Annotated in this window: 93 protein-coding genes and 2 tRNA genes (2 of these 95 cut by a window edge); 43 read left to right on the top strand and 52 right to left on the bottom strand. The window is 66.2% G+C overall.

From position 1 onward, the window contains the following. Positions 1-1,051, top strand: the 3' portion of a protein-coding gene (locus K0817_RS05820; RefSeq protein WP_219980446.1) for a glycosyltransferase. Its footprint begins 227 nt before the window's first position; the window shows 1,051 of its 1,278 coding nt (coding positions 228-1,278); the start codon falls outside the window, past its left edge; it ends in the stop codon at positions 1,049-1,051. Between the two features lie 56 nt (positions 1,052-1,107). Here K0817_RS05820 and K0817_RS05815 read toward each other — a convergent pair whose 3' ends face one another. Both K0817_RS05815 and K0817_RS05810 read right to left on the bottom strand, forming a co-directional pair. Further along, positions 1,108-1,410, bottom strand: coding sequence for a hypothetical protein (locus tag K0817_RS05815; protein WP_219980445.1), 303 nt, complete (start codon positions 1,408-1,410; stop codon positions 1,108-1,110). A gap of 186 nt (positions 1,411-1,596) precedes the next feature. Beyond that, positions 1,597-2,514 (bottom strand): DMT family transporter, encoded by a 918-nt coding sequence (locus K0817_RS05810; protein WP_219980444.1) that lies wholly within the window; start codon positions 2,512-2,514, stop codon positions 1,597-1,599. Here K0817_RS05810 and K0817_RS05805 point away from each other — a divergent pair. Next, positions 2,513-3,925: a PLP-dependent aminotransferase family protein gene (locus K0817_RS05805; protein ID WP_219980443.1), complete on the top strand. Its 1,413-nt coding sequence runs from the start codon at positions 2,513-2,515 to the stop codon at positions 3,923-3,925. The two genes, K0817_RS05810 and K0817_RS05805, sit on opposite strands and share 2 nt — an antisense overlap. A gap of 17 nt (positions 3,926-3,942) precedes the next feature. Here the strand turns inward: K0817_RS05805 and K0817_RS05800 are convergent, their stop codons facing one another. Beyond that, positions 3,943-5,193, bottom strand: coding sequence for an RNA polymerase sigma factor (locus K0817_RS05800; RefSeq protein WP_219980903.1), 1,251 nt, complete (start codon positions 5,191-5,193; stop codon positions 3,943-3,945). After that, positions 5,190-5,549 (bottom strand): YciI family protein, encoded by a 360-nt coding sequence (locus K0817_RS05795; RefSeq protein ID WP_253735214.1) that lies wholly within the window; start codon positions 5,547-5,549, stop codon positions 5,190-5,192. Before K0817_RS05795 ends, K0817_RS05800 begins: the two co-directional genes overlap by 4 nt. A gap of 332 nt (positions 5,550-5,881) precedes the next feature. Between K0817_RS05795 and K0817_RS05790 the strand changes: the two genes are divergently transcribed. Next, complete coding sequence (locus K0817_RS05790; protein WP_253735213.1) at positions 5,882-6,580, top strand: glycosyltransferase family A protein; 699 nt, start codon at positions 5,882-5,884, stop codon at positions 6,578-6,580. A 79-nt stretch (positions 6,581-6,659) separates the two neighbouring features. On the opposite strand, the gene K0817_RS05785 is transcribed toward K0817_RS05790, so the two are convergent. From K0817_RS05785 to K0817_RS05755, 7 genes are all read right to left on the bottom strand, one after another. Further along, on the bottom strand, positions 6,660-7,733 hold the full coding sequence (locus K0817_RS05785; RefSeq protein WP_253735212.1) for a LacI family DNA-binding transcriptional regulator: 1,074 nt from the start codon (positions 7,731-7,733) through the stop codon (positions 6,660-6,662). After that, positions 7,730-7,951 carry a hypothetical protein gene (locus tag K0817_RS05780; protein WP_219980440.1) on the bottom strand — a complete coding sequence of 74 codons (222 nt, stop codon included), beginning with the start codon at positions 7,949-7,951 and terminating at the stop codon, positions 7,730-7,732. Before K0817_RS05780 ends, K0817_RS05785 begins: the two co-directional genes overlap by 4 nt. Positions 7,952-7,996: 45 nt before the next feature. Then, positions 7,997-9,235, bottom strand: a complete 1,239-nt coding sequence (locus K0817_RS05775) for a glycoside hydrolase family 32 protein (RefSeq protein ID WP_219980439.1) — start codon at positions 9,233-9,235, stop codon at positions 7,997-7,999. Between the two features lie 2 nt (positions 9,236-9,237). After that, positions 9,238-10,587, bottom strand: a complete 1,350-nt coding sequence (locus K0817_RS05770; RefSeq protein ID WP_219980901.1) for a right-handed parallel beta-helix repeat-containing protein — start codon at positions 10,585-10,587, stop codon at positions 9,238-9,240. A 26-nt stretch (positions 10,588-10,613) separates the two neighbouring features. Continuing rightward, on the bottom strand, positions 10,614-11,450 hold the full coding sequence (locus K0817_RS05765; RefSeq protein WP_219980438.1) for a carbohydrate ABC transporter permease: 837 nt from the start codon (positions 11,448-11,450) through the stop codon (positions 10,614-10,616). Continuing rightward, complete coding sequence (locus K0817_RS05760; protein WP_219980900.1) at positions 11,447-12,301, bottom strand: carbohydrate ABC transporter permease; 855 nt, start codon at positions 12,299-12,301, stop codon at positions 11,447-11,449. Before K0817_RS05760 ends, K0817_RS05765 begins: the two co-directional genes overlap by 4 nt. A gap of 166 nt (positions 12,302-12,467) precedes the next feature. Beyond that, entirely contained in the window at positions 12,468-13,781 is a 1,314-nt protein-coding gene (locus K0817_RS05755; protein WP_219980437.1) for an ABC transporter substrate-binding protein, read from the bottom strand. 195 nt (positions 13,782-13,976) lie between these two features. On the opposite strand from K0817_RS05755, the gene K0817_RS05750 reads away from it, so the two are divergent. The 3 genes from K0817_RS05750 to K0817_RS05740 are packed head-to-tail and all read left to right on the top strand — an operon-like array spanning position 13,977 to position 16,586. Next, positions 13,977-14,438 carry a MerR family transcriptional regulator gene (locus tag K0817_RS05750; protein WP_219980436.1) on the top strand — a complete coding sequence of 154 codons (462 nt, stop codon included), beginning with the start codon at positions 13,977-13,979 and terminating at the stop codon, positions 14,436-14,438. Between the two features lie 35 nt (positions 14,439-14,473). Next, on the top strand, positions 14,474-15,526 hold the full coding sequence (locus K0817_RS05745; protein ID WP_219980435.1) for a zinc-binding dehydrogenase: 1,053 nt from the start codon (positions 14,474-14,476) through the stop codon (positions 15,524-15,526). A 43-nt stretch (positions 15,527-15,569) separates the two neighbouring features. Then, positions 15,570-16,586 (top strand): LacI family DNA-binding transcriptional regulator, encoded by a 1,017-nt coding sequence (locus K0817_RS05740; RefSeq protein ID WP_219980434.1) that lies wholly within the window; start codon positions 15,570-15,572, stop codon positions 16,584-16,586. Between the two features lie 51 nt (positions 16,587-16,637). Here K0817_RS05740 and K0817_RS05735 read toward each other — a convergent pair whose 3' ends face one another. The 3 genes from K0817_RS05735 to K0817_RS05725 all read right to left on the bottom strand — a co-directional run bounded on the left by K0817_RS05735 (position 16,638) and on the right by K0817_RS05725 (position 23,149). Next, the gene (locus tag K0817_RS05735) at positions 16,638-19,796 is read right to left on the bottom strand and encodes a polysaccharide lyase family 8 super-sandwich domain-containing protein (protein WP_219980433.1); all 3,159 of its coding nucleotides are present in this window, start codon (positions 19,794-19,796) and stop codon (positions 16,638-16,640) included. Between the two features lie 237 nt (positions 19,797-20,033). Continuing rightward, the gene (locus tag K0817_RS05730; RefSeq protein WP_219980432.1) at positions 20,034-21,680 is read right to left on the bottom strand and encodes an amidohydrolase family protein; all 1,647 of its coding nucleotides are present in this window, start codon (positions 21,678-21,680) and stop codon (positions 20,034-20,036) included. Beyond that, positions 21,677-23,149: an APC family permease gene (locus K0817_RS05725; protein WP_219980431.1), complete on the bottom strand. Its 1,473-nt coding sequence runs from the start codon at positions 23,147-23,149 to the stop codon at positions 21,677-21,679. The genes K0817_RS05730 and K0817_RS05725 overlap by 4 nt, the downstream gene beginning before the upstream one ends. 144 nt (positions 23,150-23,293) lie before the next feature. Here K0817_RS05725 and K0817_RS05720 point away from each other — a divergent pair, with 144 nt between their 5' ends. The 4 genes from K0817_RS05720 (at position 23,294) to K0817_RS05705 (ending at position 28,348) form a co-directional block, all read left to right on the top strand. After that, positions 23,294-24,304 (top strand): LacI family DNA-binding transcriptional regulator, encoded by a 1,011-nt coding sequence (locus K0817_RS05720; RefSeq protein WP_219980430.1) that lies wholly within the window; start codon positions 23,294-23,296, stop codon positions 24,302-24,304. 7 nt (positions 24,305-24,311) lie between these two features. Further along, on the top strand, positions 24,312-24,773 hold the full coding sequence (locus K0817_RS05715) for a DUF3237 domain-containing protein (protein WP_219980429.1): 462 nt from the start codon (positions 24,312-24,314) through the stop codon (positions 24,771-24,773). 231 nt (positions 24,774-25,004) lie between these two features. Continuing rightward, positions 25,005-26,615, top strand: a complete 1,611-nt coding sequence (locus K0817_RS05710) for an FAD-binding oxidoreductase (RefSeq protein ID WP_253735211.1) — start codon at positions 25,005-25,007, stop codon at positions 26,613-26,615. Next, positions 26,612-28,348 carry an FAD-dependent monooxygenase gene (locus tag K0817_RS05705; RefSeq protein WP_219980427.1) on the top strand — a complete coding sequence of 579 codons (1,737 nt, stop codon included), beginning with the start codon at positions 26,612-26,614 and terminating at the stop codon, positions 28,346-28,348. The genes K0817_RS05710 and K0817_RS05705 overlap by 4 nt, the downstream gene beginning before the upstream one ends. 73 nt (positions 28,349-28,421) lie before the next feature. On the opposite strand, the gene K0817_RS05700 is transcribed toward K0817_RS05705, so the two are convergent. From K0817_RS05700 to K0817_RS18485, 4 genes are all read right to left on the bottom strand, one after another. Further along, positions 28,422-29,027, bottom strand: a complete 606-nt coding sequence (locus K0817_RS05700; protein WP_253735210.1) for a cupin domain-containing protein — start codon at positions 29,025-29,027, stop codon at positions 28,422-28,424. Positions 29,028-29,084: 57 nt separating this feature from the next. Then, positions 29,085-30,005, bottom strand: coding sequence for a LysR family transcriptional regulator (locus tag K0817_RS05695; RefSeq protein ID WP_219980899.1), 921 nt, complete (start codon positions 30,003-30,005; stop codon positions 29,085-29,087). A gap of 63 nt (positions 30,006-30,068) precedes the next feature. Beyond that, positions 30,069-31,304 (bottom strand): alcohol dehydrogenase catalytic domain-containing protein, encoded by a 1,236-nt coding sequence (locus tag K0817_RS05690; protein ID WP_219980425.1) that lies wholly within the window; start codon positions 31,302-31,304, stop codon positions 30,069-30,071. A gap of 173 nt (positions 31,305-31,477) precedes the next feature. After that, positions 31,478-32,080, bottom strand: coding sequence for a TetR/AcrR family transcriptional regulator (locus K0817_RS18485; protein ID WP_219980424.1), 603 nt, complete (start codon positions 32,078-32,080; stop codon positions 31,478-31,480). A gap of 331 nt (positions 32,081-32,411) precedes the next feature. Between K0817_RS18485 and K0817_RS05680 the strand changes: the two genes are divergently transcribed. Continuing rightward, entirely contained in the window at positions 32,412-33,791 is a 1,380-nt protein-coding gene (locus K0817_RS05680; RefSeq protein ID WP_219980423.1) for an aminomethyl transferase family protein, read from the top strand. A 69-nt stretch (positions 33,792-33,860) separates the two neighbouring features. On the opposite strand, the gene K0817_RS05675 is transcribed toward K0817_RS05680, so the two are convergent. The 6 genes from K0817_RS05675 to K0817_RS05650 form a co-directional block, all read right to left on the bottom strand. Next, the gene (locus K0817_RS05675) at positions 33,861-36,164 is read right to left on the bottom strand and encodes an arylsulfatase (protein WP_308211892.1); all 2,304 of its coding nucleotides are present in this window, start codon (positions 36,162-36,164) and stop codon (positions 33,861-33,863) included. Positions 36,165-36,242: 78 nt separating this feature from the next. Continuing rightward, on the bottom strand, positions 36,243-37,064 hold the full coding sequence (locus tag K0817_RS05670) for an ABC transporter ATP-binding protein (RefSeq protein WP_253735208.1): 822 nt from the start codon (positions 37,062-37,064) through the stop codon (positions 36,243-36,245). 2 nt (positions 37,065-37,066) lie between these two features. After that, a complete protein-coding gene (locus tag K0817_RS05665) occupies positions 37,067-37,864 on the bottom strand; it encodes an ABC transporter permease (RefSeq protein WP_219980421.1) in 798 nt (265 codons plus the stop codon). Beyond that, positions 37,861-38,616: an ABC transporter permease subunit gene (locus K0817_RS05660; RefSeq protein ID WP_253735207.1), complete on the bottom strand. Its 756-nt coding sequence runs from the start codon at positions 38,614-38,616 to the stop codon at positions 37,861-37,863. The genes K0817_RS05665 and K0817_RS05660 overlap by 4 nt, the downstream gene beginning before the upstream one ends. Before the next feature lie 80 nt (positions 38,617-38,696). Next, entirely contained in the window at positions 38,697-39,683 is a 987-nt protein-coding gene (locus K0817_RS05655) for an ABC transporter substrate-binding protein (protein WP_253735206.1), read from the bottom strand. A gap of 247 nt (positions 39,684-39,930) precedes the next feature. Beyond that, positions 39,931-40,986, bottom strand: a complete 1,056-nt coding sequence (locus tag K0817_RS05650) for a cobalamin-independent methionine synthase II family protein (RefSeq protein WP_308211882.1) — start codon at positions 40,984-40,986, stop codon at positions 39,931-39,933. A gap of 533 nt (positions 40,987-41,519) precedes the next feature. On the opposite strand from K0817_RS05650, the gene K0817_RS05645 reads away from it, so the two are divergent. The 5 genes from K0817_RS05645 to purU all read left to right on the top strand — a co-directional run bounded on the left by K0817_RS05645 (position 41,520) and on the right by purU (position 46,756). Beyond that, positions 41,520-42,539: an amidohydrolase family protein gene (locus tag K0817_RS05645; protein WP_219980417.1), complete on the top strand. Its 1,020-nt coding sequence runs from the start codon at positions 41,520-41,522 to the stop codon at positions 42,537-42,539. A gap of 22 nt (positions 42,540-42,561) precedes the next feature. Continuing rightward, on the top strand, positions 42,562-43,476 hold the full coding sequence (locus K0817_RS05640; RefSeq protein ID WP_219980416.1) for an ABC transporter substrate-binding protein: 915 nt from the start codon (positions 42,562-42,564) through the stop codon (positions 43,474-43,476). After that, positions 43,476-44,915: an aminomethyl transferase family protein gene (locus tag K0817_RS05635; RefSeq protein WP_219980415.1), complete on the top strand. Its 1,440-nt coding sequence runs from the start codon at positions 43,476-43,478 to the stop codon at positions 44,913-44,915. Before K0817_RS05640 ends, K0817_RS05635 begins: the two co-directional genes overlap by 1 nt. A 69-nt stretch (positions 44,916-44,984) precedes the next feature. After that, positions 44,985-45,881 carry a methylenetetrahydrofolate reductase gene (locus tag K0817_RS05630; RefSeq protein ID WP_219980414.1) on the top strand — a complete coding sequence of 299 codons (897 nt, stop codon included), beginning with the start codon at positions 44,985-44,987 and terminating at the stop codon, positions 45,879-45,881. Then, complete coding sequence (purU, locus tag K0817_RS05625; RefSeq protein WP_253735205.1) at positions 45,878-46,756, top strand: formyltetrahydrofolate deformylase; 879 nt, start codon at positions 45,878-45,880, stop codon at positions 46,754-46,756. The genes K0817_RS05630 and purU overlap by 4 nt, the downstream gene beginning before the upstream one ends. Positions 46,757-46,931: 175 nt before the next feature. On the opposite strand, the gene K0817_RS05620 is transcribed toward purU, so the two are convergent. From K0817_RS05620 to K0817_RS05605, 4 genes are all read right to left on the bottom strand, one after another. Further along, positions 46,932-48,260, bottom strand: coding sequence for a glycine cleavage T C-terminal barrel domain-containing protein (locus K0817_RS05620; protein ID WP_253735204.1), 1,329 nt, complete (start codon positions 48,258-48,260; stop codon positions 46,932-46,934). A gap of 96 nt (positions 48,261-48,356) precedes the next feature. After that, the gene (locus tag K0817_RS05615) at positions 48,357-49,427 is read right to left on the bottom strand and encodes an ABC transporter permease (protein ID WP_219980411.1); all 1,071 of its coding nucleotides are present in this window, start codon (positions 49,425-49,427) and stop codon (positions 48,357-48,359) included. Then, positions 49,424-50,911: a sugar ABC transporter ATP-binding protein gene (locus K0817_RS05610; RefSeq protein ID WP_219980410.1), complete on the bottom strand. Its 1,488-nt coding sequence runs from the start codon at positions 50,909-50,911 to the stop codon at positions 49,424-49,426. The genes K0817_RS05615 and K0817_RS05610 overlap by 4 nt, the downstream gene beginning before the upstream one ends. A 68-nt stretch (positions 50,912-50,979) precedes the next feature. Continuing rightward, complete coding sequence (locus K0817_RS05605) at positions 50,980-52,257, bottom strand: hypothetical protein (protein WP_253735203.1); 1,278 nt, start codon at positions 52,255-52,257, stop codon at positions 50,980-50,982. A gap of 390 nt (positions 52,258-52,647) precedes the next feature. Here K0817_RS05605 and K0817_RS05600 point away from each other — a divergent pair, with 390 nt between their 5' ends. The 3 genes from K0817_RS05600 (at position 52,648) to folE (ending at position 55,039) form a co-directional block, all read left to right on the top strand. Next, complete coding sequence (locus K0817_RS05600; RefSeq protein ID WP_219980408.1) at positions 52,648-53,328, top strand: 4-carboxy-4-hydroxy-2-oxoadipate aldolase/oxaloacetate decarboxylase; 681 nt, start codon at positions 52,648-52,650, stop codon at positions 53,326-53,328. Positions 53,329-53,400: 72 nt separating this feature from the next. Then, complete coding sequence (gene folD / locus K0817_RS05595; RefSeq protein ID WP_219980897.1) at positions 53,401-54,252, top strand: bifunctional methylenetetrahydrofolate dehydrogenase/methenyltetrahydrofolate cyclohydrolase FolD; 852 nt, start codon at positions 53,401-53,403, stop codon at positions 54,250-54,252. An 88-nt stretch (positions 54,253-54,340) separates the two neighbouring features. Then, positions 54,341-55,039 carry a GTP cyclohydrolase I gene (gene folE / locus K0817_RS18780; protein ID WP_219980407.1) on the top strand — a complete coding sequence of 233 codons (699 nt, stop codon included), beginning with the start codon at positions 54,341-54,343 and terminating at the stop codon, positions 55,037-55,039. A 4-nt stretch (positions 55,040-55,043) separates the two neighbouring features. On the opposite strand, the gene K0817_RS05585 is transcribed toward folE, so the two are convergent. The 4 genes from K0817_RS05585 to K0817_RS05570 form a co-directional block, all read right to left on the bottom strand. Next, positions 55,044-57,065 carry a beta-galactosidase gene (locus tag K0817_RS05585; protein WP_219980406.1) on the bottom strand — a complete coding sequence of 674 codons (2,022 nt, stop codon included), beginning with the start codon at positions 57,063-57,065 and terminating at the stop codon, positions 55,044-55,046. Positions 57,066-57,173: 108 nt separating this feature from the next. Continuing rightward, positions 57,174-58,091, bottom strand: a complete 918-nt coding sequence (locus K0817_RS05580; protein ID WP_219980405.1) for a carbohydrate ABC transporter permease — start codon at positions 58,089-58,091, stop codon at positions 57,174-57,176. Beyond that, positions 58,088-58,933, bottom strand: coding sequence for a sugar ABC transporter permease (locus K0817_RS05575; RefSeq protein WP_308211880.1), 846 nt, complete (start codon positions 58,931-58,933; stop codon positions 58,088-58,090). The genes K0817_RS05580 and K0817_RS05575 overlap by 4 nt, the downstream gene beginning before the upstream one ends. Before the next feature lie 196 nt (positions 58,934-59,129). Further along, a complete protein-coding gene (locus K0817_RS05570; RefSeq protein WP_253735201.1) occupies positions 59,130-60,278 on the bottom strand; it encodes an extracellular solute-binding protein in 1,149 nt (382 codons plus the stop codon). Between the two features lie 306 nt (positions 60,279-60,584). Here K0817_RS05570 and K0817_RS05565 point away from each other — a divergent pair, with 306 nt between their 5' ends. From K0817_RS05565 to K0817_RS05555, 3 genes are all read left to right on the top strand, one after another. Further along, positions 60,585-61,754: an ROK family transcriptional regulator gene (locus tag K0817_RS05565; RefSeq protein WP_308211879.1), complete on the top strand. Its 1,170-nt coding sequence runs from the start codon at positions 60,585-60,587 to the stop codon at positions 61,752-61,754. A gap of 259 nt (positions 61,755-62,013) precedes the next feature. After that, positions 62,014-64,203 (top strand): alpha-galactosidase, encoded by a 2,190-nt coding sequence (locus tag K0817_RS05560; RefSeq protein ID WP_219980402.1) that lies wholly within the window; start codon positions 62,014-62,016, stop codon positions 64,201-64,203. Positions 64,204-64,209: 6 nt separating this feature from the next. Beyond that, entirely contained in the window at positions 64,210-66,648 is a 2,439-nt protein-coding gene (locus tag K0817_RS05555) for a glycoside hydrolase family 2 protein (protein ID WP_219980401.1), read from the top strand. An 88-nt stretch (positions 66,649-66,736) separates the two neighbouring features. Here the strand turns inward: K0817_RS05555 and K0817_RS05550 are convergent, their stop codons facing one another. Further along, positions 66,737-67,822 (bottom strand): transaldolase family protein, encoded by a 1,086-nt coding sequence (locus K0817_RS05550; protein ID WP_219980400.1) that lies wholly within the window; start codon positions 67,820-67,822, stop codon positions 66,737-66,739. A 186-nt stretch (positions 67,823-68,008) separates the two neighbouring features. On the opposite strand from K0817_RS05550, the gene K0817_RS05545 reads away from it, so the two are divergent. Further along, the gene (locus K0817_RS05545) at positions 68,009-69,196 is read left to right on the top strand and encodes a Gfo/Idh/MocA family protein (protein ID WP_219980399.1); all 1,188 of its coding nucleotides are present in this window, start codon (positions 68,009-68,011) and stop codon (positions 69,194-69,196) included. Between the two features lie 80 nt (positions 69,197-69,276). On the opposite strand, the gene K0817_RS05540 is transcribed toward K0817_RS05545, so the two are convergent. The 7 genes from K0817_RS05540 to iolC all read right to left on the bottom strand — a co-directional run bounded on the left by K0817_RS05540 (position 69,277) and on the right by iolC (position 77,651). Continuing rightward, on the bottom strand, positions 69,277-70,299 hold the full coding sequence (locus tag K0817_RS05540) for a Gfo/Idh/MocA family protein (RefSeq protein ID WP_219980895.1): 1,023 nt from the start codon (positions 70,297-70,299) through the stop codon (positions 69,277-69,279). Positions 70,300-70,310: 11 nt separating this feature from the next. After that, positions 70,311-71,228, bottom strand: coding sequence for a sugar phosphate isomerase/epimerase (locus K0817_RS05535; protein ID WP_219980398.1), 918 nt, complete (start codon positions 71,226-71,228; stop codon positions 70,311-70,313). A 58-nt stretch (positions 71,229-71,286) separates the two neighbouring features. After that, positions 71,287-73,200: a 3D-(3,5/4)-trihydroxycyclohexane-1,2-dione acylhydrolase (decyclizing) gene (gene iolD, locus K0817_RS05530; protein WP_219980397.1), complete on the bottom strand. Its 1,914-nt coding sequence runs from the start codon at positions 73,198-73,200 to the stop codon at positions 71,287-71,289. After that, complete coding sequence (gene iolB, locus K0817_RS05525) at positions 73,200-74,114, bottom strand: 5-deoxy-glucuronate isomerase (RefSeq protein WP_219980396.1); 915 nt, start codon at positions 74,112-74,114, stop codon at positions 73,200-73,202. Before iolB ends, iolD begins: the two co-directional genes overlap by 1 nt. 78 nt (positions 74,115-74,192) lie before the next feature. Next, positions 74,193-75,743: a CoA-acylating methylmalonate-semialdehyde dehydrogenase gene (locus K0817_RS05520; protein WP_219980395.1), complete on the bottom strand. Its 1,551-nt coding sequence runs from the start codon at positions 75,741-75,743 to the stop codon at positions 74,193-74,195. Positions 75,744-75,777: 34 nt separating this feature from the next. Beyond that, positions 75,778-76,692, bottom strand: a complete 915-nt coding sequence (locus K0817_RS05515; RefSeq protein WP_219980894.1) for a class I fructose-bisphosphate aldolase — start codon at positions 76,690-76,692, stop codon at positions 75,778-75,780. Then, positions 76,689-77,651, bottom strand: coding sequence for a 5-dehydro-2-deoxygluconokinase (gene iolC, locus K0817_RS05510; RefSeq protein WP_219980394.1), 963 nt, complete (start codon positions 77,649-77,651; stop codon positions 76,689-76,691). The genes K0817_RS05515 and iolC overlap by 4 nt, the downstream gene beginning before the upstream one ends. Positions 77,652-77,826: 175 nt before the next feature. Here iolC and K0817_RS05505 point away from each other — a divergent pair, with 175 nt between their 5' ends. Continuing rightward, positions 77,827-78,588, top strand: coding sequence for a GntR family transcriptional regulator (locus K0817_RS05505; RefSeq protein ID WP_219980393.1), 762 nt, complete (start codon positions 77,827-77,829; stop codon positions 78,586-78,588). A gap of 128 nt (positions 78,589-78,716) precedes the next feature. On the opposite strand, the gene K0817_RS05500 is transcribed toward K0817_RS05505, so the two are convergent. Then, positions 78,717-79,763 (bottom strand): Gfo/Idh/MocA family oxidoreductase, encoded by a 1,047-nt coding sequence (locus tag K0817_RS05500; RefSeq protein ID WP_219980392.1) that lies wholly within the window; start codon positions 79,761-79,763, stop codon positions 78,717-78,719. 153 nt (positions 79,764-79,916) lie between these two features. Then, positions 79,917-80,702 (bottom strand): TIM barrel protein, encoded by a 786-nt coding sequence (locus K0817_RS05495; RefSeq protein ID WP_253735199.1) that lies wholly within the window; start codon positions 80,700-80,702, stop codon positions 79,917-79,919. 260 nt (positions 80,703-80,962) lie between these two features. Between K0817_RS05495 and K0817_RS05490 the strand changes: the two genes are divergently transcribed. The 4 genes from K0817_RS05490 to K0817_RS05475 are packed head-to-tail and all read left to right on the top strand — an operon-like array spanning position 80,963 to position 85,088. After that, positions 80,963-81,946, top strand: a complete 984-nt coding sequence (locus K0817_RS05490; RefSeq protein WP_219980391.1) for a sugar ABC transporter substrate-binding protein — start codon at positions 80,963-80,965, stop codon at positions 81,944-81,946. A gap of 60 nt (positions 81,947-82,006) precedes the next feature. After that, the gene (locus K0817_RS05485) at positions 82,007-83,053 is read left to right on the top strand and encodes an ABC transporter permease (RefSeq protein WP_219980390.1); all 1,047 of its coding nucleotides are present in this window, start codon (positions 82,007-82,009) and stop codon (positions 83,051-83,053) included. Beyond that, positions 83,050-83,946, top strand: a complete 897-nt coding sequence (locus K0817_RS05480) for an ATP-binding cassette domain-containing protein (protein WP_219980389.1) — start codon at positions 83,050-83,052, stop codon at positions 83,944-83,946. Before K0817_RS05485 ends, K0817_RS05480 begins: the two co-directional genes overlap by 4 nt. A gap of 41 nt (positions 83,947-83,987) precedes the next feature. Continuing rightward, positions 83,988-85,088: a LacI family DNA-binding transcriptional regulator gene (locus K0817_RS05475; protein WP_219980388.1), complete on the top strand. Its 1,101-nt coding sequence runs from the start codon at positions 83,988-83,990 to the stop codon at positions 85,086-85,088. Between the two features lie 175 nt (positions 85,089-85,263). On the opposite strand, the gene K0817_RS05470 is transcribed toward K0817_RS05475, so the two are convergent. Both K0817_RS05470 and K0817_RS05465 read right to left on the bottom strand, forming a co-directional pair. Beyond that, positions 85,264-86,151, bottom strand: coding sequence for an NmrA/HSCARG family protein (locus K0817_RS05470; protein WP_219980387.1), 888 nt, complete (start codon positions 86,149-86,151; stop codon positions 85,264-85,266). A 231-nt stretch (positions 86,152-86,382) separates the two neighbouring features. Then, positions 86,383-87,321: an NADP-dependent oxidoreductase gene (locus K0817_RS05465; protein WP_219980386.1), complete on the bottom strand. Its 939-nt coding sequence runs from the start codon at positions 87,319-87,321 to the stop codon at positions 86,383-86,385. A 109-nt stretch (positions 87,322-87,430) separates the two neighbouring features. On the opposite strand from K0817_RS05465, the gene K0817_RS05460 reads away from it, so the two are divergent. Next, positions 87,431-87,931: a MarR family winged helix-turn-helix transcriptional regulator gene (locus K0817_RS05460; RefSeq protein ID WP_219980385.1), complete on the top strand. Its 501-nt coding sequence runs from the start codon at positions 87,431-87,433 to the stop codon at positions 87,929-87,931. Between the two features lie 44 nt (positions 87,932-87,975). On the opposite strand, the gene K0817_RS05455 is transcribed toward K0817_RS05460, so the two are convergent. After that, the gene (locus K0817_RS05455; protein WP_219980892.1) at positions 87,976-88,755 is read right to left on the bottom strand and encodes an SDR family oxidoreductase; all 780 of its coding nucleotides are present in this window, start codon (positions 88,753-88,755) and stop codon (positions 87,976-87,978) included. Between the two features lie 151 nt (positions 88,756-88,906). On the opposite strand from K0817_RS05455, the gene K0817_RS05450 reads away from it, so the two are divergent. Further along, a complete protein-coding gene (locus K0817_RS05450) occupies positions 88,907-89,746 on the top strand; it encodes a helix-turn-helix domain-containing protein (protein WP_253735198.1) in 840 nt (279 codons plus the stop codon). Between the two features lie 426 nt (positions 89,747-90,172). Here the strand turns inward: K0817_RS05450 and K0817_RS05445 are convergent, their stop codons facing one another. Next, entirely contained in the window at positions 90,173-91,183 is a 1,011-nt protein-coding gene (locus K0817_RS05445; RefSeq protein ID WP_253735197.1) for a LacI family DNA-binding transcriptional regulator, read from the bottom strand. A gap of 325 nt (positions 91,184-91,508) precedes the next feature. On the opposite strand from K0817_RS05445, the gene K0817_RS05440 reads away from it, so the two are divergent. Genes K0817_RS05440 through K0817_RS05415 form a run of 6 tightly spaced genes read left to right on the top strand, consistent with a single transcriptional unit; the run spans position 91,509 to position 100,644 of the window. Next, positions 91,509-92,915 carry an ABC transporter substrate-binding protein gene (locus K0817_RS05440; protein WP_253735196.1) on the top strand — a complete coding sequence of 469 codons (1,407 nt, stop codon included), beginning with the start codon at positions 91,509-91,511 and terminating at the stop codon, positions 92,913-92,915. A 35-nt stretch (positions 92,916-92,950) separates the two neighbouring features. Next, a complete protein-coding gene (locus tag K0817_RS05435; protein WP_219980381.1) occupies positions 92,951-93,892 on the top strand; it encodes an ABC transporter permease in 942 nt (313 codons plus the stop codon). Next, positions 93,889-95,631, top strand: coding sequence for a dipeptide/oligopeptide/nickel ABC transporter permease/ATP-binding protein (locus tag K0817_RS05430; RefSeq protein ID WP_219980380.1), 1,743 nt, complete (start codon positions 93,889-93,891; stop codon positions 95,629-95,631). The genes K0817_RS05435 and K0817_RS05430 overlap by 4 nt, the downstream gene beginning before the upstream one ends. Positions 95,632-95,640: 9 nt before the next feature. Continuing rightward, positions 95,641-96,483, top strand: a complete 843-nt coding sequence (locus K0817_RS05425) for a dipeptide/oligopeptide/nickel ABC transporter ATP-binding protein (protein ID WP_219980379.1) — start codon at positions 95,641-95,643, stop codon at positions 96,481-96,483. Continuing rightward, on the top strand, positions 96,467-98,968 hold the full coding sequence (locus tag K0817_RS05420; RefSeq protein ID WP_219980378.1) for an amylo-alpha-1,6-glucosidase: 2,502 nt from the start codon (positions 96,467-96,469) through the stop codon (positions 98,966-98,968). Before K0817_RS05425 ends, K0817_RS05420 begins: the two co-directional genes overlap by 17 nt. Positions 98,969-98,973: 5 nt before the next feature. Continuing rightward, positions 98,974-100,644 carry a sulfatase gene (locus tag K0817_RS05415; protein WP_253735195.1) on the top strand — a complete coding sequence of 557 codons (1,671 nt, stop codon included), beginning with the start codon at positions 98,974-98,976 and terminating at the stop codon, positions 100,642-100,644. A gap of 576 nt (positions 100,645-101,220) precedes the next feature. On the opposite strand, the gene K0817_RS05410 is transcribed toward K0817_RS05415, so the two are convergent. Beyond that, a tRNA-Ser gene (locus K0817_RS05410) sits at positions 101,221-101,309 on the bottom strand. 182 nt (positions 101,310-101,491) lie between these two features. Here K0817_RS05410 and K0817_RS05405 point away from each other — a divergent pair. From K0817_RS05405 to K0817_RS05380, 6 genes are read left to right on the top strand one after another with little or no spacing between them, the layout of a single operon-like run. After that, positions 101,492-102,973: an aspartate aminotransferase family protein gene (locus K0817_RS05405; RefSeq protein ID WP_219980376.1), complete on the top strand. Its 1,482-nt coding sequence runs from the start codon at positions 101,492-101,494 to the stop codon at positions 102,971-102,973. Beyond that, the gene (locus K0817_RS05400) at positions 102,970-104,328 is read left to right on the top strand and encodes a lysine N(6)-hydroxylase/L-ornithine N(5)-oxygenase family protein (RefSeq protein WP_219980375.1); all 1,359 of its coding nucleotides are present in this window, start codon (positions 102,970-102,972) and stop codon (positions 104,326-104,328) included. The genes K0817_RS05405 and K0817_RS05400 overlap by 4 nt, the downstream gene beginning before the upstream one ends. Next, positions 104,325-104,921, top strand: coding sequence for a GNAT family N-acetyltransferase (locus K0817_RS05395; RefSeq protein ID WP_219980374.1), 597 nt, complete (start codon positions 104,325-104,327; stop codon positions 104,919-104,921). The genes K0817_RS05400 and K0817_RS05395 overlap by 4 nt, the downstream gene beginning before the upstream one ends. Beyond that, positions 104,918-106,747 (top strand): IucA/IucC family siderophore biosynthesis protein, encoded by a 1,830-nt coding sequence (locus K0817_RS05390; RefSeq protein ID WP_219980373.1) that lies wholly within the window; start codon positions 104,918-104,920, stop codon positions 106,745-106,747. The genes K0817_RS05395 and K0817_RS05390 overlap by 4 nt, the downstream gene beginning before the upstream one ends. Positions 106,748-106,750: 3 nt before the next feature. Then, a complete protein-coding gene (locus K0817_RS05385; protein WP_219980372.1) occupies positions 106,751-108,874 on the top strand; it encodes a penicillin acylase family protein in 2,124 nt (707 codons plus the stop codon). Next, on the top strand, positions 108,871-109,485 hold the full coding sequence (locus tag K0817_RS05380; protein WP_219980371.1) for a GNAT family N-acetyltransferase: 615 nt from the start codon (positions 108,871-108,873) through the stop codon (positions 109,483-109,485). The genes K0817_RS05385 and K0817_RS05380 overlap by 4 nt, the downstream gene beginning before the upstream one ends. Positions 109,486-109,498: 13 nt before the next feature. Here the strand turns inward: K0817_RS05380 and K0817_RS05375 are convergent, their stop codons facing one another. From K0817_RS05375 to serS, 5 genes are all read right to left on the bottom strand, one after another. Further along, a complete protein-coding gene (locus tag K0817_RS05375; protein WP_219980370.1) occupies positions 109,499-110,821 on the bottom strand; it encodes an LCP family protein in 1,323 nt (440 codons plus the stop codon). After that, positions 110,821-112,101, bottom strand: a complete 1,281-nt coding sequence (locus K0817_RS05370) for an LCP family protein (RefSeq protein WP_219980369.1) — start codon at positions 112,099-112,101, stop codon at positions 110,821-110,823. Before K0817_RS05370 ends, K0817_RS05375 begins: the two co-directional genes overlap by 1 nt. Positions 112,102-112,152: 51 nt before the next feature. Continuing rightward, positions 112,153-112,237, bottom strand: a tRNA-Ser gene (locus K0817_RS05365). A gap of 121 nt (positions 112,238-112,358) precedes the next feature. Next, the gene (locus tag K0817_RS05360) at positions 112,359-113,288 is read right to left on the bottom strand and encodes an HAD family hydrolase (protein ID WP_219980368.1); all 930 of its coding nucleotides are present in this window, start codon (positions 113,286-113,288) and stop codon (positions 112,359-112,361) included. Continuing rightward, a complete protein-coding gene (gene serS / locus K0817_RS05355) occupies positions 113,285-114,571 on the bottom strand; it encodes a serine--tRNA ligase (RefSeq protein WP_219980367.1) in 1,287 nt (428 codons plus the stop codon). The genes K0817_RS05360 and serS overlap by 4 nt, the downstream gene beginning before the upstream one ends. 112 nt (positions 114,572-114,683) lie before the next feature. Here serS and K0817_RS05350 point away from each other — a divergent pair, with 112 nt between their 5' ends. Beyond that, positions 114,684-115,343, top strand: partial view of a serine hydrolase gene (locus tag K0817_RS05350; protein WP_219980366.1) — the 5' portion only. 555 nt of this gene lie beyond the right edge of the window; the window shows 660 of its 1,215 coding nt (coding positions 1-660); the start codon lies at positions 114,684-114,686; the stop codon falls past the right edge of the window.

Raw genomic sequence — 115,343 nt, 5'->3', positions numbered from 1 at the left:
GGCGCGGCGGATGTCGGCGGCGATGCGGGTGTCGCTGGAGGAACAGTGGGCGGTCGCGCAGCGGGTCGAGCCGACCGTGATCGTGTCGCACCCCAAAGCCCTCGCGGGGTTCCACATCGCCGAGCGGCAGAACGTGCCGTTCGTCGCCTCCCTGCCGCTGCCGTTCCTCACGCCGACCGCGGACTTCCCGGTGCCCTTCCTCCCGCGGCCGCTCCCCGGTGACCTCAACCGGCTCACGTACGAGTTCAATCGCTTCACCGCGATGGCGTACGGCGGCATGATCAACCGATTCCGCCGAGAACGTCTGGGCCTTGGCCGCATGAGCCGGGTGAGCGACTACCTGCACGGCCCGGACGGCGCGAGGGTGCCCGTGCTGTACCCGTTCAGCCGGCACGTCGTGCCCGTGCCGCCGGACTATCCGGCCACGGCGCACGTCACGGGCTATTGGTTCCGCGAGCGTGCGGAGGTGTGGCATCCGCCGGCCGAACTAGAGGCCTTCCTCGCGGGCGGGCGGCCGGCCGTCTACGTGGGTTTCGGAAGCATGGGCTTCGGCGCCAAGGCGACCGAGCGCGGCCGCGTCGTGCTGGGTGCTCTCCGCGAGGCCGGCGTGCGCGCCGTCGTCGCGAGGGGATGGGGCGCGCTCGAAGCCGACTCGTCGGAGGACGTGATGGTCGTGGACCATGTGCCGCACGACTGGCTGTTCCCGCGGGTGTCGGCGGTCGTGCACCACGGCGGCTCGGGCACGACCGCGGCGGGCCTGCGCGCCGGCAGGCCCACCCTCATCTGCCCGGTGCTGGGCGACCAGCCGTTCTGGGGGCGCCGGGTGCACGAGCTCGGAGCCGGACCGCAGCCGCTTCCGCTGCGACGGGCAAGGGTGCCGAGCCTCGCCGAGAGGATCCGCGACTTGGTCGGCGACCCGGCCTACGCAGCTGCGGCGGCGCGGGTGGCTGAAGGGATCGCCGCGGAGGACGGCACCGGACGCGCCGTCGCGGTGCTCGAGCAGATCGCGGCTGCTCACTCCCCCACTCGTCGCGAACACGGCGCCGCATAGCGGTTCCGGATGCGGCGGTGAAACCCGCCGGGACGTTCCGGTTCGCGACCCCGCGGTCAGGCCGGGACGCGCTCGGCGCGCGGCGGCCGGTGCGGGATCGGGATCGGCGGCCGCGCAGCTGATCGGGTGGACCGATGGCTCGCGCGGATGAGGTCGTCGAGCACTTCAGCCGGTGACATGTAGTGCTCGGCGAGGCCGAAGTCCCGCAGCCAGACGACGTCGTACTCGAGGTCGTCGATCTCGTACACGCACGCCATGGTGCGCTGGGGGTGGTTCTCGGGCAGTGAGAGGTCCAGGATCACCCATTCGATCGCGGTGACCTTGCGCATCTCGAATCGGATGTTGCTCTCGTGTGACATGTTCGCCTCCGAATCTGGATATCGATCCAGCGGAAGCACACCATCGCGTCGGATGCCGCACATCGCTGTGCGTGGATGCCCGAGGAGGCGGGAGGCTCGTTCGAAGTCCCGCCGCGACGCGTGCGTCCGCCGGAAATGTCGTGCGACCAGAATACCAAGACCTCTGGCACTCGCCATAGGCGAGTGCTAACCAGGTCGGGAGCGCGTGCGCACGGCGAGCGCGGCGCAGCCGATCACGGCGAAGCCGCCGATCACGGTGGGCCAACCGATCCCCTCGTGCAGCAGAATCGCCGCCCACAGAATGCTCAGCACCGGCTGGACCAGCTGCACTTGGCTGACCTGCGCCATCGGCCCGATCGCGAGGCCCCGATACCAGGCGAAGAATCCGAGGAACATGCTGACCACGCCGAGGTACGCGAACGCCGCCCACTCCACGGGGTCGGCACGCGGTGGCTGCTGAACGATCGCGAAGAACGTGGCGCCGATCATGAGCGGCGCGGCGAGCACCAGCGCCCACGACACCGTCTGCCACGCACCCAGCTCCCGCGCGAGAAGCCCACCCTCGGCGTAGCCGATCGCGCACGCGACCACCGCGAGGAACAGCAGCAGGTCCGCCGCGCCGAGTCCACCCATGCCGCCGTTCTGCAGCGCGGCGAAGACGATCGCGGCTGTCGCGCCCAGGATCGCGAACAGCCAGAACGACCGGCGGGGCCGCTCCTTCGCCCGCAGCACCGCCACCACCGCTGTCGCCGCGGGGAGCAGCCCGATGACGACCGCAGCGTGACTGGCCGGAGTGGTCGTCAGGGCGAACGAGGTCAGCACCGGGAAACCGACCACGACTCCGGCGGCGACGATCACGAGACGAGCCCACTGCGCCGCGGTCGGCAAGCGCTGCCGAGTCGCCGCGAGGGCGGTCGCGGCGAGCGCGGCGGCGATCACCGCGCGGCCCGATCCGATGAACAGCGGCGACATCCCCTCGACGGCGACACGCGTGAAGGGAAGGGTGAACGAGAAGGCGACCACGCCCACCAGGGCCCATCCGAGGCCGGCGAGTCGCGGTAGCACAGGCGCACTGACGTGAGTAGCGCTACTCTGATCTGTCATGGAGCACGATAGCACTGCGAGAATCGATGCCGCGCTGCGGGCATGGATCGCGGCCGCGCCACCGGGCGCACGGCTGCCGTCGAGCCGCGCCCTGGTCGCGCAGCACGGGGCGAGTCCCGTCACCGTGCACAAGGCCATGCGCCGGCTGGCAGCGGCCGGACTGATCGAGAGCCGTCCGGGGGTGGGCACGTTCGTCCGGGCGCTCCGCTCGCCGCGTCCTGCGGACCACGGATGGCAGACCGCGGCACTGGGCACGCCGCCGGCGCGGGTGTCGGTGCTGTCGTCCACGCAGCGGGCCGTGGCACCGGATGCCATCGGTCTGCACTCGGGGTATCCGGCATCCGATCTGCTCCCGGAACGACTCGTGCGCACGGCCTTGGTGCGCGCTTCACGCTCCCGTGCCGCAACCACGCGCTCGCCCGCGGCAGGGATGCCGGAGCTGCAGGAGTGGTTCGCGAGCGAGCTCGCCGTCACCGCACCCGCGGGCGTGGCCGCGCCGTCACCGCGCGACGTCGTGATCACCGCGGGCAGCCAGGGCGGACTGTCGTCGATCTTCCGTGGTCTGGTGGGACCTGGCCAGCCACTGCTCATCGAGTCGCCGAGCTACTGGGGAGCGATGCTCGCCGCCGAGCAGACCGGTGTCGTGCTCGTTCCGGTCTCGGCCGGCGCCGACGGGCCCGACCCCGACGAGGTCGACCGCGCACTCGAGCGCAGCGGCGCCCGGGTGTTCTACGCCCAGCCGGCCTTCGCCAACCCGACGGGGGCGAGCTGGTCTGCCGAGAAGGCCCACGCGATTCTCGAGGTCGTGCGTCGTCGCGGCGTCTTCCTCGTCGAGGACGACTGGGCGCACGATCTCGCCATCGACACCGACCCGCAGCCGCTCGCCGCGCGCGACGACGACGGCCACGTCATCTACCTGCGCTCGCTGACCAAGAGCGTCTCGCCAGCGGTGCGCGTCGCTGCGCTCGTCGCGCGTGGCCCGGCGCGAGAGCGCATCCTCACCGACCGCGCCGCGGAGTCGATGTACGTCAGCGGAGTTCTGCAGGCCGCGGCGCTCGATGTCGTCACGCAACCCGCGTGGCGCACTCACCTGCGGGGCGTTCGCCAGCAGTTGCGCGCCCGCCGGGATCTGCTGCTCGACAGCATCCGCCAGTACGCGCCGGACGCTCGCATCGACATCACACCCGGCGGCGGGCTCAACCTGTGGGCTCGCCTGCCGGACGGCACCGACACCGCGCTGCTGGTGCGCGAGGCCGAAACGCGGGGACTGATCATCGCCGCCGGCGGCGAGTGGTTTCCGGCCGAGCCACCCGGACCCTACGCGCGCCTCAACTACGCGAGCGAGGACCCCAGCCGCTTCCCCGAGGCGGCGCGAATCCTCGGCGAGGCGCTCGAGCACGTCATGTCGTGACGGCGTACGGGAGGTCGTCAGCCCGCCAGCTGGCCGCGCCGCCGGGCGAGGTAGGCGACCTCGGCGACGTTTCCCGCCAGCTCGATCGCCCGGTCGTAGGCCTCTCGCGCCTCGGCGGAACGGCCGATTCGGCGCAGCAAGTCCGCGCGCGCGGCGTGGAACGCGTGATACTCGTTGAGGTCGTCCGCCAGTCGATCCACCGCGCTGAGGCCTACGGCGGGTCCGTCCAGTTCCGCGACCGCGATCGCACGATTGAGTGCGACGACCGGGCTCGGGTCGATCGCCGACAGCTGATCGTAGAGCTCGACGATCTGCGACCAATCGGTGTCGCGGGCATCGGGCACCGAGGTGTGCACCGCGTTGATCGCGGCCAGGATCTGGTAGCGGCCGGGCACCCCCTCACCGCGCGCCACGACGACCAGGCGCTCCCGCACCAGCGCGATCCCCTCCTCCACCATCGCCCGGTCCCACGAGCCTCGATCCTGCTCGTCGAGTCGCACCAACTCCCCCGCTTCGGAGATCCGCGCGGCCGCGCGCGCCTCGGTCAGCAGCATGAGCGCGAGCAGTCCCGCCACCTCCCCCTCGCGCGGAAGCAGCGAGCTCACCAGCCTCGTGAGCCGAATGGCCTCCGCGGTGAGGTCGCGGCGGATCGGCTCCGACGACTGCCCCGTCGCCAGATACCCCTCGTTGAAGATCAGGTACAGCACCGCGAGCACGCCCTCCAGGCGCGCGGGCAGATCCGGAGCCTGCGGCATCCGGAACGGGATCCGGGCGATCCGGATCTTGTCCTTCGCGCGGGTGATGCGCCGGCTCATCGCCGCTTCGCCGACGAGGAAGGCGCGGGCGATCTCGCCGACGGTGAGCCCGCCCAGCAGCCGCAGCGTCAGCGCGACGCGCGTCTGCATCGCGAGCGCGGGGTGACAGCAGACGAACAGCAGGCGCAGACGGTCGTCCTCGATCGCGCCGACGGACTCGGCGGGGCCGTCGTCACGCAGCATGAGCGCCTCCCGGTGCTTCGCATCGCGCTGCGCCTCGCGGCGCAGACGGTCGATCGCCTTGCGGTTGGCCGTCGTGGTGATCCAGGCGCCGGGGTTCGGCGGCACGCCGTTGTTCGGCCAGCGCTCCGCGGCCGTGGCGAAGGCTTCGGCGGCCATCTCCTCGGCGAGGTCGAGGTCGGCGAACCGGTGCGCGAGCGACGCCACCACCCGCGCCCACTCCTCGCGATGAACGCGGGTCAGTGCCGCCGCGACGACGGCGGCGCCGGTCACGAGCCGTTCACCGGCCGCACCTCGATCTTGCGGCGGCACGCCTGAGACCCCTCAGCCGCAAGCGCGAGCGCCACATCCAGATCCTCCGCCTCGATGATCCAGAATCCCGCGATGTGCTCCTTCGACTCGACGTAAGGCCCGTCTGTGATGAGTGGGGCCGGGCCGGTGCCGTCCACGACGGTGCTGGCGGATGGCTCGGCCAAGCCGTTCGCGAAAACGAACCGCCCCTCGTCCCGCAGCCGGGCGTTGAACGCGCCGGTCGCCTCCAGCTGGGCGGCGTTCTCCTCGGCGGTGGCATAGCTGCCGTGCTCGCCGTACTCGCTCGGGCCCCACACCATGAGTGCGTACTGAGCCATGTGCGTCCTCCTTCAGCGCGGCGACCCCGTCGGCCGCCTCTCACCCCTACAACGAAGAGAGTGGCATCGATCCGACACCGAGGGCAGACGCGTTCGTTGTTGAGGGTCGGTGCATCCGCGCGGATCTCCACCATTGAGAAGGTCGCCTCCTCGAGTTCGCCGGCAATCTCGACGGCACGGTCGAGATCGCAGAGACGGCGGCATTCCTGACGTCGGATCACACGGGCGCCATGACGGGCACGGTCGTCGAACCTCGCCGGCGAGGTTTACTCGACGCATCCGCCTCTGTCAACGGTCTCCCCGCCCGCGCCCCGCTGCGTAGCGTCGGTCGCGTGATCGGTGATCGCCCGAGCCTGAGCGTCGTCATCCCGGCCAGAAACGAGGCAGGGATGCTCGGGGCATGCCTGCGCGCTCTAGCCGATCAGATCGATCCCGCCGACGAGATCATCGTCGTCAACAATGACTCGACGGACGATACCGAGGCTGTGGCACGCTCATGGGCCGGCGTCAAGATCGTGACCGAACGCCGACATGGCATCACCTACGCGCGAAACGCGGGCATGGACGCCGCGACGTCACAGGTCCTCGCCCGGATCGACGCCGACACTCTCGTGACGCCGCCCTGGGCGCGCGCGATCCGGCACGCGTTCGCGTCGGATCCCGAGTTGGCCGGCCTCGCCGGGCCGGCGGGATTCACAAGGCTCTCGACCGGCGATCGTGTGGGCGGGCGCGGGGTCTACGGACTCTTCCGCGCGATCCACGAGGTCATGGTCGGCAGCGGGCCAGTGATGTACGGCCACAACATGGCCGTGAGCCGCGCCGCCTGGGCCGCCATCCGCGATGGCGTCACCTCCGGCGATGACGCGATCAGCGAGGATCTGGACGTGACGCTGGCGTTGCGACAGGCCGGCATGCGGATCGCCTACGATCCCGACATGCTGGTCACCATAGCGGTCGAGCGCACGCTTCGGCCCCGCAAGCTGGCGGGATACAGCCGGACCAACCAGCTGACGATGAGCAAGTACGGGTGATGCGGCTCGGTCCGTGCTCGTGCTCGCGCAAGGATCTCCGCCCGCGATGTGCGCGCAGACCGCATACGCGGCCATTTCCCTACGTGGCTGCCGGTGGGGCGACAGATCCGCGGTGCACGATGGGGCACGCGAGCAGCGTGGAGTGGGCACCTAGCAGCCGGTACTCGCCCTTTCCCTCAACGAGCGCCGACAGCGTCTCCACCGCCCAGGCGCCCATCTCGTAGTGAGGAAGTGCGACAGTGGTCAGTTCTGGGTACAGGCTGTAGGGGATCGGCGCCTGATCGTCGAAACCGACGATCGACAGATCACGCGGGATGGAGAGGCCGAGCTCGGCCGCCGCCCGGTAGGCACCCATCGCCATCCGGTCGTTGTAGCAGAACAGCGCCGTGGGTCGCTGCGGCGGCGCAGCGCCATGGTTCAGCAGCGCCATCGCGGCCCGGTAGCCGCCGGATGCCTCCGCCTCGGCTTCGACGACCAGCCGATCTTCGAATCGTCCCGCTGCGATCATACGTTCGCGGTATCCGGCGATACGCCCTCGGGTCGCGGGCACGTCCACCGACGTCGCTGCATAGGCGATCCTCTTGTGGCCGGCTGCGAGAAGCATGTCGACGACCGATGCGGCACCGGCCCGCTCATCGGGCATCACGGAAGGGATGTCGCCGTCGCGGTCGCGCGCACCGATGAGCACAGCCGGCGAGGCGTGCATCTCTTCCGGCACCACGACTTCGTCGTGATAGACGGTCGCGTAGATGAAGCCGTCGGCTTGGCGGTCCATCAGGGCTCGCAGCAGCTGCGGTTCAATGTCGGGCGCCGGGTTCAATGCCGAGTTGATGATCGCGAGGGTGAGGCCGCGCTCGGCCGCCGCCTCTTGCGCGCCCTGGATGATCCGGCCGGCGTAGGGAGTGATGGCGATCTCTTCGGTGATGAGCCCGACCATGCCCGACGCCTGGGTACGGAGGCCTCGCGCGAGCCGATTCGGCTTGTACCCGAGGTTCGCGGCGGCCTCCTTCACACGCGTTCTCGTCTCTTCGCTCGTCCGCGTGTGCGGAGTGTCATTGAGCACGTGCGAGACGGTCGTGACCGACACGCCGGCGGCCGCGGCGACGTCGCGGATCCCCACCTGTTTGCGCGTCACACGGCTCTCCGTTCTCATGGGTGCTTCTCCCTTCGTACCACGTGGGCACGCGGCGACCCGCTCACGGAGAGATCCGCGCCCGTGGCCACGATGTCGCGCCGGTACGGCAGGTCAGCGCCGGCGCGTTGCACCGTGATCGCGGCTGCGGCCGCTGCGTGGGCGCCCATCCGGCGCAGAGCGGTCTCGTCCGCCGCGCGCGGGGCCTCGTTGAGGACCGCGTCGATCAGCGCAGTCATGAACGTATCTCCCGCGTCGCAGGTCGCACTGACGGATGCCCGTTCTCAGACGAGGGGAAAGACATCGAGCTCTCCGGCCGTCGCTGTCACGGTCAGGTCGACTCCGGCGGGCCGGATGGAGGCACCGAACAGTCCGGCAGCGGACGACACTTCCAGCACGGGTCCGTCCATGATGACTCGCACGTCACCTGAAACTGGAGTGGTCGACTGTTCACCGGACCTACGGACGTGAAGCATGTCTCCGTCGCGGACGATCGTGACCGCGGCATCCGCACCGGATTCGATCGTCAGCGTGCCACTGTCGGCGGCACGCCACTCGATGTCGGCTGCCAGCCCCGCCACAGTCCGTCCGCCTAGGCCCGGTCGCCGATGCTCCGCGACGTCCGCGTGAGGCTGAGCGACCAACCGGTCGTCGTCGAGGGAGAGGATATACGGCACGCTATGCGCGCCCTCCCATCCCGCCGCGGGATCGCCGACGCCCCTCATCCAGAACAGCAGGCAGGGACGCCCCTCGGCATCTGTGAACAGGGACGGCGCGTAGTAGCTCTTCCCGAAGGTCAGGCGACCCCACGATTCAGCCTGGAAGACGCCGTCGTCGTACCTGCCGACGGCGTACCCGGCATAGTGAAGGACATCAGCGTCCCACACCGATGACACCATCACCGCACGTCCATCGAGTTCGAAGATCTGCGGACACTCCCAAAGTGCCCCCATCCAGACCGGTTCGGTCTTGGACGTCGAGCGCTGCAGTGCGACCCCCGCGTACTCCCAGCGATCGAGGTCTTCCGAGGTGTACGAGAGCGCCATCGCCGTACCATCGGTGAGGCCGGCGCCGACGAACATCCGCCACGTTTCGCCTTCCCGACGCAGGAACGGGTCGCGGTAGGCGAGGAGGTCCAGATCGGGCGGAGCGTCCGCGACGAAGTTCCCCTTGTGCCAGTTGTGCCACTCGTCGTCTCCCGGCGTGGCAGTCCGGATTCGTCCGATGCCGTAGTCCGGGGCCGAGGTCGACGTGTAGAACACGCGCGCGCGGCCCGCGCCATCCGTGACCAGCGAGCCCGTCCAGATGCCGCCGTCGCCGTCACCGGGCGCAATGGCGATCGTGTCCTCCCGCAGCGACAACAAGTCCTTGCCCACAGCGTGGCCCCAGTGGCAGGCCGGACCCCACACCGTCTGGCCCGGCACGTACTGGAAGAACACGTGATAGCCACCGTCGCGGAACGTGATGCCGTGCGGATCGTTGATCCAGCCGGATTCCGCGGTGAAATGCACAACCGGTCGCACGATCACTCCCCCGTCGACGCGAAGGATGGTGTCGGCCTGAACGCGTTGACCGACGGGTCGAGGGAGACCTGGTCAGATCTGCCGGAATCCAGAATGGTGTTTCCGGTCGCGGCGGGGTCGACCACGACGGCCATCACCGCAAGCGTCTTCGAATCGTCGATCGCCAGGAGAGCGTCGACTTGCGCTTCGAAGCACGAATCTTTTGCCGTGGCGTCGACATCCATCCCGACGAAGTGGTTGCTCGATACGTAGTTCCCACTGCCCGAGAGGAGTCGGATGATCACGGGGGGAACGCCCGGTGGACGGATGCTCTGCCGTTCGACCAGCGCGGAGAAATGGTTTCCGATGACCGAGTTGTTGCTGCCGGCGACAGTGAGGAGACCGAACAGGTCGTCGAGCCCGTTGTCGACGCCGAAAAACGGTGTCCAGGGTTCGTGATCGCGCAGGAAGTGGTTCGTGGCCACGAGATTCTCAGAGCTGTTGGCTTCGAGCACGACCATCCCCGGGTAGAAGGAGTGCAGGCGGTTGTTCGTCACGCTCGAACGCGTCACGCCCTTGAGGCGCACGCTGCTCCCGCCCCGCGGGAAGACATTGTTCGCGGTGATCAGGAGCCCGCCATGGTTCTCGGCGTAGACCGAGTGACCGTTGCAACCGGCCCCGATCAGGTTGTCTGTGATCTTCGACGCCTGGCCCCATCCACGCAGCTCGATGCCGCTTCCACATTCGGCGATGAAGTTGTCGTGGATCGAGAGCGCGTCCGCGTTGTAGATCGTGAGAGCGTGCTCGAGGTAGACGAAGCCCATCTCGTTGACTCGGAAGGAGTCATTCGCGCTCGCGACGTAGATGCCGGTCTTGCCGTTCACGTAGGAGTTCTCCGGATTGCCGCCCGTTCCCTCTCCGGTGAAGTGAAGTCCGTCGATACAGAAGTTCGAGAACTCGACGGAACTGATCCGCGGGTTTCCGCTTCGGTCGATGAGGAAGGCTGCGCCCTCGGACTCGTCGCGTCCTTCCTGTGCCGGAAGATCCACGAGGATCCGGCTGCCGCCGGGCCACAGCTCGTGTAGTCCCGACCACTCCTCCTCCGGCACGTTGAAGCGGATGCTCGATGAGCTGAAACCGTGCCCCGCGCCCTCGATCCTCAGGAAGCTGATGTCGATCACCGCCGGGGTTCGCAGGCGGTAATCCCCTGGTGGGATGTAGATCACGGCTCCCGGCTTCCCGCCGTCGCGCACGGAGCCGGTTGCCTGCCGTCCTCTGACGTCAGCGATGATGCTGTTGATCACCTCGCCGATGTCGTCGAAAGGATCACCGTGCGGCCACTCCGTGACGTCGTAGCGGTTGTTGCTGAGCATTGAGTTTCCGTTCATGACGCGGCTGCTCAGCCCTTGACGGCGCCGAGCGTGAGGCCTGCGACGATGTGCCGCTGGAGGAACAGGGTGAGCAGGATGACGGGAATGGAGTAGACGGCAGCGAGAGCCGTCATTCCTCCCCAGTCCAAGCCGAACTGACTCTGGAAGTTGGCGATGACGACGGGTGTCGTCTGCGCGCGAACGGACGTGAGGAGTAGAGCGAAGAGGAACTCGTTCCACGACGCGAGGAACGCGAAAATCGCCGTGACGGCCAGACCTCCAGTGACGACGGGAAGGACGACGCTCCACAAGGCCCGAAGCCGGCTGCATCCGTCGACCTTGGCCGCCTCATCGAGTTCATCGGGCACCGCCTCGAAGAAGCTCGCCATCAACCAGATCGACAACGGCAGCGAGATGGTGGTGTGGGCCAGCGCAAGGCCGAACGATGTGTCGGTGATCCCGAGGGTGCGCATGATCTCGATGAGAGGCGCGCCGATCGCGATCGTCGGAACCATCCGCGTGACGAGGGCGGCCACAATGAACACGCGGCCGCTCGGGGTGCGGAATCGGGTGATCGCGTACGCAGCCGGAACCGCGAGCACCAGCGAAAGGACGGTGGAGATGACGGCGGTCACGACACTGTTCACCAGTGCGGCCGGCACGCCCGATCTCGAGAGCGCCGACACGTAATTCTCGAGCGTCCACCGCTCGGGCAGCACGGTCGGCGGGACTGCGATCGCGTCCAGCGGTGCTTTGAACGACGTCAGCAGGAGATAGATGAAGGGGAACCCGTAGAGGACGAGGGTCGTCGCCAGGAGAAGCCACAGGAGAATGCGGCTCTTCCCTCGTGTTTCGAGAGGATTCATCGTGCACTGCTTCCGGGTCGCCAGATCAGCATGATCGCCGCCACGGCAACGACCAGCATCACGATCAGGTAGACAGTTCCCATCGCACTGGCCAGGCCCGGGTCACCGAACCGGGTCATCGTGCGATAGATCAGCAGGCTGAGCGTGGTCGTGCTGCCCTGGGGGCCGCCGTCGGTCTGGATGAGGATGATGTCGAACGCCCGTGCCGCATCAATGCCACGGACTATAAGGGCCACCGCGATCACCGGACGCAGCAGCGGGATGATGATGCTGAACAGCAGGCGCGGGTAGCGGGCGCCGTCGATCCGCGCGGCCTCGATCACCTCGCCGGGGATGTTCTGCAGCCCGGCGAACAGCACCAGCGTGATGAAAGACGTGGTCAGCCAGATGTCGGGGATCGCGACGGAGAACAGGGCGATGTTCGGGTCGCTGAGCCATTGGATCTGGTCGGGACTGGAGATGAGGCCTGCGCGGAACAAGAGCTCGTTGATGATTCCGAAGTTGTCGATCAGCAGGAATCGCCAGAGCAGACCGGCCACCACGGGAGCGATCATGAGCGGGTACATGAAAAGCGTGCGGAACACTGTGGAGCGATGACCGAGTGCGCTGAACAGGAGCGCGACAGCCAGTCCCAGCGTGAACTCCGCTGCAACCACGATCAGGGTGTAGACGCTCGTTCGAACCGAGGCGTTCTGGAACGCCTCGGAGGCGAACGCCGTGAAGTAGTTGTCGAATCCGACGAATGTCCGCGGTGCGCCCGCGAACGGCGAGATCTCGAAGAAGCTGTCGTACACGAACCGGACGAGTGGCCACACCACGAAGGCCCCGAGGAAGAGCGCGGCTGGGAGCATGAGCAGGAACGCGAACCGTCGATCGCTGATCGTCCGCCGCTCCGGGCGTGACGTTCGGCCCTGTGGCTTGCGAGCCACCTCCGGTGGGGCGACCGCAGCCGCCCCACCGGAGGTGCTCGGATTCGTCGTCGTCACGTCAGTGTCCTCCGTGCACCCGACCGTTCTCTTACTCGACAATCGCTTCGATCTGAGACTTGGCCTCGCTGAGCAGCGCCGCGGTGTCTGCTCCTGGCTCGACCGCCTTCTGCAGCAGCGGGATGAGAACCGAGTCCACGATCTCCTGCCAGTTTGCAGATGCCGGCCGCGGCAGGCTCTGCGGCGCTTCGAGGGTCTCGAGCAGCGCCGGGTAGTTCTCGAAGCCAGGCTCGCCGGCCATCGCCTCGAAGGCGCTCTTGCGCGCGACGAGCCCGAGCGATGAGTCCGCCGACAGCTCGTTGTGCTCGTAGGCGAAGGCGATGAAGTCCTTGGCGGCATCCTGCTTCGAGCCGGTCGCCGGAACCGACAGGTACCACGCACCCGGCACCCCAGCCACTCCCCCCGGACCGCCGATCATCGGTGCAACGCCGATGCTGTCCTTGACCGGCGAGTCGTCGGGAGTCTGCCGATAGGCGTGCCCCCAGAATCGCATCATCGCCAGATTGCCTTGGTAGAACAGATTCTGCGCGCCGGCCCAGTCAAGCTGCGCCGCCCCAGATGGCGCGTACGGCAGCAGGCTGACGTAGAAGTCGAGCGCCTCTTTGTGTGCCTGGTCATCAATCGTGACCTCTCCCGATTCGGTGTCGAGCACCATGTGCTCCTCGCCCGCTTGCGACACCGTGGCGAGCCACTCGGTCTCGACTGCGCCCTTGACGTCGGTGCCATACAGATCGACCACTCCGTCGCCGTCCGTGTCGCGCGTGAAGAACTCCGAGATGTCGCGGTACTGGTCCCACGTCGTCGGCGGGGCGAGTTCGTAACCGTACTCCGCGGCGAAGCTCGACGTGTTCTCCGGATCCTCGAACAGATCAGTCCGGTAGTAGAGGATCTCCGAGTTCGTCCAGACCGGCATTCCCACGTATGCCCCGTCGACCTGAGCTTCGGAGAGCAGCCCCTCGAAGAGGTCGCCCTCCACTTCGGCCGAGAAGAGGTCGTCGATCGGTGCGAGGCCCTCCGCGAAGGCCGGGAGCCAGATGGCGTCCAGCGCCGCCACGTCGAAGGAGGGACTTCCGGCCTGAAGCTCGGATGAGATGCGGTCGTACAGGCCGGCGTACGGCAGTTCGACCAGTGTGACGGAGGTGCCCGTCTCCTCCTCGTAGAGGTCGGCGATCGGCTGCAGCTCGGCCAGTCCCCCTCCCTCGACGACGACGGTCAACGTGTCGTCGCCCGACGACGTCGTCCCGCCGACGCCGGCGCCGCATGCGGTCAGCGCGAGCGCCGCCGCGGATGCCGCAGCGATCGCGCCCAGGCGCCGTCCCCCTCTGTGATTCTTGCGAAGCTCCATCACTCCATCTCCCGTCAGCAGACTGTCTCTTGGCTCGCGCGCCAAATCGGTTTGCGAAAACGTCTTGGCAAAACGTCTTGGCACACACCATAGAAGCGAAGAAGGTCAACTGTCAACTCATGAGGAGACTGAGCAGCAGCGTGGATGGAGTTCGGACCCAGGGGGATCCAGCCGCGTTCGGCACGGAGCTCGGCCGTGAACACCGGTGAGGCCACCGTCCCACGCACCCGCGCGTCGATTCTGCATATACGCGGGAAGAAGGTCGCTTCGGGCGGCGTTGACCGGGGTGTGCAGATTGGCGAGGCGGCTCGGGTCACCGGCGCAACCGCAAGATCGTTGCGGTTCTATGAGGAAGAGGGGCTGATTCAGCCCGGCCGCTGTGCGAACGGATATCGCGACTACTGTGCTGCCACGGTCGACCGCGTCCTCGTCGTTCGCTCGCTGCTCGAATCCGGTCTGCCCACTGCCCTGATCCAACGGATGCTGTGCGATCCCACCGGCTCGACACAGCCCGCGACTCGCCTGCCGGACGCTCTGCGGGCGGAGGTCCAGCTCTATCGGGAGCGGGTCGCGGCGCGGGTCGCGCGACTCACCGCACAGCTGTCTGCGCTCGACGACCTCCTCGTGGGCGGAGGGGAAGTCGAGCGACACGGTTGACCTTGACGCCGGCGTGAACGTCGTAGCGTCCCCATATGAACAGCCTCCAGACGAGCCCTGAGCACGCGACGTCGATGACGGCGCTGGTGCAGCACTCACTCCGTGGACCTGCGGATCTCACCTTGGCCGAGCTGCCGTGCCCCACCCCGGGGCCACACGACTATTTGATCCGCGTCGGCGCAGCGGGATTGAACTATGCGGACGTGTCGCAGAGCCGCGGCCTCTACCAGGGCGGACCTGCTGCCCCGTACACAGCCGGGTTCGAAGCCGCCGGGGAGATCGTCGGGATCGGATCCGGCATCGCCCACCCTCTGCCGACGGGAACGCACGTCGTCGGGACCGGAGCCGGCGCTTTCGCGCAGTACATGCTGATGCCCGCGTCTTCCGTGCACGGAGTCCCGCAGGGCTGGACGGATGCCGCTGCCCTCGGCCTCGTCCTGAACTGGGCGACCGCCCTGGCCGCTCTTCGCCCCTTGGGCGAAGTGCAAGAGGGTGAGACAGTGCTGGTCCACGCGGCAGCCGGCGGCGTCGGGCAGGCCGCCGTTAGGCTCGCACGACACTTCGGAGCACGAGTGATCGCCACCGCCTCCCCCGAAAAGCACGACACGGTGCGGCAACTCGGAGCCGGCGACGTCATAGACGGGCGACGACCGGACCTTGCTGAGGAGGTCCTGCACCGCGTCGGAAGAGTCGATCTCGTGCTGGAGTCCATCGGGCGAAGCACGTTGCGCACGAGCTTGACCGTCGCCAGACCCTTTACGGGAAGAGTGATCGTCTTCGGCCAAGCGTCTGGCCCGGCGACCGTGTCCACCGACGACCTGATCTTCACCCATCACGCCCAGATCAAAGGACTGCACATCGGCGCGTTGGCCACTGGCGCCCCACAGATCTACCGAGCAGTCATCACCGAGATCTACGACCTGATAGCGAGAGGCGTCTACCCGCCCGGCACCCCCACCGTGTATCCCCTCGCCGACGGCCCCGGTGTGCTCGCACGCCTTGAGAACGGAGAAACCGTCGGCAAGCTGGCTCTCGACCCGTGGATCCAACACGCATCCCGCGCCGTTGGTCTGACGGCGGAGCAATAGCATGGACAGGTTGGTGCGTTCCAGGGCGGTCGAGGAGAAGCGGATGGAAAAGAAGCGACGTCCGACGATCATCGACGTGGCCCGGGAGGCCGGTGTCTCGCGATCCCTGGTTTCGCTGGTCCTGCAGAATCCAGACAAGGTCAGCGCAAAGCGCAAGGCCGATGTGCATGCCGCGATGGCGACCCTCGGTTATCGACCTAACCGAGCCGCCCGTGCACTGGCGCAGCAGCGAACCGACACCATCGGGGTGCTCGTCTCCGATCTGCACAACCCGTTCTACACAGAGGTGATCGACGGTATCGAGCAGGTCGCGGGGCCGCAGGGCTATCGCGTTCTCATCGCGGCGGGTGGGCGCGACCGTCACAACGAGAAGCACGCAGCGGACACCTTCATCGAGTTGCAGGTCGACGGCATCATCGCCATCACCCCCAAATTGACGACAGACGAGATCGCGAACATCGCCGAGATCCTGCCCACGGTGGTCGTGGCCCGTCCGGGCAAGCGCCCCCCTCGCACCAGTAGCGTCCATACCGACGACGCGGTCGGGATCGATCTCGCCGTCGAGCACCTCTGGCAGCTTGGACACCGACACATCGCCCACGTCTCGGCGGGGAGCGGGCCGGGCGCCAGGGCCCGCGAGAGCGCCTATCTCAGCAGCATGGCCCGACGGGGAGCCACCGCCGACGCGGTGGTCGTCCGAGCCGAACCCAACGAGGCGGGAGGGCATGCCGGCGCACTCACGCTCCTGGACGGCGCCGCTGTTCCCACGGCGGTCATCGCATCCAATGACTATGCGGCCCTCGGAATCATGGAGGCCGTCCGTGACCGCTGCATGTCTTGGCCGGCCGACATCTCCATCGTCGGCTACGACAACTCGATCCTGTCGCAGCTGCAGCCCATCTCGCTCACGAGCGTGAATCAGCCTCGGCTGCGGATGGGTCAGATCGCCTGGGAGATGCTCACACAACTGATTGCCGGAGAGACGCCCCGCACCGAAGCACTCACGCCGCACCTGGAGGTTCGCAAGAGCTCAGGTCGGGCGCCGCTTCGACACGCTTGATCTTTCGAGCCGGGGGGTCTGAATCACGGCTCAGACTCCCCGGTTCGGCGCCTACCGTGCAGTCAGCTCCACCTTGTCGAAGACGAGATCGTACTCTGTGCCCGATGTCCCGGTGACTTCGAATCGCAGCGTGACCGTGCCAGCGGATGTGATGTGCACGGTCCCGAGTTCGAGCGTCCTGAACCCCTGAGATGTCGAGTACTGATCCTGCTCCGGGCCTTGCGGCCGCCCGTCGACGTAGAGCTGAAAACGTCCGCGGTCGGAGTACCGTTTGACCCGCACCTGGACGTCGTACGTCCCCGGCGCCGCCACCGGCATAGCGAACTCGACGAAGTCTCCGACAGCGTTGGCCGTCAGCTTCGTCACTTTCGCGCCGCTGGCCCCGCTGTCATTGACGACCGCGACGGTGTCGCCGGATGACGATGTCGCCGGCAGCACCTCGGTCTCATGAACTTCCCCACCGGGCAGACCCCCGATCCGCTCGAGGACGATGGAATCCAGTGGGATGCGATAGCCCGAGCTCGCCGCGTGTTTGCCCGTCACGGTGAATCGGATGGTCATCGGCCCGGCGTGGGCGAACGAGACGGCGCCGACGTCGGTCGACACGAACGACGCGCCGCTCGCCGCATAGAAGTCCAGCGGAGCCCCGGCGTCGGCCCCCTGGATCGCGATCTGAGCGATGCCGCGGTCGCCGGCATTCTTCGCGGTCACCAGCACTCGGTACGTGCCGGCGCGCGGCACGTCGACAGCATGCTCGATGAAGTCTCCGGCGGCGTCGGCGTCGAAGCGGCGCCACTTCCCGCCACTGGCCTGCGTGTCACTCGAGTACACCGAGAACGAGTCACCCGAAGACGCCAACGGCAGGTCCTCCACCTCGAAGGTATGGACGCTCTCGCCAGCCCCTGCGCACGAGCCGCTCTTGCGGAGCAGGACGGCATGCGATCGCCCCGCCGAGCCGGCGACATCGACGCTGAGCTGCACTCCGGGATTCACCGCGGTGACGGTGACGGTCGGGTCGCTTTCGACGACGCACGCCGCAGAGAGCGCGACGGCGATGTTGATGCTGCCCGCGTGGACTTGTGTCGGATCGGCGACCGAGATGGCGATCTCATCAGCGGTCTCGCGGACCACGACTGATGCGATCGCGTCGCTGGTGATTCCTCCCGCGGTTGCGCTCCCGGCTTGCCAGAACTGTGCGGCAGTGATCCCCAACGACGCTTTCGACACTGCCTGCACGTCGGACGTGTTCGACAGGACCGTGATCGGCGGCGATGACGCGTAGGCGCCGACCTCCGTCGGCGACGCACCCGGAAGCACGACGTACGAATACGCACCATCCGTCGGATCTACGCCGTGATCCACGGACATCGTCAGATAGTTCCGGGTGACGGGGGTCGTGTTGCCGAAGCCGCGGTAGGTGTTGATGTCGCTCCATTTGGCGGTGCGCGACTCGCGGAGCCCTTGGACGACCGCGGACCCGGGGAACACATAGCCGATGTCGGCGCCAGGGACGTTCCCCTGCAGATGAGCCCAATCGACTCCGCTCATGGACTCGTTCCATCCGAGCGCAGTGGAACGGGCGACAGCATCCACTGTCAGCGCATTGGTGCCCGTGTCGTTCAGCTTCCGGTTCTCGACGATCGTCTCCACCGCCTTCCCGTCAGCAGCGGAGATTCCAGCGCCAAGAGCGACGATCTCGTCGTCGAACATGAACCACGACTTCCTGGCATCCAGGGTCTGCCCCGGGGGCCGCAATCGCATACCGACCACGCCGAACTCGCCCAGCGTTGCGCCGCCGACGGCATCGCTTGCACCTCTTCCCGAGGCGACTGTGGAATCCTTCAGCACCGTCGTTCCGGGAAGGCGGTACGAGTTCACCGTCGGCCAGAAGTCATCACTGAACTGTGCGAGATCCTCGTTGTAGAGGTAGGTCATCCCGTCGGCCGTATGCCACCCGCTCTTGTTCTCGGCGTTGATCGACTCGTAGTTGCTGATACGGGTCGAGTGCATGCTGATCCCGAAGCCGAACTCCGGCCGCAGGTGCATCACACGATCCATCTGCGGGAACTGCGCGTTCCGAACCAGAACGCCGCGGGCCGTGGTCGTGCTATCGCTCATGATCGCCTTGGCGAGAACGATCATGTTGATGCTGGCGACCTCATAGAAGTTCTGGTGCGTATCTTCGGTGATCCAGCGCTTTACCATCGATCGGATCGCGCGTGCGTCTGCCAATGGCGCGAACTGCGAGACGCGTATCAGCGACTGCATCGCGTGGTGTCCGGTCACGTGATCCTGAAAACTGAAACGAGAGATCTCCCGCCCGCGCACCATGTCGGCCATGGCGCCCTCGTACATCAGAGGCTCGAAGCTGTCGTGAACCCACCGGAAGACGACGTCCTTGCGCGGATCGACGACTTCCCACGTCGACCCGTCGAGAACGAACATGAGATTCGCCACATCCGACAGCAGGTTCTTTCCGTACCCGCCCGTGTAGGGAAAGCTCGTGTGCTGGATGAAAGAGCCATCACGGTAGAAGCCGTCACCGCTGGATGCGTAGGCGAAAACGTCGCTGAGTCCATCTCGTGCCGCGGTGATCTTCGCGTCATCCTTGACGATGATTCCCCGGATTGCGACGACCACGGCCTTCCAGACTCGGTTCGCGCCTGTCCCCTCCACGGACGGCGAGAAGCGCTCGATGCCGGCCATGTAGTTGGTTCGTTGCGTCGCAGTGAACTCGTCGTGCATCATCACCACGATGTCGTTCAGCTCCAGAGGCGTTCCGATATCCCAATCCCACCAGTTGCCGACATCCGGGGTGTTCTCGTTGTAGTTGTTCGTGTACATCCAGTCCATCGCCGACACGATGTCGTCACGCAACTGTGGATCGCCGTGCAGGGTTGAACTCTCGACCGAGTAGGCCAGCGCCATCTCCTTCAGTCGCCGGTAGGTGAGCTTGACGTCGTTGCCGCTTCCGCCGAGATTGCTCCACAACCGCGTCCGCGTGGGCGAAGTGTCCATCGAGTTCCAGTGAGAGGTGGCCGTCGCCTCGATATCGGCGGTGCGTGCGGCGATATCGGGGTCGGATTGCGGCAGGCCTGCACCGCCTGTCACCATCTCGTGCCACTTGGCTCGCAGTTCGTCGAACTCGTCGGCTGCTGTCGCCTTCACGGGGCTCGTCGTGAGCCCGCCGATGATCAGGCTCGTCGTCACCGCGACACCAACCCAGGCACCCCGCCAGTGCGATCGCTTGCGGACCGGGTCTATGTGCGATGCGCCCCGTGGCGGGCGGCCGGAGAATCGTCGCCCGAGGAATACAGCACGCATAGAAACTCCCGCCATTGGAACGCACCAATTTGGTGCGTTCCAACCATAGGGTGGCATAGGGGAAAGCGTCAATGACGATTCTGATCTGTGCCGCAACTCCGTTCGCGGGATGCGACGACCTGCTCAGTTCGACGTCGTGACCGGTGCGCGGTCACCGGCACCCACGACGACGCGTCCGTCGACGACGGTCAGCACAACCACGGCATCGCCGAGGCTGTCGGGCGTGGCCGTGCGAGGATCGCGGTCGAGAACGGTGATGTCCGCGGTCGCGCCGACGCGGAGCACACCGCCCGTTCGGCCGATCGTGCGATACGGCTCCACGGTGAGTCCGCGCAACGCCTCCATCGCGTCGAGTGCCTGGTTCGAGTTGATGGGCACGGCGTCCGGCTCATCGTGAGGGCGGCGAAGTTGAGCGTCGGCCAGGATGCCGACCGCATCGCTGGGGGCCACGGGCCAGTCCGAGCCCAGCGCGAGCGGTATCCCCGCGCGGACGATGTCCCTGGTGCGGAAGCCCCGGCCTGCACGCTCTTCGCCCAGCCTTCGCGACCAGTTGTCACTCCCGTCCGCTCGCGTGAAGAGCGTGCAGTGCGTGGGCTGCATGCTCGCGGTGGCCTGGGACGACACGAACACCTCGAGCGCAGCATCCGTCATCGTCTCGATGTGCTCGACCCGATGCGTCGCCGTGCGCTCGACCAATCCGTCGATCGCGCGCACGACGAAATCGATCCCTGCGTCTCCGATCGCGTGTGTGGTGGTCGGGATGCCGCGCCGGTCCAGTTCGGTGAGCGCGACGCGGTACTGCTCGGGATCGAGCCACAGCGACGACGTGGACTCGCCGAGGCAGTCGGGCTCGTGCAGCCAGGCCGTTCCGTTGTCGACAGTGCCGTCGATCATGAGCTTGACGCCCTCCACGATCCATCGGCGCCCCTGCACCCCCTGCAGCTCCGCAAGACGAGAGACCTCTTCGAGCGGCGCACCCGGCACATACCAGGGAGACATGCGAAGCCGGATCGGAAGGTCGCGGATCGCCTCGATCGTCTGCAGCAGCTCGATCGCGTCGGGCGCGAGGTCCTGCACCTGTCCGGAGGTGAAGCCCGCGCGAGCCATGAGGAGGAGCACCTCGTACAGCGCCTCGGCGCGGCGATCGAAGCTCAGCGGCGGCAGGACCGCTTCCACGAGGTGAATGGCCTGAAGCTCCAGGAGGTAGCCGGTCGGCCGACCTGTCGCGTCGGTGACGACACGTGACCCATCGGTGAACTCTTCGGCGCCCGTGACTCCAGCCAGGGCGAGCGCCGCAGAGGATGCCAGAGCAGCGTGGGCGTCGAAGAAGCGGACGAACGCCGGACGGTCGCCCGCAACCTCGTCAAGGACGGTATTCGAGACGGGTTCGTCGCCGAAGAGATTCGGATCGAGCCCCCACCCGAGGAGCCAGTCCTCGGCTGCCGCCCCCGCCGCCTCTGCTCGCAGCGAAGCCTCGACGTCCGCGAGCGTCCGGCAGCGGCTGAGATCAGCTCCGCGGGTCAGATCGATGCCGAACACCGGGTGGATATGACTGTCGACGAATCCCGGCAGGATGACCGCGTCCGCCAGCTCGATCACTCGTGTTCCCGCACCGACGTACGGCTGCAGAGCGCTCCTGCTGCCGAGCGCCACCACTTCACCGGCGAGGATGGCCAGGCCCTCGGCCTCCGCATCCGTGGTCGTGTCGGGGGCCATCGTCACCACCACACCGCCGAGCAGCACGAGATCGGCCGCGCGCTCGGGGGTCACCGGACCTCCGCCATCTCGTCGACGACCGACTCCGGGTCCGCGCCGCCGATCCGCGCGAACACCTCGGGCTTGCGCGCGCGGAGGAAGAGTGCGTACGCGGCGCCGGCGATCAGCACGACGGGAACCACGGCGAGGATGATCGCATTGATCGCGGGCCCGGCAGCGGTCAGATAGTCGATGGTGATCACCAAGACCGCGAGCAGCCCAGCCATGGCCACGAGGGAGAAGATCGCGGCGGGCAGCACATACCAGCGCCGCACGAGCTGACGGTTGCGCATGATGAAGATCACCACCGAGATCGAGGCGAGAAGCTGCAGCGTGATGATGCCGTACACGCCGGGCGAGTTGACCAGAATGACCAGCTGCGTGAGCGGATCGAGACCGGCGATGCCGAAGGCGATCACGACGCCGATGGCTACGACGCTCTGAATCAGCCCCGCGACCCACGGCGCGCCCATCCGGTTGGTCCTGTTGAAGAACGCGGGGAGGATGCCGTCGCGCGAGAGCGCGAAGCTGTAGCGGTTGATCGCGTTGTGGAACGCAAGCTGTCCGGCGAAGATGCTCGACACGATGAGCACGAACATCACCGACACTCCCCACTCACCCACATACGCCCCCATCGCGGCGAAGAAGAATGCGGCCGGATCTTCGGCGATCACTCCTTGCACCTCGCTGTCTCCGAATGCCTGGATCACCAGCCACAGGGTCCCGGTGTAGAAGATGGCGAGAAACGCGACGGCGATGTACGTCGCACGCGGGATGGAGCGTTCGGGGTTGCGGGTCTCGCTGCGATACAGCACCGTCGATTCGAACCCCATGAACGCGGCGAACCCGAACCCGAGGATGGCGAACATGCTCGGAGTGAAGATGTTCTCCGGCGCGAAGGTGCCGAACTCCAGCTGACCTGCCCGCTGGCTGAGGATCGCCACCGCGAGCACCACGAGCAGCGCCGTCTCGAGGACCAGGAGAACGCCGAGCACCTTGGCACCCACGTCCACTCCGACCGCTGCGAGGCCGAAGACCAGCACCGCGCCGATCACGGCGAGGATCCACCACTGCACGTCGATGCCGAAGACGACGGCGAACATCCCCTGCGCCATCACGCCGAACAGCCCCCACAGCCCGATCTGCAGCAGGTTGTACGACACCCAGGCGAGGATGCCGGCGGCGAGGCCGACCACTCTGCCGAGCCCGACGGAGATGTACGTATAGAAGCCGCCCATCGGCTTGAGATTTCGAGCCATGTAGAGGAATCCGATGGCGAACACTGCCAGCACCAGGCCGGCCACGGCGTAGACGACGGGCGCCGAGACGCCACCGATCAGCACCGCGAGCGGACCGATGCCGGCGAGGACGCTGAGCGGAGCGGCCGCTGATACGACGAGGAAGACGACACCCCACGTACCTAAGGCTGCCTTCTTCAGCTTTCCGGTCGGCTCCTCCTCGAGGAGGGACGAGTCGAGAGTCATGGCGCATCCTTTGGTCGGGTCGGACGACCTACGGGACACGCCAGCGGGTCGTTGGAGGACAGTGTGCCCTATGGGACGGCCTGTGCGCAATCGATTGTGCGATCTGGTTTCATGATCACCGTAGGATCAGGAGGGGAGGTGACCATGGCTTCGACGCGAGTGGCGACGCTTCAGGACGTCGCCGACCTCTGTGGCGTCTCCCGCGGGACGGCATCCCGGGCGCTTACCGGGACGGGACGCGTCTCCGCGGAGACGAGATCCCGCGTGCTCGAGGCGGCACGAAGCCTCCGCTACTCGACGAACAGCGGTGCGCGCAACCTGCGACGGGCGCGGGCTGGCTCGATCGGTCTGTGGCTGCCCGGGGGGATGAACTTCATGGAGTACTACATGAATTTCGCCGTCGGCGTCGTAGAGAGCACGAACGACAGAGAGCTGACGGTCTCACTCATCCCGGCAGACTTTCCGGCCGCGAAGGCGGGCGGTCTTCACGTCGACGGCTTCGTGATGACCGACGTGATAGACGGTGACGAGCTCGCGCGCGCGATCCTCGGGAGCGGACGGCCCGTCGTGGTCTCGGAGCTGGTGCCCCCCGGAATGCCCCAGCCCACCGCGATCGTGGCCGCCGATCACAGCACAGCGATGAACGGACTGCTCGATCGACTGCGGGCCGGCGGTGCGACGTCGATCGCGGTCATCAGACCGCCCGTGACCCAGATGTGGGTGCGAATAGCGGCGGACGCAGCGTCTGACTGGGCGACCGACAATCACGTCCCTCTCACGTTCGTCGACCTGAAGGGTGTGCCGTCGGCGGAGGAACTCCATCGGACGATCCAGGAGTTGCAGGCGACGCATCCCGATGTCGACTCGATAGTGTGCCTTCCCGAAGGCCTCGGCGTCGGCATCCTCTCCACATTGCGCGAGCTCGGACGCTCCGTCCCGGACGACATCCAGCTCGTCTCGTACACCGACAGCCCGACACTGCCGATCGTGCAACCGCCGATCTCGGCTCTGGATCTGAGGGCGAAGGATGCCGGAGCCCGAGCCGGCGAGCTGCTGATCTCGATCATCGAAGGCGGCGAGCGCGCGGGGACACCGGTCGAGACGTTCGAGTTGATCTACCGCGAACGCTCGTCCACCAGCCCGGCGAGGAAGTAGGTAATCCATGTCGCTGCACCCTCCGATCCCGGCACTCGAGCGTGCCTTCGAGGTCACCGCAGAGCTCGGTCCGCTGGAGGATCACGGCATGACGCGGGTGGGCCACCGCCGGATCATCCCCGTGATCGGCGGGACCATCACCGGGATCTTCGAGGGGACCATCCTCGCCGGTGGCGCGGATTGGCAGACCGTGCGCGCCGACGGTTCGATAGAGATCGACGGTCGCTACAGTGCCCGCTCCCACGACGGGGAGCTCCTGTACGTCCGTGCGCGAGGCGTGCGAAGCGGCGACCCTGCCGTCCTCGAGGCACTCCTCCGGGGGGACGACGTCGACCCCGAGAGCTACTACTTCCGTGCGGCGCTCACGCTCGAGTCGGCCACGCGACCCGAGCTCGAGCGCTCCGTGTACATCGCGTCCTACATCCGCGAAGCACACCGCGTCCGCTACGTGGCGTACCGCGTGACGTAGCGCCGGCCACACACGGCTGGAGTCGCGGCTCCTGAGCGATTTTGAGCGCGTCGCTTCACGACAGCTAGGGAACTCGTGGGCTGGCTATCGAATCCTCAACTCCCTGCGTGCATTCGGAGAACCCCGATCTAGTTCGCGCTACCCGCATTTGCTTCGCGGCAAAAACCGCTTTTGTCGATGAATAGAGGACCGCAGGATGGGAGTACCGCACGCGAAACACGGAGGTTTCACATGAGCGCGAACGTGCCCCACCCCGGCATCTCGACGGATGACGCCTCATCTCCTCCTCCCCCTCTGGACTCAGCGCTCGTCCGCGAGCTTGTCGAGGTCGTCGGCGGCGACTGGGTGCGCGTGGAGCGGCCGGAGGTCGACGACTTCAAGGATCCGTTCTGGATTCCTGGCGACGAGACGTTCGCGGCATCCGCTGTCGTGCAACCCGGCAGCGTCGAAGAAGTGCAACGGGTCATGCGCATCGCGAACGTCTGGGGAATCCCCGTCTCGCCACACAGCCAGGGGCGCAATCTCGGTCACGGCGGCGCCTCACCGCGCCGCCGTGGATCCATCCAGCTCGGCTTCCAGCGCATGAACCGGATCCTCGAAATCAATGAGGAACTCGCTTTCGCCGTTGTCGAACCGGGGGTCACGTGGCAGGACCTTTATGACGCGGTGCAAGCGCAAGGCCTGGACTTGCTCACCCCTGTGCCGGACCTCAGCTGGGGCTCGATCATTGGCAACACGATGGATTCAGGCCACACTTACCAGCGGTACGGCGCGGACTACCGGCTCCACGTGGGCTATGAAGTGGTCTTGCCGGATGGCGAACTCATGCGTACGGGACAGGGTGCGATCACAGGCAGTTCCTCCTGGCACACATACCGACGGAGCCTCGGTCCTTCGCTGGACGAGCTGTTCATCCAGTCCAATCTGGGGATCGTGGTGCGGATGGGGGTATGGCTCGCTCGGCGCCCCGCGGCCTATGCACCTCTGACGCTCGTCATAGACGACGACGCCGACCTGGAAGCCGCCGTCGACACCGTCCGTGAGCTCCGCCTCGCGGGGCACCTCGAGGGCATGCCTGCGATGTATTCGACGCTGCGCGCCGCGCATATGTTGCGCGATTCACCGGTGCCCGCCGGCCCCGCTCCGTTCTCTCCCGCGGAGTTGCATGCCATCGGCGCGCGTCTGGATGTCGGCGCGTGGGCCGTCCGAGCAGCGATCTGGGGGGACCGCGACATCGTCGAGATTCGGCTGCGGCGAATTACCGAAGCATGGACGAAGATCGCGAGCGGACGAGTTCTCCCGGTTCACATCTACGCCTCACACGAGTACGACCAGTTCACGCGATCGGCCGAACTCATCACGATCGGCATCCCCACCCTGAAAGCCATCGAATCGACACCGCCCCACATCGCGCACCTCGACGTCTCGCCTGTCGTCCCGATGCGCGGCGCGACGGTGCGCGAGGTCGTGGAGGAGATCCGCCGTCAGTACGCGGCAGCGGGCCTCAACTTCGGCGTCGGGATCATGGTGACCGGTGAACGATCGGCGGTGGCGATCGCCGGGATCCGCTATGACCGAACCGACCCCGAAAGTGCTCGCGCAGCGGTCGAGACGGGTCGTCGGATGGTGACAGCCCTCGGAGACCTCGGGTACGGCGACTGCCGCCCGCACCTGGCCTTTATGGACCTCGCGGCGTCATACTCATCTTTCAACGACCACGCCTATCGCCGCTTCGTCGAACGGATCAAGGATGCCGTCGACCCAGCCGGCATCCTCGCCCCCGGACGCCATGGGATCTGGCCGGCTCGCGACCGTACGGGATCGGCCGCGAGCACGGGATGACCGCCCGCTCCGAGCACTTCGACGCCGACGTGCTCATCGTCGGCACTGGCCCCATGGGAGCGACCGCTGCCCTCGCTCTCGCGACGTACGGCGTCAGCGTCATCAGCATCAGCCGCAAGAACTGGCTCGCTGATTCACCCCGCGCACACGTGACGAATCTGCGCGCCATGGAGGTGTTGCGCGCGCTCGGCGTGGAGGAGCGCGCGCTGGCCCTGGCAACACCCTGGGAGCTGATGGGCGACACCACCTTCACGACGAGCCTGGCCGGGCCCGAGATCGCCCGCATTGCGAGCTTCGGTCTCGGCCCGCGGCGCTACGGCGAGTATCGCGCCGCTAGCCCCTGCACGATGGCCGACCTGCCACAGCCGCTGTTGGAACCGTTGCTGGTCGACGCGGCCGCGTCGCGTGGTGCCGTTTTCGCCTTCAGCACGCTCTACCGATCTCACGAGCAGGATGCCACCGGCGTCACTGTCGTCCTGGAGGACCGCACGTCGGGTCATGTGAGCCGCCGCCGGGTGCGCTACCTGATTGGTGCTGATGGCGCACGGTCGCAGGTGGCTGACGATGCCGGCATCTCGCTCGTCGGCCAGATGCGGCGCGGCGGGACGGTCTATGCCCAGTTCTCCGGCGATTTGTCGGCGCGGATGAACCACCGCTCGAGCATCCTCACTTGGATCGTGAACGAGACCGCTGCCGTCGGCGAGATCGGGCTGGGGCTACTGCGTGCGGTACGCCCCTGGGACCGGTGGATCGCCGGGTGGGGCTTCGATGTGGAGGCCGGCGAGCCCGATGTCTCTCATGACGTTGCGCGCGCACGCATCCGCTCGTACGTCGGCGACCCGGACTTCGAGCCCGAGATCACGGCGGTGAATCCCTGGTATGTGAACGAGGCGTGGGCGCCCGTCTACAGCTCGGGGCGTGTGTTCTGCGGTGGCGATGCGGTCCATCGTCACCCGCCCTCGAACGGGCTGGGTTCCAACACCAGCGTTCAAGACGCCTACAACCTCGCCTGGAAGATCGCCTTCGTCCTCCGCGGATACGCGGGGCCTGAACTTCTGGATTCATACTCCGACGAACGCTCTCCGATAGGAGAGCAGGTCGTCCGCCGCGCCAATCAGTCCCGGCGCGAGTACGCCGGCGTCCACGTGGCGCTGGCAGCCGACCAACCCGGAAGCCTCGCAGGAGCGGCCAAACTCACTGCGCCCACCCCGGCGGGCGCGCGCGCCCGCGAATTGCTCGCGTCGGTCCTCGATCTGAAGGACAACGAGTACAACGCGCTCGGAGTGGAGATGAATCAGCGTTATGCCTCCAACGCCGTTCATGACCTCGACGAAGCGCCTGAAGTTTTCCAAAGGGACCGCGACGTCTTTGCGCAGCACACGACCCGTCCGGGTGCGAAGCTCCCGCATGCGTGGCTGGTGGATGCCTCGGGCAACCGGATCTCGACACTAGATCTCGTTGACGGCGAGCGCTTCACGCTGCTGACGGGTCCTAGCGGGCAGGGATGGGCGGATGCTGTGCTCTCGCTAGGTCTGCCGTATCTCCGGGCGACCGTTATCGGCTCCTCCAACGCGCAGGATCTCTGGTTCGACTGGAGCCGCATCCGCGAGGTCGCCGAGGATGGCGCCATCCTGGTGCGCCCGGATGGCTACATTGCCTGGCGGTCGAATGGCGCAGTCCCGTCGTCGCGTCGCACGCTGGGTGAGGTCCTCGCACGCCTGCTGTCTCAGTAGGCCATTCCTTCGTGTTGCTCAGATCTCGACAAGACTGCTCGCCAAGCCAGAATCGACGCCACCTCCGCGGGGCTCATGACCGCTCCGCTCCCACGAGCACAAACGCCATCGTCGCTGGTCGATCACCCTTGTTGCGCCACGCATGCCTGGTGCCGTTCTGTATCGCGACGTCACCCGCACGCAAGTGCACCGTCTCGTCGTCGAGTTCCAGCCAGATCTCGCCGTCCAGAACGATGTCGTAGTCGATGCTGTCGGTCGTGTGCACGCCCGGGGCATCCGGCTCGAACCGAGCTGCGAAGTCCGCCGCGAATGCGACATGCTCCGCCGCCGCACTGGCGCCGTCAAAGTCGGGCTCGCCGAAGATACTGTCCGGCGGGAACTGGACGATCAGAAGCGTCGTCTCCCCCACCCTCGGGAGCAGAGGCGCCCCGACGGGCGCCGATTCGTCGCTGCCGTCGGAGATCATCGGCTTTCCGGCGGTGCGATAGAGAACGCTGCTCAGCATGCCGGGCGTGGCGGCGTGATGTACGGCGTTCGGCGCTGGTCCGTCGCTTGCGACGACCGACCGACCGTCCCGTGTCGTCGTGACAATGCGCCGAGGGACCTTCGGTGCATCAAACAGTCCGTCACTCATATCGCTGGCCTTTCTTTCCATTCCACGCCGCAGACTGGGCGTCACATCGAGGCTCGACTGCCGGGATGCGTACATCTCTCGTCGGGGACCATGCATACCGGGTCAAGCGCCGACCACCGACGGTATCGGTGGCCATTGCACACGCCGGGCGAAGTCAATGACCGCTTCGATTCGTCTGGTCGGGCGCAGGTCAGCACTCCACACCACATCGATGGCTAAGGGCGGTACGGCAGGGAAGATCTCCTTGACCACCACCGGGAACCCAGTGACGGCGTCAGGATTCATGTGGCGCTGGATGAGCATCCCGTAGCCGAGCCCGCGTCCGACGAGGGTGCGCACGACATCGGGGTTCCCCGTGCGGTGGCGCACCCGGGGCGTTACCCCGCGTGCATCGAAGATCGAGAGCGTGTGAGTGCTCGACGGCGGTGAATCCAGCATGATGAAGTCTTCGGCCGCGAGTTCCTCCAACTGCACGTGCGGGGCGCCGGCCAGCCGATGACCGGCGGGGAGCAAGACGTGCGGGGGGAGCGCGAACAGCTTTGCGCGGTGGACTCCTCGAGGCAGCTGTACGTCGTAAACGAATGCCAGGTCGACCCGGCCAGACTCGAGCATCTGCGCAAGACGGTCCTGCGGCGCTTCGACGACGTCGATGTCGAGCTGGGGATGCTCGGTGGCGAAGGCGGACAGCAACGGGGGCAGCACGGTAGGGGCGAGCGTAGGGAAGCAGCCGACGGTGATAGGGCCGGAGAGCTGGTCGGCCTTGCTGTTCAGAGCGACGTAGAGCTCCTGCGCTCCGCGCAGCAGCACCCGAGCGTCCGCGACGACACGGTCGCCGGCTGTCGTAAGGGTGAGGCCGTGCGCCTTCCGTCGCACGCACAGGCGTGTGTCCACGATGCGCTCAAGCTCGGAGATGGCGTCCGACATTGTGGATGGGGACACGTGCATCCGTGCCGCAGCGACCACGATCGTGCCGGCATCGGCGGCCGCCACGAGATAGGCAAGCTGGCGGAGGGTGAAGGGCATGAGGGGAGGCACCCCCGCGTTGTGGTCGAGTTCCACGACTTCTCCCACGGCGCTCTGCAAGCGTCACATCTCTACGAGGTAGCTCGTGAAACCACCGTCACCGCTGGTCACGCCATTGATCGCTGCGTTGATGTCCTCGAAGGCCCACGCCTTCGGCTGGAGCACCGACATGTCGATGACTCCGCACCGGATCATGTCAACGAGTTCCATCCCTTCGGCAGTGGTGAACCACGCTGATCCGCTCAGACCGATGGAGTTGTCCATTCCCCACTTGACGTCGAACCCGAGCTCGCCGGCGGTCCCGCCGATGTTGACGATTCGTCCGCCTCGGCCGACGCCGTGCATGGCGTCCTTGAAGGAGTCGAGAGAGGCCACCGCACCCAGGGTGTCGATCATCGCGTCGGCGCCGCGTCCCCCCGTCTGGTCGCGTACCCACTCTGCGGTGCTGCCGGACAGGTTTGAGAAGGTGTCGATGCGATCCGGGGCCAGCGCCTTGACGCGCGCGAGCAACTCGGCGCCCCGAGCGACCGCGAAGATCCGGGAAACGCCGGTTGCGAGCGCCAGCAGAGTGACTCCCACCCCGAGCGTCCCAGTCGCGCCATCGATGATGAGAGTTTTCCCTGTCATCGGGCCCAGCTTCTTCAGTCCGGCGTAGGCAGTGCCGAGGTAGCCGAGCCGCGTCGCCTGCCGGAAATCGAGATTGTCCGGCAGCGGAACGATGGCGTTCTGCGGCGCCTTCATGAACTCACAGAAGCCACCCTGCGGGTACTTCTCGTAGATGGCGAGGCTGTTGCGGTTGAAGCCGAAGTACCCGGCGAAGGTCCAATGGTCGCACGACTGTGGCACGCCCGAGGCGCAGGCGTGGCACGCCCCGCACGACCGTGTCGGGTTCACGTAAACGCGGTCTCCAGGGGCTAGCGCGACAACCTGCTCACCGACCTCTGCGATCACTCCGACGGGATCTAGGCCGAAGATCGCCGGGCGCGGCGGGAGCGGCTCGTGGGGATACCACGTCTCCCAGTTCGCCAGGACGTTCGCCAGATTCGGGACCATTCCGCACGCCTTGACCTCGACGATGACATCCGTGCCGGCCGCGCGTGGTCGCTCAATCTCTTCGATCACCATGGGCTGGCCCACTTCGTGCAACCGGGCTGCGCGCATCATTGGCGTCCGCGTGTGACGCGAGTCCTGCGTGAGCATTGACATCAACGCTGCTCCTTTGCGGTCGTCTTCATGTCCATCGACATATCTCCTCCGTTGCAGACACGTCACCGCCGTGGCAGTCGTGAGCTTCGCCATGTGGTTATCGCAACACAGCGAATACCCACTGGACTCTAGATTCCCAACGGTATCCACATATCGATCGAGATGTCAACGGCCGGTTCGAACCCATTCGACCGGTCGGCGAGAATTGTCGACCCCGGAACACCGCAGTGCTCTTCGCAGACCGCGCGCTTCTCACTCAGACGCGGTCAGGAGCGGCTGTCGTCCCCGTAGGCGCGAACGAGCGCGGTGAGGATGTGGCGCAGCATCTGGCCGGAGCTATTGGTCCCCAAGAATGTTGCGATGCCGCCGTAAGTGAGATCGAGGACGATGCCACCCAGGTCGACCGGGTCGATAGGCGGCGGTGAGCCGGGGAAGAGCTTTTGTGCCAGTAATGCCCCGACACCGCGCCATTGAGAGATGAACGGCTGGCGATGGTGGTCGCTGAGCACCCCGTCGCGCCTGGCGCGGCGAAGGAACTCGATTGCGATGAGGCCCCACTTGAGTTCCGCGGCACGTGAGTCACTCCACCGCGCCATGACCTCGATGACTTCATCAGCGTCGTCAACGTCGGCCAGCAACCCGGCCAGATCGTCGACATCACTGCCAGTGTGCCCTTCGAGCAGATGGTCGAGGACGTCCTCCTTCGAGGCGAAGTTGGAGTAGAACGCCCCCTTCGAATATCCCGCCGCCTCGGCGATTCGCTCGACCGAAGCTCCGTCATAACCGTCTCTTGCCACGACATCGCCCGCTGCCTGGAGGATCTTCTCCCGGGTAATCGCTTGGCTCTGCTCTCGTGTCAGCCGCGGCATATCTCTCCATTCACCCCGCGCCGTGACGTCTGACGGCGAACGGTGCAGTTTCCGAGTTCAGCGTAGTCTCCCGCGCGCCGACCGCACGACGTGCGTCTGCAGACGGGGAATCTCCCCGTCCGGCTTCACGCTCTCACGCGACGGCCCTCCATGCGGCATCGATTCGATCGAGTGGTCGGTGTCGGGCAGTACGCGGCGGATGGCGACGTCAATGAATCACTTGACATCCCGATCGGCTTCTGAATACTAATCAGTATCGCTGTGATCGATGCAGTGTGGCTCGACGATGAGGTGAGCCGGACGCAACGACGTGACCGAGAACGGATGAACGATGAGCAACGAAGCCCCAGCAGTGAAGAGCCTGGAGAGTTTGATCGCGGAGGCGGGTGGTCCCGTGCCCCTGCTGCGGAGCTCGAACCTCGGCCCCTACCAGTTTCCGGGGATTCCCCCGGAGTTCACCAATTGGCGGGACGAAGTGCGCGCGTGGAAGGACGGCGTCGCGCTGCTTGAGCAGTCGTATCACATGACCGAGCTTCACCTCCGTGGGCGTGAGGTGATCCCGTTTCTCAAGGAGCTCGCCGTCAACAAGCTGGATGTTTTCCCCGTCGGACGCGGTAAGCAGATCGTCCTGGCTGCTCCCGACGGCAATCTCATTGCCGACGCGATCATCTTCCACGAGGAGGAAGACTTCTACCGCGTGGTCGGCGCGCCCTTCGCGAGTGACTGGCTCCTCTTCAACGCCGAGAACTCTGCGCGCGATCTGACCGCGGAGAAGAACGACAACTGGTCCGTGGTCCAGGCGCCCCGAGATGTCTTCCGCATCCAGATCCAGGGACCAGAGGCACTCGATCTGGTGACCGAGGCCGCCGGCGGCACCTTGCCGGAGGTGAGCTTCTTCGGCATCGGAGGCTTCCGTATCGCAGGCAAGGACGTGAAGGCACTACGCCATGGGATGGCCGGCACGCCCGGATTCGAGATCTACGGCCGGTGGAACGACCAGCAGGCTGTGCGCTCCGAGCTCGAACGCCTTGGCGAGAAGCACGGCCTGCGTAAGGTGGGTGCCCTCGCATACTCGACCACCGCGCAGGAATCCGGCTGGATGCCCATGCCACTGCCCGCAATTTACGCCGATGAACGACTGAAGCCCTACCGCGAGTGGCTGAACAACTACTTTCTGGAGAGCATCGGCTCGCTCGGGGGCAGCCTCGTGTCGTCGCACATCGAGGACTACTACGTCGACCCGATCGAGGTCGGTTATGGAGGGCTGGTGGACTGGAACCGGGAGTTCGTCGGTCGCGACGCCCTCCGCGAGAAGGCCGACAACCAACGCCGCAAGAAGGTGACTCTGGAGTGGAACGACGATGATGTCGCCGGAATCATCAAGGACTCCCTCGTCGGCGCCCTCCCCCGCCCTCGATACATCGCACTGCCCACGCCCATGTACGCGACATTCGAGTCGGACGCGGTGATGAAGGATGGCGATCTGGTGGGTGTCTCACAGTGGTCCTCCTTCACAGCCAACGCCGACCATCTCGTCTCCACGGCGGTCGTCGACCTCGCCCATGCCGAACCTGGTACCGAGCTGACACTCCAGTGGGGGGAGCCCAATTCGCAGCGACGAACGGTCGACGCCCACGAAGTCCGCGACATTCGCGTCCGCGTCGCTCCGTCGCCGTACTACGAGAAGGTCATCAAGACCGGCCAACAATAGTCGCGCGCTCACCAGCGCCACGCGTGGGGCCGCCCTCTCCGGAGGGCGGCCCCACGATTCGATCGAGGATTAGTCGAGGAGGCGCGCACTCGCGTCTTCGACCGCTACGACGACGCGAGGATCATATGGCGCGGGCTCTCCGGGCTCGTAGCGCACGATCTGAAGCTCGCCCGAGTGCGGGAATGGGCCGCGTCGTTCGTGAAGCTCCCAGTCGACAGGACTGCCACCGTCGAAGCCCGCGCTGATCCCGGTGAAGGGGCTGAGTCCGATCAGCATCGGCACCCGGTCCAGGCTCATCTTCTCCACGCCGTCGAAGGTGACGACGATTTCCCACGCGAACTCCGCGAGTGCTCGAAACCGAAGCTCGATGTTGGTGATCGTTGGTTCCGCCGGCGCAGAGACCCGATGCATGACGCCGTACGCGTTATACGCGAGGTGAATCGTTTGCTCTTCGGCGTAGAGGGCGTAGCCACCGCCCTGATCCCCGTGTGCAACGATGACGCCTTCCCCGGCGCCGCCGGCAAACTGTGCGCGGATGCTGAAGGACCGCAATCCGACCAGCTGCTGCGAACGCCACCTTTCGAGCGTGGGCGTACCGGGACGAAGGTTCACAGGTCGCGCGAACCGCAGGTCGGTAGACGGGCGCGAACGGTTCAGACTTCCGTCGTCGTCGAGCGGGAAGACGGTGTTGTGCCAGGCTGATCGCCGCCAGTTCTCTGCGAGCTCGCGGACAAGGTCCGGTCGCTCGGCCGCGACGTCCCGGGTCTCGAACGGATCCGCTTGGATGTCGTACAGTCTCCACGCCGTGAGGTCGTCCCGGTCTTCGAGAGCCGTCGACACTGCCTTCCATCGATCCTGGTAGTAGGCGCGCTGGCGACCGTGGGCAAGGTACTGTCCCTCCGACCGTCCGGCGACCGCCCTACCGTCGAGGATCGGAAGCAAGCTGACGCCATCCTCCGGGGCTACATCGTTACCGCGGACGGATGTCGGCCGGTCGACGTCGGCGAGGTCGAGCAGCGTCGGCGCAATGTCAGTGATGAAGGCGAATGCATTCCGGACCCCGCTGTCATCCTCGCGCTTGGGGACGCCCGAGGGCCAGCTGATGATCAGCGGCGCGTGCACCCCGCCTTCGAAAACGGAACCCTTGTACATCCGGAACGGCGTGTTAGAGACGCGTGCCCATCCTTTCGGATAGTGCCCGAAGACACGCGGGCCCCCCATCTCGTCGAGCGCTCGCGGCACATCGGCTACCCAGTCTGCAGGAAGACCTTCGTTCAGGGTGAAGCGACTGAAGTAGCTGCGGGTGCCAGACTCGCCGCCTTCGCCGGTGCCTCCGTTGTCGCTCGTGAAGACGAAAATCGTGTTCTCGTACTCGCCCAACTGCTTCAGACGCGCGACGATTCTCGCCACCGACTGATCGACCGCGTCAACAGCAGCTGCGTATACCTCCATATGACGCGCATAAAGGGCGCGGGACTCCTGGTCGAGAACTTCCCAGGTGGGAATGCCGCCTGCGGAGTCCGTGTCCGGCACGGGCGGCCCGACATCGCCGAACAGACCGGACTCCTTCTGACGAGCGAATCGCTCGGCGCCGATAACTCCCCACCCGGCATCGTACGCGCCGCGATACTTTTCGATGTCAGCCGCTTTCGCCTGAACCGGCCCGTGCACCGCGTGGTGTGCGAAGTAGAGAAAGAACGGCATCTCGTGGTCGTTCGCGCGGAGCGAATCGATCATGTCGATCGCCTCATCCGTCAGCCGATCCGTGAGGTATTCGTCGTCGGGAAACGGCTCGGTCACAGGAGAGTTGTCTCGCACGACCCGATGTGGGTGGTAAAGGGAGGTGCAGCCGTCCATCGAACCGAAATAGCGATCGAATCCCCGCTGGATCGGCCAGGACGACCGGTCCGCGGCATCGTGGAGGTGGGACTCCAAGGTCAGATGCCACTTGCCGACCATGAATGTCGCGTACCCCGCTTGACCGAACGACTCGGCCAGGGTGGGCAAGGTGTCTGGCAACAGCATTCGATATCCCGGGAAGCCGGGATCTGAGTGCGCGACGGTACCGAACCCCGCCCGATGCGGGTTGACCCCTGTGAGGAGCGCGGCTCGGGAGGGCGAGCACACGGGAGTGGTGTGGAAGTCGGAGAAACGGTACCCGTCGTTCGCCAATGCCTGGATGGCGGGCGTATCGATCTCGGCGCCGAACGGCGATATGTCGCTAAAGCCCATGTCGTCGACGAGCACGACGACGACATTCGGCGCTCCACTCCGAGCTGACCGCCGCGGTGGCCACCATGGGGAGGACTGGGACGCCTCGGGCGCGACAATGCCCCGGAACCCGCCATACCCTCGGGGAACCGCGTCCCCCACATTTCGGACGTTCTCGCCACGCACTACCGTCGCATCTCCTTCCTCGCCCGCTTCTACGTGACTCACGGCTTGCCCCGGCTACGGCTTCTCTGTCGCCCTCGAGCCCGATGGTTCGAGTTCCTCGCCCTGGCCAGGACGCCGCACGAGCTGGAAGATCTCGTGCCGCCGGCGGGCGAACTCGGCGGACTCCTTCGTGTCGATCTGGTTGCGGTGCGGCCCGAGTTCTATGTCGACGATCTTGGCCACCTCCGACGGCGCCCGCGTCAGCACCACGACTCTGTCCGAGAGGTATACCGCTTCGTCGACGTCATGCGTGACGAAGAGGATCGCCATGCCGTACTCCGCACGAAGCGGAAGGACGAGATCCTCGAGATCCATTCGAGTCTGGGCATCCACAGACGCGAAGGGCTCGTCCATGACCAGGAGTCGCGGCCGGCACGCGATCGCCCGCGCGATCGCCACCCGCTGCTGCATCCCTCCTGACAACTGCTGCGGTCGTGCCGCGCCCTTGCCCGCGAGTCCCACGGACTCGAGCGCCTGCGTGGCACGTTCGAGAGCGACCGCTCGGGAAAGCCCGCGACTACGGAGGGGGAGCATCACGTTGCCCTCTACCGACATCCAAGGCAGCAGCGACCGACCATAGTCCTGGAAGACCATCGCCATCGCGTCCGACGGGCCGGAGACGGTCTTACCCAGTACGCTCACGTCGCCCGCATCGTGGGTTTGGAGCCCGGCCACCGTTCGAAGCACCGACGTCTTTCCGGCACCCGAAGGACCCACGATGCTCACGATCTCGCGCTCCCGAACGTCGAACGTGACGTTCCGAATCGCCTCAAACGGCCCAGACTTCGTCGGATAGACCTTCGAGATACCTGTGACCTCGACGACTGTCTTCGCCACGGCTATGCCCCTTCCATCGAGATTCGAGTGCCGAGCAGCCGGCTTGCGCCGATCTCGATCAGTACGAACAGGTAGCTGAATGCAACTCCGAGCAGGGCAACGAGAAGCATGCCGGACCACATCAAGGGGTAGTCGAATGCCTGCTGCGCGGCGAGCGTCGTCGCACCGATTCCTCGAGCTGCGCCGATCATCTCGCTGACCACCATGATGAGAAGGGCGGCTGCCAGCGCGACGCGAGCCGCCGCGATGATTCGCGGAAGCGCTGACGGATAGATCATCAGAGCGATGCGTCGCCACGGATCGATGCGAAAGACTCGCGCGACGTCCTCCAACGTCGGCTCGACGGTACGCACGGCAGCTGCGGTGTTCAGCAGCATGTACGTCATCGTGCCGAAGACGATTGCCGCAATCTGGAACTGCGGGCCGATGCCGAGGATGAAGAGGAATATCGGCAGCATCGCGATCGGCGGAACAGTGAGGAGGAAGCCGACGATGGGGCTCAACAACTCGTTGACGACTCGCAGTCGCCCCATGAGACCACCGAGAGCGACTCCGATCAGAACCCCGAGACCATACCCGATGCCAAGGTTGCTGAGACTCGGCAGCACATTGGTCGCAAATCCCTCGCCCAGCCACTCCCGACCGAACGCCCCGAGAATAGCCGGGATCGGTGGGAAGAACGGACTCGGCGCGACGGCGGTGCCGACGGCGTACAGGACGACGACGAGCGCGGGGACGAGCAGCGCTTGTGTGACCCTGCGGAGGGTGAGGCCCGCAAGCGCGGTCGACCGGCCGCTCATGACTCGCCCCCGGGCGCCCATCGAGCGAAGTAGCGCTCGATCCCGGCGAATACCAGAACGATCACGACGCCCGCGATTCCCGTGAACATCGTGATGGCGTAGGCCGCTGGGATGTTCTCGTTGACGGTCGCCTCACGAAGCATGCTCCCGATACCGAAAGAACCACCGATGTACTCTGTCGTCACTGCGATCGCGAAAGCCACTGTTGCGCCGATCTTCAATGATGTGGCGATAAGAGGCGCAGCGGCAGGAAAGCGGAAGAACGCGATGACGCGCCAACGGCCGATTCCGAAGCTGCGAGCGGTTTCGAGCAGTGTCCGGTGCGTCAAGTGCACGCCGTACGCCGTTTGGATGAGCACCGGCCACACGACTCCCTGCATGATGAGGACAACTTGAAAGTTGAGTCCGGTCCCGAGAAGCACGATCACGAGGGGAAGGATGACCACAGCCGGGATTGGCCGGATGAGTTCCAGCGGCAGCCGGAAGAACCGATAGGCGGCCGGGCTCAGACCGAGCCAGAGACCCAGCGGAACCGCGATCGCGACCGAGATCACGAGGGCAATTGCCCAAGCGCGCATCGTGTAGCCGACGTAGGGCCAGAAGCTCGGATCGACGACGAGCCCACCGAGTGCATCGAGCGTGTCGACCAAGGACGGGAACGCCGCCCGACGGCCTGCGGCAGGGGCTACGGCGCTGGAATAGAGCTGCCAGGCGGCGGCGAGGATGGCGATACCCGCTACCGCCAGCCCCACCTGCCGGGATCGCTGCAGCGCCGGCCTCAGTCGGCGACGACGCGAGGCGATTCTCGCGCTGCCGCCCGGCGAAATGACAATCACGGTGCGGAAGAGACGAAGGTCTCAAGATCAACGTCGTCTTCGATCCAGCCCTGCGAGGCCTGCGCGTCGGCGTACGGCACGATTTCGTCGGCCGAAAGCTCGGCGTCGTACTTCACCCAGGAGAGGTACTCCCACTGCTCCTCGTCGAGGCCGATACTCGCACCGATGGCCGCCTTCCATTCATCGCCATCCAGACCGTTCATATCGTCGTAGGCACGAGCCAGGGCTGTCCGGAACCGTTCGAGCGCATCCGCCTTGTCCGTCGCGGTCTGCGCTGACGTGTAGAGCATGTCCACGAGCGCCCCCTGACCGAAGGTTTCTGTGAACGCGTCGCCCAGGTTGACGATGTCGGGGTTGGTCGTCGTCGCCTCGGCGAGGAACGACCCGAGCATCACGGCCGCGTCGACGCCGCCGCTCTCCAGCGTTGAGAGCATTTGCGGGCCGGGGACGGCAACGAGCTCAACCGTTGATGGGTCCCCGCCGGCGAGCCGCACCTGCTCGAGCATGGCAAGGGTGGCTGCGGCGCGGGGCGCCTGAACGCCGACGGTCTGCCCGGCGAGGTCAGCCCAGTCTTCGATTCCGCTGTCGGCGAGAGACACGACACCCTGGACGCCCGACTCCTGGCTGCGGCCACCGGCAGCGAGGGCACGAATGTCGACGCCGCCAGCAAGGACGCTGACCGCCACAGCGGGGTTGAACTGGCCGATATCGTACTGTCCCGATGCAACAGCCGATACGACGGTGGGTGGCGCGTCAGTTTCGGTGATGTCGAGCTCGAGGTCCACTTCGGCAAAATAGCCTTCGTCGATCCCGTGCTGGATCGTCGCACCCGTGTCATAGCTCTGAAGCAGAACGAGTTTAAGAACCTCAACTTGGTCGCCGCCGTCATCTCCGGATTCGCTTTCCGCGGCGCATCCGGCCAAACCGATGGCGACGGACGCCGTGAGGGCGAACACGATCGCCCGTGATCTCATGAAACGCATTGGTGCTCCCTCAATGACCCCTATGTCATGCGCGAGTTTTCCCGCCTGAGTGGAGTCCTGTCCGGTATTTGGATACCTATCAGTCTCCGGAACCCATCATTCGCACTCTCGCCCCTCTTGTCAAGCACTCACGTGGTTGGCTTCTCTGCACGCCGCCGCGACATACAGATGGGACTCCGGATCCGTGGCGGCGCGTGAGCCCGCGATTCAGCCTCGCCCGCGCTGAGCTCGTCGAGGCCTCCGCTCGCTAGCGATGCACGTGGGCGAGCCTGGAGCCCTCTACGAGCGCTTCGAGCTTTGCCCATGCGATGTCAGCGTGGATGCGGCCGCCGAGACCGCAATCTGTTGACGCAATCACGCGGTCGGATCCGACGAGGGACGCGAAGCGAGTGATCCGCTCGGCCACGAGTTCCGGATGCTCGACAACCGGTGAGGAGTGACCAACGACCCCGGGCAGGAGCAGCTTCTCGTCCGGCAGCGTGAGATCCTCCCAGATGCGCCACTCGTGCTCGTGACGCGGGTTGCCGGCTTCGAAGCTGTAGGCCCCGGCGTTGACCTGCAACATGAGCTCGGCGATATGGCGGAACTCCAGATCAGTCGTGTGCGGGCCGTGCCACGATCCCCAACACAGATGGAAACGGATCCGGTCCTCGGGCAAGCCCCGCAGAGCCCAGTTGAGGGCGTCGACACGGACGCGGGTGAATGCAACGTAGGCCTCGACGGTCGGCTCTGGGTTGATCGCATCCCAGTTCTCAGCCATCGACGGGTCATCGATCTGCAGGATCAAACCAGCGTCGATGATGGCTCGATATTCCTCGCGCAGCGCTTCAGCCCACGCCCACACGTGCGCCTCGTCCGATTCGTAGAAGTGGTTGGAGAGGCGTGCGGCGACACCCGGTGCCACCGAGGTGAGGAAGCCGCTGCCGGTGCCGGCTGCATCGGTCGCGGCTTGCAGGTTCGCGATGTCGCTGGCGACCTGAGTATGCCCCGTGTACGAGACCCTGCCGGTGACGGAGGGGGCGATGGATGCAATGCGCCCGGTGTTCAGCTCACTGTAGAAATCGGCGAATCTCTGACGATCGCGGCGTTCTCGGAACGAGGTGAGTTGCAGCGCTCCGTCCGCGCGTGGTGCGGGAGAGGAGTTCCATGCGTTGCTCTGAGTCCTGGATAATCCCGAGAACCGACTGAACGAATACGACCACCACGCGCCAAAGTCCACCGGTTCCGCGCTCGCCTTTCCAAATTCGCCGTCGCCGACCTGTGTGATTCCGGCGTCCACCTGCCGGTGGACGATCGAGGTCACGGCTCGGCCAAGAAGATCATCGAATTCAGGCGTGCGAAGTATCGTCACCCCGTCCTCTGCAAACCTTCGAGCACTATTCGCCTGGAGTAGTTCCGGCGTGCGGGGAAGGCTTCCCGCGTGGGTGACGCGCGCATCAGCTGAGGTGTGCATATGACTCGATCCCGTGGTGTGGCCTAGAGAACGCCGCTGCCGCTGCGTACAACGGTCATCATTCCATCGCTGATGTGAGGGCTTCGAATTGTGACGATCCGGCGAAATGCAGGAAGGCATTGCCTGCGCTGGCTATTCATGCTCTGCGCATCCGATTGCGAACCGAGTTTTATGAGTTGGACCTCCGCTCCTGCAATCAGAATGACGCAGGTACTAATTCGGCTAAGTCGAACTCGGGAGTGGATTTTATCCGCTTTACCCCAATTTGAGGCGCTGTCACGATGAATGACGAAAGCGCAATCGGTGCGCGGTCCCGGCATCGGTGCCCCCCGCAGCGATCGGCGCCAACCCGATATTGACTCGGAGGGAGGAGTGGTACGGGCATGATCATCGACTGCCACGGTCACTTTACGACCGAGCCCCCCGCGTTCCACGCCTTCCGGCGCTCGCAGGTCGACTACCTCGAAGGCCGAGGCTCCACCCCGGAGCCGTTCGAAGGCATACCGGACGACGAGCTACGAGAGATCATCGAGGCAAACCAGCTGAGGCTGCAACGCGAGCGGGGCACCGACCTCACCATCCTGTCGCCTCGCGCCGCCGGGATGAGCCATCACTACACGGACCAACAGATCGCGAACGACTGGGCTCGCCTGAGCAACGACACCATCGCACGGATCGTGGAGCTGTTCCCGGGCCGGTTCGCAGGCGTCTGCCAGCTGCCGCAGACGCCGCGGGGTGATCTTCGACCCGTGATCGCCGAACTGGAGCGTTGCATCGGGGCCGGCTTCGTCGGCTGCAACCTCAACCCCGATCCGACGGGTGGCTCCTGGTCCGGCCCTGCGCTGGACGATCCCTACTGGGAGCCGTTGTGGGACCGCCTGGAGGAGCTCGACTCCCCCGCGATGCTGCACGTCTCAGCGTCACACCAACCCGCGGTGCACACCACCGGAGCGCACTACCTCGCCGCCGACACGATCGTGTTCATGCAGCTGCTGCAGGGCGACCTGTTCGAGCGGCACCCCAATCTGCGGTTGATCATCCCGCACGGCGGCGGGGCCGTCCCGTACCACTGGGGGCGTTACCGCGGCCTGGCCGCTGCGCTCGGCAGACCGCCCCTGTCCGAGCACCTGATGCGCAACGTGTTCTTCGACACCTGCGTGTACCACCAGCCCGGGATCGACCTGCTGTTCGACGTGATCGACGCCGACAACCTCCTCTTCGGATCCGAACTCCTCGGCGCCGTCAAGACAACCGACCCAGAGACCGGGCAGCCATTCGACGACACGAAGCAGTACATCGACGCACTCGCTCTCGACGACGCGGCGAAGCGCGCGGTGTTCGAGGGCAATGCCCGGCGCGTGTACCCCCGGCTGGACGCCCGACTCACGGCCCAGGGCCGCTGACCGATCAGGACAAGGAGCAATCATGCCCCAGACACCGACCACGATTCGCTTTGCCGGCGGAGCCCAGGGGTTCAACTGGCTGCCGGTCTTCGTCGCCGAGGAACAGGGCCTGTTCGCCGATAACGGCCTGTCCATCGACTACCAGCGCCTGGGCTCCGTGGACAAGGCCACCACCGCCGTGCGGGAGGGCACCGCAGACCTGGCGATCACCCCACCCGAAGGCGCTGTCGCGGACTACCTCACCGGCGGCGCGCTGCGCATCGTCGGCTCCAACTCCGAGCGCCTTCCGATGTCGATGGTGGCCAGACCTGGCATTCCCGATCTGGCCGGCCTGCGTGGCAAGCGCATCGGAACATCCTCGCTGACGGAGGGGACCGCGCTGTACAGTCGCCCGCTCCTGGGGACAGTGGGACTGCACTACCCCGGCGACTACGAGTTCGTCCTCGCCGGCGTCCACACCGCTCGGTGGGCAGCCCTGGAGCGCGACGAGATCGACGCCGCGCCGCAACCGGCGCCGTGGAACTTCCTGGCTGAGCGCGAGGGGTATGGGCTGGTCGGCGAGATCCCAGACGTGATCCCCGAGATCATCTTCGCTGCAGTCATCGGCAACCAGCAGTGGCTCGACGAGAACCGTGACGCGGTGAGCCGGCTCATCGCCGCGCTCAGCGAAGCTCATGCGATCGTCAACGATGCCGCCAACGACACGGTCACGCGGCGCGTCTATCAGGGCCTGACCACGCCAGACGATCCAGAACTCGCCGCCCGCGGACTGGCGTACACCCGCGACCTGGGTATGTGGCCGGACGGCCTGCGCGTGTCGCCGACAGCCCTCGCAACCACCATCGACGTCATGATCCAGGCCGGCCTGGTCGAAGAGAACGACCGGGAGCGCGCCACCGGCGTGTTCGACCCCAGCTTCACCACCCACGCAGCCTGATGACGAGCAACGAAGAACCCCGCCACCACACCACCAAAGGAGACAACACCGTGGCTCACAACCTCGAAGAGGCCATCGCCGAAGCCGGAAGCCCCCACACGCTGCTGTGGGAGTCGCAGTCACCGCCCATCGTCAGCACCCCGGTCACCCCGGAGTTCACAAATTGGCGTGATGAGCAGCTGGCTTGGCGGCGCACCGCCGTACTGTTCGACCAGTCCCATCACATGGCGGATCTGAACATCAAGGGCCCCGACGCTCTGAAGCTGATCCGCGACACCGCGGTCAACAGCGTCGAGAACTTCCCGATCAACTCCGCCAAGCAGTACGTCGCAACCAATGATCAAGGGCAACTGATTGGCGACAACATCCTCTTCCGGTACGAGGAGGACGAGTACCAGGCCGTCGGTGTGCCTCCCACCATCAACTGGCTGCAGTTTCACGCCGAGACCGGCGGCTACGACGTCGAGATCTCGCGCGACAACCCGTCGTACGCACGGAAAGGCGATCCGAAGGAATACCGCTACGAGGTGCAGGGACCCGGCGCCATCGACGTGATTCGCGACGCGCTCGGGGAGGAGCCGCCCACGGTCAAGTTCTTCCATGGCGCACGGTTCACGATCGGCGGCAAGACGGTGCGGGCGCTCCGCCACGGCATGGCTGCCGAGCCCGGCTTCGAGTTCGTCGGCCCATGGGCTGACCGCGAGGCGGTCGTAGGGGCGCTGATCGAGGCGGGCAAGAAGCATGGTCTCGTGCAGGTCGGCGGTCGCGCATACCTGACGAACTCGCTCGAGTCCGGGTGGCTGCCTCGTCCGCTGCCGGCGTTCTACTCGGGTGAGAGCACGGCGGCGTTCCGCCGTTGGCTGCCCGCTGACGAGATCGACGCGAACGTGTCGCTCGGAGGCAGCTTCTACTCGGAGAACATCGAGGACTACTACTTCTCCCCCTATGACGTCGGCTACGGCCGCATCACCAAGTTCGACCACGACTTCATCGGTCGCGAGGCGCTGGAGAAGCAGGTCGAGAGCGGTCGCTCCACCGCCAACCGCAAGGTGACGCTCGTGTGGAACGGTAACGACACGGAGAAGGCGTTCGGGTCGATGTTCCACCCTGGCCCGGGCGCGAAGTTCTTCAACCTCCCGATCGCGCACTATGCGACGTACCACTACGACCGCATCGAGTCGCCTGACGGAGCCTACGTCGGCCGCTCCACGCACACCGGGTACTCCGCCAACGAAAGATCGTTCCTGTCGGTCTCCGTCGTCGACGAGGCGTTCGCCGAGCCGGGAACAGAGGTCGTCCTCGTGTGGGGCGAACCGACCCCTTCCAGCAAGGTGCAGGTCGAGGACCACGTGCAGGTCAAGATCCGCGCCACCGTGCAGCCGGCACCGCTGGTCGCCAAGGCGCGCGGCGAGTACCGCTCGAACGTCGGCGTCAGCTAAACCCTCCGAAACGGGGTGGTGAGAGCACGCGTCTCACCACCCCGTTCCCATCGCCTGAAAGGCCCTCTCATGACCCCTCCGACGCCTGCCTCCGACACCGCAGCAGCACGCGCGCTCGTCGAAGACTTCTCGCTCGAGATGACCGGGAAGGACATTCCCGCCCTGCTCGAAGCTAGGGCAGTCATACCCCAAGGAACCAAGATCAACGTCACGTTCCTCGGCAACGAGGACCTGCCGATGCGAGTCGCCGCGGCCAAAGCGGTCCGAGACAACGGGTTCCTACCGGTACCGCACATCTCCGCGCGGCGGCTGAGCTCAGAGACCGAGCTGCGCGAGTTCCTGAATGCGCTCGGTGAAGTGGGCGCGTTGGATTCCGTTTTCGCGGTGGGTGGAGACCCATCCGAACCACTGGGGCCTTACGCGTCCGCGTACGACCTGATCGCCACCGGGATCTTCCAGGAGTACGGGGTGCGCGAGGTGAACATCGCCGGCTACCCCGAAGGACACCCGGACATCCCCACTCCCGACCTGTGGGACCAACTCGAGATGAAGGCCAGCAGCCTCAAACTCCAGGGCCTGGAGACCACGATCCTGACTCAGTTCGGGTTCGACACCGATCCCATCCTCACCTGGATCCAGGACGTGCGGGGCCGCGGCATCGACGCGACCATCCGGCTGGGCGTACCCGGTCCGGCCGGCATCAAACGCCTCCTCGGTTTCGCCCGACGATTTGGCATCGGCGCGAACACAGCAATTGTCAAGAAGTACGGCTTCTCCATCACCAACCTCCTTGGCACTGCCGGACCCGACACCTTCGTCAACGACCTGGCAGCCGAGCTGGCCGCACAACCGGCCACCGGCTCCGTCAAGATTCACCTCTACGCATTCGGAGGACTTCTCGCGACGAGCGAATGGGCCCGCGAATTCAAGGTCGCTCCCCGAACGAGCAAGGAAAGTGCGCAGTGACCACCACACCCACCACCGGTCAGCCTGACACCGCCTGCCTCATCGTCTACGGTGACGACCGCCCCGGCATCGTCGCGGCAGTGTCCACCCTCATCGCCCGCAACCACGGCAACATCGTTCAATTGGACCAGTACTCGGAAGACGCCGAGGGCGGCGCGTTTTTCCAGCGCGTCGTCTTCCACCGCAAAGATCTGCGTGCGGCGATTCCCGAGATCGAAGCAGACCTCGCCGCCACGCTCGGCAAGGGCTTCAACCTGACGTGGCAGCTCACCGACCAGTCGGTCCTCAAGCGCATGGCGATCCTCGCCTCAACCTCGGACCATTGCCTCCTCGAGCTCCTCTGGCGACATCGGCGCGCGGAGCTGCCTGCCAATATCCCCATGGTGATCTCCAATCACACCAACATGGTCGAGGATGTCCGCTCCTTCGGCATCCCGTTCTTCCACGTTCCCTCCCAGGGACCGGACAAAGCAGAGGCGGAGGCGAAGATACTCTCCCTGCTCGAAGGGAACGTCGACTTCGTCGTGCTTGCCCGGTACATGCAGATCCTCTCCGAGGATTTCATCGAGAAGCTCGGGGTGCCAGTGATCAACATCCATCACTCGTTCTTGCCCGCCTTCATCGGCGCAGGGCCATACAAGAAGGCCAAGGAGCGGGGCGTAAAGCTCATCGGAGCGACCAGCCACTACGTCACGAAGGACCTCGACGAGGGACCGATCATCGAACAAGACGTCGTACGTGTCACACACGCCGACAGCGCCGCCGATCTGCAACGCCGTGGCGCCGACGTCGAGCGTGCCGTGCTCGCCCGGGCTGTCGCCTGGCATGCGGAGGACCGCGTGATACGCCACGGGAATCACACCATCGTCTTTTGAGCCGCCACCGAAAGACCTGTCAAGATCGAGCCCAACCCGCACCGAACCTTCACGAACGCGGTCCCCTGGAGGGCGGCCTGCGTCTGTTCTCAGGCCTCTCTGCGTCAACGGCTCGGCGGTTCCCCTGCGGTGTTCTCCACGCTCGTCATCGTGGCTGAACGTGCGACAAGATGCATTACCCGGCGGGCGGGGCTTGCAGATCCATTCGGCGATTGTCCGCCTTGTACGGTGCGGGCTTGATCGTCGCCCGGATCTTCGTCTGCCGCTCATGCGGGTTTCCCCAGAGGATCTCGACCTCCCGACCGACACGGTTGTGCTCGTTGTCGATAAACGCCAGCGCTAGCACCTTCTTGAAGAAGTAGCTGTACCCCGGGAACGTGGAGTGGCCGATCTTCTTGTCTCCGTCGAAGATCCAGTCGGCCCATCCGGTGATGTACGGAGGATGCGGGATGTCCAGCGGCAAGAGCGACTCGCCCTCTTCGAAGAGGCTCGCGTAGATGCGAATGACATCTTCGCTATTGAACTCGAGCGTTGCGATCGTACGTCCCGGGTTGGCGAGTTCTCGCTCGAGCGCGTCGCGACCGATGAAGTCGTGGTCGAAGGCGATCCGGTTGGCCCAGCCCAGTTCTACGGGGCTGCGATAAAGGTCGGTGAGGTCGTCTCCATCCCAGCTCCCCAACAAGGAGGCGGCGAGACTCACGCCCCACCACTGCCATCCCGGCATCGCTGTCCACTCCGGCGGTGGGTTTTCCTGGATGAAACGGTGGAAGTCCTCGCGGCGCTCATCGTTCAGCGCGTTCCAGTACTCCATCCCTGTCGTGGGATACGAGGCCTCGATGTGATTGAGGTGGAACGTGCGCCGGCCGAGCCGTCGGATCCCGTGCTTCTCGCCCGCCTTCAGAACGGCGTCGAGGATGAGATCATGCTGCTCGATAGGGCCGTGTAACTCGAAACCGATCTCACCGGCCATACCCTGCCGCAGCGCGGTCACCTCGTGACCGACGATCGACAGCACTTTGGTGTGCATGAACCTCACGTCCCGCAACGTCGTACGGCTTAGCTCCTCGAGCAGGGGCAGCGCCGTGGGTCCGGAAACCTGCAGCTTGTGAGTGACGGGGAACGAGACATCGACGTCGTACCCGCCGGTCTTGATGTGATACCACACCCATGCGGAAGCGGCCTCGAACTCGAAGTCGTCCTCAGCATGGCGGAAGAGGATCCCCTCCGTGATGACCTTGCCGTCCTCGTTGCACATGACGCAATGCTTTGCGCGACCGACGGCATGACTGGTGAAGCTGTTCACCGACAAGTCGGAGAACAGCCTCACTGCGTCGGGACCTTTCACGCGAATCTGCGGGACGAACGTCCAGTCGCCGACGTAGCACGTCGTCTTCCAGGACAACTGCTCGTCCCGCCAACCGGTGTATTCCAGGTGACCCATCATGGGAGAGAACTCCCATGGCAAGACGGACGTGAAGGCGCGAAACGGGGTGGGATCTGTCACGTTGATCTCCATCGATGGAACTGACGCGGGACCTCCCGCGATTCGGACAAGCACTCTTCGACCATCGAGCGAACACTCGGGACTGGGTGCGCGCTGCTAAACGGTGAAACTCGGTGACCGCTCCTTCTCGACGTCACCGGTCGACTCCGGGTCACGGCGCCTGCCGAACGGGATCGAGCGGCGGATGGCCGCCGTGCGCGCCGACGTCTTCTCCCATTGAGACAACCCGACCGCGAGGAGCAGTGCGACTCCGTTGAACAGGTCGCTGATGTACGGCGGCGAGCCGATCAGCTGAAGGCCCTTGATCCCCACCGCAAGTACGTAGACGGCCAGCAAGGTGCCCCACACGTTGAAGCGGCCTCCGCGGAATTGAGTCGATCCGAGGAACACCGCGGTCAATGCGGGTAGCAGCAGGCCCGGCCCGACGGTTGGTTCGCCGGTGTTGAGCCGGGACGTGAGCAGGATCCCCGCGATGGCAGCGAGAACCCCACAAGCGATCAACGCGCCGATGCGAAGGAGCGACACGTGCACACCCGCCAGTCGGGCGCCTTCGGCGTTGTACCCGGCCGCATACATCTTCCGCCCGAGTGTGGTGCGCTCGAGGATGTACCAGGCGATCATCGCGATCACGATCATCACGTAGGTCGGGACGGTGATTCCCAGCCATCGGCTGGTCGCGATGTCGCGGAACCCGTCATGGAGTCCGGTGATCTGACGGTTGGCCGACATCCAGGATAGGCCTGCGAGCAGAATCGAGCTGAGCCCGAGCGTCGCGATGAACGAGTCAATCCGTCCCTTTGTGATGATGAGGCCGGAGATGAACCCAATCAGTGCGCCGACGAGCAGGGTGAGCGGGATCCCGACGCTGAACGGAATGCCCAGCTGCGCCTGAAGCACGGCGATGAGGATGCCGGCGAAGCCGACTTCGTACCCGATCGCCAGGTTGAACGAGCCCGTCACGAGCGGGATCATCACCGCGATCGCAGCGATCGCGGTGACGGATTGCGCGTCGAGGAGGGTGAGCCACACACCGGGCTGAAGGAAAGTCCGGGGGACCACCAGCGCGAAGATGAGGAAGATCAGAAGAAAGATGTAGACGGCGCTGATGTTTCTGAACGACAGTGCTCGCGCCACCGTGGCGCCGCGGGAGACCTGTGTCGTGCTCATGCGACTGCCTCGGTTCTTCCACTGACCTGCGTATCGGTCCCCAAGCCGTATCCGTGCGTGATGAGATCGGCCTCGGTGAGCTGTTCGCCCGCCAGCTCGACCACGATGCGCCCCTCTCTCATCACAAGCACGCGCTCGCAAAGTCGGACGAGCTCTTTCGCATCTGACGAGCACACCAGCACTCCGACCCCGCGCGCGGCAGCGTCGTCCACTTCCGCGTAGATCGACTGCTTCGCCCCTATGTCCACCCCCTGCGTCGGCTCTTCCAGGAGGAGGAGTCGCGGGTTGTTGCGCAACCATTTCGCGAAGACGATCTTCTGCTGGTTGCCGCCACTGAACTGCTCGAATCGCTGCTCGGTGCGCGCGGGCCGGACGTCGTAGCGTTGCACGAGATCCTCGGTGAGCCTGCGCTCCTTGCGTGTTCTCAGCACGCCCAGCGGGCCGGTGACGCTCTTCAGCTCCGGGAGCGTCATGTTCTCGCGGGCGCTCATCGGACGGATGCCGCCCAGCCTCGCGCGGTCACCGGCGACGAACGCGAGCCCGCGCCGCACGCTCTCGCGCGGGGTACGTCGCGGGTAGGCGACACCGTCCACGATGTAGCGCTCGGCGTGCGCGGGGCGGGCGCCGAAGATGAGCGACGGCAGTACATCACGACCCGAGCCGAGCACCCCCGCGACACCGACCACCTCGCCCGCCCGCACACACAGATCCACGCTGTTCACCCCGTGGCCTCGGAGACCGTCGATCTCGAGCACTACTTCGCCAGCGTCGCGGACGCGGGTCTGGTCAGGACGCTGTGCCGCACCGGCGCCGGTGACGTGCCGGACCAGGGCGTCCTGGTCCAATCCTCGCGTCGGCTCGTCTGCCACCTTCCGGCCGTCACGGAGCACGATGACCCGGTCGGCCAGAGCGAGCACTTCATCGAGGCGATGGGAGATGAACACCACACCGGCGCCGTCCGCTGCGACGCGTCGGATCCCGCTGAACAGCACATCAACCTCGTTGGCGTGCAAGGCCTCGGTCGGCTCGTCGAGGATCAGCACATTGCGGCTATGGGTCCAGCCGTCAAGGGCGCGGGCGATGGCGATGATCGCACGCTGCGCGGGGCTGAGAGTCGCCACCGGGACGGTGACCGGGAACGGGTCGCCGAACCGCGAGATGAGGGACTCTGCATGTTCCTTCTCTCTGGGCCGACGCGTGGGAGAGAGGGCGGCGAACCCCGACCGGGCAGCCAGACCCAGATTCTCGATCGTGTCGAGTTCCGCGACGAGGCCGAGATCCTGGTGGATGATGTGTAGCTCGGCTACCCCATCCCCGGCGTTCGCGAACGACACGGACCCGGCGTCGGCCGTGTACACACCGGCGAGGATCTTCACGAGGGTGGACTTCCCCGAGCCGTTGTGGCCGACGACTGCCACCACCTCACCACTGTGCACGTCGATCGACACGTGATCCAGGGCTCGCAGCCCGGGGAAGTCCTTCACGATCCCCACCGCCGACATCAAGACTGGCGTGGCGGGCGCCGGTGGGGATGATGAGGCGGCGGGCATGGTCATTTGCCCCAGATCTCGGCGAACTCGTCCACGTAACCGGGGTAGGCGACGAACAGGCCGTTCGGATAGTCGGCCGCGGTCTCCTCCGTGAGCACGCGGGAGATGCCTTTCACCCACGGGGTCCAATCGTCGTAGACGACGTCTTCACCCTGATGGCGACGGAAGCCCTCGTCGAACAGCAGCCACGTGTATGGAGCGATGTCGACGGCATAGGCGGCGGCCTGCAGGTTGCTGGCGACCTGCTCGATGTTCGGCGGCAGCGACCACTGGCCGATGCCGGGCACGTCGATGCCGGCGAGGTCCATCTTGTTCTTCAAACCGATCTGGATCTGGTCGGCGACGGTGATGAAGAATTCGGTGTCAGGGTTTGCCTGGAGGTCGCTGATCACGGCGTCGCCGGCGGTGGTGTCCATGGTCGCAACCGGAATGTCGACGACACGCATGGTGGAGCCAGGGACGACTTCTGCAAGGAAGTCGTTGGCTGCGTCAAGGGCGATCTGTGAGAAGGAGAACTCCGGGATGTTGTAGAAGACGAAGTCCGTGCTCCGGCCGCAGGTCAGCACAACAGCGGAGGCAGCCAGCACCTGACCGTTGACTTTGGTCGCCCCCAGTCCCGAATGGGAATCGAGGAGGCCGAATTGCTCACCGTTCGCTGAGCCGCCATAAACGATCGTGGTGCCGGCCGCCTCAAGCTGCTCGATCTGGCTCTGATAGAAAGTCGCGTCGACCGCCGCGGAGATCATGATGTCGGGTGGATTCTCTGCGACGGTGGAGACCGCGGTGTTGATGCTCTGCGCGTCGAGGCCGCTATCGACGCGGGTCAGCTGAACCCCCGCCGTACTCGCCGCGCGCTGTGCGGCATCCCACATCAACGCGCCGACCGCGGACCCGTTGTCAAGGAAGACGACAGTCGTGTCGGGCGCGACGGGCTCGGGAAGCGGCTCCGTCTGCGGGATGCCGGTGGACGCTTCCTCGAAGTACTCGTACAACTCGAGTGCGCGATCGTAATCCACACCCTCCAAAGGCTCAGCCGCACAGGTCCCGTCCGGCGAACGGTAGGTCGGCGTATCCGGCGGGGAGTCCCCGGTCTCCCCCGCATTGTCGGCGGCGCATGCCGTGATGGTCAACGCCATGATGGTCGCTACTGCGGCGAAAGCTCCCCGCCGCGTTTTGCTGGTTTGCATCTGTGCCTCTTCTCGCTGACTTCTTCGTCTCGCGCGAACACCATTCCTGCGGCGAAATCCATTCTGGATACCAGGTGGACTTTCTATACTCATCAGTATCTCGGTTCGGCTTTCCTGAGTATCCCCGTCGCGCCGACCGCTGTCAACAGGGAGATCGGAAGACCATCGCCGCCAACACCGTCCGCTCCTTCGGCGACGACACAGCGTGTTGATCGACGGCCAGTTCTTCGATTAATTCGCAGTACGCACCCGGTTTTGTTCGCTTTACGAATATTTGTTCACTTGCCAGCATGGGAGAGGTCCAGCGCTAGCAGCCCGACCTGAGGCAGAGTCGCTCAGGTCCCCACGCGGGCGGCCAGCCCCCATCGGCAGCGTGCGGAGGGCAATGCAACCTGTGTCGCTCACGATGTCTCACCCGCACACATCTCGTCGCAAGGGCGCACTGCATGCGCTCAACTCATCGACCGAAAGCCGATCGCAACTATGCCGCGCGTCATCACTCACATCGACCGTGCCGACCTTGATTTGGTGTCCGCTTTCGCCGACGTGGGTGTCGCCACCACCCACGAGGCGCAAGGGCGCACCGGCTTGCTTCATCATCGACTCACACCCAGACAGCAAGCGACCGCGATCGCCGGTACGGCACTGACCTGCGAGGTTCCACCCGGCGACAACTGGATGATCCACGTCGCCCTAGAGCAGGCTCAGGCCGGAGACATCCTCGTCGTCTCACCGACATCACCCTGCGACGACGGCTACTTCGGTGATCTGCTGGCAACTTCGGCGGCCGCACGCGGTGTGCGCGGTCTCATCATCGACGCCGGCGTACGCGACATCAGAACACTGCGTGACATGGGCTTTCCCGTGTGGAGCAAGGCGATCAGCGCACAGGGCACGGTAAAGGAGACAGTAGCCAACGTGCAACTGCCCATCGTATGCGCCGGTCAGCTCGTCTCTCCCGGAGATGTCATCGTCGCCGACGACGACGGGGTGTGCGTCGTGCCAAGGGCCTCCGCGGCTGAAGTGCTCCAGGTTGCACGTGAACGTGCCGCCGCAGAAGAGGAAAAGCGCCTGCGCTATGCCGCGGGCGAGCTGAGCCTGGATCTGAACCCTGCTTTGCGGAGCGATCTGCTCCGCAAAGGTCTGCTGTTCGAACGCCAGTAGCTTCTCGACATACATGTGTCACCGAACCGGGTGACCGAGTCGGCACAGTCACCTATCACCGATTGGATGATCATGACCGCTGTTGTCATCGATGGACGCGAAGTCGCCCGCGCGAGCCGTGCGCGGACCGCGCAGCGCGCGCAGGCCTTCAAAGATCAGCACGGGCATGCTCCTGGGCTCGCGACGATCCTGATCGGCAACGATCCGGCCAGCGAGGTATACGTCCGGAACAAGCGTCGCTTGGCGACGGAAGCGGGCCTCGTGGACGTGCACCATCACCTCTCAGCAGACGTGGCTGAGGAGACCGTCGCACAACTGATAGATGACCTCAATGCTGACGTGAACGTATCCGGAATCCTATTGCAGCTGCCGCTACCGAAAGGGCTCGATAGGGCGGGGCTGATCGACCGCATCTCCCCCGCAAAAGATGTGGATGGCCTCACGACTGTTAGTCAGGGACGCCTCGCTCGCGGGGTCAGCGGGCTGCGACCTTGCACACCCGCCGGGGTGATCGAGCTTCTGGACACGGCCGGCGTGGCCATCGAGGGAGCTCATGCGGTCGTCGTCGGCCGTTCCGAGCTCGTCGGCCATCCCGCGGCCGAGCTCCTGCTTCGCCGCAGCGCCACCGTCACCATCGCACACTCTCGCACCTCGGACCTGGCCGCCGTGGCATCAACCGCGGACATCCTGGTCGCAGCCGCCGGCATCCCCGCACTGATCGGCCGAGACCACGTCAAGCCTGGCGCGGCCGTAGTGGACGTGGGCATCCACCGCACGGACAGCGGTCTGATCGGCGACGTCCGGTTCGATGAGGTCAGCGATGTCGCCGGATGGATCACCCCCGTTCCTGGCGGCGTCGGTCCGATGACGATCGCGGCTCTGCTGTCCAACACCGTCACCGCCGCGGAGTCCTTGACTCGCTGAGTTGTGGGCGAGCTGTCGGCCAGCCCTCAAGCAGCTCGAACGCAGCCATTTCCTGCCCACCCGACCGGCCCCTTACGAGGAGGTAATCGTGTCTTCACTGTCGTCCTCCGACACCTCCGCGAATTACAGATCCGGGACGGGGCGTCGGCCGGACCGACCCTCACGGCCGCCCGGGCCCACGATCGACCGGAAACGGGTCGAACTGGCCACCCGCGAGCTACTTCTCGCTCTCGGTGAGGATCCGGATCGACCCGGTCTGCAGGAGACTCCCCGTCGTATCGCCGAATCATGGGGAGACTTCTACTCCGGCGGCCACGCCGCCATCCGGCCACTCCCGGATCACACCCAGTCCGGCGATGGAGTCGTCTTCATCAGGAACATCGACTTCGTGTCCGTCTGCGAACACCATCTTCTGCCGTTCTCGGGCCTGGTACACGTCGCCTATCAGCCGCGCGATGTCCTGCTTGGTCTCAGCGACATACCCCGACTCGTCCGCCGCGCGAGTTCCAGATTGCAACTGCAGGAAGGTCTCACCCACCAGATCGCGGACCAACTGCGGGAGGAGACCGACGCCCACGGCGTGTTGATCGTCGTCGAGGGACGCCACGGGTGCGTATCCGACCGCGGCATCCGTCAGGCTCGAGTCCGGGCGGTCACCACGGCAGCGAGCGGCACCCTCGGATCTCCCTCCGACCGCATCAGCCTCATGTCGGTGCTCACCAACGGTTCTGTCACCGCCGCACCGGAAGCAGAGGACGACAGTTCGGCGCATTGGCAGCCCTCATGACCGACTAGGCGTCCACAATCGACCAAGCGCGGCTCTCCTCTCGGATGACGGCGACCTGTCCGGGCGCCAGCAGAATGCGGTCGCGCGCTCCACTGAGCAGATCAGCCCCCGCACCATCGACTCGGACCGGGTGGTCGCCGTGATGGAGCAGGAACAGGTAGTCGGCGGTCGCACCGCGGCGTCGAACCGCTTCCACCCCGAAAGCGGACGCCCCCTCAAGGACCGGCAGAATGCCTGCTTCCGCCGCGAGCCCCGCCAGGAAGGTGTCGAGAGAGGCCTGTTCCAGCTTGGTAGACAGGTAGATTGCCGATCCGGTACCGAGCGACCGGCGGGTGATCGCCGGGAGCCCTGAAAGGTTTCCGGAGTCGTACCTGGCGAGAATGTCGGCGCCGTCGGCATGCAGCATCTCTGTCCAGGAACCGCCTGCGAGACCGTTACTGAGGTAAACGATGTCTCCATCGGGACGGGGGAAGATCTGCTCGGCGCGGACGCCGAGCAGAGAGCGGAGCATCCCGGGATAGCCGCCCGCGACGACTCGCTGGTGCTCGTCGGCCAGCCCAGTGGCGAATGTCACAACGAGGCAGCCCCCTGATCGCACATACTCCTCGAGCCATCGCCCGGTCTCGGCGGTGATCGCGTACAGCGCCGGCACGACGAGCAATCGATAACGGGACGCGTCAGTCCCCGGCCGGACGAAGTCGACGGCATAGCCGCCACGCCAGAACGCGCGATGCGCGGCGCGCACTTCGTCGGAGTAACCGATGGCGTCGTTGGGCAGATGCGGGGTCTCCAGGGACCACCACCCTTCGGCGTCCCACACGATACCGATCTCCGACTCGACGAGCACGCCGCTCGTCGGCGGCTCGGCGACTTCCGAGATCTTTTCGAGCATCTCTCCAAGCTCCACGACAGCCCGGAATGCTCGTGTGTCTGCGCCGGCGTGAGGGACGAGGGCCCCATGCCAGAGCTCTGCCCCACCCGCCGACGCGCGCCACTGGAAGAACAGGGAACTCTGAGATCCGCGAGCGATGTAGCCGAGGGAGTTGCGCACCATTCGGTCGGGCTCTTTCGTGGCCAGGCGGTCGCCGACGCGCATTCCGGTGGCGTTCTGCTCCATCAGCAGCCACGGCCCGCCGGCCCAGGACCGGGTCAGGTCCGAGCCATACGCGACGTGCGCCTCCCCATCCGGCCCTGCCGTGTCGAGATAGTGATCGATCGACACGATGTCCTGCGCGTCACTCCAGGCCCATTGGTCCAGATGATTCCAGGTCGGCAGCATGAAGTTCGTGGTGATCGGCGCAGTGGATCCGGCCGCCCGAATCTCGTCCTTCTGCTCTGTGAACGCGGCGAGCAATTCGTCGGAACTGAACCTCTTGAAGTCGACCAACTGAGCCGGGTTGTGCAGATACTGGGTCTGAACGGGCGGGAGGATGTCATCCCACGTTCCATATCGTTGCGACCAGAACGCTGTGGACCAGGCGGTGTTGAGCGACTCGAGGGTGACGTACTTGCGGCGCAGCCAGTCGCGGAAGGCGCGCGCAGCATGCGGACCATAGTCGATCGTGCCGTACTCGTTGTGGATGTGCCACCCGCGCAGCCCGGGATGCGTTCCGTAGCGTTCGGCGAGGAACCGGGCGATACCGCGGGCCGCGTCTCGGTAGGCAGGCGCGCTCACGGCGTACGTGTCGCGGGATCCATGCAGCACGGGTGTTCCGTCTGCCCGGATCGGCAGCGCGTCGGGATGCGCGGTGGTGAACCACGGCGGCGGTGATGCCGTCGGGGTGGCGAGGAAGAACCCGACCCCGGCGGCGTCGAGGTTGCTGATGACGTCATCAAGCCATTGGGAGTCGTACTCGCCCTCGCTCGGCTCGAGCATCGCCCAGGAGAACACGCCGATTGTGGCGGTGTTCACATGTGCCTGCCGCATCAGTGCGACATCTTCTGCCCAGATCTCGCGAGACCATTGCTCAGGGTTGTAGTCGCCCCCAAAAAGGAACATCCCGGGTGCATGAGGGGTGTGCGGCATGACCGTCCTTCGCGTTGTGGCTTGAATGTGCATGGCGCTTCGTGTCGACACGCCCTTCTGCGGCGGGCTCCCGACGCACGCCACGGCGACGCGCGGTAGCCGGCGGCGTTACCCCTTGATGCCGCCGGAGATCAGGTCCAGCCGCCAATACCGCTGCAGCGACAGAACGAGAGCGACGAGCGGGATGATCGAGATCGCGGCGCCGGTGATGGCAACCGAGTACAGAGCTGGGGTGCCGGATCCTTTGGACAGCAGGGTGAAGAGCCCGACGGTCAGCGGGTAGAGATCCTGGTCGGAGAGCATGATGAACGGCAGCAGGAAGTTGTTCCAGGTGCCGATGAAGTGCAGCAGGAAGACGGTCACCATTCCGGGCACCATCAGCGGCAGCACGATCAGCCGGAAGATCCGCCATTCTCCGGCCCCGTCGATGCGTGCTGCTTCAAGCGTTTCTTGCGGTACGGCCGACATCGCGTATACGCGGCACAGGTAGATGCCGAACGGGCTCACGATGCTCGGCAGGAGAACGGACAGCTGCGTGCCGGTCAGGCCCGCGCCGGAGAGAAGCAGGTACTGCGGCACGGATAGCACGATGCCGGGTATGAGAATTCCGACGAGGAAGCCGAAGAAGATCGCTGTTCGGCCGGGGAAGGTGTATTTGGCCAGCGCGTAGCCCGCCATCGCCGAGACGAAGACCGACAGCACCGACGCGACGCCCGAGTAGAGCAGAGAATTGAAGCACCAGAGGAGGTACTGGCCGTTCTGGTAGGTGAAGACGGATATCACGTTCTCCCACAGCCCGGTGCCGGGCGCGAAGGTGAACGTGGTGAACAGCTCGCTGCGCGATTTGCTGGCCGCCGTGAACACCCAGGCAACGGGGATCAGGCAGTAGATCGCGCCAACGATCAGCACAACGGTCGGGATGAGACCCCACCCGCCGTCGCGCGTGCGCGTTCCTGCCCGCACCTGCCGTGCCGTGCGGGGCGGCGCCGCTGCCGGGCGGGAGGACCTTGTGGCGGTCGAGGTCATGATGACGCTCCGTTTCGGCGGCGGTTGACCAGTCGGAGGACCAATGCGGAGACGAGCACCGTTCCGAGGGCCAGAAGAGTGGATGCTGCTGCCGCCTGCGGCAGATTGTCGGTGCCGAACGCGTCGCGATAGATCGTCATCAGTGGGACCCAGCTGTTGGAGATCGCGCTGGTCATCGGCTGCAGGGTGGCGGGCTCGCTGTAGAGCTGGATGGTTCCGATCAGCGAGAAGAATCCGGTCAGCACGAGCGCCGGCGCCACCAGCGGGATCTTGATGCGTATCGCGATCTGGGTTTCGGTGGCTCCGTCGAGGCGGGCAGATTCGTAGATGTCAGCGGGGATGCCTCGGAGTGAGGTGTAGATGATGATCATGTTGAAACCGACGCCGCCCCAGATGGCGATGTTCGCGAGCGAGCCGTAGATGCCCGGCTCCTCCAGGAACGGAATCGGGCCCCAACCGGCGGCCTTCGTCAGGAATGAGAACGGGCTGGTGCTCGGCAGGTACATGAACCCCCACAGCAACGCCGCGACGACCCCGGGCACCGCGTAAGGGATGAAGATCGCTGTACGGCTGAACCGCTTGGCGCGCACTGCCGGGACGTCTAGGAGGAGTGCGAAGACAAGCGCCAGACCGAGGGTGAGCGGGATGGCGATGATGCCGTACAGGAAGAGCCGGCCGAATCCGGCGAGGAAGGTGGGGTCCTGGAGAACGGCGATGTAGTTCTCGAGGCCGACGAAGACATCCTCTTTGCGGCCCAGCGCGCCGCCTTGGACTCGATACGCGCGCAGGCTGAGCCAGATCGCGTAGATCACCGGGATGATCGTGAAGAGGATGTACAGCACGATCGCTGGTGTGGTGAACAGGTATGGCGCGAGCCGATATCGCTTAGAGCGCCGCGACGATCGCTGCGGTCGGGCCGCGGGGACGGTCGGGCGGTGGACTGCCGTTGTCACTTCGTTCTCACTTCTGTTGCACGGAGCGCCTCATGGCTCGAACTGCGGACGGGGTGCCGGACCGAGCCGGCACCCCGTGTGTGCGCTATTGGTTGGCGACGGTGAAGCCGCTCTTGACCATGTCTTCGACCACGGCCTCCTGGGTCGCGATGAAGGCATCGCGCCACGGCGTGCCGTTGGTGATCGCCTTCTGCAGCTCATCGCCGAAGACCGAGCTGGCCAGGTTCACGTTCGGGCCCCACGTGACGGGGATCGTGTCGCTCGCGATCTGAGCAGCCACGTTGTAGAAGTCCGTCTGCTGCGGCATCAGCGGGGGCGGCTCGTTCCCCTCGGTCATTTCCTGACCGATCGTGGCGGCCGGGTACAGCGACTGGGTGTTGATGAGGATGTCGTTGCCTTCTTCAGATGCATTGAGCCACTTCGCGAATTTGGTCGCCTCCTCCGGGTGATCGCTGCTCGTCGTTACCACCAGCGCCGACCCGCCCTGATAGGGAACCGCCGCATCCCCTTCGGTCCACTGCGGCAGCGGCGCCATCTCCCAGCTCCCGCTGGTCTCTGCCGCAACGCTCTCGATCACGCTGGGGGCCCACACAGCAGACGGCCAGGACAGCATGGTCCCCGCGTTCAGCGCTGCGTTGTACTCCGGGGTGAGGAGCGGATCGGTGCTGATGAGCCCATCGGCCACCAACTGCTCGAAGAAGTCCGCCACCTCGAGCGAGGGCTCATCAGCGATGCCGACCGTCCACTCATCGCCCTCACTGGACCACCACTCCGCGCCGGCCTGCGTGGCCACTCCCGCCCAGAAGCCGAACTCGGTCGGCGGGAGGGCGGCGATCACCGAGGCAGGATCGGCGGCCTTGACCGCTTCGGCAGCCGCGCGAAACTCCTGCCAGGTCGTCGGCACAGCCACCCCGAGTTCTTCGAACCGGTCGGCCCGGAAAACGTTGGCCATCGGACCAACGTCCTGTGGGATCCCATACGTGACGCCCCCGAAGGTGGTCTGCGCCCAGGTTCCCTCGGTGAACGCATCCTGGATGTCGCTCACGTACTCAGTGATGTCGGCCGGGACGTCAGCGACGATCATGGCTGGCAGCGTCGTGTACTCCACCAGCGCGATATCGGGCGCATTGCCCGCCCTCGCGGCGGTGACAAGCTTGGCGGAGGAATCCGTTCCTCCCCCGGCGTCGGTGTACTTCACCTGGATGTCGGGATTCTCCTCATTCCACTGATCCACGACAGCCTGCGAATCGGCCGTCCACGCCCAATATTCCAGCTGGACCGGACCGTCCTCACCCCCACTGCCATCTGCAGAGCAGCCGGCGAGCCCGGCAATACTCAGACCTATCACCGCGATGACAACTGGTCGACGAATGCGCATCGGTATCTCCTTTGACAGCTGCGTTTGCCGGACACTCCCCGGCTACGAGTACCCGGACATCGTCCGGCCCACATAGACTGCCGCCGCACTCCCGGTTTGTCAACAAGCGAAACTAACTTGGGAAAAAATGACGATACGGCAGAATGAGAGTGACAACCGAGGATGAGGCAGCTGGCAATGAAGTCGCCGAAGGATATGGCCGAAGAATCGCCGCGCGTTTGGCCCCACCTCAACCACGCCGAGCGAGGCGCACTGCGTGAGGTTCTCATTCACGGGCCCCTCCCCCGGGCGGAGATCGCGCGCCGCCTCGGGGTATCCCGCGCCAGTCTGACGCGCGTCACTCGGACGCTCCTCGAACACGGATTGATCTCTGAAGGAGCGATAGAGCAACGCGCCTGGACCGGCCGCCCCAGCGAGCTGTTCGAGATTGCGCCCGGCGCGCGTCACTTCTTCGGCGTGAAGCTCACCGGAGACGCGATCTACGCCACGATCACCGACCTTCGCGCCCACCAGATCGCAACGATCGAAGAGCCTCTAGCCTCGCGCGGTACCACCGAAGTCCTAGAAAGAATCGCCAGAATCTTCGACACCTTCGCCAGCCGGTTCGACGATATCGTCGCGGGCGGCGTCTGCCTCGCGGGCGACTTGACACAGAACCGCAAGATCGTCGTTGAATCCCCGTTCCTCGGTTGGGAGAACGTCCCGCTCGCCCGCCTGCTCACCGAGAAGCTCGGAATTCCGATGGCGGCAGAGAACGACGTGCGGGCGTTGACAGCGGCAGAGCACTGGTTCGGTGCAGGGGCAGGCTGCTCTTCCCTGGCCTTGATCACGGTCGGCACCGGCATCGGATTCGGATTCGTGATCGACGACCAGCTGGTCACCGGTGCACACGGTCGGGCGGGGCGTCTGGATCATCTGAAGATCGACAACGCCGGTCCGGTGTGTGCGGAAGGACACCGCGGGTGCGCGTCGGTGTATCTGACCAGCGCGTCGATCGTGCGCGCGATCCATGGGGTGGACACCGATTACGCCGGCGCCGTTGCCCTAGCCCGCTCTGGGCATTCGGGTGCCCTACGTGCGTTCCGTGACGCCGGAACCGCACTCGGAGTGGTCATCGGTACCGTCGCGAACGGCCTCGACCCACAGAAGGTCATCCTCACCGGCGACGGCCTCGCAGTGTGGGAACTCGCCCAAGACCATGTCAACGCCGGAATCGCGGAGACCCTCAGTGCCGGAGCCGATCCGCTGAACATGGATGTTCAGCCGTTCGAGTTCAGCGAGTGGGCGCGCGCAGCGGCCGTCGTCGGGATCCGTACCGCTCTCCGGTTCTGACGCACGTTAGTTCCGTTTGTTGACAAACCCGCGATTCATCAGCAAGCTTTGACGCCGGGGCAGTCCTGCTCCACGCGTCAAAGGAGATCTGAGTGGTAGCAGGCGGCGGCGACCCGACGAGTCAACGGTCACTAGCGTGCCCGACCAACGGGCTCACTCTCGGCGGCAACCACGACCCCGACCAACGGCACCCCGCCGTGTGGCCCGAAGACAGCGCACCCATGAGCCAGGTCGGCGCCCTCCAGGAAGACGCGCGCGCATGACCCTCACCCATGAGCAACCCGATGCCGTCGACGTCGAAACCGAAACGGGGCGGCACCACGTACTGCGCCGCGGCGGCGTCGAGGTGGTCCTAGCACTTGGGGACGGTCTCCCCGAAGTCCTGCATTGGGGGCCGCCGCTGGGCGCCGTAGATCTCGACCAGCTCACCCTTGCCTCCCGCCGTCAGGTGTCGCCCAGCGCCCTGGACCAGCCGTGGCCATTGACCCTCCTCCCCAACGAGCATGACGGGTGGGAGGGTCGACCAGGCTTCTCCGCGCACCGGGCGGGACGGGTCGCAATCCCGCGGTGGCACAGCGCCCGCGTGACCGGCGATGATGTCCGGGCGACCGTCGCAGCAGTCGCCGAGGGGCTCCGGCTGAGCATAGACCTGCGCCTCGACGATGCAGGCGTACTGCGGATCACCCCCGAGATCGTCAACACCGGAGACGACAACCTCGAGCTGTCCATTCTCGAAGCGACCATGCCCGTCGGCGACGTCGCGGCCGGTACGCTCGACTTCGGCGGCCGGTGGACACGGGAACGCAGCCCCCAGCGCAGCCGCATCCTGGAAGGAAGCCGCGTCCGCGAGTCCCGTCGCGGACGCACGGGTCACGACGCCCCCATGCTGCTCGCACTCGGAACCTCTGGCTTCGACAGCCGGGCGGGCGAGATATGGGCCGTCCACTTCGCATGGAGCGCCGACTCCGTCTACCGATACGACGCCCTGCCCGAAGCGCGCACGATCGTCGGGGCAGGACCTCTTCTGCGGCCTGGGGAAGTCGTACTCGGCCCCGGCGCCCGCTTCCGTGCGCCCACCTCGGTGTTCGTCTGGAGCGACGAGGGACTCGACGGTGTCAGCGACAGGTTCCACCGTTCGCTGCGTGCCCGGGAGCACCACCCGTCGACACCACGGCTGGTTACCCTCAACACGTGGGAGGCGGTCTATTTCCGTCACGACCTCGGCCGACTCCGAGCCCTTGCCGACACTGCGGCCGACATCGGAGTCGAGCGATTCGTGCTCGACGACGGTTGGTTCCGCGGCCGCCGCAACGACAGAGCCGGACTTGGGGACTGGGTGGTCGACACCACCATCTGGCCCGATGGACTCCATCCGCTCGTCGAAGCGGTGCGCGCCCATGGAATGCAGTTCGGGTTGTGGTTCGAACCCGAAATGGTCAACGTCGACTCCGACCTTGCCCGTCGGCACCCCGACTGGCTGCTCCAAGACCCCGAGGCCGGTGTACGTGCCTGGCGGCACCAGTACGTCCTCGATGTCGCCAACCCCGCCGTCTTCGACTACCTGCTCGAATCCCTTTCCCGCCTGGTGGCCGAGTACGAGCTGGACTACATCAAGTGGGACCAGAATCGCGACCTCATCGAAGCAGTCCACGGCGGTCGTGCTTCGGTTCACCGCCAGACAGTTGCCGTCTACGCCCTGCTCAACGAGATGCGCCGACGCCATCCGAATCTGGAGATCGAGTCCTGTGCATCCGGCGGTGCCCGGGTGGACCTGGGGGTACTCGAACACACTGATCGTGTCTGGGCCTCCGACACCAACGATCCCATCGAACGGCTCGACATCCAGCGCTGGACGGAGTTGCTGATCCCGCTCGAGCTGATCGGCGCCCACGTCGGACCACCGGTCACCCACACCACCGGACGCGAGACAAGCCTCAGTCTCCGCATCGCCGTCGCACTCTTCGGTTCGTTCGGGATCGAGTGGGATATCAGCGAGTGCACGACTGACGAGCTGAACCAACTGAGAGACGGTATCGCCGCATACAAGCGGCTCCGAGGACTGCTTCACAGCGGCATCCTCGCCCACCCGGACGGAGGCGACGACGGACTGCGCATCACCACGGTCACCTCTCAGGACGCTGGCCGCGCGCTCGTCAGGATCGCACGAATCGCCAGCTCCGACCGTGCACTTCCCCGGCTGCTTCAGGTACCCCACCTCGATCCAGGCGCGCAATACCTCGTGCGCACGGTTCCTGAACTCCCGCCTCCACGGCGGATCGAACCCACCATCCCGCCCTGGATGGAACAGGGCCAGCTGATCCTCACCGGCGCCGCGCTCGTCCATCACGGCATCCGTCTTCCTCTGCTTGGCCCTGGTCAGGCTCTGGTCCTCGAGCTGCAGAAAGTGCCGACCGACACCGCCCACCCGTTGTCAGCACGAGGGAACTGAACTGAAATGACGATCACCCGCACACGCCTCACCGACTGGACCGTTGAAGCGACCGGTACCTCCGTCCCCGCGCCAATACGCGCCGCGGGCCCCATCGCCGCAACCGTGCCAGGAGCAGTCCACACGGACCTGATGGCTGCCGGCCTGATCCCCGATCCGTATCTTGACGAGAACGAGAAGACCCAGACATGGATCGGCCTCGCCGATTGGACTTACCGCACCGTACTGGAGTGGAAGCCGGATGGGAGCGACCGGCAGGAGCTGGTATTCGAAGGCATAGACACGATCGCCAGCATCCGTCTCGGCGGCGCCGAGATCGCAGCGACCCGCAACATGCACCGCAGCTACCGCCTCGACGTCACCGGCCGTCTGAAGCCAGGAGGGAACGTCCTCGAAGTCGCGATCTGCTCGCCCATCAAGGCGGCGGACGCGGCGAGCCTGGCCCTGGGCTACCGCCCCCATACGAATCACCACCCATACAACGCGATCCGGAAGATGGCATGCAGCTTCGGGTGGGACTGGGGAATCGACACCAGCACGTCGGCCTTGTGGAAACCTGTCACGCTCGAGACCTGGACAGCCGGCCGCTTCTCCGAGGTCCGTGTCGCCGGCGACGTCATCGACGGAGAAGCCCGGCTGCGAGTGCACGTCAGGGTTGATCGCGAGACGGATGCGCCGCTCATGGTTTCGGCCCAGGTCGCGGGGGTCACCACCGACAGCCCAGTCGTCGATGGGGTAGCCGTCCTCGATGTGGCAGTCCGCGACGCCGCCTGGTGGTGGCCACGCGGATACGGTGATGCTGCCCTGCACGACGCAGAAATCGCGCTTCTCGTGGACGGCGACGTCATCGACTTGCGGCGTCACCGCGTGGGATTCCGCTCGGTGGAAGCACGAATCACTCCGGATGACGCCGGTATCGGTTTCGCCATCGTCGTCAACGGTCAGACCATCCACGTGCGAGGCGCGAACTGGATTCCCGACGATGCCTTCCTGCATCGCGTCGACCGAGCCCGCTACGCGCGCCGGCTCGCCCAGGCGGAGTTCGCAAACATGAACCTCCTCCGCGTGTGGGGCGGTGGAATCTACGAGTCCGAGGACTTCTACGCCGAGTGCGACGAACGCGGCATCCTCGCCTGGCAGGACTTCCTGCTCGCCTGCGCCGCCTACGCCGAAGACGAACCCCTCTGGTCTGAGATCGAAGCCGAGGCGCGGGAGGCAATAGTGCGGCTCAGCGCCCATCCCTCCCTCGTAGTTCTCAACGGCAACAACGAGAACGTCATCGGCTTCCAGGACTGGGGCTGGAAGAAGCGCCTCGAAGGACGAACCTGGGGCGCCGGCTATTACTACGAGCTCTTCCCCGCCCTCGTGGCCGAACTCGCCCCCCACGTCGCCTACACGCCGGGGAGCCCGTTCAGCCCCGATCCTGAAGAGCCCCAGAACGATCCTGCCCAGGGCACCGTGCACATCTGGGATCTGTGGAACCAGAAGGACTGGCCTCATTACCGCGACTACCGGCCCCGGTTCGTGTCAGAGTTCGGCTGGCAAGGTCCACCGACGTGGAGCACCCTCGTCCGCGCCATTTCAGACGATCCGCTCACCCCGGAATCTCCTGGCATGATCGTCCACCAGAAGGCGAGCAAGGGCAACGACCACCTCACTGACGGGCTCACCGCACACCTTCCGCTGCCGGACACCATGGATGACTGGCACTGGGCGATGTCACTCAACCAGGCCGTCGCCATTCGGACCGCAGTCGAATGGTTCCGCTCGCTTTCCCCGGTCTGTTCGGGAACGATCGTCTGGCAACTCAACGACTGCTGGCCCGTCACCTCTTGGGCCGCCGTCGACGGGGACGAGCGACCAAAACCCCTCCTCTACGGGCTCCGTGATGCAAACACCCCGAGACTGCTCACCATCCAGCCCGATGGTGACGACCTCCGGGTCGCGATCATCAACGACACTGGTGACCCGTGGCAGGGCCAGCTTCGTCTGGACCGCCGGGACTACGGCGGGAACGTGCTCGCGGATCACACCCTGCGCGTGAACGTCGACGCGTGGGGCTCACACAACGTCACGATCCCGTCACGGGTTGCAGCCGCCGCAGACGCCGCTCGTGAACTCGTGGTCGCTCACCTCGGCGACGAGACAGCGTATTGGTTCTTTGGGGAGTACCGTGACACGAACTTGCAGCCCCATGCCGTCTCAACTCAAGCAGAGAAGAGAGAGGACGGATGGGATGTCACGATCACGGCATCCGCGCTGGCACGCGAAGTGACCCTCCTCGTCGACCGCATCGATCCCGATGCAGTCGCAGACAAGGCACTCGTCACGATCCTTCCGCACGAGCACGTGGTGATCCACGTCACGGGTGCTCTCGAAGCAAACCCGAGGTCGTTCCAGGATCCATCCGTCGTTCGATCAGCGAACGATCTGATGAACATCTGAAGGTGAGCTGAGGCGCAGCTCCGGCGTGCCTAGCTGCTGGGGTCGGCGGCCCGGCTCGGTTGCGAAAACGGGCGAGCAGCCCGTGCGCTCAGGATGCCGCAGGGATGATGACGTCTCGCACGAGCGCATCGAGCTGCGCGTCCGCGTCGAGAAACTGGCGGAGCGTGTTGCGTGCCGCGCCGAACTCGACGAACTCCTCGGGCCGCAGACCGTCGACGTCATAGGCGCGGCGGAACTCGCTGAGGGAGTGAAGTTCGTCGAGGATCGCGGCGGGCACGGGCTCGGCGATGCGGTCCCGCGCGGGGATGCCGTTGGCGTCGATGCGGTGCTGCCAGTCGAACGGCGGCGACACCACGAGGTCTCCACCGACCAGCTCAGACCACTGCAGGTGGTTGCGGAATGCGGCCGAGAGAATGCGGCTACGGAAGCCCCGGTCGCGAAAGATCAGGTAGGCCTTCTTGAGGGCGGCGACCCCAGCCCAGTCCAGGGTTCCGGGCACCGTGAGGATGCGGTTCGTCGCCGTCCAAGCCTTCAGCCAGTCATCGAGGCGGCCACCCATGATCGTGACGACGTGGCCGAATTCCCGGTCGGGAAGGCCGGCCGCGCGGCGCCTGTCGAGTGCACGCTCGAGCGCCTCACCCACCGCGACGGCCTGGGGCACGGTGAAACTCAGCGTCGCGTTGATGCTGACCCCCCGGAACGCCGCTTCCTCCATTGCTTCGATGCCGGTGGCCGTCGCCGGGATCTTGACGATGATGTTCTCGGCGAGCTGCGAGAACTCAACGGCCTGCGCGACGAGCGCCTCAGCATCGCGGTGCAGGCGAGGGTCTGTCTGGATCGACAGTCGGCCGTTGCGACCGCCGCTAGCAGCGAATGCGGGTTCGAGCAGTTTCGCGGCTTCGATGGACAGTTCCTTGACTGCTTCCCACCCCAGCTGAGACTCACCCCACGTCGGATGCTCGGCCGCTAGGGCCTGCAGGCGGGGCGTCCAGTACTCCGGGTCGTTGCGGATCGCGGTGAGCGCGATGACCGGGTTGCACGTGGCACCGACGGCGCCGAGTTTGATGGAACGGCGAAGCTCGGTCGGATCCGCAGAGTCGTTCCACAGCACGGTGGGGAATCGCTCGGCGGCACGTGCGAACGGGCGGGCGCGCCCATCGGTGAGGATAGTCATCGTTCGCCCCTCACACTGCGGCGAAAACGGCTGCCGCAATCTCGGTCGAGTTCGTACGGGCGTCGCTGTGGTCGATGCGAACGAGCGGCATGGGAACTCCTTGAATGTCGGTCTAGTTTGTCCTATCATATTCACAATATCGACGGGGTTCAACGGGACGTCATGAAACCCAATGGAGGGAACTGGATGGAGAACCGGCGCACGCTGAACATCGGCCTCATTTCAGTCGGGTGGATGGGACGCCTGCATTCGAGGGCCTACCTCGCCGCCGCCCAGCACTTCCCCGCCCTTTCCGTGCGCGCTTCCCTGCACACAGCCACAGATCCGGACTCTGAGGGACGCCGTTACGCGACTGATGTTCTCGGCTATCAGCGTGCGGTTGTGGACTATCGGGCGCTTCTCGCAGACCCGCAAATCGATGCCGTGTCCATCTGCTCCCCCAACTTCCTCCATCACGACATCGCACTGGCGGCCATCGACGCAGGGAAACCGTTCTGGATCGAGAAGCCGATGGGCCGCAACGCCGGGGAATCCCGTGAAATCGCGGAGCGAGCGGCAGCGGCCGGCCTCCTGACTTCAGTCGGCTTCAACTACCGCCACGCCCCCGCGATTGCCGAGGCGCGCCGCCGTATCCGGGCCGGGGCGCTCGGGCAAGTCACCAACGTCCGCGTGAGCTTCCTCGCGGACTATTCAGCCGACCCAGCCGGTGCGCTGACGTGGCGCTTCATCCAGGCGCGAGCAGGGTCAGGAGTCGCAGGCGACCTGCTGTCGCATGGCATCGACCTGGCGCAATACCTTGTCGGACGTGTTTCCAGCGTCACGGCCGCGAGCGAGACGTTCATCACGGAGCGCCCTCTTCCCGCCGCTGGCGCAGCAAGCCACTTCACCAGCGGCGCCGTCGGTGGACCTCTGGGTGCCGTTGAGAACGAGGACTACGCCGCCGTGATCGGCCGCTTCGATTCGGGGGCCGTCGGCGTCTTCGAATCGAGCCGCACCACCACCGGCCCCCGAGCGGAGTACAAGGTCGAGGTTTACGGCACCGCCGGGTCCCTGCGATGGGACTTTCAGCGAATGAACGAACTGCTTCTCGCAGATGACCGATCCGGCTTCCGGACCATCATGGCGCATCCCGGCTTCGGCGAGTTCTCGCAGTTCCAGCCCGGAGCTGGAACCAGCATGGGCTTCGACGACCTCAAAACCATCGAAGCGTCCCTCTTCTTGCGTTCCATAGAAGAGGGACGGCAGCTCGCACCGTCGGCGGCCGACGGGTGGGCCACTGCGGAGGTGGTCGACGCCGCACTGAGAAGCGCTGCGAGCGGTCGCTGGGTCGATGTCCCTCAGGTAACAGGCGTCACAACGTTCGACGCGGACTGAGCCGGGCGGCCGGCTGAAATGCGCTGCACCGCCTGGATCGCAGGAATGCGGACCATTGCCTCTCCGAAGCGTGGCGCGTATCAGGCGTAGAACGGCGGCCTGACCGCAGTATCGACCGGCACGACTCCGCCTTCGAGCGCACGGACGCCCGCCTCGCAGGCCAGCGCGACAACGAAGCCGTCCCAGGCATTCGGCCCGTCGACGAGCGACCCGTTGCGGACGGCGTCCACCCAGCGCTGCACCTGGGTGTCGTAAGCCGTTGCGAATCGCGTGGTATAGGTGTCGTGGTCGCGGATGGAGAACCTGCCATCGGTCCACTGCTGCAGGCCGGACGGCTGACCGATGCGCGCGACGCCTCGTTCGAACACCGCCTCCGTGGCGACTTGGTATCCGAACTGGGCGCTCGCACTCATCTCCACGTCGACCAGTACGCCGTTCTCGAGTTCCATGATGACGAGGATGGGCTCGCGCAAGCGCTCGGGAGCGAGGGAGTTCCGCCGAGGGTACTTCACCTCGATGGTCTTGATGGCGGAACCGGCGAGCCACGGCACCACGTCGATCTCGTGAACCACCGAGTCGGTGATCATCATGGATCCCATGTACGACTCGGGTACCGACGGGTTGCGGTGGACTCCGCGAACCATCAGCAACGCTCCGGCCTCTTCGGACCTGATCAGCTCACGGAGCGCGGAATACTCGGCGTCGAACCGCCGCATGAAACCGACCTGAATGTGGGGCCGGTCAAGGGTCTGCTCCAGCTCGAGGACGCGCCGGGCGGACGTGGAGTCCGGCGTGAGCGGCTTCTCGCACAGGATGGGCAACCGCGCCTCGAGCGCCGGCACGAGGACGGGCTCGTGGAACTGACCTGGCACTGCGATGAGCACCGCATCGACGGCGTCGGCCGCGATGGCGTCCTCGATACGCGCGAATGTGGCCGCACCCGGCGCCCGCGCGGCCGCCGCGTCGGCTTTACGCTGGTCGGGCTCGACGACAGCCGAGACGACCGCGCCAGAGATTCGGCGCGCGATGCGTGAGATGTGATCGGCGCCCATGATGCCGGCGCCGACGACGCCGACCCGAAGGTCTCCCTGGGCGTTCTCCATCGCTGCCGCGTTCACGCCCACGCTCGCAGAGCCTCGCGGTTGACGCGCTGGTCATCGGCACGGGCGATCCGGAACTCGTCCAGTGCGATGTCAGGCCCGTTGAGCACATCCTGCTCGACGACGATCCAGCCGTCGTATCCCCACTCGTCCATGAGGCTCATGACGCCAGCGAGGTCCACGTCGCCCCGGCCGAAAGCGACGAAAGACCCACCGGACCAGACCTCGGTCATCCCCCCGCCGGCTTTCAAGATTCGCGTGAGTGCGCTCCGGTCGACGTCCTTGAGGTGGAGGTGGTTGATGCGGGATCCCCACCGGCGCACCGCTTCGACCGGGTCGCCGCCGGCGATGTAGAGGTGGCCTGTGTCGAGCGTCAGCCCGACATCCGTTCCCGCTAGGAAGAGGTCCACTTCCTCGGGTGACTCCACGAAGGTCCCGGCGTGGTGGTGGAACGTCGGCTCGAAGCCCGCCTCGCGGACGATACGCGCGGCCCGGTCGACGTTCGCATGGAGCCGGTCCCGCGCATCAGCGGAGAGGGGATCCTTCTCCGCGCCGCGCCCCGGGTTGGCGACCCGCAGCGCGGACCCATCGTCGGCCAGCGTCGGCAAGGGAAGCCGTCCGGGAGCGCGCTCGGCGGCCTCAGAGAAGGCGCGAAGTGTCTCGCGCAGACCGGGGATAGAAGCGGCAAACGCTTCGTCGGCGCTGAACGGCATCTGAATCCATCCCCCGGCGAGCTCCAGGTCGAACCGGGCGAGCCTGGCGCGTAGCTCGTCGCCTCGACCGAGGAGACCGGCGGGACCGAGGTCGATGCCGTCGTATCCCGTGGCCTGCAGGATCTCGCCGATCTCATCGGCGCTGATGGTAGGTGCGCCAGCGGGAGTCAGCTCAAACACTCCGAAGCTGACGGGCGCGCCCGCGACGGTGGCCTTCATGCCGCGATGCCTTCCCAGGTGGTGTTGATCATGTGTTCGCCGTTCTTCTCCGGATGGGTCAGCCGAGCAGGGGCCGCTGTGCGTTCCGCTGGGTCAGGTAGTCCTCGCGCGCGCCCTGTGTGCTTTCCTGAGTCGACACTTCGGCGACGGGCACGTCCCACCATCCGCCGCCGTCGGGTGCGTAGATGAGTGGGTCGCTGTTGATGTGGATGAATGTGGACCGGTGCGATGCCTTCGCCTGCGCGACCGCGGCCTTCAGGTCATCGATGGCCGACGGCCCGGGCTCGACTTCGATGACGTCAACGCCGTAGCTTCGGGCGTTCATCGCAAGGTCGACGGGGAGGATCTGCTCGGTCTGGAAGTTTCGCGCCTCGCTGTCGTATTCGCGGTACCAGGTGCCGAAGCGCTCCGAGCCGACGGTTTCGGACAGGTGTCCGATGGATGCGTAGCCGTGGTTCTGAATCAGGACGATGATGAGTTTGATTCCCTCGGCGACCGCCGTGACGAGTTCGGTGTTCAGCATGAGGTAGGAGCCGTCGCCGACCATGATGATGACGTCGCGGTCGTCGCCGTCGGCGAGCAGGCCACGCTTGGCACCAAGACCGCCGGCGATTTCGTACCCCATGCAGGAGAACGCGTACTCGACGTGATAGCCGAGCGGGTCACGCACCCGCCACAGCTTGTGCAGATCACCGGGCAGGGAACCGGCCGCCTGCACGATGACGTCCTCCGGTGCGGTCGTCGACTGCACGGCGCCGATGATCTCGGGCTGGCCGGGACGCGCGAGGCCGGAAGGTGCGAATGCGGCGTCCACCGCCGCGTCCCACTCCCCCTTCTCCCGAGTTATGCGCTCGCTGTAGTCGCGCGAGATCTCGAAGCCTTCGAGCTCGATGGAGAGCTCTGCAATTGCCTCGCGTGCGTCGGCGATGACCGGCAGCTGCGAGCCGTGCTTGTAGGCGTCGAACGATGCGACGTTGATGTTGACGAACACCACGTCGGGGTTCTGGAACGCCGTGCGGGAGGCGGTGGTGAAGTCGCTGTAGCGCGTGCCGATGCCGATGATGACATCCGCTTCGACAGCAAGCCGGTTGGCGGCCATCGTCCCCGTCGCGCCGACGCCGCCGAGATACTGAGGGTGGTCCCAGTTCAGGACGCCGCCGCCCGCCTGCGACGTGCCAACGGGGATGCCGGTTGCCTCGACAAGCGTGCGGAGCTGCTCCTCGGCTCCCGAATAGATGACGCCGCCGCCGGCGACGATGAACGGGTTCTTCGCGGCGCGTATCGCGGCGACCGCCCGTGCCAGCGGTCCGCGCTCCGGAAGCGGGCGTCGAATGTGCCACTCACGGTCCTGCAGGAACTCAACCGGCACGTCGAGTGCCTCGGCCTGAACGTCCTCAGGAAGCGCGATGGTGACGGCGCCGGTCTCTGCGGGATCGGTGAGCACCCGCATCGCAGCGAGCGCGATGGAGTACAGCTGCTCCGGCCGCTGGACGCGGTCGAAGAAGCGCGACAGCGGACGGAAGGCATCCGTTACCTGCAGGCCGATGTCCCACGGCTGCTCGAGTTGCTGCAGAACGGGGTCGGCAACACGCGTAGCGAATGTGTCGCTGGGGAGAAGTAGCGCTGGCATGCGGTTCGTCGTGGCAAGAGCCGCCGCCGTCAGCATGTTCGCGGCGCCCGGGCCCACCGAAGCGGCCGACGCATAGGTGCCGCGGCGCCGGTGCATCCGCGCGTATCCGACGGCCTGGTGAACCATGGCCTGCTCGTTGCGCGCTTGGAAGTACGGCATCAGGTCGGGTTGCTCGACGTTGAACTGCTTGAGCGCCTGCCCGATCCCTGCGACGTTGCCGTGCCCGAAGATTCCGAACATGCCGGGGATGGTCCGTTCGCGGATATCGCCGTCGACGGTCCACTGGTGGGCCAGGAACTCTACGAGCGCCTGACTGACCGTCATCCGCTTTGTCGCACCCATCAGCTCCGGCCTTCCTTGTTGTCGGTGAACGGCAGTCGGTCGTCGACGTCCTGTCCGTTCCAGGTGTCGCGCACCCAGGCATGCGCGGGGTCATCGCTGATCCGCCACTCCCTTTCGGGGTCGGGGCCGGCCATGACGTTGAGGTAGTAGAGGTCGTATCCGGGGGCGGCGACTGCCGGTCCGTGGTAGCCGAACGGGACGAGCGCTATATCGCCTGTGCGCACCATGGCGTTGATGTCGATGCTGCCTGCAGGGGAAGAGTAGGTGCTGAATATGCCGAACGAGGCGTCAGGTGCTGCCTGGGACCCGCGCACGGGCGCTGACTCGAAGTAGTAGATCTCCTCGAGGCGGGATTCGTGGCCGGGAACGTGTTCGTCGTGCTTGTGCGGCGGGTAGGACGACCAGTTCTCGGCGGGTGTGATGACCTCGCACACGATGAGTCGAGCGGCGTCCAGCGACTGCGGGGTTCCGAAATTGTGCACCTGGCGGCTCGACCGGCCGGCTCCCCGCAACTCGATGGGAGTATCGGCGGCCGGGATGTATTGCCAGGGACGGGACTCCTCAGTGGGCGCCTCCGCGACGGCCACCCGACCGTGTCCCCGAACCTCCGCGGTCGTACCGGCCGGGAGATAGAGCACGTCTGTCGGCCCCTCGAACACCGACTTCCGGCCGTGAAGGCGTGTCTCCCACGCGCCAGGGAAGTGGTGGTGCGTGACGTTGAACGAGCCGCTGAGCGGCACCACGATCCGCTCGACGCCGCGCTCGTGGAGATCGAGCTGGTCAGAGTCGCTGATGTCAGCGACTCGAATACCGGTGTGCTGCCACCCGCGCGTGCTGGAGTCCACGACGCTTTCCCATCCGTCGCGGGCGAGGTCGCCTCGGCGGTGGAACCAACGCTGGGCCGATGTGGTCATTTCGTCTCTCGTGCGTCGATGGTGTGGGACGGATGCCGCGGCCGCAAGCCCCTCACGGTGCGGCCGCGGCATCGCCCGTCAATGGTTCTGCGGAAAGCCTAGGTTGATGCCGCCGTGCGTGGCGGGGTCGAGCCAGCGGCTGGTGATGGCCTTCTCCCGGGTGAAGAAGTCGAATCCGTGCACGCCGTACGCCTTGGCATCTCCGAAGAGCGACTGCTTCCAGCCGCCGAAGGAGTGGTAGGCCACCGGGACAGGGATCGGCACGTTGATGCCGATCATGCCGACCTGAACCTCGTTCTGGAACCGACGGGCTGCGCCGCCATCGTTGGTGAAGATCGCCGTGCCGTTGCCGAACTGACCCGAGTTGATCAGATCCAGGCCTTCGTCGTACGACTGCACCCGGACGACTGAGAGAACAGGTCCGAAGATCTCCTCCTGGTACGCGCGGCTGGTCGTCGGGATGTCGTCGATGAGGGTCGGGCCGAAGAAGAAGCCGTCCTCGTGACCGTCGACGGAGAACCCGCGGCCATCGACGACGATCTTCGCGCCATCCGCCTCTGCGATGTCCACGTAGCTCGAGACCTTGTCCCGGTGGACGTCGGTGATGAGGGGTCCCATGTCGGGCTCAACACCGTCCGCACCGGCACCGTTGCCGATCTTGAGGCGACCGATGCGCTCGGAGATCTTGGCGATGAGGTCGTCGGCGACCGGCTCGACAGCGAGGACGACCGAGATGGCCATGCAGCGCTCACCGGCTGCGCCGTAACCGGCGTTGACGGCTTGGTCGGCGACGAGGTCGAGGTCGGCGTCCGGGAGCACCAGCATGTGGTTCTTCGCGCCGCCCAGGGCCTGGACGCGCTTGCCGTGCTGGGAAGCGGTCTCGTAGATGTACCGCGCGATGGGCGTCGAGCCGACAAACGAGATGGACTGCACGTCGGGGCTTGTGAGCAGTCCGTCCACGGCGAGTTTGTCGCCCTGCAGGACCGTGAAGACGCCGTCGGGAAGGCCAGCCTCCTTCCACAGCTCGGCGAGCCAGAGCGAAGCCGAGGGGTCTTTCTCACTCGGCTTTAGCACGACCGAGTTGCCGGCGGCGATGGCGATGGGGAAGAACCACATCGGCACCATGGCGGGGAAGTTGAAGGGGCTGATGATGCCGACGACACCAAGTGGCTGCTTGAGCGAGTAGACATCGATGCCGGTGGAGGCGTTCTCGCTGAACGCTCCCTTGATGAAGTGCGGGAATCCGGTGGCGAGCTCGACGACTTCCTGACCGCGCAGGATCTCACCCATCGCGTCGGAGACGACCTTGCCGTGTTCGGCGGTGATGAGCTCGGCGAGCTCGCGCTTGCGCGAGTTCAGCAGCTCACGGAAGTTGAACATCACGGCCTGGCGCTTGGCGATGGAGTAGCTGCTCCACTCCTGGTAGCCACGGACGGCCGAGGCGATGGCCTCGTTGATGTCAGCCTCGTCCGCCAGCGCCACGTGTGCGCTGACTGCGCCGGTCGCCGGGTTGTAGACGGGGGCGGTGCGGCCGCTTTCCGATGAGCGCTCGGCGCCATCGATCCAGTGTCCGATGGTGCGAACGGTGGTGGTTTCAGAGGCCGCGGTCGAGCTTGCGGTGATGGTCATGGTGTTCCTTTGAGAGAGGAGTGAGTGTGGGAGTTCACACGGTTGCGTGGACGTCGGCGGTATGGACGAGCCCCGCGGCGGTGTCGACGGCCGCCGCGACGTCGCCGTCGGGCGGGTAGAGGAGGGTTCGACCGACCGTGAGGCCTCGAACGCCTGGCAGAGCGAGGGCATCCTCCCAAGCGGAGAACGTCTCGTCCGGGTCAGCGCCCGAGTCTCCGCCGAGAAGCAGTGTGGGCATGGTGGTTGCTTCCATCACCCGGGCCATGTCGGGGACGACCGGGAGCTTCATCCATGTGTGCGCGCTGCTGGCACCGAGCCCGGCCGCAATGGCCACCGAGAGGATGACGGCGTCCGCGGACAGGTCGTTGACGATCCGGCCGTGGTCCGAGTGGCTCATGAACGGTTCCAGCATGATCGGCAGGCCGGCCGCGGAGGCGGCCGTGACCGCCTCCGCGGTAGCTGAAAGTGTCGGAGCCGTTGCGGGATCGTGCAGGTTTATGCGAATCAGCGTCTTGGCGAAGTCGATGCCCGACTCGACCATGCGGGGGACGTCATACGCCGTGTAGCGGTCATCCATCTCGAACGTCGCTCCGCGCAGCCCGCCGCGGTTCATGGACCCGACGACGATCTTGTCGTTGAGGAGTCCGAGTGCGGCGAGGTCGTCGATGATGTCCGGCGTGCCGAGCACACCATCCACGCCGGGGCGGCTGAGCGCAACGGCGAGACGCTCGAGCAAGTCGTAGCGGTTGGCCATTGCGGACGCATCGGGGCCGACCGCGAGGGCGCCGCGCGCCGGATGGTCAGCGGCGACGATGAAGAGCCTGTCGTCGCCCCGCAGCACCTCGCGACGTGTGCGCTTGACTAGGGCGCGCTTGATGCCTTCCGGATCTTTTGCTCGCATGTCGCGCAGGTGGGCGAAGTCCTGGTCCGTGAGTATGCCATCGCTCATGTGCGAGCTCCCGTCTCGAGAATGGCGGTCACTTCGGATTCGTCCGGCATCGCTGTCGAGCACTCGAGTCGACCTGCGACGATTGCGCCGGCGATGTTGGCGAAGCGGAGCACCCGCTCGAGGTCCCATCCGGCAAGGAGTCCGTGGCACAGGGCGCCGCCGAACGCGTCGCCCGCACCGAGCCCGTTGACGACGCGCACCGGGTACGGCGCAACCTCGACGGTCTCGTCCGCTGTCTTTGCGAGCACGCCGCGCGGCCCTTGCTTGACGATGGCGAGCTGGATGCCCCGCTCCAGGAGGGCGTCGGCTGCGCGCTGCGGGTCGGTTTCACCGACGGCGACTTCGCATTCTTCTCGATTACCGACTGCGACGGTCGCGGACGCCAAGGCGGCTGACACCCGAGCGTGGGCCGTTTCGCGATCCGGCCAGAACATGGGCCGGTAGTCCAGGTCGAAGATGGTGAAGGACTGCCGGCCACGCGACGCCAGCAGAGACTGGTGCACTCCTCGGCTGGGCTCCTGGCTGAGACCGGTGGCCGTGAACCAGAGAACTCTTGCCGACCGGACAGCCTCCTGATCGAGGTCGTCGAGGGAGATGTTCAGATCGGGAGCTTTCGGCTCACGGTAGAAGTAGAGCGGGAAGTCGTCGGGCGGGAAGATCTCGCAGAACGTGACCGGGGTGGCGAGCGATGGGTCGACGCCGACATAGCGGTCGTCCACGCCAAGCGCTCCGAGCTCGCGCCGCAGGTAGCGACCGAACGGGTCGTCGCCCACCCGCGACAGGAGGGCGGATGCGCGTCCGTAACGCGCTGCGGCCACCGCGACGTTCGCGGCGCTGCCGCCGAGGTACTTACCGAAGGTCTCGACATCTTCCAAGCCGACGCCCGACTGCAGCGGGTAGATGTCGACGCCGAGCCGGCCGATTGCCAGGACGTCGAAGGGATTCTGTGACTCAGTCATACTCCGCTGTACAACCTTCTCTCGCGGGCGCTGCGGGCGATGAACGAAAGAGCGTCCATATGTCCTAACAATAACACATGAGTTCGACCGGTCAACCGAGGATCCCGAATCCGCATGACAAACTGATCGAAGTGTAAGATTGTCCCGACAATATGCCTTGGGTGGGGGACGGACGATGGCGAACGACGAGACCGTGTGGCCTGACGAGCTGTTCGTGGACCTCGACCGGACCGGTCCTGTTCCGCTCTACTTCCAGGTATCCAGCCGCCTAGAAAGCGCGATTCGTTCCGGACGCATCGCCCCGGGTGCGCGCCTCGAGAATGAGATCGCCATCGGGCAGCGTCTCGGACTGTCCCGCCCCACTGTGCGTCGCGCGATTCAGGAGTTGGTCGACCAGGGCCTTCTGGTGCGTCGTCGCGGAATCGGAACCCAGGTCGTGCAGGGGCAGGTCACACGTCAGGTGGAACTGACGAGTCTGTACGAGGACCTCCAGACGGCACACCACGAGCCCAGCACGAGGGTGCTCACGCATGAGCTGGTTCCCGCCAGTGACGCAGTCGCCGAGGGTCTAGGCGTGCCGAAAGGCGAGGAAGTCGTCTTTATGCGCCGTCAGCGCAGCACGGACGGTGTGCCGGTTGCCGTGCTGGAGAACTATCTGCCACGGGAGTTCTCCGACATCACGACGGAGCAGTTGGAATCGCGCGGGCTCTACCAGATCCTCCGAGGCCGCGGCGTCACCATCCGGATCGCCAAGCAGAAGATCGGCGCTCGTCGCGCCACCGGAGACGAGAGCGAGTTGCTCGACATCGATAAGAGCGGCGCCGTCCTCACCATGGACCGGATCGCTTTCGACAGCTCAGGCCGGGCAGTCGAGTACGGTCACCACTGCTACCGGCCGGACATGTACAGCTTCGAGACGACGCTCGTCGCGAAGTAGGGAGTTGGCCGTCAGGCCCGCTTCCCCCGGCGTCGGGACGCGATGTTCGGCGGCCTTGGCTAGCGCATACGGGCAAGCCCGCGCACACGCCGCCAGAGCGCGTGCGCGCGGGCTTGCTCGCGGATGAGTCAGGCCTCGACGGCCACCGGGCGGTTCTCCTCCACGGACGTGATGCAGGCAAGTGCGATAGCGAGGGCCGCGCGAGCATCCTCGCCGCGAGCACCGGTTACTGCGCCAGTGCGGATGGCGTTGACGAACGAGACCAGCTCGTCGGTGTAAGCCTGGTGGAACAGATCGATGTTCAGTCTCGTCGTGGTCGCCTCCTGGCCCGCGGCCGAGTAGTGGCGCATGCTGGTCGAGCGGACGTCGCCCGCAGTCACCATGCCGGCCGAGCCGAACACTTCACCGCGGACGTCGTAGCCGTAGACGGCGGAGAAGTTCGCCTCCGCCGCCGCGAGCGCACCGTTGTGGTAGCGGATCGTGACGAGCGCGGTGTCGAGCAGGCCCGTCTCCTTGAACTCGGGGGCGACGAGCGCGTCAGCCTTCGCGAACACCTCGACCGGCCGCGCGCCGGGGTTGAACCAGTTGAGGGTGTCGAAGTCGTGGATCAGGGTCTCGAGGAAAATCGTCCAGGGCTTGACAGCGCCGGGATTGGCAAGGCCCGGGTCGCGGGTGAGTGAGCGTAGCAACTGGGGCGTCCCCACGCCACCCCGCTCGATGACGTCGTGCGCGGCGGCGAAGTCGGTGGAGTATCGCCGATTGAAGCCGACCTGCAGAGGCACTCCGGCCTGTGCAGCGGCGCTGATCGCTCGATCGGCGTCCTCGAGGGTGAGGGCCATCGGCTTCTCGACGAAGACCGCCTTGCCTGCGCGTGCCGCCGCGACCACCAGGTCGGTGTGCGTGAACGCCGGCGACGAGATGACAACCCCGTCGACCTCCGGGTCGGCGAGAAGGTCTGCGCTGTCGAGGTACGTCTTCGCCACACCAAGCGGCGACGCGACACGCTCCGCGGCGCCCGGCTGCGGGTCGGCGACTGCTTCCAAGACGGCGCCGGGAATGCGCTGCGCGATGGTTTCGGCGTGGAACGTGCCGATCCAACCCGAGCCGATCAGCCCGAGCCGCACAGTGCCCGACCGCTCGTCCGCCTTGGACGGCTCCGTGATCGACTGGCTCATGAGGTCTCCTTATCTCCGGCGCCGACGACGGCGACGGTCGACATCGACACCCATATGCGGGACACAGCCCGCGTGCGGTAATGGCTTGCACCTTTGTCCTGACAATAGCACGAGGATCTAGCACGTGCCAGTCGGCGAAGGGCGCCGGTCTCCCTAGCGGGCGGCGAAGGCCTCACGGAATCGCTCGAGCGCGAGGTCGGAACCACCTGACGGCCATGCCTCCAACGCCACGACGCCGCTGTAGCCGGCGTCCGCCAAAGCCACCGACACGTTCGCGTAGTTGATCTCGCCCGTGCCCGGCTCGAAGCGGCCCGGATTATCTGCGACCTGGATCTCCCCAACCCAGGGAAGCACCGCGCGCGTACGCTCGATGAGATTCCCCTCATCGATCTGCGCGTGGTACAGGTCGAAGTTCATTCGGAGTCCGGGGCTGTCGACCGCCTGGACCAGCTGGACGGTGTCGTCCGAACGCGCGAATGGAGTGCCGGGGTGATCGACTCGCGTGTTGAGGTTTTCGAGCGTGAATGTGCGTCCCGCCTCCTCACCCAGCGCTGCGAGCCGACGGAGCGTGTCGACGGCACGCAGCCAGTCGGTTCCCGTCGTCGACCAGCGCGGGGCAACGGGCAGTCCGCGATCATCAAGACCCGTTCCGTGGACGTTGAGTCGTGGGCAGTCCAGTTGAGCCGCTACTTCCAGCGAGCGGCGGGCGGAGCGGAGAAGCGCCTCCGCCCCGTCCCGGTCGATCAGGTCGCCGGTGATATACCCGGTCATCGACGAGAATCCTGCGCCGCTGGCAGCGAGCGCCGGGATGTCCTTCGCGGTCCAATCCCAGATCTCAACGAGGAAGCCGGCCTTGCTGATGGCATCGACGCGCTCGAGGAAAGGGCGCTCTCGGTAGAGCATCTCGGCGTTGGCCGCGAGCGTGAATGGGCTGGTCACGGCTATCCCTTCGGTGATGACGGCTGGTGCGATGCCGCGCTGTGGCTTGGCCGAGTCGACTGGCTGGACGAGCACGTGAGTGAGGAACGTCGTCGTCGAGCGAGCGATCGGGAGTGGTTTCGCCTCAAACTAGCACGTGCCAACAATCTTGACAGAATGTATTGACAAATAGCTTGGCTTTGCCGCACACTCGACGCACGACAGAGACGTCACCCGAGGAGTACTCGACGTCGATTCGTCCTCACCGAAAGGGAAATCACATGAAGAAGCGCTTGTGGAGCGGTATTGCCCTTGCCGCCGCAGCAACCCTCGTCCTCACCGCTTGCTCCGGCACCGGGCAGGAGACCACCAACGGTGGCGGTGACGACACCGCCAGCGAGTCCAAGGGATTCACCTATGCCGTCGTGACTCACTCGGGCCCCGGCGACGCATTCTGGGACCGCGTCAAGTCGGGTGCTGAGCAGGCCGGCCGCGACTATGGCGCTGAGGTGCTCTACAACAGCGACCCCGACCCCGCCAAGCAGTCGCAGCTCATCGACAACGCTGTTGCTCAGGGCGTGGACGGCATCGTCGTCTCGATGGCCAACCCCGACGGCCTTCAGACGAGCATCGAGGCTGCCGTGGAGGCCGGCATCCCCGTCGTCACGATCAACTCGGGCATGGACCGTTCCGCAGAGTTCGGCGCCCTCACCCACGTCGGTCAGGACGAGAGCATCGCGGGCGCCGCGGTTGGCGAGCGTCTGAGCGACGAAGGGCTGACCAATGTGCTCTGTGTCATCCAGGAGGCCGGCAACGTCGCCCTCGAGGAGCGGTGCAGCGCGACGGCCGGCTCCTTCAGCGGCACGGTCGAGAACCTTCAGGTCGATGGCACGAACGACGCCGAGGTGAAGGCGACGATCAAGTCCAAGCTGCAGGCCGACCCCTCCATCGACGGCGTGCTCACCCTCGGTGGTCAGTACGGAATCGACGCTGTCGGCGCGGTGGAAGAGTCCGGCAGCAGCGCCAAAGTCGCCACGTTCGACCTGTCTGAGGACGTCGTGAGCGCGGTGTCCGACGGCACCATCCTGTTCGCCGTGGACCAACAGCCGTATGTGCAGGGCTTCATGGGTGTCACCGCTCTGTACCTGAAGAGCCTCAACGGCAACGATCTCGGCGGCGGCCAGCCGATCTACTCGGGTCCCGCGTTCGTCACCTCGGACAACGCCGACCAGGTCGCCGAGTTCGCCGCGAACGGCACGCGATAGTCGACTTTCGGCCGGGCGAGGGCAGCTCGCCCGGCCGAATCGCTTGAAAGGAATCCCACCGTGACTACGACTGACATCGTCACAATCGCGAATCGGCCACGGCTGGAGCGTCAGCCGATCCGTCGCCTTCTCGCCCGGCCCGAGATCGGCGCGCTGGTGGCTGCGCTGGCGGTGATGATCTTCTTCTCGATCTACACCGACAAGTTCATGAGCCTCGCCGGCGCGGGCGTCTGGCTCGAATCCGCGTCGACCTTCGGCATCATGGCCGTCGCCGTGGCGCTTCTGATGATCGGCGGCGAGTTCGACCTTTCCGCGGGCGTCATGACCGGGTTCACGGCCCTCATCGTCGGCGTACTCACGAGCCACTACGGCCTCAACATCTGGGTGGCCGTAATCGTCGCCCTTGCGGCGGCGCTAGCGGTCGGCGCGCTGAACGGCTTCCTCGTGATGCGGACTGGACTTCCCAGCTTCATCGTCACCCTGGGCACATTTTTCGTCATCGCCGGTATCGACCTCGCCGTCACCAAGCTGATCACCGGACAGGTGGCCATTCAGGGCATGACAAAGGTGCCGTTCTACAACACCATCCAGCCTCTGTTCGGATCCTCGATCCAGATCGGAACGGGCACGTTCTACATCTCTGTCCTGTGGTGGTTCATCGTCACCGCCATCGCCACGTGGGTTCTGCTGCGCATGCGGGCCGGGAACTGGATCTTCGCTGTCGGCGGCGCCGCCAACTCCTCGCGCCAGGTCGGCGTCCCGATTCTCAAGACGAAGATCGGCCTATTCATGACCACCGCAGGTGCCGCATGGCTCGTCGGGATGATCTCCCTGTTTCGGACCTCGACCGTCCAGGCGAACACCGGCGTCGGGCAGGAGTTCATCTACATCATCTGCGCGGTGGTCGGGGGCTGCCTCCTCACGGGCGGCTTCGGTTCCGCCATCGGTGCGGCCCTCGGGGCCCTCATCTACGGCATGGTGTTCCAGGGCATCACCTTCGCTCAGTGGGACACCAACTGGCTTCGTACCTTCCTCGGCGCGATGCTGCTGCTGGCCGTGTTCCTCAACCACTGGGTCCGACTGCGAGCAAGCGGAGGCTCGAAATGACAACGACGACCACGCCCGGCACCGCTGTGCTCGAAGTCAGGAATGTTGCAAAGCGATACGGCGCCATCAACGCGCTGCACGGCATCTCCACTGTGGTCAGCGCCGGACGCGTCACCTGCGTCCTCGGGGACAACGGTGCGGGAAAATCGACCTTCATCAAGATGCTCGCGGGCGCTCACGCGCCGACGGAAGGAGAGATCCTCCTCGACGGTGAGCCGGTCACATTCTCCTCGCCGCGCGACGCGCTCGACGCCGGCATCGCGACGGTCTACCAGGATCTCGCGGTTGTCCCGCTGATGCCTGTGTGGCGCAACTTCTTCCTCGGCTCCGAGCTGACGAAGGGTTGGGGCCCGTTCCGCCGGCTGGACGTGAAGCGGATGAAGGAGATCACCTACGTCGAGTTGGCGAACATGGGCATTGATCTCCGGGACGTGGACCAGCCCATCGGAACCCTCTCCGGCGGAGAGCGACAGTGTGTTGCTATCGCTCGCGCGGTCTACTTCGGAGCGCGTGTCCTGATTCTCGATGAGCCGACCGCTGCTCTCGGTGTGAAGCAGTCCGGTGTCGTGCTGAAGTACATCGCTCGCTCCCGCGACCGCGGGCTTGGGGTTGTCTTCATCACGCACAACCCGCATCACGCGTACCCCGTCGGTGACCGCTTCTTGTTGCTGAACCGAGGAACAAGCCTCGGCGACTACGAGAAGAAGGATCTGACGCTGGCGGAACTGACAAGCCTGATGGCGGGCGGCGCCGAACTGGAGTCGCTTGCGCACGAACTCGAGCGCACGATGGGGACGGACTCGGACGTCGTCCGCGAGTTCGAACGCGAGGCCGACGCGATTCCCGTCGCGCTACGGGCTGAGGACGAAGAGGCCCCAACGGCGTCCATCTGAGCAAGTATGTGAACAGACAACGTCCGTGACCGCGGGCCGGGATGGCGGTGCCGTTCCGGCCCGACTCCATCTGGGAAGATCAGCCAGAAGGCAAGGCAGACATGATGGAAGAAACCGGGACACCGCTCTCGAGCAAGAAGTCGCGCGAACGTCCGACCATGAAAGACATCGCCGACCACGTGGGGATGTCTCGGCAACTCGTGTCCATCGTGCTGCGGGACGCAGAGGGTGCGAGCGAAGCGTCGCGGCAGCGGGTTCTGGACGCCGCGCGGGAGCTGGGCTACTACCCTGACGAGTCCGCCCGGCTGCTGCGCCAAAGGCGCAGCGGGCAACTCGGTGTTCTCTTCACGATGCGTCAGCCCTTCGAGGTCGACCTGGTCGACGCGCTCTACAGGCAAGCGGCGGACTTTGGATACCGTCTCGTGCTCAGCACTGTGGGCCTGGGCCGATCCCAGGACACCGCTCTCGACGAGCTCATGCGTCAGCGCATCGAAGCCCTTATTGTCCTGACGACGGAGTCCCCTGACGGGATCATCCACCGCCTGCCGTCGGGGATCCCCATCGTGCTACTCGGCGGACCGCAAGCGGCCGGACGGCACGACGAGGTTCACGTGGAGAACGAGCGAGGGATGGAGCTCGCCGTCGGACATCTCGTGGAACTCGGGCACCGCCGTATCACCTACATCGGGCCATCCGTCGGACCGAATGCGGCGGAAAGACTCGCAGGGTACGCGGCTTCCATGCGGGCTCAGGGCTTGCAGGACCTTATCGACACCATCGAGGCGGACTATACGGAGGACGCTGGATACGCCGCGGCGCTTCATCTGTTGGAGCGAGACGAACGCCCGTCGGCGCTGGTCTGCGCCAACGACCGGTGCGCGTTCGGCGTGATGGAAACGCTGCTGCGCGAGGGAGTTTCCGTACCCCAAGACATCTCAATCGTTGGTTTCGACGACAGCACAGTCGCACGGCTCCCGTTCATCGATCTCACGAGTGTTCGACCGAACCCTGAACTGATGGCACGTATGGGGTTGGAGGCGGCAGCGCGTCGCCTAGCCAACGCAGATGACCCCGAGTGGTATCAAAGCGTCCCCCCGACGCTGGCGGTGCGGGGCTCGTCTTCGCCGCCGGCAAACCGCTAGCGCCCCTCCGACGTGCGGTTGCATCAAGGCGGTCCCATCTGGGATCGCCTTGATGCAACTTTCCTCCCGGTGCTGGAAGATGCGGATGATCGCGTTGCCAGGCCACCCAGCTCAGCAGCGTCCACGTGTCGAGGAAGGCCGACTGATAAGGGGTCGAGCGGCTGCCCTTAGTCGCTCATCTCCGCGGCCCTCCGGCCAATGCGCCTTGCTGGCGCTCCGCGGCCAGCCACGAGCGGAGGTCACCGACGTCTCCGATGAGGGAGCGGGATCGTGCGAGGTCTGCGTGGTATGCGGACCCTCCGGCGAACCATCGGAACATGGCCTTGAGGTCTTCATCGTCGCCGAGGTATGCGAGGGGGATGCTCTCGAATCGTGCCGGCACGCCGAAGGCTTCGTGCGTCCGCTCGGCGACGAGGTCGAGCGTGAGCTCGTCGCCCGCCACCTCGATCGCGTCGCCGTCGAGTGCGGTCTGATCCAGGAGGAGCCGCGCGGCCGCGCGACCCACGTCGCGAACGGCGATCATCTGGACGGGAACGTCCCCCGGCATCGGCATGCGGATGACGATCTCGCCGTCCTCGTTCGGCGTGAGTTGCGGCGCCAGGTTCTCCATGAAGAAGACGGGCCGGAGGACGGTGGTAGGCACGAGACCCCTCAGCCGCTGCTCCACCCGGAACTTGCTCTCGAAATGAGGGATACCTGTTGCGCGTTCCGCTCCACCCACCGACGAGTAGACGACCCGGGGGACGTTCGCGCGGGCTGCGGCGTCGGCCACCGCCAGCCCTCGGCGCAACTCTCCGTCCGTGCCGTCGGGGCCGTCGAAGGTGGTCATGAAGAAGAGGGCCGCGACGTCCGCGAGACCGTCGGCCAGCGATCGCGCGTCTTCCTGGTCAGCGTGAACCACGTCCACACCCGATTCGCGAAGGGCACGCGCCGCGGGCGCGTCGGGGGTGCGCACGAGGGCGCGAATCGGCACGTCGAATTCGTGCAGAGCGTTGATGACGCTGCGGCCCTGATGGCCGGTCGCGCCGATGACGGCGATAGGGAGTTCTTGCGGGGTGGTCATTTCAATCCGTTCGTGTGACTTGGCTTTCGAGCGCGCCGATTCTCATGCGCGATGGGTGCACGGGAGAGAGCCCGCGGAGCGCGAGAGTCGTTCTCGCGGTCGGAGCAGAGTCAGATCGATTTCAGCGCCCTGATCCGGTCGTCGGCATGAGCAGGATCTGGCCGCAGCGACTTCAGGATCAAGAGTGAACGACATCTCGTGTACCTCTTATGGGGGAGGTGAGACCGGATATCAGTCCGCGTCGGGGACCGCGACGATCTTGCCGCGGAGCTCGCCGGCGGCGGCCTTCGCGTGGATCGCCGGCAGTTCGCTCAGCGACACGCGCTGGGCGACGTTGACGGTCAATTCGCCGCTGTCGACGAGGGACACGATCTGGGAGAGCTCGTCCACGTCGGCTCGAACGAAGACTCCTGCCGTGCGGACTCCTCGCGTTTCGTCACCCGGCGTGGTCATCCATGCGGTGGTGGCCACGACGATACCCCCGTCGCGAACCCGGTCCACGAGCGCGCCGAACTCTTCGGGGCTGATCGGCGCGAGGTTGAACAGGACGTCGACAGGCTCGGTCACCGAACCCAGGACGGACGAGGTGGTGTGGTCGATGACCTCGTCGGCCCCGGCGGCGGTCACGGCGTCACGGCTGCGCGGGCTGGCGGTCGCGATGACGTAGGCGCCGGCGCGCTTGGCGAGCTGGACCGCGTATCCACCAACGGCTCCCCCGGCGCCGGTGATCAGCAGGCGCTGACCCTCACTGAGCCCAGCAAGATCGAACAGCCCCTGCCAGGCGGTGAGTGCGACCGACGGCAGCGCCGCCGCGTCGGCCAGGTCGATGCGGGACGGCGCCTTGACCAGGACGTCAGCGGGGGCGACAACGTACTCGGCTGCGGAACCGTCTGCGCCCATTGGGATGAACCCGACGACGGCGTCCCCGACGTGGAGGTTGGTCACGCCGTCGCCCACGGCGTCGACGGTGCCGGAGACGTCGTAGCCGGGTACGTGAGGCAGCGTCACCGGGAAGGGCAGGGTGCCGCCGCGAATACCGGCGTCTGCGGGGTTGAACGCCGAGCCGGCCACGCGGATGCGCACCTGTCCCTCGGCCGCGACGGGCTGGTCGGCGTCCTCATAGCGAATGACCTCGGGGCCGCCGAACTGGTGGAAACGTACTGCCTTCATGATGATCTCCTTGGTTGATGCTTCGAAATCGAAGCAACTGATGAGACTGTATCACTGCTTCGAGTTCGTAGCAAGCGCTTCAAGTTCGTAGCAGCACTACACTTCTGTCATGGCTTCTTCCCCGCAGCGCATCGACCCCACTCAGCTGAGCGCGTACTTCGCGCTCATCGAGGTGAGCAGCCTGTTGCGCCACGCCGTCGAACAGCAGCTGCGGGATGCCGGCGACCTCAGCTACGTGCAGTTCCAGCTCCTGGCGCGCCTGGGGGCTTCACCCTCCGGCAGCTATCGGATGACCGAACTCGCCGATGGCGTGGTGTACAGCCGCAGCGGGCTCACGTATCAGGCGCAAACACTCGAGCAGCGCGGTCTGGTCACGCGCTCTCCATCTGTCGACGACGACCGCGGCACGACCGTCACGATCACTGCACAGGGCCGGGAAGTCCTGGAGCAGGTGTTCCCCGGCCACATCGCGCTGCTCACCGAGATGCTCTTCGAGCCGCTGGAGCCCGACCATGTCGAAGCCCTGGCCGACGTACTCGGCCGAGTGCGCGACCATCTGCGCGCGGCACCCCCGCGCTCCGCGGCCCCGCGCCGGCGCAAGGCCACCTGACCCGGGGTCCCACCGCACAAGCGTTCAGCTCAGAGGGGAGGTGATCAGGAGCGGTAGCGCGTCGCAAGTTCGGGCGACTGGGCGCCGAAGGCGGTGAGGTCTGCGGCAAACACGTTCTGGAGCATCTTCTCCTGTTCGACGCCAGGGGCGGTGACGGTCTCACCGAGCTCGATTCCGCGGAGGCTGGCTGTGACGACGTCTGCGGCGCTCATGCGGGGGACGGCCGAGAGATCCATGCCCTGACGTTCGTGGAATTCGGTCGCCACCACGCCGGGCAGCAGTGCCTGCACCGCGATGCCGTTCGGGGAGAGTTCCGCGCTCAGGGTCTGCGAGAAGGCGAGCGTGTAGGCGAGGGTTGATGCGTAGACGGCGCGTCGAAGTCCGACTTGATCGAGCGTCGCGGGGCCGCTGAACGCGATCATGCCGGCTACGTTGACAATCTGTCCGGTCCCACGGCCCACCATGCCCGGAGTGATTGCGCGGGTGAGCAGGGTCGGAGCGAGCACCTTCACGCCGACGAGTTCCGTTGCCTCGGTTTGGGACAGTTCGATGAATGCCTTGTAATGCGCAACGCCCGCGTTGTTGACCAGCAGCGTCACGGGCTGCTCACCGACGGCGGTGATCACGTCTCGAATGCCCGACGGCGTCGAGAGGTCCGCGACGATGGCCTGGACGCGGACGCGCGGGAACTCGGTGGCGAGTTCGTCCAGGCGCTCTTGGCGGCGGCCGACCGCGATGAGGTTCGTGCCCTGGGATGCCAGGCGACGGGCGTACTCCCGGCCGATTCCGGAGGATGCTCCGGTGACAACAGCCAATCCGCTCATGGTGGGCTCCTTCTTCCTGGTGGGCTTGCTGTGATCAAGGGTGGTCCCCGCGGAAGCGGTGATGGTAAACCCCGCTGATAGTGGGACCACGGGGACCACGATCACGCCGGTACCCGCGGTTTAGGCTTCGGGTATGGCGCCCGAAGAGAACATGCTCGGCGACTACCTGCGCGCTCAACGCAACCGCGTGCGTCCCGATCACGTCGGTCTGCCTGCCGGACGCAACCGCCGCGTACCCGGTCTCCGGCGCTCCGAGGTGGCACTCCTGGCGGGGATCAGCTCCGACTACTACCTTCGTCTGGAACAAGGCCGGGACCGCCGTCCTTCACAGCAGATCCTCGAAGCCCTCGCGCAGGTGTTCGATCTGGACCCCACGGGAACGGCGTACTTGCTATCCCTCACCGACCAGCCTGCGATCAGGTCACGCAAGCGGCCGCGGCGTCAGGCCGTTCCTGACAGCATCAACTTGCTTCTGTCGTCGATCAACCTGCCCGCTTTCGTCGAGGGCCGCTATCTCGACGTCCTCGCCGCGAACCCACTCGCGACTGTCATTTCACCGAGGCTCGCAATCGGCCAGAACCGGCTCCGCGACGTGTTCCTCGATGCTGACGAGCAGGCGCTCTACCCCGACTGGGAGGACACCACCGCTCGTCTCGTCGCCGGCTTCCGGCGATCGGTTGGAACCGACACGAACGACGCACGCTTCATCGACCTCGTCGGAGAACTCTCGCTCGCTAGCGAGCGCTTCAGGACGCTGTGGGCGCAGCAGGACGTTCAGGCGCGGCAGAACTGGCCCATCACCATCGATCATCCCCTTGTCGGCGAGATCACGCTCAACCGGGAGAAACTCATCATCGGCGACACGGCCCACTCGCTTGTTCTCGCTATCTATCACCCCACACCAGGACCGGGCAGCGCAGACAAGTTCGACCTTCTCACCTCATACAGCGCGGCAGCGCCTCTCGCGGATCGCTCGGAGGATCGGAACTAGGGGCCGGCGCAGGCGGTGAGGGAGATGATGACCGCCGACGCTGCAACGACGGTGGATCCCGTTCGGCGATTCATGCCGTAACTTCCTCGATCTTGGTCTCCGGGACGCGGATCCTTCGCGCTGAGCAGGAGAACGAGGTCTTCCGTTCACGCTCGGGGACACTTGGCGTCTCAGGAATGCGATTCGGGGGCCTGTGTACCGCGATCTGCAGCGCACGAATATGCCCTTTGACCGCGGATTCTTGGCGGAGACGGAGGGATTTGAACCCCGCCTGCAGGATGGCGCTCCATGGTGTTCAGGCGGAGTTGCGCTGATTCGACGGGGTTCGCGGTCCGGTTCATGGACGTTCAGAGGTGTTCGCGAGGGCTCAAGTTTACGCGATTCTTACGCGGGGAACCGGTGAGTGATAGCGCGCGATGGGGTGCGTCAGCCGCTTCCGCGTGGAATGACTTTCGCAACAGCATGGGAGATCGCGTCGGCTGGTTCGCTTCCCTCGATGCTCAGGAACCGTTCGGCGAGCGCCCTCCCCGTCTTCCTCCCGTCGACTTCAATCGTCGTCAGAGGCGGCGATAGGAACGGTGCGAATGGGGTGTCGTCGACGCCAATTACGCGAACGTCGTCAGGCACGCGCATCGCCAGTCGCTGTACTGCTGACAAGACCACGCTGGCAATTTCATCGTCGAATGCGCATATTCCGACCTTGCCCTCGCGGGGAATGACGGAAGCAACCGCAGTCAGGGACCGGTCCAGGTCCATGCTGACGTCGATGTGGCGGGGCGGCGGCAAGCCGCGGGAAGCGCAGACGGCGATGACTCCAAGCTCGCGGGATCTCGCCATGACCGTTCGAAGATTTTCCTGGGTCGGCGACGCGTACAGCAGTGCATCCGCTCCTCCGTCGAGGAGATAGTTCGCCTGGAGCGCGCCGATTTCTTCCTCCCACGGCCGTCGGAACGTGGGGTCGCCTTGGCCGGAGGAATAGACGCGTGGAACGCCCGCCGCGGCGATGTCCGCCTTGAGTTCGGGACTCAGCGCGGCGAGAGCTAGCACGCCATACGGACGAATTTCCTCGACTAGCGCGCGGAGCGCTCTTTCAGTCGTGAACTGGTGGGTGATGGGTACGAACTCCCCCTCGGTGAGCCGCGCGCCGATTGCGGTGAGAAATGGTTCCGTCACGAAGCCATGCAGCGCCGGCTCTGTCACCACCAGGACAATACGGGAATGGCCGCGACGGAGGGACGCAGCTGCGGCGCTGGGCACGTACCCAAGCTGCGCAGCAGCCGCCCGTACCCGCTCGCGCGTCGAATCGGGGATGGTCTGGCCGGCCACATCGTTCAACACGTAGCTGACAGTCGCGCCGGAGACACCGCTCAAGCGACCAACGTCCGCGGCTGTGACGCGACGCTTAGTGGGAGTTGCCGCGGGCTTATTCGTCGCCATCTCATCATTCTCGCTCAGCATCAAGGGTTACGCCAGTAACTTTGACCTTTAAGCGAACAAACACCAAACCCTTTGCTCGCTGGCACTTGTACGTTTAAGTGAGGTCGGGTAGCCTGCAACTGCGACAGCTCGCGCCATGCGATCTGAGTCGCGCTGACTCGACTACAAGGGAGTATCGATGAGAATCTTCACCTCGCGCCGTGGGCGTGGTATGGCCCTCGCAGTGGCAGCGGCTTCGGTCGCCGTGGCTTTGACCGCATGTACGGGTGGCGGGGGGAACCCGAGTGGCACGGCGACCTCAGATAAGGACTATGCGCAACTGCGCTTGGCCAGTTCGACGGCTCCTGCATCGTGGGATCCCGCTCTGCAGACGAGCGCGTTCGATGGCATTTGGCAGTGGACCGCGGTGTACGACACGCTGCTGACCTGCAACCAGGACGGCACAGTCGGCCCTGGTGCGGCAGAGGAGTTTGACTTCACCGACGACAACACGACGCTCACCATGACGTTGCGCGAAGGGATGACATTCGAGGATGGCTCCCCCGTCGACTCCGCGGCCGTCAAGGCGTCGATCGAGCACATGCAGAGCGGTGGGGGATCGGGCGCGGTACGCGTGGCAGGTCTCGCGATCGAGGCACCCGATGATCGCACGGTCGTCGTCACGGCACCCGCCCCACGGGGCCTCCTAGCGACATACATGTGCCTCAGCCCGGGCATCATCGCCTCCCCCGCCGCCATCAGCTCCCCGGACGTGGACTCGGTGCCCGTCAGCTCAGGGCCCTACACCTTCGACGCAGCGAACTCAACCAGCGGCTCCGTGATGACATTCGTCAAACGCGACGACTACTGGAACGCAGACGCGTACCCCTACGAGGAGATCGTCGTGACGGTGATGACCGATGTCACCGCCCGGCTAAATGCGTTGAAGACCGGTCAGGTCGACGGCGCGACGCTGTCGGCGCAGACGTTCGCCGAGGCCGAAGCGTCGCAGCTGGCGATCACGGAGTGGGTCGATGCGACGAACGGCATCGTCATCTTCGACCGGGACGGCACGATGGTGCCGGCGCTCGCCGAACCGAAGGTTCGACAGGCGATGAACATGGTTTTCGACCGCGCGGGCATCGCGCAGGGCTTGTTCCAGGGTCTCGTGGACCCGACGACGCAGATGTTTGGACCCGAAACGGAGGGATTCATCGCGGAACTGGACGATGAGTATGAGTTCGATGTGGAAGCTGCCAAGGATCTCATGGCGGAGGCCGGCTACGCGGACGGATTCACGATCGAGATTCCGTCGCGCACGCCGCAGACGGATCAGGCGAACCCGCTGATCGTCCAGCAGTTCGCCGAACTCGGCATCACGGTAACTGAGACTCCCCTCGCGGGAGCCACTGCGGTCCCCGAACTGCTGAGCGGCCGTTTCCCGATGACGTACATCAGCATGCCCCTTTCGTCGGGCCTGTGGGCAGTTGGGCAGGAGATCGCTCCGGACGCCACCTGGAACGTGAAGAAGAACGCTACCCCCGAACTCACGGCGCTCACGGATGCGGCACAACGAGCCACCGGTGAAGAACTCACCGAGACGCTGCAGGAGATCAACCGCTACGTGGTGGACAACGCATGGTTCATCCCCTGGAACAACCGCGTCGCATACTTCGGAACGGCCGAGGATGTGTCCATCGACGGCACGCCCGACCCCTACTTCCAGACTCCGCAGCTGAAGTCCTTCAAGTAGCCCGCTGTGACGTCGCGCCGAGGAGAGTGCCGCCGATGATCGGTTTCGTAGCAAGACGCGCAGGCTTCACTGCACTGCTCGCGCTGGGTGTCACATTCGTGACCTATGCGCTCGTCTTCGGCAACGGCGCCGCCATCGCGCGCGCAATCCTCGGCGTCGACGCCACCGAAGCTCAGGTCGTGGCCAAGACCGCAGAACTTGGCCTTGATCAACCGCTCGTCGTTCAGTACGTCCAGTGGTTGGTGGCAGCACTGGGCGGCAACCTCGGGACGAGCTACTTCACGGGCGAACCGGTCACATCGATCATGGCAAGCCGCATCCCCGTGACCCTCGCCCTGGTCGGAGTCGCCATGCTTCTTACCGCCATCCTGAGCGCAGCGCTTGGCATAGCAAGCGCCGTGGCCGGCGGCTGGATTGATCGAGTTCTGCAGTTCGTGGCACTCATCGGAACGGCGGTGCCCAACTTCATCATCGCCATCGTCCTGGTGATGACACTCGCTGTCGGCGCTCGCCTCTTCCCCGCCACCGGATATGTCCCCTTCGATCAAGATCCCGCAGCCTGGGCTCTGAGCCTCTTCCTCCCGGTGACGGCAGTCGTCATCGCCTCCGTCGGGCCGGCGTCACAGCAGTTCCGCGGCGCAGTGAAGGACGTCCTGGAGAAGGACTTCGTCCGAACTCTGCGAGCCAGAGGGATGCGACCGACGGCTGTCGTCCTGCGCCACGTGTTCCGCAACGCCGCCGGGCCCGGCATCATCATTCTCGGCCTGCAGGTCATCGTGCTGATGGGCGGCGTCGTCGTCATCGAGCGGGTATTCTCCCTCCCCGGTGTCGGTGAGCTCACCGTCACCAACTCGCTCCTCGGCGACATCCCGGTCGTCATGGGATGCGTCGTGTTCATCATCGCCGTCGTCATCGTGGTGAATCTCGCCACCGACGTGATCAACGCCGCCCTCAACCCGAAGGTGAGACAGCGATGAGTGAAGCCGCCGTCGTTCCCGTACCGGTCGCCCCCGCCCGCACCGTGGTGCAGCACCCCTTCCGTCGGCTCCTGCGCAATCCCCTCGGAGTCGCGTCGCTGATCATGCTCGCGGCGATCCTCATGGTGGCGATCCTCGCCCCATGGATCGCCCCGTTCGACCCAAACGCCACCCGCGTCGAGTACACCAACGCGCCACCGTTCACGACCGAATATCTCCTGGGCGGCGACTCTGCTGGGCGCGACGTCCTCTCCCGACTCATCTGGGCGGCACGAGGAACCCTCGCCGCCAGCGCCACGGTACTCGTGGTCTCCGTGACCGTCGGCGCGACCGCCGGGCTTCTGGCCGGCTACTACGCGGGGCCTCTGCAGTCGGCGACCAACTGGATCTTCGACGTCCTGCTCGCCCTCCCGGGAGTCGTACTGCTGATCGCCCTGTACACGGTGATCGGCCCGAACATCCTCCTCGCCATGGCGATCTACGGCTTCATGGTCGCTCCGATCTTCTATCGTCTGACGCGCGCCGTGGTATCGGCCGTGCGGAACGAGCTGTACATCGACGCTGCGAAAGTGTCAGGTCTCACCGACAGCCGCATCCTCTTCCGCCACGTCCTGCGGGCCGTGCGGTCGCCGATCATCATCCAGAGCTCCTTCATCCTGGGCGCCGCGGTCGGCATCCAGGCAGCCCTGGAATTCCTGGGTCTCGGCAGCCCGAGCGAGCCGTCCTGGGGTGGCATGCTCGATTTCGCGTTCCGCAACATCTACGTGGCTCCGATGGGCGTGCTCTGGCCTTCGATCGCCGTCACGGTCACCGTCCTCGCGTTCGTCCTGCTCGGCAACGCCCTCCGCGACGCGCTCGACCCGTCGTCGAAGCTGCTGGTCCTCGACCCGCGCCGCGCGATCGCCGCTCGCGGCGCCGCCGACGCACAGGCCGCGCCGGTCGAGCCGACGGCGGGCACCGTCCTCAGCATCCGCGGTCTTCGCGTCGCGTACCCGGTCAGCCGTGACGATCACCATGAGGTGGTGCGAGGGGTCGACCTGGAGGTCCGGCGCGGCGAGATCGTCGGTCTGGTCGGTGAATCCGGTTCGGGCAAATCGCAGACCGCGTTCAGTGTGCTCGGTGTGCTGCCGAAGAACGCACTCATCCTCGGTGGATCCGTGACCTTCGACGGCACCGAGATACTGCAGCGCAACTCAGCGCTTCGCGCGGTGCGCGGCACCAAGATCGCATACATCCCACAGGAGCCCATGACCAATCTCGACCCCACCATGACGATCGGCACCCAGATGCGTCATTGGCTGCGGTCTATCAAGAAGACCTCACGATCCGCCGCCGACCAGCGGATCACCGAGCTCCTGCGCCGCGTGGGCATCGCCGATGCGGAAGAGGTCATGCGCAAGTACCCTCATGAGATCTCCGGCGGGATGGCTCAGCGGGTGCTGATCGCGGGAGCCGTCGCCGGTGATCCCGAACTGATCATCGCCGACGAACCGACGACGGCGCTCGATGTCACTGTGCAGGCCGGCGTGCTCGACCTCATCCGAGAACTGCGGGACGAGGGGGATCTGGCGGTCATCCTGGTCACCCACAACCTCGGCGTGGTCTCCGACATCTGCGACCGGGTCGCGGTGATGAAAGAGGGTCGGATTGTGGAGGATGCGCCCACGATCGCGTTCTTCGCCGGCCCCCAGGCCGAATACTCCCGCGAGCTGCTGCGCGCGGCTTCGCAGCTCGAGTAAGGGACACGGATGACAGAGAACATCATCGAGGTCACCGACCTGCACGTCGAGTTCGGCCGCGCCGCGAAGAAGAAGCAGGTCATCCGCGGCGTGAACTTCTCGATCGCCCCAGGCGAGACGCTCAGTCTGGTCGGCGAGTCCGGATCGGGCAAGAGCACGATCGGTCGAGCCCTGCTCGGACTTGCACCGGTCGCACACGGCACCGTCCGGTTCGCAGGCGGCGACATCACGCACCTCACGCGCCGCCGCAGGCGCCGGAACACGGTCGGGCTCCAAGCCATCTTCCAAGACCCCTACTCATCGCTGAACCCGGCGATGACGGTGGCGGACATCCTCACGGAGCCGCTTCGGGTCCGCGGCGTCAAGGATGCGCAGTCTCCGGTGAAGGAACTCCTCGACAGCGTCCATCTCCCGGCCGATTCGGGCAGGCGCCTCGCGAGCGAATTCTCCGGCGGGCAGCGACAGCGCATCGCGATCGCTCGCGCGCTCGCGCTCAGCCCACGCCTGGTGGTCTGCGACGAGCCGACCAGCGCGCTGGACGTATCGACCCAAGCCCGCATCCTCTCGCTTCTCCGCGAACTGCAAGTTCGCACCGGCGTCGCCTACCTCTTTATCAGCCATGACCTCGGCGTCGTACGCCAGATCAGCGATCGGATCGCCGTGCTGCGCCACGGCGAGATCGTCGAGACCGGCGCCACTGCCACGGTGACGACGACCCCTGCGCATCCCTACACCCGAGCGCTGATGCTGGCCACGCCGGTCACCGACCCGCTCGAACAGGCGCGACGGCGCGCCGAGCGACACGCTGCACTCCTCGCCGAAGCTGCCGCTCCCCATGACGACGCGGCGTGACGCGAGCGCCATGCCCTGGATCGGCCAGTGGATCGGCGCAGACATGCCGACAGATGCGGGTATGCACCGCATCGGATTCCGTCGAGACGTTCAGATCGGCGAGCCACCCGCCGCGCTGAGGATCCGCCTCAGCGCGGACTCGCGATACGTCCTGTGGGTGAACGGGCAGGAACTCGGACGTGGGCCCGTTCGCGGACAGCAGTACCGCTGGACCTATGACGACTACGACATCGCACCCGCACTCGTTCCGGGACTCAACACGATCGCGGTTCTCGTGACGTTCTACGGTGACGACAACGCGATGTGGCAGCGTGCGCGGGTGGCCGACGGGCTGGGGTCGGCGGCCTGTCTCATCATCGACGCGCCCGAGCCATGGGTTGATCTGTGCACGGGGCCCCAGTGGCTCGCGCGGGCGATGACGGAGTGGTCGACGATCCCCGGCGGAGGGACACTCGCTGCCCTCCCGGTCGAGATCGTCGACTTGCGCACGCACGATCACGATTGGCTGCGGTCATCCGGCAGCCTCGAGGACTTCACACCGGCGCGCATCGCCGAGGCGACCCATCCCGGCTCGCGACGCTCTCGACCACCGGTATACCCGTATGGCCCCCTCCTGCCGCGGCGTATCGCGGCACTCGGCGGCGAGACGGTGACTGCAGCGCGAAGTGTGGTCTGCTCGGCTCCCGAGCAGCCGCACGGGCCGCCCATCGACACCGTCCTGACCGCACTGGCGTCCATCGAGGACGCATGGCACGCCCACGCTGAGCAGCCCCTCGAGCGGGGGGATCTCAGAGCTTCCGCCGCCGAGCCGCTCCTCTGGCAGTTCGACTTCGGACGCGTCGTCTCGGGATTCGTCGATATCGAGTTCGACGCGCCGGCAGGCACAGTGCTGGACCTCGCATACCTCGAGCGACCGTTCCAGCACGGACGCAATGAGCGGTATCTTCCCCGGGCGGGAGCACGCGTCACCGCTTCCGGCGGACGCTCCCGGTTTCGCGCCCTCGAGACGAACGGCATGCGGATCGCCGCCATTCTGATCACTCCCCCGACCGAGGGCTTGGTGGGCATCAGTGCCCTGCGGGTCCACGAGCACCTCTACCCGTTCACCGGTGGTGCTGCGTTCGCGTCGAGCGATGCTGACCTCGAACGCCTGTGGCACGCCGGGGTGCGCACCGTCCGTCTCAACAGTTCCGACGCCTTCACGGACTGCCCTACTCGGGAGCAGCGGGCGTGGGTGGGAGATGCCGTCATCCACCTCGGCGTGCATCTGGTTGCCAACGAGGATTGGCGCCTCGCCGCGCGTCATCTCGAGATCTGCGACTCGCCCCGATCCGACGGGCTGCTGCCGATGTCGGTTGCGGGCGACATCGAATCCGCGTCGCGACACTCCATCCCCGACTGGTCTCTGCATTGGCTCCACGGACTGTGGATGTACGCGCGAGCCTCCAAAGATTGGGATTTTGTCCGCGCTCACCTTCCCACCGCCGAGCGAGTGCTCACCTGGTTCGAGCAGTACGCCGACGTCGAGGGCATCCTGACCAACGTCCCCGAGTGGGCCCTCGTCGACTGGTCCAGCGTCTTCACCAGCGGGCGCAGTTCCATCCTCACCGCGCTCTGGGCCCGCGGGCTCCGGGAGTTCGCCGAGCTCAGCGATGCGGTCGGAAATGTCGGAAACGCCCAACGCGCGCGCTCCCGGGTGGAACTGATCGAGCTCAGCTTCGAGTGTTTCTGGGATGCGGATCGCGGCGTGTACGTCGACCATGTCGTTGAGCGGATGCGCATGCCTGCCACATCCCAGGCAGCTAATGCGGCGGCGATCGTCGCGGGCCTCGTGCCCCCGGATCGACGTGCCGCACTCGTCTCGCGCATTACCGACGACGCCCTCCTCGTCACACGCGGCTGGAACACTGCCTCCCCGACCGTCACGATCGGGGAGAAAGTCCAGGATCGAACCCTCGGCGTTCAGCGCATCGACTGGGACGTGCACCGCGAAATCGTTCGCGCCGAACCGTTCTTCTCCTCCGTCGTCCACGACGCCATCGCGCAGGCCGGACGCGCAGATCTCCTCCCAGCCCTGCTCCGGCGCTGGCTACGATTCCTCACCGAAGGGTACGACACGTTCGGCGAGTGCTGGGAATGGGGCACCCCCGCGCACGGCTGGAGCGCCACGCCGACACGCGACCTGACCGTCCACGTCCTAGGCGTCGAGCCGGCGGGGTTCGACACGGAAGCGTATCGGGTGGCGCCCGCCAAGACAGGAATCTCCTGGATACGGGCCGCAGTCCCGACTCCGCGAGGCCTGCTGCGCGTCGAGGTCAACGGATCGCAGCTGCGACTCAGCGGCCCGATCCCCACCCAAGTCCACGCGTGGAACGGGCAGGTGCAGACCTACCCGGCAGGCGAGCACCACATCGATCTCACCACCGGCGAACTAACAAGACACGACAAGCATGCAACCCACCCGATCAACGGAGTGAAGGGATGATCCCCATGAATGCAGCACCAATTCCGGACGCGCGGCGGCCGAATGTCCTGGTGATCCTCGCCGACGAATGGCGCGCTCACAATGTGGGCTACGCCGGCGACGATCAGGTACGAACCCCGAACATCGACCGCCTCGCCGCGGAATCGATCAACTACACCCAGGCGATCTCGGGCGAACCGATCTGCTGCCCCGCCCGCGCGAGCTTCCTCACCGGCCAGTACCCGCTGCAGCATGGTGTCTACATCAACGACGTCGAACTCAAGCCCGACGGGCTAACGATCGCCCAAGTCTTCCGCGACCACGGATACCGAACCGGCTACATCGGCAAATGGCACCTCTACGGCAGCCCAGAAGGACGCTTCGAACGACGCGAGGCGTTCATCCCGCTCGCAGCACGTCTGGGTTTCGAATTCTGGAAAGCACTCGAGTGCACGCATGACTACAACCGGTCCGCGTACTACGCAGACGACGACCCGACCAAACGATACTGGGACGGGTACGACGCCTTCGGACAGACCGACGCCGCGCTGGAGTACATCGCCGAAGACACCCCCAAGCCGTTCTTCTTGATGCTGTCCTACGGACCTCCCCATTTTCCCCTGCAGACGGCACCAGATCGATTCCGTGCTCTCTATGAGGATGCCGAGATCAGGTTGCCCGAGAATGTGCCGGACTGGGCGCGGGAGGAGGCGACCCGTGATCTCCGGGGGTACTTCGCGCACATCGCCGCGCTCGATGAATGCGTCGGACGTCTTCTGGACGACGTCGACCTGGACAACACGGTCGTCGTGTTCAGCTCAGACCACGGCGACATGCTCTGGTCTCAGGGTCTGGAGCACAAGCTCGTCCCCTGGGAGGAGTCAGTCCGCGTACCGCTCCTCATCCGAACTCCCGACCGGAGCGCCGCAACCTCCGCTCAGCTGTTCAACAGCCCCGACCTGATGCCGACGCTGCTGGGCTTCGCAGGACTGCCCATCCCGGCATCCGTCAGCGGCACAGATCTGTCGATGCCGGAAACCGGGCCCCGGACCGCCTTCCTGTCTGCGCCCGCCGCGTACTCGAGCCTCCGACGAAGCGGCATGGAGGAGTACCGCGGCGTTCGCGACGTTCGATTTACATACGTCCGCACCATCTCCGGCCCGTGGCTGCTTTACGACAACCTCGAAGACCCATTCCAGATGGTGAATCGCTGCGGCGACCCGGCGTATGCCGATGAGCAATCACGACTCGAAACCGAGCTCATGTCCTGGCTCGATGCCTTGGGAGATGAATTCCTCCCAGGTGACGTGTACTTGCGGCGCGATGGTCTGGAGCACTACTTCGAGGTCAACGAGCCGCTCGGCTTCAGCGGAACCGAACAATGGAACTCCACCAACGAGCGCGGACGCTACTTCACCATCGACACTGCACTTTCGGAGATCGCAGCCCACGGCGCAGCTCGCGATCTCGTCCGCTCCGTCGCCCCACCGTGGATGGAGTTCGACACCCCGCTCGCGATGCGACGATCAATCCGCATCGTGGCCATGAGCACGGACAGCCACCTAACCGCGGCACGGTTGAAAGATCTCGACGACCGACTGCTCTCCCTCGGGCCACGCTCGCAAGACCCCCGCACTTCCATAGCCCTGCCCGCATGGCCACCATCAGAGCGACTCACCCCTCTCACCGACCTCTGAAACGAGGTGCTCCCATGATGAGACATTCGACTTCCGCAATCTCGTCGGTGGCTCCGTCGGTCCTGCGTCAACCGGCGCCATCAGCGCTTCGCTCGTAGCCACCACGAGCGTCAGCCACCTAATCGGAATGAATACGTGCGTCGTGAGCACAGGGCCAGGGAGGTCCACGGATGCCACCATGATGCTGGACTCCGAGGTCGTTGAGCACTCGCTCTTCCGATCCCGGGCGGGCGCTACGAAATGCGCCGCAAGGGGGTCGGACCGTGGCTAGTGGCGCTTTCACGCCCACCTATGCGCGACAAGCGACAGTAGAAGAGTGAACCCGGAGGATGACACTCAAGCTCCTCGGAACGGCAGGCGGCTCTGGGGGGACAACCGCTCGGGCGGGCATGGCCAGAGACGGAGGTACACTGTCCCTCGGTCTCCCTTACGCAGCTGAGCACTCTGCGTACGTCTGGAAGACCGTCTGGTGCAAACCGCTCAAGAAGGCGGCAATCGGAGCCGCCCAGGTCAGGCCACGAATGTCACGGAGTATGTCTCAACCCCACTGAACGTCCCTGAACCACGGTCAAAGCGCGGAGACGGAGGGATTTGAACCCTCGGTTCCCGTAAGGGAACTCCACCTTAGCAGGGTGGTGCACTAGGCCGGACTATGCGACGTCTCCAGGCAAGCAGGCTGCTCAGCAGCATTCTTGCGCCCAGCAATCATAACCCGACCCCACCGCCCGCCCGCACATGGAATGACCAACCAGAGCGCACCGCCTCCCCGGACGATGACGTCGGAGTTGACAACAGCGGACGATTCCTACACGTTAGGTGAGGCAACCCTAACTAAGGAGTTTCACCGGTGCACGACGTGCTCACGCGTTCCAGCGCAGACATCTACCGCTCGCTCATCGCTCAGACCTCGTCGAAGGTGGCCGCGCGCATCGCCGCAGCGTCTCAACCGTTCTCCGGCGCGTCGCGCTCCGAGCTCGAAGGGCTCGTCGCGAATGTCGACCTCGACAGTGATGGCGTGGGCACCCCGCGTGCACTGACCGAGATCGACGAGCTGTTCCTCGAGCACGCGGTGTGGTTCCATCACCCGTCGTACGCGGCGCACCTCAACTGCCCCGTCGTGCTGCCGGCGGTCGCGGCCGAGAGCATCCTCGCAGCGGTCAACACCTCGGTCGACACCTACGATCAGTCCACCGTCGGCACGCTGATGGAGCGTCGGCTCATCGAGTGGACCACCCAGCGCATCGGCTTCACCCACGGCGACGGCATCTTCACGTCGGGTGGCACGCAGTCCAACCTGCACGCACTGTTCCTGGCTCGCGAGGCGGCCCTCACGCGCATCGACGCACCTCGCCCGCACGCGATCGCGAAGCTGGTCGTGCTCGCGACGGCGTCGAGTCACTTCAGCGTGGGCAAGTCGGCCCTGCTCCTCGGCCTCGGCGACGACGCGGTGATCACCGTCGCCGACGACGGCCACGGACGCATGCGCGCCGACGCCCTGGCAGCCGCGATCGACCGGGCAGAGGCATCCGGTCGGGTTCCCATGGCGGTCGTCGCGACGGCCGGCACCACCGACCGCGGGGTGATCGACCCCGTCGAGACGATCGCCGACGTGTGCGACCGGCGCGGAGTGTGGTTGCACGTGGATGCCGCATACGGCTGCGGGTTGCTCGTGTCCAGCCGCCGGCGGCACCTGATCGACGGCATCGAGCGGGCACGATCGGTGACCGTGGACTTCCACAAGAGCTTCTTCCAGCCGGTGTCGTCCAGTGCCGTGCTGGTGCGCGAGCCCCGCGATCTCGGGGCGGGCGCGTGGCACGCCGACTACCTCAACCCGCTCGAGAACGACGAGCCGAATCAGGTCGACAAGTCGCTGCAGACCACGCGCCGTTTCGACGCCCTCAAGCTCTGGGTCACGCTGCGGGCCATGGGGCCGGGCCGCATCGGTGAGCTCTTCGACACCGTGGTCGATCTCGCCGCCGAGGTCAGTGCGCACGTCGACGCCGATCCAGAACTCGAACTCATCGGTCGCAGCCAGCTCAGCACCGTGCTGTTCCGCGCGCTTCCCGCCGGCACAGACGCCACGACCCAGGACGCCCTGGTGGCGAGCGTGCGGCGCGTGCTGCTCGAATCGGGTCGAGCGTTCGTCGCGAAGACGGTGATCGACGGCCGGCCGTGCCTCAAGCTCACTCTGCTCAATCCCGAGACGAACCTCGACGATGTGCGGGGCATCCTCGAGATGGTGAAGGATGCCGCCACCACCCTCGCCGGCATCTCGCCCGATCTCGACGAGACCATGGACGACCTCGTCGGCACCGAGGCGACGGCATGAGCGGGCAGGACGGCGCATCGGCGCACGTGCACGACCTCATCGGCGTCGGCATCGGCCCGTTCAACCTCGGGCTTGCCTGCCTCACCCAGCCGACCGGCCTGGATGCGGTGTTCCTCGACCGCGAAGACGGCTTCCGCTGGCACCACGGCATGATGATCGAGGGCGCCACGATCCAGGTGCCGTTCCTCGCGGATCTCGTGACGATGGCCGACCCGACGTCGGAGTTCTCGTTCCTCAACTGGCTGAAGCGCACCGGCCGCCTCTACCCGTTCTACATCCGAGAGAACTTCTACGCGCTGCGCGCCGAGTACGACGCGTACTGCCGCTGGGCGGCGGACCGCCTGCCGAACCTGCGCTGGAACCACGAGGTCGTCGCGATCGAACACGACGCCGCCGCCGACGTGTACCTCGTGCGCGCGATGCGCACCGACACCGGCGAAGAGATCGCGCTGCGCGCTCGGCACGTCGTCGTCGCAGTGGGCACCCGTCCGTCGGTGCCCGCTCCGCTGCGCGGACTCGGCGGGCCCGCCATCCACAGCTCGGAGTACACAGACCATCGCGACGCTCTCCAGGCGTCGGGCTCGATCACGGTCGTCGGGAGCGGCCAGTCGGCGGCAGAGATCTACCGCGACCTGCTCGACCATGCCCGCGACGGCGGGTATCGGGTGGACTGGGTGACGCGGTCGCCGCGGTTCTTCCCGATGGAATACACCAAGCTCACGCTCGAGATGACCTCGCCCGAATACACCGACCACTTCCATGCACTGCCGCTGGGCCTGCGGCAGCACCTCGGTCGCGAGCAGCGAAGCCTGTACAAGGGCATCTCGGCCGACCTCATCGACGACATCTACGACACGCTCTACCGGCTGAGCGCGAGCGGCCCCGTGCCGACCACCCTGCTGACCGACACCGAGGTCACCGCCGCTGAGTGGGACGGCGCGAACTACCGCCTGCGCCTGCGCCACGGGCAGCTCGACACCGAGCACGAGCGTGACACCGCCTCTCTCGTGCTGGCGACCGGATACGCCGCCGAGACCCCGCCGTTCCTCTCCCCCATCGCCGATCGGCTGGACTGGGACGGTCTCGGACGCCTCGCCGTCGCCCGCGACTACAGCATCGACGGCGGGCGCGGGCGCGTCTTCGTGCAGAACGGCGAGGAGCACACGCACGGTCTCACCGCGCCCGACCTCGGCTTCGGCGCCTGGCGCAACTCGTCGATTCTCGCCTCGATCGCCGGCCGCGAGATCTATCCCCTCGAGCGCCGCATCGCCTTCCAGGACTTCGGCGTTCCCGCCGATGCCCGCTCGACAGCGCCGGCGGCAGCCGCGACCCCGGGTCTGGAAGTGGCCCGATGACCCTCCTCCCCGATGCCGAGGTCCCCGTCATCGCGATCGTCCCCGCCGACCCGCGCCGCGACGCGCCCGCCCTGCAGCGCTGGTTGAGCAACCCCCATGCCGCGTTCTGGGGCATGGCCGATCTCGACGTCGACGCCGTATGCGAGTACCTGGCGAGCGTCGTGACCGATCCGTACCAGGATGCCTGGCTCGGCCTGATCGACGGCGTTCCGACGTTCTTCGCCGAGACGTACGACCCGGCGCACGTGCTGCTGCGCGGCATCCACGATTCCCTCCCCGGCGATCTCGGCATGCACGTGCTGATCGCCCCGCCGTCCGGGCACCCGCGTCACGGCCTGACCGACGCCGTCTTCGCCGCCGTGATGGCCTGGTGTTTCGACGAACTCGGCGCGCAGCGTGTCGTGGTCGAACCGGATGTGCGCAACGAGCCCATCCGCCGCAAGAACACTCGCGCGGGGTTCACCGAGCTGCGTGAGGCACTGGTCGACGAGGGCGGTCACCTCAAGACCGCGATGCTGTCGGTCTGCACTCGCGACGACTTCGCCGCCTCCGCCCTGGCCCGTTCCGCTCCGTACCCGAAAGCCCGCGCATGATCGCCCCCGCCGCACACCTCGCCCCCAACCATCTCGAGCGCGCGGAGCGCCACCTCGTCGCGAAGGCGATCGCCGAGTTCAGCCACGAGCGGATGCTGTCTCCCGAACCGTTCGGCGACGGCTGGAGGCTCGTTCAGGCCGATGCCGAGTACCGATTCGATGCGGTGCGCACCTCGCTCGAGCACTGGATCGTCGACGAGGCGAGCCTGTGCCGCTTCGTCGAGGGGGAGCCGGCAGAGCTCGACGCACAGGCGTTCATCATCGAGATGCGGCCGCTGCTCGGGCTCTCGAACGCCCTGCTGCCGATCTACCTCGAAGAGATCGCGTCGACCCTCGCGGCCGCCATGTTCAAGCTCGAGCAGGGCGGGCCGTCGGCGGAGGAACTGACGGATGCCTCGTTCCAGGCCATCGAGTCGGCCATGACCGAGGGGCATCCGGGCTTCGTCGCGAACAACGGCCGCATCGGTTTCGGCGTGTCCGACCACGCGGCATACTCGCCCGAGGCCGGACGACTGTTCCGGCTGGTATGGGTGGCGGCCCGACGGTCGGCATCGCACCTCGCACTCGGTGCCGGCTTGGATGAGGCATCCCTCCTCACCGGCGAGCTGAGCACCGCAGAGTGGGATCGCTTCCGCGGGCGTCTCGAGGCGCTCGGCGAAGACCCCGCCGACTACCACCTGCTGCCGGTGCACCCGTGGCAGTGGGAGAACCGCGTCACGATCACGTTCGCGCCCGACCTCGCACGGCGTGACCTCGTGCTGATCGGCGAGAGCGAAGACGAGTACCGCGCCCAGCAGTCGGTGCGCACGATGTTCAACGCCACCCATCCCGAGCGGCACTACGTCAAGACGGCGCTGGCGGTGCAGAACATGGGCTTCTTGCGCGGACTCTCCCCCGCCTACATGCGTGTCACCCCGGCCATCAACGACTGGGTCGCCGATCTCGTCGCCGGCGACGCGACTCTGCGCGCGTCGGGATTCCGGATGCTGCGCGAGCGCGCGTCGATCGGCTACACGGGCGACGCTTACCACCGCGCGCCTGCTCCCTCGTCGCACCGCAAGATGCTCGCGGCGCTATGGCGCGAGAGCCCCGTGCCGCTCATCGCGCGCGGCGAGCGCCTCGCGACGCTCGCTTCGCTGCTGCACCGCGACCAGGCGGGGGCGTCGGTGGCGACCGCGTTGATCCGCGCCTCCGGCATCCCCGCCGACGAGTGGGTGCGGGCGTGCCTCGAGGTTTACCTGCGGCCGCTCGTGCATGCCCTGCTGGCGCACGACCTCGCGTTCATGCCGCACGGCGAGAACCTGATCCTGACGCTGCGCGATCACGTGCCGGCGGGCGCGTTCATGAAGGACATCGGCGAGGAGGTGGCGGTGCTGGCCGACCGGACCCTCCCGGTCGACGTGCGGCGGATCATGGCGCTCGTCGACGACGAAGAGAAGGCGCTCGCGATCTTCACGGACGTCTTCGACGGGGTGCTGCGCCACCTGGCGGGCATCCTGCACGTCGACGGCACCCTGCCCGAGCACCGCTTCTGGCAGCTCGCGGCCGAGATCGTCGACGAGCACGCGGCGCAGCATCCTGATCTCGACTCACGCGTCGACCTGCGAGCCGACTCGTTCGCGCACTCGTGTCTGAACCGCCTGCAGCTGCGCAACACGCTGCAGATGGTCGACTTGGCCGACCAGTCAGCCTCGCTCATGTACGCGGGCCGGCTCGACAACCCGATCGCGCGCGGCCGGGTTTCGCCGGCAGCCCCCGCGACCGCCGCTGTCATGACGAACGCTGTCATGACGAACGCTGTCGAAACAAGCACTGTGGGAGCCTGACGTATGGCACAGGTGTTCCGTGACGACCTCGGCATCCCACACATCCGTGCGACGGATGCGGGGGATCTCGCCGAGGGCCAGGGCGAGGTGACCGCGCGAGACCGCGGCTGGCAGATCGAGGTCGACCGGATGCGCGCATCGGGGCGACTGGCCGAGCTCATCGGCGAAGCCGGGATCGCGTGGGACGTCTTCGCGCGGCGCGCACGCCTGGACGACACCGCCCGGCGCGCGTTCGCGGCGGCTGACGACGAGACACGGGCCTTCGTCGGTCGCTACGCGGCCGGCGTGCGTCGCGGCATGTCGGAGGCCGGGGCTCGGGCGGCGGAGTTCCGCACCCTCGACGACGCGTTCGGCGACACCATCGAACTGACGCCGTGGCACGACCACGATCCTCTCGGCGTGCTGCATGTCGCCCACGCGCTGTTCTCGACCTTCCCGCTCCTGCTGTGGCGTGAGCACGTGGCCATGACCCTCGGGGACGACTGGGTCGATGTGCTCACCGGCTACGCCGAGGGCGGCGACGAGACGCTGCCCGCAGCGGGTAGCAACGGGTGGGCCCTGCACGGGTCGCGGACTGACAGCGGGATGCCGCTGCTCGCCGGCGATCCGCACCGCGCGTTCGAGCTGCCCGGCGTCTACCAGCAGGTGCGGCTGGCCTGCGATGAGTTCGACGTGGTCGGACTCGCCTTTCCGGGTGTTCCGGGCGTCCCCCACTTCGCGCACGCCGGCGAGGCGGCGTGGGGCGTGACGAACGCGATCGCACACAGCGCCGACGTGTTCCGCGAGCGACTGCGAGTGGCAGGCGACGGGTACGAGGCACTGGGCCCCGACGGCTGGCGACCGGTCGACGTCGAACGGTCGACGGTCCGGGTGCGGGGGCGCGGCCCCGCCGGCTGGGTTCAGGTCGAGGCGATCGAGACCGAGCGCGGCACGATCGTGACCGACCTGCGCGAGGCCGACGACCGTGACGGCGGCGGGCTCGTCGGCTGGAGCGTGCGCATGCCGGCTCGGGCGAACGGCGACCTCGGGGCCGGCGCACTGCTCCGGCTGCTGCGGGCCCGTACTGCCCGCGAGGTCGTCGACGCCTTCGGGTCGTGGGTCGATCCCGTCAATCGCGTGCTCGCGGCGGACCGCTCGGGAACTGTGCTGTCGGCGACCGTCGGGGTGACGCCCGACCGCCGCCGCGAAGACCGCAGGCTGCCGCTGGACGCGGTCACGCGGCATCCGTCCGCCGATCGTGCTCCGGCCGATGTGGTCGAGGTGACCGACGCCACGGTGGACGCCAACGAACGGCCGGAGCGAGCCGACATCGATCTGGGCTGGGCGTACCCGGCACCGCATCGCGCCGACCGGATCCGCACCGTTCTCGCCGAGCTGCGCCCCGGCGCGCCCACCGAGCTCGCACCCGTGTGGGGCGACACGGTCAGCGCCTCGGCGGCCGCGCTGCGACGCCTTCTGCCCACGGGCGACCTGCCGCCCCGAGCCGCCGCCGTGCGCGACGAGCTCGTGTCGTGGGACGGACGAATGGATGCCGCATCCGCCGCCGCCGGCCGGTTCGCAGCGTGGCGCGATGCCCTGGTGCAGCGCGTGGCGGCGCATCCCGCCCTCGCTTCGCTCCACCGCCCGCATGGATTCGGCGCGATCTTCGATCCCTGGCTCGGCACGACCGCCCAGGTCGCGGCGGCCCTTCGGCGCCTGGTAGAGCACCCCGCGCTGCGCGACGACGTGACCGCCATGGTGATCGCCTCGCTCGAGGACACCGCCGACGCACCGGTCTGGGGCGCAACGCACCGGCTCCTCCCCCTCCACGTGCTCGCCGAGGTGCCGGGCGTCGCCGATCCCGGCGCCGCGCTCGACGTCGAACTCTCGGGCGACGGCGACACCGTGCGGTGCACGGGCGCGACACCGGGCGTGACACATCGCGCGTGGCGAGGATCGGTGGCGCGCTGGGCGTGGGACCTCGCCGACCGCGAACAGAGCCTGTGGAGCGTGCCGTTCGGGGCCGCCGGCGATCCGGCGTCCGCGCACTTCAGCGACCAGCTCGACGACTGGGCCGGCATCCGGCCCGCGCGCGTCGTGATCGATTGGGCGCGGCTGCGACCCGACGAGCCCACCGGAGAAGCATGATCACCGCGACGACGACCAGGACCGAGAAGCTGGTCACCGGACCGGCTGGAGCCCTCGTCCACACCATCGCCGACCCCACGCTCGGCACGATCGAGATCACGGTGCTCGACCCCGAGGGCGACCTCGACGTCATCCACCGCTGGGTCACCGAACCGCGTGCGCGCTTCTGGGGCCTCGGCGACCTCACCCGCGACGAGCTGCGCGATCTGTATGCCTACGTCGACGACCTCGACACGCATCACGCGTTCCTCGTGCGTCGCGAAGGGCTGCCCATCGTGCTGCTGCAGACCTACGAGCCCGAGCACGACCCCCTCGGCGAGGCCTACGACCCGCTGCCGGGGGATGTCGGCATCCACTTCCTGCTCGGCGATCGTGGCGCGCCCACCCGCGGCTTCACAACGAGGCTCGGCGGGCTGATCGGCGAGTTCCTGTTCTCGCGACCGGAGGCGGAGCGCATCGTGATCGAGCCCGACGTCGGCAACGAGCGCGCGGTGACGCGGGCCCGCGTCATGGGGTTCGAGCTGGGCCCGCACGTCGAGCTGCCGGAGAAGACGGGTCAGCTCGCCTTCCTCACGCGCGAGCGCTGGCTGCGTTCCCGCGTCACGCCCTGAGGACGCGCCGGAGTCAGTCCTCAGGCAGCGTGCAGGTCGTCTGCGCTGCGGTCTGCCCCGCGATGTCGGACGGCAACTCGACGCGCTCCTCCGCGACGGGAGCCTCGCCCGCGCCCGGCGTGGCGTCCGCGGCCGGGGTCTCGCCCTCGGCCGGGGCCTCGGCACTGTCGGTCGGCGCGGTCTCGGGCTGCACGGCCTCGCCGGTCACCTCGATGGAGCGGCCCTGACTGGCATCGCCGGTCAACGCCAGAGGCTGGTTGGCGGCGAGCGCGGCGAAGAGCTCATCCGCGGCATACTTCACGGGCAACACTCGACTGGCACCGCTGCCCGACGCGTACTGCGTCGGGTACTGCACGAACACGATGTCTTCGTAGGGCACATCGTTGGCCGCCATCGCGATCTGCACCATGAGCGTCGGGTTCGCCAGCCCCGAGCTGAGCACGAGCTGCTTGGACTGCGCCTGACCCATCGCCGTGGTCGCGAGATTCAGCAGGCGGCCGGGGTCGGCGAGCACTGCGTCGGACTGCAGCTTTCGCACCATCGACGACATGAACTGCTGCTGGTTCGAGATGCGGCCGAGGTCGGAGCCGTCGCCGATGCCGTGGCGGATGCGCAGGAACTGCAGCGCCTGCACACCCTCGAGCGTGTGGGTGCCGGCGGTGAGGTTCAGACCGGTGTGGGGGTCGCTGATGTCGCCCGCGACGCACACGTCGACGCCGCCGATCGCATTCGACATGTTGATGACACCGGTCCAGCGGATCGCTCCGGCGAAGTGGATCTCCTGCTCGATGAGCGCCTCGACCGTGAGCACGGTGCAGGCAAGACCCCCGTACATGTACGAGACGTTGATCATCTGCGCCGACATCGCGGAGTAGTTGCCGCTGCCGTCCTCCCTCGGGCATGAGGGGATCGGCACGATCATGTCACGCGGGAACGACACGACGGTCACGCGCCGCGGCTCATCCGAGATGTGCACGAGCATCGTGACGTCGTTGCGCTCGCCTTCGGTGTCGCCGTTCTGGCACGCCCCCGACAGCTGGGCGTTCTCACCCTCGCACGAGTCGGTGCCGACCAGCAGCAGATTCACGCCGCCCTCGATCGCACCGAGAGACGGCGGCAAGGGCTTGTCCTCGTCGAGGACGACAGCGTTCGCGCCGATGGCCTGGGCGGCATCCCACACGGTGTACGCGGCTAGGCCCGTCGCGCTCACCCCGACCACGCCGAGCACGACGGCGAGCATCGACAGCATGGTGACGAACGGATGCCGCGACCGCAGCACACCGTGGCGCGCGAGCGGTGCCCGCCCCTCGCGAGAGGGGCCCGTCGATCGCGCCATCAGTTGCTGGCCCTGAGGTTGCCCGCGGAACACGTCTGGTCGGCAGCGGACTGACCGGGGATGTCATCCAGCGGGACGGCGGTCTCGGTGGGTGCCGGCGTCTCGGTGTCGCCGGGCGTGGGCGCCGGCTCGACGGGCTCTTCGGTGGGCTGCGGGTCGACCGTGATGACCCCGCCCGTCAGGTTCTGGTCGTTCGTCAAGTCGATCGGCTCGTTCGCCTCGAGTGCTGCCCAGAGCTCGTCGGCTCTCTCCCAATCGGGCACGACGCGGTCGGGGTCGATGGGATCGGTGTTGACCGGGTACTGGATGAAGTTGATGTCTTCGAACGGCACGTCGTTGACGGCCATCGCGATCTGCGCGATCCGCAGGGGATTGGCCAGCGACTCGCTCGCGGTGATGTTGTCGACCGCAGTGGTCGCCAGTCGGTAGAGGGTGCCGGGATCCGAGAGCACTTCGTCGCTCACCAGTTTGCGGGCGAGGCTCGACATGTACTGCTGCTGATTGCTGATGCGCGCCAGGTCGCTGCCGTTCTCGAGACCGTGCCGCGTGCGCAGGAACTGCAGCGCCTCCACGCCCTGGACCGTACGCGGTCCGGCGGGCCAGTCGATGCCGGTGTAGCGATCGCGCATGCCGCCGTTGCCGATGCACACATCGACGCCGCCCAGCGCGTCGGTGATGTTGATGACGTTGCCGAAGCTGACCTTGGCCGCGTAGGGCACGTTCTGGCCGCTCAGCTCGGAGATCGTCTTCGCGACACAGGACAGTCCCCCGCGCGACCAGGCCTCGTTGATCTGCGACCTCGATGTGGGCGAGGACTGCGACCCGTCCTCACGCTGGCACGAGGGCAGCCCGATCATGAGGTCGCGCGGGAACGACACCACGGTCACCCGGCGCGGATTGCTCGAGATGTGCACGAGCATATTCACGTCGTTGAGCTGGCCGGCGGCATCGGCTCCGGTGCAGCGGTCGCCGAAGAGGTAGGCGTACTCCTCCTCGCACTCGTCGGTGCCGACGAGGACCAGATCGACCACACCTTCGATGGCTCCCATGGTCGGCGGCGGCAGATCCTCCTGGCCCTCGAGCGCGACGGCGTCGTCGGTCAAGCCTGTCGCCAGGTCGGTGAGGGCGTAGGCGGCGACACCCGCGGTCGATACGAGAACGACGGAGGCGACCACGGCGACGATCTTGAGCACCAGCGCGAGCGGATGAGGCGACGACAGCTCACCGTGCCGCGCGACCGTGCGACGGCCGCGCCGGACGGTCTTGCTCGTCTCGCTCACTCGGTTCCTCTCGGGGAAGTTTCTCTCACCGTTCGCCCCGACATATCTCTGCGGAGGGTGTGGGATTCGAACCCACGGGACATTGCTGCCCACTGGTTTTCAAGACCAGGTCCATCGGCCGCTCGGACAACCCTCCCGACTCCTACCCCGTAAAAGGCATCAGTCGAACAGGCGTCGAGTCTATCCGACAGCACTGCTGGCCTATTCTTCCAACAGCGGCTGGCAAACCTCTGAAGAGACGCGGCGCGTGGGACTACTCACAGGGCGCGGAGGATCGCGGCGACGCCGCCCGCCTGCACCGACGTCGTGGTCTCGCCCGCGGCATCCCGCACATCCTGCGGACCCTGCTCCATCGCGACCGCACGTCCGCCGTTCTCGAGCGCCCACCGGAACATGCCGAGGTCGTTGCGGCCGTCGCCCATCACGAGGACGTGCGGCGGATCGATGCCGAGCGCCGTGCGCACCCGCTCCAGGCCGGTGCCCTTGTCGACCCCCTGTGGGGCGATGTCGAGCCAGGCCGTCCACCCGACGGCGTACGACACCTTGTGCAGGCCGATGCGCTCGACCAGCTCGAGGAATTCCTCCTCACCCCGGTCGGGCGAGACGACGACGATGCGGCACACCGGCTGCGCGCCGAGCTCTTCGAAGGTAACGCGGCGGGCGTGGCCGAGGTTCCAGTCCTGCAGGTAGTCGGTGTACAGGCGCATGCCGTCGGGCAGCTCCACCAGGTACTGGGCGTCGGGCAGGTGCTCACGAAGCAGCGTCAGCACCTCGTGGGGGTCGAAGGTCTCGACGTGCCAGCGCTCGTAGTCCAGCTCGCCGGAGTCCACGCGCCGCAGCACGACCGCGCCGTTCGAGCACACGACGTACTCGGGGGCGATCTGCAGTTGCTGCAGGATGCCGCGAGTGCTGCCCCAGCTGCGGCCCGTGGCGATCATCACCTCGTGGCCGACGCTCTGGGCATGTCCGACGGCGTCGACGACGCCGGGGCTCAGCGACTCGTCCTCGAGGATGACGGTGCCGTCGATGTCGAGCACGATGAGCATCCGCTCGGCGACGGATGGTGCGGCCGCCGTCTCGCGCGCGAGATCCTCGACGACCTCCGCCGCTTCCTCGGGCTCTACGAGGTCGATCTCACCTGTCTCGGGCAGGCGTGCCTCTTCGGACGGCTCGTCGCCCGGGCTCATACGGTCGGCTCCAGCACCTCGAGCCCGCCGAGGAAGGGCCGCAGCACCTCGGGGACCAGCACCGAGCCGTCCGCGCGCTGGTGCGTCTCGAGCAGGGCGACGATCCAGCGGGTCGTGGCGAGCGTGCCGTTCAGGGTCGCGACGTGCTGCGTCTTGCCGCCGGTCTTGCTTCCAGGCTCGGCCGGCAGGCGGTGGCGGATGTCGAGCCGCCGAGCCTGGAACGTCGTGCAGTTCGAGGTCGAGGTGAGCTCGCGATAGGCGTTCTGCGTCGGCACCCACGCCTCGACGTCGTACTTGCGGGCGGCGCTGGATCCGAGATCGCCGGCCGCGACGTCGATCACCCGGTACGACAGGCCCAGATCCTGAAGCATCTGCTCCTGCAGCGCGACCAGGCGCAGATGCTCGGTCTCGGCGTCTTCGGGAGTCGTGTAGACGAACATCTCGAGCTTGTTGAACTGGTGCACACGGATGATGCCCCGAGTGTCTTTGCCGTACGAGCCGGCCTCACGGCGGTAGCACGTCGACCAGCCCGCGTAGCGCTTGGCGCCCTTGGTCAGGTCGATGATCTCGTCCATGTGATAGCCGGCGAGCGGCACCTCGCTGGTGCCGACGAGGTAGAGGTCGTCTTCTTCGAGGTGGTACACCTCGGCGGCGTGCTGACCGAGGAAGCCGGTGCCGCGCATGACCTCGGGTCGCACCAGCGTCGGCGGGATCAGCGGCGTGAAGCCTGCCTGCAGCGCACGATCCAGCCCGAGATTCATGAGGGCGATCTCGAGGCGCGCTCCGATGCCGGTGAGGAAGTAGAAGCGGCTGCCCGACACCTTCGTGCCGCGTTCCATGTCGATCGCGCCGAGAAGCTCGCCGAGCTCGAGGTGATCGCGCGGCTCGAACGCGAACACCGGGCGTTCGCCGTGCGTGCGCAGCGTGACGAAGTCGTCTTCGCCGCCTGCCGGTACGCCCTCGATGACGATGTTCTCGATCCGGGCGAGCGCGGCGGCGGATGCCTCCTCCGCGGCGGTGACGGCGTGCTGGGCCTGCTTCACCCGCTCGCTGAGTTCCTTCGCCTCGGCGACGAGGGCCGCCTTCTCTTCCTTGGGCGCCTGCGCGACCCGCTTGCCGTGCGCGTTCTGCTCGGCGCGGAGCTCTTCGAAGGACGTGATCGCGGCGCGGCGGGCGCGGTCCGCCTCGACGGCGGCGTCGACGGTGTCCGCCGACTCCCCGCGCGCCTCCTGCGAGCGCTTGATCAACTCAGGATTGTCGCGAAGCAGCACTGGATCGATCACTCTGCAAGCTTAGTAGCGGACGGTGCCGGGGCATCCGGGGGACGGACGCTCGTCGCTCACGCTCTCGTGTCGAAACGATGCGCCGCGACCATCTCCGTCGGTACAGTGAGGCATGCGGACGAGCCGGACCTCTGGGGCCATCGCGGTGGTGCTCGCCCTGCTGCTGACGGCGTGCACCGCCACACCATCTCCCCCGTCCCCCACGCCAGGCTCGTCCACCGCTGCCGGAAGCCCGTCCGACGACTGCCCCTCCGGGACCGCCCTCGAGGGCGGACTGTGCCTTTCGGGTGACGAGATCTCGGAAGAGCTGGCCGGCATCCTGCGCGCCGAGTTCGAAGCCGACGCGCTGTCGGCGGTCATCGCCGGCGTCTGGCACGACGGCCAACCGGTCCTCTTCGGCGCCCTCGGCGAATCGATGCCGACGGTGCCTGCCACACCCGACATGCATCACATGCTCGGCAACCTCGCGACGCCGATGTTCACGACGGCTCTGCTGCAGCAAGTGGAGGCCGGCGTACTCGACCTGGACGACACGATCGACACGTGGTACCCCGACCTTCCCGCGTCCGACACCGTCACGATCGAGATGCTGCTGCACAACACCGCCGGCTACTCGCAGTTCACGGGGCAGGCCGACTTCCTGGCAGAGCTGTACGCCGATCCGTTCCGCGTGTGGGAGATCGACGAGATCATCGACATCGGAACCGCCGGCGGCCCCCTCTTCGAGCCGGGGACGGACTGGCAGTTCTCCGACACCAACTCGGCCGTCCTG

Origin of the sequence: Microbacterium sp. HD4P20 (genome assembly GCF_019449275.2) — a bacterium.
In the GTDB taxonomy this organism is placed as follows: domain Bacteria; phylum Actinomycetota; class Actinomycetes; order Actinomycetales; family Microbacteriaceae; genus Microbacterium.
Note: the sequence above shows the minus strand (reverse complement) of the source record. Positions and strands in the feature narration are given on the sequence as shown.

Coding starts and splice junctions, on each gene's coding strand:
- iolD (WP_219980397.1), bottom strand. CDS start 73,200: ATGGGTGCGACAAAGCGGATGACGGTCAGTCAGGCGCTCGTAGAGTTC.
- K0817_RS05640 (WP_219980416.1), top strand. CDS start 42,562: ATGCCCCAGACACCGACCACGATTCGCTTTGCCGGCGGAGCCCAGGGG.
- K0817_RS05780 (WP_219980440.1), bottom strand. CDS start 7,951: ATGACTGCGCTGATCGACGCGGTCCTCAACGAGGCCCCGCGCGCGGCG.
- K0817_RS05560 (WP_219980402.1), top strand. CDS start 62,014: ATGACCCTCACCCATGAGCAACCCGATGCCGTCGACGTCGAAACCGAA.
- K0817_RS05705 (WP_219980427.1), top strand. CDS start 26,612: ATGACCGCCCGCTCCGAGCACTTCGACGCCGACGTGCTCATCGTCGGC.
- K0817_RS05515 (WP_219980894.1), bottom strand. CDS start 76,692: ATGAGCGATGGCATACTCACGGACCAGGACTTCGCCCACCTGCGCGAC.
- K0817_RS05745 (WP_219980435.1), top strand. CDS start 14,474: ATGAACAGCCTCCAGACGAGCCCTGAGCACGCGACGTCGATGACGGCG.
- K0817_RS05765 (WP_219980438.1), bottom strand. CDS start 11,450: ATGAATCCTCTCGAAACACGAGGGAAGAGCCGCATTCTCCTGTGGCTT.
- K0817_RS05470 (WP_219980387.1), bottom strand. CDS start 86,151: ATGACCACCCCGCAAGAACTCCCTATCGCCGTCATCGGCGCGACCGGC.
- K0817_RS05605 (WP_253735203.1), bottom strand. CDS start 52,257: ATGAGTATAGAAAGTCCACCTGGTATCCAGAATGGATTTCGCCGCAGG.
- iolB (WP_219980396.1), bottom strand. CDS start 74,114: ATGACCACATCGGCCCAGCGTTGGTTCCACCGCCGAGGCGACCTCGCC.
- K0817_RS05680 (WP_219980423.1), top strand. CDS start 32,412: ATGAGCAACGAAGCCCCAGCAGTGAAGAGCCTGGAGAGTTTGATCGCG.
- K0817_RS05520 (WP_219980395.1), bottom strand. CDS start 75,743: ATGACCATCACCGCAAGCTCGACCGCGGCCTCTGAAACCACCACCGTT.
- K0817_RS05720 (WP_219980430.1), top strand. CDS start 23,294: ATGGCTTCGACGCGAGTGGCGACGCTTCAGGACGTCGCCGACCTCTGT.
- K0817_RS05420 (WP_219980378.1), top strand. CDS start 96,467: ATGACGACGCGGCGTGACGCGAGCGCCATGCCCTGGATCGGCCAGTGG.
- K0817_RS05395 (WP_219980374.1), top strand. CDS start 104,325: ATGACCCTCCTCCCCGATGCCGAGGTCCCCGTCATCGCGATCGTCCCC.
- K0817_RS05815 (WP_219980445.1), bottom strand. CDS start 1,410: ATGTCACACGAGAGCAACATCCGATTCGAGATGCGCAAGGTCACCGCG.
- K0817_RS05810 (WP_219980444.1), bottom strand. CDS start 2,514: ATGACAGATCAGAGTAGCGCTACTCACGTCAGTGCGCCTGTGCTACCG.
- K0817_RS05500 (WP_219980392.1), bottom strand. CDS start 79,763: ATGAGCCAGTCGATCACGGAGCCGTCCAAGGCGGACGAGCGGTCGGGC.
- K0817_RS05450 (WP_253735198.1), top strand. CDS start 88,907: ATGCTCGGCGACTACCTGCGCGCTCAACGCAACCGCGTGCGTCCCGAT.
- K0817_RS05465 (WP_219980386.1), bottom strand. CDS start 87,321: ATGAAGGCAGTACGTTTCCACCAGTTCGGCGGCCCCGAGGTCATTCGC.
- K0817_RS05480 (WP_219980389.1), top strand. CDS start 83,050: ATGACAACGACGACCACGCCCGGCACCGCTGTGCTCGAAGTCAGGAAT.
- K0817_RS05535 (WP_219980398.1), bottom strand. CDS start 71,228: ATGAAGGCCACCGTCGCGGGCGCGCCCGTCAGCTTCGGAGTGTTTGAG.
- K0817_RS05430 (WP_219980380.1), top strand. CDS start 93,889: ATGAGTGAAGCCGCCGTCGTTCCCGTACCGGTCGCCCCCGCCCGCACC.
- K0817_RS05455 (WP_219980892.1), bottom strand. CDS start 88,755: ATGAGCGGATTGGCTGTTGTCACCGGAGCATCCTCCGGAATCGGCCGG.
- K0817_RS05805 (WP_219980443.1), top strand. CDS start 2,513: ATGGAGCACGATAGCACTGCGAGAATCGATGCCGCGCTGCGGGCATGG.
- K0817_RS05665 (WP_219980421.1), bottom strand. CDS start 37,864: ATGAGCGGCCGGTCGACCGCGCTTGCGGGCCTCACCCTCCGCAGGGTC.
- K0817_RS05475 (WP_219980388.1), top strand. CDS start 83,988: ATGGCGGTGCCGTTCCGGCCCGACTCCATCTGGGAAGATCAGCCAGAA.
- K0817_RS05360 (WP_219980368.1), bottom strand. CDS start 113,288: ATGAGCCCGGGCGACGAGCCGTCCGAAGAGGCACGCCTGCCCGAGACA.
- K0817_RS05400 (WP_219980375.1), top strand. CDS start 102,970: ATGAGCGGGCAGGACGGCGCATCGGCGCACGTGCACGACCTCATCGGC.
- K0817_RS05555 (WP_219980401.1), top strand. CDS start 64,210: ATGACGATCACCCGCACACGCCTCACCGACTGGACCGTTGAAGCGACC.
- K0817_RS05755 (WP_219980437.1), bottom strand. CDS start 13,781: ATGGAGCTTCGCAAGAATCACAGAGGGGGACGGCGCCTGGGCGCGATC.
- K0817_RS05615 (WP_219980411.1), bottom strand. CDS start 49,427: ATGAGCACGACACAGGTCTCCCGCGGCGCCACGGTGGCGCGAGCACTG.
- K0817_RS05740 (WP_219980434.1), top strand. CDS start 15,570: ATGGAAAAGAAGCGACGTCCGACGATCATCGACGTGGCCCGGGAGGCC.
- iolC (WP_219980394.1), bottom strand. CDS start 77,651: ATGACTGAGTCACAGAATCCCTTCGACGTCCTGGCAATCGGCCGGCTC.
- K0817_RS05600 (WP_219980408.1), top strand. CDS start 52,648: ATGCCGCGCGTCATCACTCACATCGACCGTGCCGACCTTGATTTGGTG.
- K0817_RS05645 (WP_219980417.1), top strand. CDS start 41,520: ATGATCATCGACTGCCACGGTCACTTTACGACCGAGCCCCCCGCGTTC.
- K0817_RS05565 (WP_308211879.1), top strand. CDS start 60,585: ATGAGGCAGCTGGCAATGAAGTCGCCGAAGGATATGGCCGAAGAATCG.
- K0817_RS05770 (WP_219980901.1), bottom strand. CDS start 10,587: ATGCTCAGCAACAACCGCTACGACGTCACGGAGTGGCCGCACGGTGAT.
- K0817_RS05445 (WP_253735197.1), bottom strand. CDS start 91,183: ATGGCGACGAATAAGCCCGCGGCAACTCCCACTAAGCGTCGCGTCACA.
- K0817_RS05385 (WP_219980372.1), top strand. CDS start 106,751: ATGGCACAGGTGTTCCGTGACGACCTCGGCATCCCACACATCCGTGCG.
- K0817_RS05380 (WP_219980371.1), top strand. CDS start 108,871: ATGATCACCGCGACGACGACCAGGACCGAGAAGCTGGTCACCGGACCG.
- K0817_RS05655 (WP_253735206.1), bottom strand. CDS start 39,683: ATGCGTTTCATGAGATCACGGGCGATCGTGTTCGCCCTCACGGCGTCC.
- K0817_RS05545 (WP_219980399.1), top strand. CDS start 68,009: ATGGAGAACCGGCGCACGCTGAACATCGGCCTCATTTCAGTCGGGTGG.
- K0817_RS05585 (WP_219980406.1), bottom strand. CDS start 57,065: ATGCCGCACACCCCTCATGCACCCGGGATGTTCCTTTTTGGGGGCGAC.
- K0817_RS05505 (WP_219980393.1), top strand. CDS start 77,827: ATGGCGAACGACGAGACCGTGTGGCCTGACGAGCTGTTCGTGGACCTC.
- K0817_RS18485 (WP_219980424.1), bottom strand. CDS start 32,080: ATGCCGCGGCTGACACGAGAGCAGAGCCAAGCGATTACCCGGGAGAAG.
- K0817_RS05390 (WP_219980373.1), top strand. CDS start 104,918: ATGATCGCCCCCGCCGCACACCTCGCCCCCAACCATCTCGAGCGCGCG.
- K0817_RS05710 (WP_253735211.1), top strand. CDS start 25,005: ATGAGCGCGAACGTGCCCCACCCCGGCATCTCGACGGATGACGCCTCA.
- K0817_RS05550 (WP_219980400.1), bottom strand. CDS start 67,822: ATGACTATCCTCACCGATGGGCGCGCCCGCCCGTTCGCACGTGCCGCC.
- K0817_RS05795 (WP_253735214.1), bottom strand. CDS start 5,549: ATGGCTCAGTACGCACTCATGGTGTGGGGCCCGAGCGAGTACGGCGAG.
- K0817_RS05580 (WP_219980405.1), bottom strand. CDS start 58,091: ATGACCTCGACCGCCACAAGGTCCTCCCGCCCGGCAGCGGCGCCGCCC.
- K0817_RS05375 (WP_219980370.1), bottom strand. CDS start 110,821: ATGGCGCGATCGACGGGCCCCTCTCGCGAGGGGCGGGCACCGCTCGCG.
- K0817_RS05725 (WP_219980431.1), bottom strand. CDS start 23,149: ATGACTCTCGACTCGTCCCTCCTCGAGGAGGAGCCGACCGGAAAGCTG.
- K0817_RS05635 (WP_219980415.1), top strand. CDS start 43,476: ATGACGAGCAACGAAGAACCCCGCCACCACACCACCAAAGGAGACAAC.
- K0817_RS05425 (WP_219980379.1), top strand. CDS start 95,641: ATGACAGAGAACATCATCGAGGTCACCGACCTGCACGTCGAGTTCGGC.
- K0817_RS05690 (WP_219980425.1), bottom strand. CDS start 31,304: ATGGCGAAGCTCACGACTGCCACGGCGGTGACGTGTCTGCAACGGAGG.
- K0817_RS05695 (WP_219980899.1), bottom strand. CDS start 30,005: ATGCCCTTCACCCTCCGCCAGCTTGCCTATCTCGTGGCGGCCGCCGAT.
- K0817_RS05435 (WP_219980381.1), top strand. CDS start 92,951: ATGATCGGTTTCGTAGCAAGACGCGCAGGCTTCACTGCACTGCTCGCG.
- K0817_RS05630 (WP_219980414.1), top strand. CDS start 44,985: ATGACCCCTCCGACGCCTGCCTCCGACACCGCAGCAGCACGCGCGCTC.
- K0817_RS05715 (WP_219980429.1), top strand. CDS start 24,312: ATGTCGCTGCACCCTCCGATCCCGGCACTCGAGCGTGCCTTCGAGGTC.
- folD (WP_219980897.1), top strand. CDS start 53,401: ATGACCGCTGTTGTCATCGATGGACGCGAAGTCGCCCGCGCGAGCCGT.
- K0817_RS05785 (WP_253735212.1), bottom strand. CDS start 7,733: ATGAGAACGGAGAGCCGTGTGACGCGCAAACAGGTGGGGATCCGCGAC.
- K0817_RS05540 (WP_219980895.1), bottom strand. CDS start 70,299: ATGGAGAACGCCCAGGGAGACCTTCGGGTCGGCGTCGTCGGCGCCGGC.
- K0817_RS05760 (WP_219980900.1), bottom strand. CDS start 12,301: ATGCTCCCAGCCGCGCTCTTCCTCGGGGCCTTCGTGGTGTGGCCACTC.
- K0817_RS05415 (WP_253735195.1), top strand. CDS start 98,974: ATGAATGCAGCACCAATTCCGGACGCGCGGCGGCCGAATGTCCTGGTG.
- K0817_RS05460 (WP_219980385.1), top strand. CDS start 87,431: ATGGCTTCTTCCCCGCAGCGCATCGACCCCACTCAGCTGAGCGCGTAC.
- K0817_RS05490 (WP_219980391.1), top strand. CDS start 80,963: ATGAAGAAGCGCTTGTGGAGCGGTATTGCCCTTGCCGCCGCAGCAACC.